Raw genomic sequence first — 85,838 nt, forward strand, 5'->3', positions numbered from 1 at the left:
GCGGTTCGTTCATCTGACCGAACACCAGCGCGGTGTTGTTCAGTACGCCGGATTCGCCCATTTCACGCCACAGATCGTTGCCCTCACGGGTGCGTTCGCCGACGCCGGTAAAGATGGAGTAGCCGCCGTGCTCTGCGGCAATATTTCGAATCAGCTCCTGAATCAGGACGGTCTTGCCGACACCGGCGCCGCCGAACAGACCGATTTTACCGCCGCGGGCATATGGAGCTAGCAGGTCGATGACCTTGATGCCGGTTTCCAAAATCTCGGTGGTTGGATTCTGGTTTGCAAAAGCCGGCGGTTCACGGTGAATGGACCATTTTTCATCGGTCTGTACCGGACCTTTTTCGTCAATCGGCTCACCCAGTACATTGAACAGACGACCCAATGTACCTTCGCCGACAGGAGTTTCAATTGTATGACCGGAGGCGATAACAGTATCGCCGCGGCCCAGGCCTTCACTTGGGGACAGCATGATGCATCGAACGGTGTCTCCGCCGACATGCTGCGCAACCTCCATGACCTGCTTTTTGCCGTCCAGCTCGACGGTCAGCGCTTCATTGATTTCCGGCAGCTTGCCGCCGTCAAACTCGACGTCGACAACTGGTCCGAGCACCTGTGCTACAGCGCCTTTCAGTTCCATGATTCGTTCCTCGCTTTCTGTGCGCGGCTGCCGTCTGCAAGAAAACGGACAACACGCGCCGGCTTTTCCCGGCGGAGCGGCGGGCGTTCCGCTTTCTGCGTCTGTGCGCCGCCGACAATCTCTGTAATTTCCTGCGTAATCGCAGCCTGACGGGCGCGGTTATAACGCAGGGAGAGCTCCTTTAACATATCTCGTGCATTGTTGGTGGAAGAATCCATCGCCGTCATGCGGGCGTTCTGCTCGGAGCAGAACGACTCTACCATGGCGCCAAACAGCACGCCTTTGACGTAACCCGGAACGATTTGGCTCAGTACCTTGTCCGCACTCGGGACATAGGTAACGGTCTGGTGGTATGGTTCATCCTCGCCGGGACGCGGTGACCACGGGAAAGCGTCAATATCCAGCGGCAGGAGCTTTTGCATTTTCGGCTCCAGCCGCATCGGGGTAATCATTTCAGTATATACAATATAGACCTCATCCAGCTGGTTCTCACGAAACAGCTTGATAAACAGCTCTGTGATGTCGCGGGCGCGCGGGATGTTTGGATCCTGCGCGGTGTACATAAATTCACCGTCAATGCGCATGCCGCGCTCTGCAAAATATACTCTGCCGACCTGACCGATGACAAACAGGGTCGAGTTCGGCGTTTTGGCAATTTGCTCCTCTGCCAAATGCAGAACATTGTGGTTGTATGCACCGGCCAGACCTTTATCGCCGGTGATGACGATATAGCCAACTTTGTGTTCAGCAACATCCGGACGCTTATCAAAATAGATATGCTCCATTTCCGGTGTGTGGTGCAGAATGTCCGCAATTGTCGAGGTGATTTTGGTGAAGTACGGCTGTACATTGTTGAGCTGCTGGCGCGCCTTGCGCAGCTTGGAGGAGGAGATCAGGTACATCGCATTGGTAATCTTCAGCGTTTGCTGTACGCTGTCGATTCGTGTACGGATTTCCTTTATGCCTGCCATGATGCGCTCACCTGTTCTTTATAGGACTCCAGTGCCTTGCGAATCTGTTCACCTGCCGTGCCGGGGAGCGTGCCGGTGGACTGGATTTCTTCGACAAGTGCGCTGTTTTCGGACTGAAGCGTATCTGCAAAATCCTTGACAAATTTATTTGCGCGATCAAGCGGGACATCCGAGAGCAGTCCGTTGGTTGCGACATACAGAATCACAGCCTGCTTCCAAACCGGCATCGGATGGTACAGCGGCTGCTTGAGGATTTCCATCAGCCGCTTGCCGTGATCCAGTGCCTGACGGGTCTCTTCGTCCAGATCCGAGCTGAACTGGGTAAATACTTCCAGCTCGCGGAAACGTGCCAGATCAATACGAAGGGTACCGGAGGTTTTCTTGATTGCCTTGGTCTGTGCAGAACCGCCGACACGGGATACCGACAGACCGACGTTGACAGCCGGACGCTGACCCGAGAAGAACAGGTCATTTTCCAGATAAATCTGACCGTCTGTAATAGAAATAACGTTGGTTGGAATGTATGCGGATACATCACCGGCCAGTGTTTCGATGATCGGAATAGCGGTCATCGAGCCGCCGCCGTATTCCTTGGTCAGGCGGCAGGCACGCTCGAGCAGACGGGAATGCAGATAGAATACATCGCCCGGATAGGCTTCACGGCCTGGGGAGCGGCGGAGCAGAAGCGAAAGGGTACGGTATGCAACCGCGTGCTTGGACAGATCATCATATACAATGAGGACGTCCTTGCCCTTGCTCATGAAATACTCGCCGATGGCAGCACCGGCATACGGTGCAATGTACTGCTGCGGCGCAGAATCTGCCGCGGTCGCGGATACGATAATACTGTAATCCAGCGCACCGGCCTTTTCCAGTGTGCCGCGCAGCTTGGCAACCGTCGATGCCTTCTGACCGATGGCAACGTAAATACAAATCATGTCCTGACCCTTCTGGTTCAGGATGGTGTCAATCGCGATGGATGTTTTACCGGTCTGGCGGTCGCCGATGATTAACTCACGCTGACCGCGTCCAATCGGAACCATGGAGTCAATGGCCAAGATACCCGTCTGCATCGGCTGATTAACCGGTTCGCGGGAAACGACGCCGGAAGCCTCATGCTCAATCGGGCGGGTTTCGGTGCAGGCAATCGGGCCGAGGCCGTCAATTGGGTCGCCCAATGCGTTGACGGTACGGCCGATCATCGCATCGCCGACCGGAACATCTGCTGCACGGCCGGTGCGCTTGACGATGGAACCCTCGTGCAGACCTTCTTCGCTGCCGAGCAGGACAACGCCGACGCTGTCGCGCTCCAAGTTCAGCACAATGCCGCGGACACCGGTCTCAAACTCAACCAGTTCGCCGTAAACGGCGCGGTCGAGACCGTATACAGTCGCAATGCCGTCGCCGATTTCGAGCACTGTGCCGGTCTCTGCGCGGCGGGTGCGGCTGTCATATTGTTCAATCTCCTCTTGGAGAATGGATATAATTTCGTCTGAATGATTCAAGCTGTTCACCCCTCTTGCAGACTTTGCGCCAGGGCATGAATGTGCCCGCGGACGCTCTTATCATAGGTTACCCCGTCAAGTTCAAAGACAAAGCCGCCAAGGACTTCGGGGTCCAATACAATTTCAAAAGTAAGGGACTGATAGCCGTGCTTTTTGCAAAGCAGTTTCGCCAGTTTGCTGAGCGCGTCATCGCCCGGATCGCGCACACAGCGCAGGACGCAAAGTCCCTCTCCGTGCTGCCGCATCTCCAGCTTCCGGTATTCGTCTACGATTTCCGGAAGGAGAGAAAAGCGGCTTTTTTCAGCCAACAGTCCGTAAAAATTTTTCAGATGTTTGTCATCTGTGAAGTCCGGCAGGCGGTTGAGCACTGCCTTCTTTTCCTTCGCCTGTACAGCGGGACTGCACAGCGCTTCCCAAAGGGGAGCGCTGTCCATCAAATACTGTGCCGTTTGTCTCAGGCTGTCTACTGAGCAGCCGCAGTTATGAAGGGCGGCCGCATAGCGGCGTGCCGTCGTACTCATAACTCGTCACCCGCTTCGTTCAAAAAGGAATCGAGCATGGTGCGGTCTGCGTCTGCGTTCATGGCGTGCTGAGACACCTTGGCGGTGGTCAGCAGAACCAGAGCGGCAATCTGCTGCTTGGCGGACTTGAGCATGGCCTCGCGGTCTGCTTCGCGCTGACGCGCAGCCTGTTCGTTGAGGCGCTGAATGTCCTTTTCCGCCTCGTTCATGCGGCGGCTGTATGCGAGATCCGCACGCTTGCGTGCTTCCTCTATGATACGGGATGCTTCGCCGCGGGCATCTGCCAGCTGCTGGGTGTATTCCGCCTTCTGCTTTTCCGCGTCAGCCAGACGTTCATCCGCCTGATCCAGCGTGTCAGCAACGCTCTTTGCTCGGTTGTCCAGCATCTTGGTGATGGGGCCGAACAGGAACTTTTTCATCAGCAGGAACAGAATGAGCAGATTGACAAACACCCAGATGATTTGCCAGTTTAAATTCAGGATCATCGGGTTTCGCCTCCGATCAGCCCATGAAGATCAGCAGAATACCAATCAGGAAGCCGTAAATAGCGGTTGCCTCTGCCAGTGCACAGCCAAGAATCAGGTTCTGGCTGATCTTGCCGGCAGCTTCCGGCTGACGAGCGATGGATTCCGAAGACTTACCGGTTGCAATGCCGATGCCGATACCAGCACCAATACCAGTCAATACTGCCAAACCTGCGCCAATTGCTACGTTCATTTTAATTTCCTCCTAAATTTCAAATACGATAGGTTGTTTACTTAATCCAAAGATTCCGAAAGGAATAGGGTTGTCAGGAACACAAATACGATTGCCTGCAGCATGCCGTCAAACACATCAAAATAGAGGCTGAACGGAATAGGTAAAACGACAGGCATCAGCATTTTGAGCAGTTCCATGATGACGAAGCCTGCAAAGATGTTGCCGAACAGTCGCATGCACAGCGACAGCGGGCGAATGCCGATTTCCATGACATTGAGCGGTGCGACGATAGCGACCGGCTGACCGAACTTTTTCAGTCCGCCGCCCAGACCGTGATACCGGAACTGTGCACCATAGATGAGGATTGCACTCATGACTGCCAGACCGGCTGTGACGTTCAAATCCTTGGTTGGAGGCGTGACGCCGAACAGACCGGAGATATTGGCAAGACCCAAGTACAGGCCGACTGTTCCGAGGTACGGAGCGAAGGTGCGCCAGTATTTCTCGCCGAGTGTGTTCTTGCAGAATCCGTTGATGAAGCCGACAAAGGTTTCAGCCGCGACTTGACGGCGGCCAGGCTTGCGGTTCAAGCCGCGTGTCAGCCAGATGGCGAGCGCCGTCAGAATGGCCATGATGACCCAAGTAATGACGGTCGACTGCGGTACCGGAATCCCGCCGAACAGCGGAATGTCAAATGCAATCTTACTTTGCAGCTGCGCATTGAGTTCCGCTTTGATTTCTTCCAATGATGCATCACCACTTTCTTGCTTTTCAATCTGCCCCCTATTTTAGTCACCGCAAATCGGTAAAACAAGCTTAAAAAACTAAAAAAAATAAAAAATGCACATATTGCCTATTTCTTATAAAATATCAAAAGCAGATTTGATAACATTTCACCAGAATTTTGGAGGTTTGCCGAAATCTAGGGAATGTGGTATGATAAAAAGAAAAACTGTGCGGAGAGGTTTTGCATATGGAAAAGGAAAAAATTGCAAATTCGACGATATATAATCAGGTTCGCACCATCCTTGTGCAAGGAATCGTCGTTGCACTGTTACTTTCGCTCGGCGCGAATTTGATTTTGAGCTTCAGACAGGAAAATGAAGCGCGCGATCAGTCGTTAATCAGCGCAGCGCAGGTCATGGCGAACGCGCCGGTTCTCATGGATCATATTGACACAAAACAAGCGAATGAATATATAAAACGTACCGTGGACAGTGTGTCCAGTATTGACGTGCTGGCGGTATATGACCCGACGGGAGAGCCGATTGCTTTCTATGATCTTGCTTCCGGCTCACATGACGTGTCGCAGCTCGCACCGCTCAGCGAGGACATTATGGATAATCTGACGCAGGATGATTCCACACTGCTGCACAACAGCGATGCGCCGTCCGGCACAGACCGCTGTGCGTATGCGGCGATTTATTCGACAGACGGGAAAATCAGCGGCTTTACGATGGCGGGCATCTATATGCGCTCCATTCGCAAGATGGTTTTTCTCACGTTGCTGTCACATGTGCTGGTCGGTGTTGCGGCGCTGTTTTTCGGCGGCATGCTTAGCCTGCGCCTGTCGCGCCGCATCAAGGACGATTTGCTTGGCTATGAGCCGAACGACTTCCGCCGTCTGTTTCTGCAGCAGATGGATATTTTGGACGGACTGGACGAGGGCATTCTTGCAATTGACAAAAACAGCACGGTGGTGTACTTGAACCGCGCGGCATCAGACATGCTGCGCATCAGCGTCGACGAGGCGATTGGACAGCCGCTCAAGGTGATTTATCCGCGCTCTACTATAGCTCGCGTCATGCGCACGGGAAAGCCCGAATACAACATCAGCTTGGAATCCATCACACACGTCTCTGTGATTTCTGACCGCATTCCGCTGCGGCGGGACAATCAAATCGAAGGCGCCGTTGCGATTTTCCGCAATCGAACCGAAGTTACGCGGCTGGCGCAGGATTTGACCGGCGTACAGCATATTTTGGAGGCGCTGCGGGCGTATACACATGAATTCACCAATAAGCTGCATGTCATTTTGGGGCTGATGCAGCTCAAGGAATACGATCGGGCAGAGGAATATGTGCTGCGCATCACACAGACACGCGCGCAGTCGATTGATTATATTCGGGACCGCATTCACGACCCGACCATTGCGGCGCTGCTCATCGGCAAAGCGTACCGCGCTGCGGAGCTGGACATTCGATTTTCTCTGGATCCCGCCAGCGTATTATATGGAAACGGACAGTTTATGCCGGTTACGGCGATGATTACCGTGCTCGGCAATCTGATAGAAAACGCGTTTGATGCCATGCGCGGCGCGCCGACGGATGTGCCGAGTGAAGTCACCGTCAGCATTCGAGAGGGAGCACGCGGACTGCTGCTCAGTGTCGATGATACCGGTCCGGGCATGACAGAGGAGGTCAAGCAGCGCCTGTTTGAGCGCGGCTTTTCCACAAAGGGCGAGGGACGCGGCACGGGTCTTGCCCTTGTACAAGAAATGATAGAGGCATATCATGGAACCATCCGTGTAGAATCGGAGCTTGGCGTGGGCACGTCCTTTATTATTACGCTGACCGAACAATCCTGACAGATAGGAGAGAGACTATTGTATCGTACCGTTATTGTAGAAGATGATCCTGTGATTACGCTGCTCAATCGCCGATATATTGAAAAAGACGAGCGTTTTTGTGTGGTGCAGACGTTTTCCGCCGCACATCCGGCGCTGTTCTGGCTGCGCAGCAATCCGGTGGATCTCATCATTTTAGATGTCTATATGCCGCAGATGAATGGTTTGGAGCTGCTGCGCATGCTGCGGGCAGAGGGCGTAGATTCGGATGTCATTATGGTGACGTCCGCGAATGACGCGGAGACCATTGAAGCGCTGATGCGCCTCGGCGTCACGGACTATCTCATCAAGCCGTTTGGACTGGAACGCTTTCAGCTCGCATTGGATACATTTTGCAATCGAAAAAATGCGATTCATGACAGCGCACAGGGCGCCTTCACGCAAAATAAGCTGGATCGTGCGCTGCTGCACATTTCGGCACCGGTGCCGCAGACCAAGAGCGCGCCGCCCAAAGGACTGCAGGCAAAAACGTTGGAGCGCATCAAGCTGTATTTGCAGCAAAATCCCGGCGGGCACACCTGCGATGACATTGCGGGGCATGTGGACTTGTCGGTTGTCACGGTGCGGCGCTATGTAAACTATTTGGTGGAACAATCTATCATCAGCAGCGATATGGATTACAACACCGGCGGCCGGCCGTGCATCGTATATCACGCAGAAAATTAAGGGTCGAAATTTGTCCGGTACTGCGGTATAATAACAAGTAGACAAGACCGGAAGGAGGCGGTTGCCATGCTGCCTATGCATTTGATGGTAAACCGAGAATTGAGTTGGCTGGAGTTTAACAAGCGCTGTCTGTCGGAGGCATTGCGGCAGGATGTGCCGCTGTTTGAGCGTCTGAAATTTGCCGCCATTTATTTTTCCAATCTGGATGAATTTTTCATGGTTCGTGTCGGCTCGCTGACCGATCAGAGCATGATAGAGCCGAATAAGCTGGATGACAAGACCGGATGGAATGCCGCCCAGCAGGTAGAACACATGCTGGATATGATTCATTCGTTTGAGCCGATGACGGAACAGGCGTATCAGTCGCTGCAGGAGGAGTTCAAGCAGCATGGCATTGACTTTATTGACTTCCGCAAGCTGAGCCAGATGGATGAAATCATCTCGCGCAAGTATTTTGCGGAGGAAGTCAAACCGCTGCTCTCGCCGCAGATTGTAGACCGCCACCATCCGTTTCCGTTTTTGCGCAACAAAGAAAAATACGTATTTTCCTGTCACATCACCAAAAACGGTGGCGAACGCTTTGGCATCGTGCCGATTGGTCATTTGCCGGATTATTTTGCCGTCAATATGAACGGACGCACAAAAGTATTTTTTACCAATGACATTGTCGAACACAATTTGTATCAGCTGTTCCTCAAGCAAAAAATTGTGGAGCATACCACCGTGCGCGTCACGCGCAATGCGGACATTGCCATAGATGAAGCGTTGCTTGACTATGACATGGACTTTCGCGGTGTGATGCAGGAGCTGCTCAAAAAGCGCCGGCGTCTGTATGCGGTTCGCCTGCAGTTGTCGAGCAAAGCGGCGCGCATACAAAAGTATTTGCGCGAGCATTTGGAGCTTACACAGGGCGGCGTTTTTGTTCAGAAAATTCCGCTGGATTTCGGATTTGGATTTTCTCTGGCGGGAAAGACCGAGATACAAAATCCAGATCTGTTTTATCCGCCGCGCAAGCCGCAGGAGCCGGATATGTATCATCAGAACATCCCGATGCGGCAGCTGGCGCAGCAGGAATTGCTGCTGGCATATCCGTTTCACAGCTGCAAGCCGTTTTTAAATATGCTGTACGAGGCGGCAGATGATCCGGAGGTTGTATCCATCAAAATTTCTCTGTATCGTCTGGCGGGACACAGCAAGGTGGTCTCTGCACTGTGTCATGCGGCGGATCGGGGAAAAGATGTGCTATGCATGCTGGAACTGCGCGCCCGCTTTGACGAACAGAGCAATATTGACTATTCCGCTATTTTGGAAGAAGCCGGATGCCGTGTGATTTATGGTCTGAGCGACTATAAAGTGCATGCGAAGCTGTGTGTAATTACGCGCAAAAATGCTGCGGGAGACATCAGCTATACAACACAGGTCGGCACAGGAAATTATAACGAAAATACCTCTGAGCAGTATACCGATTTATGTTTTATCACAAATGACAGCGGCGTGGGACGCGATGCCGTCAATATCTTTAATCATCTGTCCCTCGGAGAGACAACACCGGAGACCGAGGCGCTGTGGGCGGCGCCGCATTGCTACCGTTCCCGCGTGCTGGAGCTGCTGGATCGAGAAATTGACATTCAGAAAAACGGCGGGCACGGCTATATTGCCATCAAAATCAACTCGTTCAACGATGTCGGCATTATGGAAAAGATGGTGGAGGCGTCACAGGCAGGTGTGGAAATTCATCTGTATGTGCGCGGCATCTGCTGTCTGCGTCCGGGTATCAAGGGGTATACAGAGACCATCACGGTTCGCGCGTTGCTCGGCAGATATTTGGAGCATTCCCGTATTTTTGTATTTGGAGAGGGCGAACGGCAGCGCATTTTTCTCGGCTCCGGCGATTTGCTCAACCGCAATACCAGACGGCGCGTTGAAATTTTTGCGGAGCCGAAATCACAGGCTGTGCGCGAGCAGCTGCTGCACATCCTTGCCATGACGGAGGCGGACAACTGCCAGTCGTGGCTTATGCAGCCGGACGGAACCTATCAGCGCGTGCAGCGGGCGGAGGGAGAACCGTGCGTCAACAGCCAGATGGAGCTGTACGATTATTTTACGATACATGCAAATCCTGTTTTGCCGCAGCAAACGCCGGAAAACCAGAAAATACAACAAGAAAAAGAAACGGTAGCGCGAACCATGGAACAGCTGCGCGCCAAAGAACACAAGCAGGAAACCGAAAAACCGAGTCTGTTCAAACGCATTTGGCGTGCACTGTTCGGGAACAAACACGAAGAATAAACCGCATAGACAGCACAGCCGGCATCAAAAACCGGCTGTGTTTTTGGTTTCTTAAGAAATTCTGAAGATTGATTCGACAAAGAAATTGTTAACACACCATGTCTTGACAGGGCAGGTACATATGATAAAATAGAATAAGTTTAGATGATGGCAGGAGGAGACAAGATGATAAAACGCATCGCAGGCATGGTGGCGGTATCGGTCGTGCTGAGCGGCGCCATTGCGCTGTACGCGCCGGCGCTCACCACGCGGCAGACACAATCGGACGAAAATGCCGAGCCGCAGATGACTTTGCAGCCTGCTGCACAACAGGTTGCCTATACCATTCCGGAGCGGATTTCGGCAGACTTGGCGAGTGGTGCGCAGGACGTCCTGCAGCCTGCTGCGGCGTATAAAAAAATCTTTCCCTATGCGGCAAGCATCGTCGGCTGGAAGGATGACGGCACGCCGGTGTATCGATATGCCATAGCAGATGCAGACGGAGAACAGCTGACGCAGGCAGTGTACACGCAGGCGCAGCGCGCGCGGTGCGGCAGCAAACAGGTATGGCTGCTCACATCTGTTGCCGCGGACGGCAGCACGCAGATGACCTGTGCGGCAGACGATGGCAGTTGGGTCATCGGGCCGATTACAGGCACGATTGCGGTAAAAGACAGCTGTATTTTGCGGCAATTATCCGGCGAAAGCGTCACGACGGTGTACAATGGGGACGGCAAAAGTCTGGGCAGCGTGATGGGTTCCATGCAATCCTGCGCAGACGGCGTTCTGGTCAGTGAACAGGAGCTGGACGGCAAAAAAACGTGGTATTTTTATGATGCGTCGACGATGGCGGCGCTGACGCAGATTGATGCCGTGCAGGTCGGTGCGTTTTCCGGCGGCAGTGCAACTGTGCAGGTCTCGGAAGGTCAGTGGGGAGCTGTAAACAAGAAGGGCGTCATTACCCTGTTCAACCGCGTCGTCTGGGCGGATGAAATGCGCGGCGGCTATGCGCTGGCGAAAGACACAAACGGTAAATTCGGCGTCGTCGATGCGGCGGGAAAAGTCGTTTTGGATTTTACATACAGCAACGGCAAGCACTGCGGTGACAGCGAGGCACTGTATCAGCTGTGGACGGCGCAGGACAGCTGCGAAGTGGTCAGCGTGGGCTGGAAAAATAAAAAATTAGTTTTGCCGAGCGATGTCAAGGGACAAGAGCTGACACCGCTTCCGGATAATTATTTCGCGTATACCAACGCGGCGGGACATTCCGTGATTTTTGATGATCTCAAAAGTATCGAGTTGGAAGGTGAAGCGGTGTTTTATCAGCAAAATGGCAAGCTGATTGGCGCGATGAGCGAAGGCTACCAGATTTTTGATTTGGATGAGGAAACGCTCAGCGGACTGCGGGCGTATGCATACATGGCATGCGACACGGAAGCCGCGGAGAAAGACGGTTACTTCACGATTGTCAATCCGGTGACCGGATTGCAGGGAATCGGCAATACAAAGGCCAAGACAGTACTGCGCGCGGGCTATGACAGCATTGAAAGTGTCGGTGGCGGATATTTTACCGCCGTACAAAACGGCTGGACAGGAATTATAGACTCGCACGGAACATGGATGCTGCGGACACAGCTGACCGGCGTGTAAAGGAGGAGGGAAAAACATGAAAAAACAACTCCTTGCCGCGGCGCTGTGCTGTGCCGTGCTGACGGGCTGCGGTGCGGCTCCGGAGCCATCCGGCAGCGCACAGATGCAGATCGAACAAACCGTTGTCGATAAGATTTCCAATGATTTTACGCTGGGAAGCAGCGCAGCGCTCAAATTGCCTGCGGGATTGGCGCGTGCGGCGGCGTGCGGAGAGACTTATGAAGACGCGGCGCGCGAGGTACTGACGATGCAAAACAGCGATGCCGCATGGGATGCCCTGCTGGCGGGTGATGTGGATGCTGCCATTGGCTATGTCCCATCGGAACAACAGCAGCAGCGTCTTAAAGAGCAGGGAATTACCTTGCAAAAAATCGGTACCGATGCGCTGGCGATTGTGGCGGGCGGCACCGAGCAGCCGGTTTCGCTGACCAAGAGCGAAGTGCTGCAGGCGTTTGCACAGCAGTCGGATACTTGGAAAGGCTATGCCGCTGCGAAAAATAGCGACAGCCGCAAGCTGTTCGCAGCTGTCTTTGGTCAGGACTGCGCCGGTGTGACAACCAAGCAGGGGGAGGATACGCTGACGGCGGCGTGTCCGCACACGGCAGGAACGCTGTGTTATATGACGTATGCCGCGCTCATGCAGAATGGTCAGCCGGAGCAGACGACGGTTGTGACCGTGGACGGCAAACTGCCGGACGAGGACGGCTATGCGCTGACGTGCGATGTGTATGCGGCGGTACGGCAGGATGCCCAGCCAAACGATGCGGAAACCGTGTTTGTCAATTGGCTTGCAACGGAAAAGGGAATGGCATGGCTGCATGAGGCGATACAGGGCACGCTGACGCAGGAGACACAGATGCCGGATGCTTCGTGATAGAATTTTCTTGACAGTTGGGGCACAACATGATAAGATAACACTATATTAGTAGAACAAAGGCGTTTTACGGGATTACTCCGTAAGACGTCTTTTTTGTTTGGAGGCGAAAACGTTGCATATTCAGGAAGCCAATGACTGGGTGATTTTCAACAACATCACATATCAAATTCATCAGATTGCAGATTTCGGGCAGATGTGTCGGAATTTTTTGGAGCAGATGCGGCTGCTTATGAATTTTGACGCGGCAGTTTTTTATTATTCTTCCGATGCGGATTTGCCAAAACTGACGCAGGCTGTCTGCTGCGGGTATCCGGAACAGACGGCACAGGAGTATTTGCAGGCATATCAGGCGAAAGATTTCAGCCGCGGGCTTCTCATGGGCGGAAAGAGCATGGTATATCGGGACAACGATATTTTTTCCGCGGACGAGCTGGAAAAGACCGAATGTTTTCAGCGGTTTTCCAAAGCAGAGGGGTTTCAGCACAGCGTGCATGTCCTGCCGGCGTTTGAAGGCAAAGTGCTCGCGAAAATCTCGTTTTATCGCGCGGCAGATGCGCCGGATTTTGTCTATGATGATGTGTTTCTGTTGGATATGGTCAAGGAGCATCTGGCGCTGCGCATCGCGCGCTGCTATGAGGAGCATGTCCGGCAGCATGAAAAGCTGAGCATTCACGAATGCGAGGAGCAGTTCCGGCTGACGGCGCGCGAAACGACAATTTTGGGCCTGCTCATGCAGGGACTGCCCAACGATGTCATTTGCGGACAGCTGACCATCACGAACAATACGCTCAAAAAGCACATTTTGAACATTTACAAAAAGCTGAGCATTCGAAACCGAACCCAGCTGTTCAAGATGGTGCGGGAATACCCCGATTGACGGACATGAAAAAAGACCGACGCCGCAGCGTCGGTCTTTTTGTTTATACGAATTTACTTGGTACCAAACAGACGGTCACCGGCATCGCCTACGCCCGGAACGATATAGCCCTTGTCGTTGAGCTTCTCGTCGATGGCTGCGCAGTAGATGTCAACATCCGGATGCTGCTCCTGAATTACGGAGATAGACTCCGGAACAGCCAGAATGGACAGCAGCTTGATGTTCTTGACGCCGTAGTTCTTAAGGAACTGGATGGCAGCGTTTGCGGTGCCGCCGGTAGCCAGCATCGGGTCAACAACGATAACGTCGCGGCTCTCGATGTCATTCGGCAGCTTGCAGTAGTATTCTACCGGCTGCAGGGTATCCGGATCGCGGTACAGACCGATGTGACCGATCTTTGCGCTCGGAATCAAGTCCAGAATGCCGTCTACCATGCCGAGACCTGCGCGCAGGATGCAGACAACTGCCAGCTTCTTGCCGGAGATGTAACGAACCTTTGCGTGTGCAATCGGTGTCTCGATTTCGACCTCCTTGAGCGGCAGATCGCGGGTAGCCTCGTAGCAAAGCAGGGAAGAAATTTCCTCTACTGCCTCGCGGAATTCTTTGGAACCGGTGTACTTATCGCGCATGAGGGACAGCTTGTGTACGATCAGCGGATGATCCATAACGTGAACCTGTGCCATGATTATTACTCCTTTTTCATAGATGATTTTGCGGCCTGTTCTGCTTCGCGTGCGAGCCGTTCGCGCACAGCCTGCGGCTGGCGGAGATAGCTCGGCAGTAATGCGGCGGCAGAGACCATCTTGCCTTCCTGCGCCAGATGATATGCTTCCATCGCGGCTCCCCAAGCACAGGGATATACCAGACCCGACGGAGCGGCCATGACATCCAATTCGTCAGAAAGACTAAAATTATTATAACATATTTGCGTGCCATCTCCAACCAAAAGAACGGATTTTCCGAGAGAAATCAGCTCTTTTTTTAAATCTTCCATGGAAATGGCGCGATCCGGCGTCAGACGGTGCAGAGCGCCGCCGGTATAGTCAAATAGCGCATTGTACAGCTGCCCGCGGCGCGCGTCCATAACCGGACAAATCAGGCGGTCGGTGAGCGGTGCGACGTTCCATGCGGCACCGGCCAAGCTGGATACACCGACGCACGGAATGTTTTTGGCATCCGCGATGCCCTTCGCCGTCGAGACGCCGATGCGGACGCCGGTAAAGGAACCGGGACCTGTTACGCAGGCGATGACGTCAATATCCGCCAGCGTCATCTGCGCAGAGGTCATGATGTGGTCAATCATCGGCAGCAGCGTGGCGCTGTGCGTCAGACCACAGTTTTGAAACGACTGCGCCAACAGCTTGGTATCTTCCGTGATGCACACGGAGGCGGACAGAGAGGAAGATTCCAGTGTTAAAATGTTCAATGCAGTTCGCCTCCTTTGATGGTAATGATGCGGACATCCTCCGCCTCGCCGCGGCGAATGTCCACGGTGATACAGTCCTCTGGCATTGCACCGGAGACATTTTCGCTCCATTCAACGAGCAGGATGGTGTCACCGTCAAAATAGTCGTCCCATCCGATGTCATACAGCGCGTCCTCGTCTAAGATGCGGTACATATCAAAATGGCAGACACGGCACAGCTCGGTCTCATACTCGTTGACGATGGCGAAGGTCGGACTGGTGACGCGGCCGGTATATCCGAGCGCGTGCAGAAAGCCGCGGCAAAATGCCGTTTTTCCTGCGCCCAAATCGCCGGTGAAAGCGACCACAGCACCGGGGGACAGCCGACTCGCCAGCTGTCCGCCCGCCTGCTCGGTCTCTGTGACGTTGTGTGTTAGAATCTGAATCATGAATGATAAACTTTCCTGTAAATTTAGAACAGACCTGTAATCTTGCCGTCCGCATCGACGTCAATGTTGAACGCCGATGGGGTGCGCGGCAGACCCGGCATCGTCATGACCTTGCCGGTCTCACAGACAACAAAGCCTGCACCTGCGCTGACGCGGGCGGTGCGGATGTTGATGTTGAATCCGGTCGGTCTGCCGAGCTTCTTCGGGTCGTCGGTCAGAGAATACTGCGTTTTTGCCATGCAGACGGGCAGGTTGCCGTAACCAAGGCTCTCAATCGCCTTGAGAGACATTTCTGCGGACGGGGAATAGGTCACGCCGTCTGCGCCGTAAATTTCTCTGGCGATGGTCTCAATTTTTTCCTTGAGCGGCATTTCGTCCGGATACAGCATCTGGAACTGCGACTTGCCGCTGTCTGCTTCTTCCATAACCATCTGCGCCAGCTCTATGCCGCCGTCTGCGCCCTTGGTAAATACCTCGGACAGGGAATAGCGTGCACCCATGTCCTCGCAGACATGACGCAGGAACTCGATTTCGTCGTCGGTATCGCTCGGGAAACGGTTGATGGCAACGACAACCGGCACATGGAACTTGCCGATGTTCTCAATGTGCTTCTGCAGGTTGACACAGCCAGCCTTGAGGGCGTTGAGGTTTTCTGTGTTCAGTTCCTCCTTTGGCACGCCGCCGTTGTACTTGAGCGCGCGAATGGTCGCAACAATAACGGCGCAGTCCGGCTTGAAGCCAGCCTTGCGGCACTTGATGTCAAAGAACTTCTCAGCACCGAGGTCAGCACCGAAACCGGCCTCTGTAATGGTATAATCCGCAAGCTTGAGTGCCAGACGGGTGGCAACGATGGAGTTGCAGCCGTGTGCGATGTTGGCGAACGGGCCGCCGTGCATCAGACAGGGAGAACCGTCCAGTGTCTGTACCAGATTCGGTTTGATGGCGTCCTTGAGCAGAGCGCACATCGCGCCGTCCACCTTGAGGTCGCGGGCAAAGACCGGAGAACCGTCGTAGCGGTATGCGACCAGAATGTCACCGCAGCGCTTTTTCAGGTCGGATAAGCTGGTAGCGAGACATAAGATTGCCATGACCTCGCTGGCTACCGTAATCATGTAATGGTCCTCGCGCGGAACGCCGTTGACCGAGCCGCCCATGCCGACGATGATGTTGCGCAGGGCGCGGTCATTCATATCGACAACGCGGGTGAAGATGATGCGGCGCGGGTCAATTTCCAGTGCGTTGCCTTGCTGCATGTGGTTGTCAATCATGGCGCACAGCAGATTGTTTGCCGCGCCGATGGCGTGCATATCGCCGGTGAAGTGCAGGTTGATGTCCTCCATCGGGACGACCTGTGCGTAACCGCCGCCTGCGGCGCCGCCCTTGATGCCGAATACCGGACCGAGCGACGGCTCACGCAGGGCAATGATGGCGTTTTTGCCCATCTTGTTCAGCGCCTCGCCGAGACCAACAGTTGTTGTTGTTTTGCCTTCTCCTGCCGGTGTCGGGTTGATGGCGGTGACGAGAATCAATTTGCCGTCCGGCTCGTCCTTCAGGCGCTTCCATGCGTCATCGGAGATTTTTGCCTTATACTTGCCGTAGTATTCCAGCTCATCCTCCAAAAGTCCTGCCTTTTCGGCAACTTTGCCGATGGGAAGCATCGTACAGTTTTGCGCAATTTCAATATCACTCAGCATATCCAAAAACTCCTTTAGTTTTTATCATCCACGTAATCGTCCCGCCCATGTCAGATGGACGGTCGGAAGCCAAAGCCGTAGGAATCATACCTAGTATAGCATAAAATGCATATAAATTTAAGAGCAAAATCAAAAGAATCAAAAAATGAAGAAAAAACAATGGCGGCAGGACGGCTTGTGATTTTTGTGACAAAAAAGTATTTACCGCTTGGCGGAAAGGTGGTATGATAAGAAGGAATGAATTTGAGGACGAATGCTGCGGCATTTGCGGCATTTGCGGAAGCGGGGGGAACTGCTTTCCGGAAAGGACATCGGTTTCATGCAAAAAATAAAAGAAAGTATTGGACGGTATTTTGGCACGCTGGACTATATTCTGCTGTTTCTGGCGCTCGCTTGCTCGGCGTTTGGCTTGGTTCTGATTTTTTCCGCCACCTATGCGATGGACGGCGGTAGCGCCAAGTATATCGCGGTGCAGTCGATTGCAATTGTGCTGGGTCTGGTCGGCTTTGTCATCGTGTCGTCCATCGACATTGAAAAGTATACGCCGATGTGGCGGCTGGTGTACATCATCAACATTGTGTTCCAGCTGTCGCTGGTTGTATTCGGCTATGAAAACGGCGGCAATAAGAGCTGGCTGCGGTTTGGCAGTCTCGGCATTCAGCCGGCGGAGCTCGGCAAGCTGCTGTTTGTCTTTACATTTGCCAAGCACATCAATCTGCTGCGGTACAAGCTCAACAAGGTAAGCAGCCTCGTGCAGTTTGGTCTGCATCTGATTCTCATGATGGCAGCGATTATCCTGCCGTCCAAGGATGTCGGCATGTCGCTGCCGTATGTTTTTATTGCCGTTGTCATGCTGTTTGCGGCGGGACTCAGCCTCAAATGGTTTGCGGGCGGTATCATCCTGACTTGTGCGGCGGTTCCGATTTTGTGGCAGAGTCTGGGAACATTTCAGCGCAATCGAATTCTCGTGCTGTTTAATCCGAGCGTTGCGCCGGATACCTATTGGCAGCAGCAGCAGAGCCGCATTGCCATTGGCTCCGGCAAGCTGCTCGGCGCAGGATTTCTCAAGGGCAACGAGACGCAGAACAACATGCTGCCGGCAAAGCAGACCGACTTTATTTTCGGCGTTGCCGGAGAGGAATGGGGACTGGTCGGCTGTCTGGTCATTGTCGCACTGCTCATGGCGCTGATTATTCGCATCTATTATATTGCATTTCATGCACCGAGTCAGATTTCCAGCTTGATTTGCGTCGGCATCGGCAGCATGCTGCTGTTCCAGACCTTTGAGAACATTTTTATGTGTCTGGGCATTGGACCGGTTATGGGTCTGACGCTGCCGCTGTTCAGCTACGGCGGATCTTCGGTTGTGACGAATTATCTGGCGATTGGCATTGTTGTAGGCATTTCTCAGCGCAGCAAACGGCACAGACGGCACGGTCTGGACGGCGCGGAGGAGCTTGTCGTGGAGACCGAGAAGCAGGAGCTGCGCTCGTTTGCAGATAAAGCCAAACAGCTACTGCAGCAGCTCAAGAAAAAGAAATAGACCATGATTTACTGTGAAAACAGGTACGTTTGCAAAAAGCGTACCTGTTTTTGGGATAATACGAAAGAAGGGTGTTATGAATATTGTAGATGTATTTGGCGGATATGTAGACAAGTTTAGCCAGACCAGCCCGTCGCGGGCGCGCTGGCTGCTGCGCACCGGCTGGGAAGCGCAAAAAATCCGCCAAAAATTGACAACGGATAAAATGCTCATGCCGGCGGATCGCTATCTCGCGGAGCTCATGATGAATACCATGATTCGGCCGCTCAAAACGCCGGAGCAGTCGGCAATTGTCAGCATTTTCACACCGTGCGAGCTGCTGCAGGAAGCGGGGCTGTATCCGTATAACGTAGAGGGCTTTTCCTGCTATCTGGCAGGCACACACATAGAACGCAGCTGCATCCAGCAGGCGGAAAACAGCGGCCTGTCCGAAACGCTGTGCAGCTATCATAAAACCTTTCTTGGCGCGGCGGAAAAAGGACTGCTGCCAAAGCCGAAGTGTATTGTGTATACCAATCTCGTCTGTGATGCCAATCTTGTGACGTTCCGCGCGCTGGCGGAGCTGTTTGACGTGCCGGCATTTGCGATTGATGTGCCGATGCAGCAAAATGCGGACAATGTGCGCTATGTCGCAGACCAGCTGCGCGAGCTGGCAAAGTTCTTGGAGCAGCAGACGGGAAAGAAAATAGACATCAGCCGCGTAAAACGGCGTGTTGCGCGCACCCAGCGCACTATGCGCAATTATGATGCGTTTCAGACCAAGCGCGCGGACAGATATATTCCGGCCGATTTGGTGTCTCCGCTGTATGCGGGCATGACGGGAAATATTCTGCTCGGCACACAGGAGGAGCTGCACTATACACAAATGCTGCTGCGCGATGTCGAGCGGGCGAAGCCTGCAATGGGCAAGCGTATTTATTGGATGCACACGATTCCGTACTGGTCGGATGCCGTTGCCAAACAGCTTCGATTGCGCGAGGACGCGCAGATTGTCGGCTGTGAGCTGGCGCACAATTATCCGCCGGAGCTGGAATTTGATCCGGCGCAGCCGTTTGAAGCGATGGCAAAGCGCATGGTATATCATGCGCTTAACGGCGGCATCAAGCGCCGTATTGAGACGGGTATTTACCACGCCAAGCAGGTGAAGGCGGACGGCGCTGTGTGGTTTGCGCATTGGGGCTGTAAGCACACGCTGGGCGGCGCGCAGATTGCCAAGCGCATGTTTGAGGAGGCGGGCATTCCGCTGCTTATCCTGGACGGTGACGGCTGTGACCGCAGCCACGGCGGCGAAGGACAGACCGCGACGCGCTTGGGAGCCTTTCTCGAAATGCTGGGAGGTGCAGAACATGAATAAGACATTTTACGTCTGTAAATACACCCCGATTGAGCTGCTGCAGGCGTTCGGCGGTGTGTGTGACAACGTCAATCATATGCCGGAAGGCTTTGAACAGGCGGATCGAATTGCGCATCCGAACCTGTGCGGCTTTGGCAAAGCTCTGCTCGAAGCGGTCATGACGGGGCAGGTCAAAGAATTGGTGCTCGTCAATTGCTGCGACACGATTCGCAGTGTATATGATATTCTTGAGGCGTCGGGAAAGATGGATTTCCTGTATATGATAGATATGCTGCACTGCGGCGATGCGTGCAGCCGCGCGCGCACGGTCACACAGCTCAAAGCACTCGCCAAGGCATACGGTGCATATAAGGGAACGCAGTTTGACGAGGCGGCATTCCGTGCGGCGTTTGTGCCGAAGGACAAGCCGAAGGGCGCATACCTGACGGTGCTGGGCGCGCGTATGGGTGCAGAACTGTTTGACATGGTGCAGCAGGTAATGCCGCTGCCGGTTGTCAATAACAGCTGTGTGCACAATCGCTCGGTCGGAGAAATCGCTCCGCCGGAACAGCTTTCATTTGATGAACTTATGGACTGGTATGCAGGCGAGCTTCTGCATCAGATGCCGTGCATGCGCATGGTAGACAATACCGGACGCAAACAGCTGTACCATGACGAAAATCTGCGGGGTATCATTTATCACACGGTCAAATTCTGCGATTTTTATAGTTTTGAGTACGCAGAGCTCAAACAGCACACGGCGCTCCCACTGCTCAAGATTGAGTCGGATTATACCGTGCAGAGCAGCGGTCAGCTGCTCACACGCTTGGAGGCCTTTGCGGAGAGCATCGCGCCGGAACAGATGGAAGGAAAGGAATGCAAGATGGGCAAAGGATTTGCGGCAGGCATCGACAGCGGCTCGACCAGCACCGATGTCGTGATTTTGGATAAAGACAAACACATGGTGACCGGTATTATTTTGCCGACCGGCGCCGGTGCGGCAATTGGTGCGGAACGCGCTTTGGAACAGGCGCTGGACAGTGCCGGACTGACGCGCGAGGATATTGATGCGCTGGTGACCACCGGATATGGACGCACGGCAATTGAAAGCGGAGACAAGAGCATTACGGAAATCACGTGTCATGCGCGCGGTGCGCATTATCTCAATCCGGATGTTCGCACGGTGATTGACATTGGCGGACAGGACAGCAAGGTTATTCGCTTGGATGAAACCGGCGCTGTAGTCAATTTTGTCATGAATGACAAGTGCGCGGCGGGCACAGGCAGATTCTTGGAAATGATGGCGCGCACGATGGAAATGGATCTGGATCAGATGAGCGTCACGGGGTTAGATTACCAAGAGGACATCACGATTTCCAGCATGTGCACGGTGTTTGCGGAATCCGAAGTGGTTTCGCTCATCGCGCAAAACAAAGCGCCGGATGACATCGTACATGGCTTGAACAAAGCAGTCGCAGCCAAGACGGCAGCGCTGGTACAGCGCGTCGGCGGTGAAGAAAAGTATATGATGACCGGCGGCGTTTCCAAGAATCAGGGATTGGTGCAGACGCTGGAAGAAAAGCTCAGCGCCAAGCTCGTCATCAGCGAAAACGCGCAGCTGTGCGGCGCACTGGGGGCGGCGCTGTACGCCGCGGACATGATTGCGCAGTAATCGGAGGAATGGCATGGGACATTTGTATTTTGTGCGGCACGGAGAGACGGTTTGGAATGTCGAGAATAAAATCTGCGGCGCAACAGATATTGCGCTGACCGATCGGGGACATGAACAGGCGATTGCAACCGGAGAAGAACTTGTCCGGCAGGGCGTGCACATCGACAAAATTTTGTATTCTCCGCTCATTCGTGCAGCGGAAACCGCACGGCATATCTCGGAGATCACCGGCGTGCCGCGGCAGGCAGAACCGCGCCTGACCGAACAGTGCTTTGGCAAGTGGGAATCGACACCGCGCGACGGTGCGGATTTTCGCGAAGCCAAAAAGCAGTTTGTAGAACGGCATGAGGGCGGCGAATCCATGCTGCATCTGGCACAGCGCATCTATAATCTGCTGGATGATGTGTGCGCGGATACAGACACCGTGTATCTGCTCGTCGCACACAACGGCATTGCTCGCGTTGTGCATTCGTATTTTTACGAGATGACCAACGAGGAGTACGCGGGATTTGGCATCAAAAACTGCGAGATTCGCCGGTATGATTTTTAAACGATCAAACGATAAGACAAAAAACATCCTGTTCTGCGTGGTGTACAGAACAGGATGTTTTGCGTTATGCTTCGGTATGCTGTTGTGTTTCGTCGTCAAAGTGAATGCTGACGCCGTTGACTTCCACGCTGTCCTCTGCGCGGATTAGGATGTACTTGATGCCGTCGATGGTCTTGGTCTGCACGAGATCGCGCGCCTGCGGCTTGACGCGAATGGTCACCTCCGGAAGCGTCACATCAAAATGCTTGTCATCAATGATGTTTTTCGGGCTGACCGCTTCGTCCTCGCCAAATTCCGCGTCGAACCGTTCGCGGAACGCTTCGGTGCGCGGCGCGGAAACACCGCAGTCCTCCAATACGGCAGTGACAGTATCCGCGTGAATTTGCAGCGGTTCGGTGATTTTGTTTTCCTTGTGCATGTCGATGAGATTGGTCAGCTGTTCATGCACGGCCTGCACAACTTCCATGCTACATTCTTCCTCCAGCGAGTTGGACAGCAGGGTTTCAAAGCAGGTTTTCTGCTCGGAAGCCGGTTTTGGAACATCGGTGCAGAATACCGTCTCGATAAAGGGGAGAACCGTATCGTCCGGCTTTTTGGTGTAGCACAGTGCGTTGTAAATATTGGTGCTGCGGTCATCAAACGCAGGGAACAGAAATCCAATCTGCGGCGGTGCAACCAGCCAATCTCCGGCAAACGTGTGAAAGTGCTGCTCGTTGTAATCATAGCCCAAGCCCGGCTTGCTTTTTTTGACCGGAGCGATGCTGCACAGAAGATGGGTGAACATCTCCTCCGAGCCGTCCGAAAGCTCGGTGTCATCCTTGGCCTTGTACGGCACATCATAGGCGTTGCAGGCGATGAGGATGAGATAATTTTCCTCCAGAGACACGCAGGAAATCACTTTGTCATAGAATTTTTGCAGCAGTTCTTCATCCTCCAGCTTGGTCTCGCGCAGCTTCATGAGCAAGCCGTGTTCCTCGCTGCCGATTACCTGCTGGTTGCTGAACGCGATGTCAATAAGATTCTTGCCCAGCGTGCCGGACAGTGATTTTTTGAGCAGATTGAGATAGGCATCGGCTTCTTCATCCGTCGCAAGGGCGAGAGACTGCGAAAAGGTCGAGACGATGCTGCGGTTTTCATTGACATAGCAGCCGTATACTTTGGTAATATTATTTCTATCGCGCTTGAGCTGCCGGCGCAGCTCTGCAACTTCTTTCTCATTCATGGTGGACTTCTCCTGTCGGTATGATATAATAGGTGAAATAAAAGAACCTGCGCGGCAGGTTCTTTGTGCAATGGATTACGATGCCGCGGAACCGTCCGGTTCCGTGTCGGCAGTGGATTCTATGGTTAGACCGGTGAGATCCAGCGTGCGGGTCAGCGCCTTGGCGGTGCTGTCACGCAGATCGCGTATTTGCAGGGTGACCGGCAGCGTTTCCGAATTCAGCTTGTAGTACGCCGCGCAGGTGATGGATTTGCCCGGCTCAATGCGGGTCAGCATCGCGGAGTACAAATCATCGGCTCTTTTCGGTGTTGCGTATTCCAAAACTGCGGCGTCGGACAGCGATTCGTTTTCCTCCGGCTGATATGCGTTCGGAATGACCGTGGTGCTGAACGAAGCGGAAGATTTGGAATTGTTCTCAAATTCATATTCTACACACAGAGCGGTGTCGTTGTTTTCGTCCTTGCGGAGGGAATAACCGACAACGGATACGGTGCAGTCGCGGAACGAACGGGTATTCGGGTCTGCATCCTCCTCACCGGAGCCGCTGCCGTCCGTCTCAGTCGGCGTCTGTGCCGCAGAACCGGTCGTGTCGGTGGAAATCGAATCGGGTGCTGCATCGGCAGGCTTGCCGCAGGCAGTCAATGCAACGGTTATCAGACAGAGCAGAAAAAATGCGCTCAGCTTTTTCATGATAAATCCTCCATAGAGTATCAGCAAATGTTAAGTACGTGTTAAGAAAACAATAACAACGTACCATGTATCATATCATTTTTTTTGTAAACTGACAAGGGATAACCGGTGCAGTTTCAAAAAAAATACAAAATCCTGCCAGATAATTTGTAACAGGGTGTTGTAATTCCTAGTAAATTAGTATATAATAGGGAAAATAGGAGGTAAACCTTTATGAGGATTTCAACCAAAGGCAGATATGCATTGCGCCTAATGCTGGATTTGGCGGTTCATGATACAGGAGAAAATATTGCGCTCAAGACGATTGCCAAGCGGCAGGACATCAGCGGAAAGTATCTGGAACAGATCATTGGTGTTCTGACAAAGGCGGGCTTCGTCAAGAGCGTGCGCGGCTCGTCCGGCGGCTATCGTCTGGCAAGGTCGCCGAAGGAATACACGATTGGCGATATTCTGCGCCTGACAGAAGGCTCGCTGGCGCCGGTCGCCTGTGTGGAAGAAGGCGTGGAAAACTGTCCAAAGGCGGAGACCTGTGTTACCTTGACGGTGTGGCAGCAGCTCAATGATGCCATTAACCAAGTCGTGGATAATATCACTCTCGCAGACCTCGTGGAGCGCAGCGAGGAAATGAGCGACTTTTATTCCATCTAATTGCATATGGGACGCCCGAAAAAGCCTGTCGCAGAAGCGGCAGGCTTTTTGGCGCATCATGCAGGAATTCTGACATAATTTTGGGTATACTGGAACGAAATGAGTACATGTTTTGTAAGTTTTCTTTGGTAAACATGGAACGGACGGCGGATTTTGTCAGAAATGTATGATATTTTAGCGGAAATGGTGCACGAATCGTGGGGAAAAACAGTTGACTATAAAATAGAGGCGTGTTAAAATTACAAAACAGGTAAAATCGGGTCTTTATGGATGGGAAAGCAGATAAAATAAATCAAAAATGTCCTTATTTTGTAACGTTTTGGTAAAATATCTGTGTGAATCATTTCCTTCATAATCTGCTCTGCCATCTGTGAGGACCCGTGTTATATTTTGATTGTGAGGAGTACTTATGAGAAAAACCAAGATTATTTGCACAATGGGACCGGCTACTGACAACATTGAAGTGCTTCGCGCTATGGCGCGTGCAGGCATGAACGTCGCACGCTTCAACTTTTCCCACGGCAGTCACGAGGAACACAAGCAGCGCATTGACCGCGTGAAGGCTGTCCGCGAGGAGTACAATCTTCCGATCGCTTTGCTGCTGGACACCAAGGGTCCGGAAATCCGTACCGGTGACATGCAGGACGGCAAGATTTTCCTCAAGAAGGGCGAACAGATTCGCCTGACACCGCGCGCATGCCTTGGCACGCCGAGCAAAATTTCCATCACCTATCCGGATCTGTATCAGGACGTGCAGGCAGGCACCAGCATCCTGATTGATGACGGTCTGATTGAACTGCGCGTAGAGCAGACGCAGGAGCAGGATATTCTGTGCCGCGTACTCAACGACGGTGCCGTTTCCAACCACAAGGGCATCAATGTTCCGGATGTACATCTGTCCATTCCGTATCTGAGCGACAAGGACAAGTCTGATATCCAGTTCGGCATCGAGCAGGGCGTTGATTTTATCGCAGCTTCTTTTGTCCGCACCGCAGACGACGTGCAGCAGCTGCGTATGCTGCTCGATGAAAACGGCGGCGCACACATCAACATCATTGCAAAGATTGAGAACCAGCAGGGCGTTGAGAACATTGACGGCATTGTTTCGCTGGCTGACGGCGTCATGATCGCCCGCGGCGACATGGGTGTTGAAATCCCTGCCGAGGATGTTCCGCCGATTCAGAAAATGCTGATTAAGAAGGTAGCGAGCGCCGGCAAGCAGGTTATCACAGCGACCCAGATGCTGGATTCCATGATGAAGAACCCGCGTCCGACCCGTGCCGAGGTAACCGACGTTGCCAATGCTATTTACGACGGCACCGGCGCAATCATGCTGTCCGGCGAGACCGCTGCTGGTCTGTATCCGGTAGAGGCAGTGACCATGATGGCACGCATCGCAGAGCGCACCGAGAATGACATTGACTACCGCAAGCGCTTCTTTGTCCGCACCAGAAAGGCAAATCCGGACATTACCGACGCAATCTGTCACGCAACCTGCACGACGGCATATGACCTGAATGCACGTGACATCGTAACCGTTACCAAGTCCGGCCGTTCCGCGCGCATGGTGGCTCGGTATCGTCCGTCCTGCGGCATTATCGGCTGCACCCCAACCAAGAAGGTTTGGTATCAGCTCAATCTGGCATGGGGCGTCACACCGGTTCTGCTCAGCGAGACCGACGATGTGTTTGATCTGTTTGATTCTGCACTGGAAACCGCGAAGAATCAGGGTCTGATGCAGTCCGGCGACCTCGCAGTTATCACCTCCGGTGTACCGATTGGCGTTTCCGGCACGACCAATATGATTCGTGTTCAGGTTGTCAAGTAAGATACTCGCAAGACAAAACCACCGCTGAAAAGCGGTGGTTTTTTTGTGAAATCAAATCAGTATTTACTTGCTTTCTCCGGATGCTTCGTACTCTTTTTCGCCGAAGTCATCGACGGTCAGCTCCGGTGTTTTCATGCTGACGCGGGAGAACGGCGGAATAGAGGACGTGATAAATGCCGAGCCGCCGATGGTCGAGCCGCGACCGATGATCGTGTTGCCGCCCAGAACGGAGGCGTTGGAATAAATCGTGACGTCGTCCTCAATGGTCGGATGGCGTTTTTTGCCCGCCAGCTTGAGACCGGCGCGGGTGGACAGTGCGCCGAGCGTGACGCCCTGATAAATTTTGACGTTGTTGCCGATGTTGGTTGTCTCACCGATAACCACGCCGGTGCCGTGGTCGATGAAGAAGTATTCGCCGATGGTTGCGCCGGAGTTGATGTCAATGCCGGTGCGGCTGTGCGCATGCTCGGTCATGATGCGCGGGATATACGGAATGTTCCGGATATACAGCTCATGTGCAATGCGGTACGTGAAAATCGCACGCAGTCCCGGATAAGACAAAATAATCTGTTCTTTGCTGCCCGCAGCCGGATCGCCGTTGAGGGCTGCTTCTACGTCGATGAGCAGCAGCTTTTGCAGGCGCGGCAGCTCTGCCATCAGCTCGGCTGCAGCTTCCTCTGCGCGGAGCTCGACGGAACGAGAACGGGCGCCCTCCTGATAAGCCAGCGCCGCGCGGATCTGCGGATACAGCCGCTCGTAAATGCTGTGCAGCATCTGACCTGCGAAATATGGGGCAGAGGTGCGGGTCGGCTGGTCTGTACCAAAATACCCCGGAAACAGCAGCTGGCGGAAATCATTTAAAATATCAATGATTTCGCTGGGGTTTGGGTGTTCCAAGCCGTTTTTATTGAAAAATAATTCATTGGAATTGTATCCCGCCTGCAGCTGGCGCACGATACTGTCCAAATGATCGTTAAAATGAGACATGTTTGTTTGCTCCCTTAGAAGATGTTTACAAGTTAGTATAACAATAATTATGGAAGATTGCAACAGACAAGCGCGCAATCAAGCTGCCTAACGGTATATTTATGAATAAATATAATTGACATTTTCGGTAAAAAAGGCAATAATAATAACATAGATGAAAAACTGGCACGTTTTCGATGCGCTGTCTGAAAATGAGGTGGAGTGTATGACCGAACGGGGTCATTCTGAAAAGATGGAATATAAAAAAGAGATGGGAGCGCAAGCAGCTTTCTGTGCACCGAACGTACGCTTTTTTCAGCATCCTATGCGCGAAATTGCGGGGTATCACACCTGTCAGGGCTATTGCCTGCAAAACGGCGCATATGAACTGCCGAACGGTGTGAATTTTACCATATCTTCTATGGGCGCAACGAGTGTTTCTCTGCTGCTGTTCTATCGCCGGGCACAGAAACCGTATGCTGTTCTTCCGTTTCCAGAGGAATATCGGGTGGGAAATGTCTACTCGATGATTGTTTTCGGCTTGGATATTGGAGAATTTGAGTACGCATACAGCATAGACGGCCCGAACGATCCGGCACGCGGCATGCTGTTTGACCCGAAAAATATTATTTTGGATCCATATGCGCGCGCTGTGGCAGGTCAGTCTAAGTGGGGAACCAAGGCAATTCCCGGCAGCTATCGCGGCCGCATTGTCTCCTCGTACTTCAATTGGGAGAACGTGCAGTCTCCGCACATTCCTATGCAGGATTTGGTTATTTATGAAATGCATGTGCGCGGCTTTTCCAAACACGAATCGTCCGGCGTCGCCAATCCGGGCACCTTTGACGGCATCATTGAAAAGATTGCGTATCTCAAAGACCTCGGTGTCAATGCCGTGGAGCTGATGCCGATTTTTGAATTCGATGAGATGCGGGATATGCGCGTTCATGACGGAAAATTGCTGCTCGATTATTGGGGTTACAATCCGGTGTGCTTTTTTGCGCCGAATACGGCGTATTCCGCAGACCATGAGCTGACCCATGAGGGTGATGAACTGCGGCGGCTGGTGCGCGCGCTGCACAAAAACGGCATGGAAATCATTCTCGATGTGGTATTTAATCACACGGCGGAGGGCAATCAGGACGGCCCGATTTTCTCGCTCAAGGGCGTGGATAACTCGATTTACTATCTGCTTGCACCGGACGGAACATATTATAACTTTAGCGGCTGCGGCAATACCGTCAACTGCAACCATCCGATTGTGCACCAGATGATTGTCGCCTGTCTGCGCTATTGGGTCATTGAATACCGCATTGACGGTTTCCGCTTTGATTTGGCGTCGATTCTCGGACGAAATGAGGACGGCACGCCGATGCATAACCCGCCGCTGCTGGAATCGCTGGCGGTTGACCCAATTCTCAGCAAGGTCAAATTGATTGCGGAGGCATGGGACGCAGGCGGATTGTATCAGGTCGGTTCGTTCCCGTCGCGCAGCAACCGCTGGGCGGAGTGGAACGGAAAGTATCGAGACGATGTGCGCTGTTTCCTCAAGGGTGACGGCGGCATGGCAACACAGCTGACTTATCGTATGCTGGGTTCGCCGGATTTGTACCAGCCGGATGAACGCGGTGAATGTGCGTCCGTTAACTTCATCACCTGTCATGATGGATTCACGCTTCACGATTTGTTCTCATACAATGCCAAGCACAATGAGGCGAACGGCTGGAAAAATACCGACGGTGACAACAACAACAACAGCTGGAACTGCGGCGAAGAAGGCGAGACCAAAAATCAGGACGTCAATAACCTGCGCCGCCGTCTGCAAAAGAATGCCGTGACCGTGCTGATGTGTTCGCGCGGCACACCGATGTTCCTCGCAGGCGATGAATTCGGCAATTCGCAGTTCGGCAATAACAACGCGTACTGTCAGGACAACGAAATTTCGTGGCTGAACTGGGACGACTTAGAAAAGAATCAGGATTTGTATCATTTCTTCCGGTATATGATTCATTTCCGCAAAAAGCATCCGATTTTGCGGCGGCATACCCGCCCGGCAAAAAGCCGTTTTCCGGAAACCAGTCTGCACGCAATGACCCCGTGGGATGCAAATTATCAGTATGATTCCCGCGTCATCGGCGTGACCTTTGCCGGACGCAATATGGAAGATACGGCGGACGATATCGTTCACATTGTTATGAACTCGCATTGGGAAGGTCATCAGGTCTGTCTGCCGGATTTGCCGAACGGTCAGGACTGGTATATTGCGGTCAATACGTTCAATGGGCCAGACAGCGACTGTGTAGAAGAAGTTGAGGATATGCAGTGCGTGCGCAGCGGCATTCTATGGATTCAGCCGCGCTCTGTCGTCATTCTTGTCGCACAGTAAGATGACACAGCAGGAAACCGTAAAACAAGCGCTGCGCCGTTTGTGCGCGTGGTATCAGCAGGGACATCGGGATTTGCCGTGGCGGCGTACCCAAGATCCGTATGCTGTTTGGATTTCCGAGATTATGCTGCAGCAGACGCGGGTGCAGGCGGTCATCCCGTACTATGAACGCTTTATGCGGGCACTTCCGACCGTGCAGGCACTTGCCGAGGTGCCGGAGGAACAGCTGCTCAAGCTGTGGGAGGGGCTGGGATATTATTCCCGCGCCCGCAATCTGCAAAAGGCGGCGCGAACCGTTTGTGCGGAATTTGACGGACGCATGCCGCGTGACCGAGATGCGCTGCTGACGTTGTCCGGCATCGGTGCGTATACGGCGGGAGCAGTCGCATCCATTGCAGGCGGGCAGTGTTGTCCCGCGGTGGACGGCAATGTTCTGCGCGTGCTGTCGCGGCTGTTCGCGCGCGATTGGGATATTACATCGCAAAAGGTCAAGCAGCTGGCAGAGCAGGAATTGCAGCCGGCGATGCCGTGCGCGTGTCCCGGAGACTGTAATCAGGCATTGATGGAACTGGGTGCGATGATCTGTGTGCCGAACGGCGCACCGGACTGTGCGCACTGTCCGCTCGCGGATTTGTGCGAAGCGCAAAAGACGCATAGACAGCTTGATTTTCCGGTCAAAAAGCCAAAAAAAGCGCGTCCGATTGAGCGGCGTGTGGTGTATATCATTTGGAAAGACGGCAGAATTGCCGTGCGCAAGCGTCCGAAGCAAGGACTTCTGGCAAATCTGTGGGAATTTCCCCATGTGCTGGAGGGAGAGGACGCACAGCAGGCGTTTGGTATAGCCTTGACCCAGCAAAAGCCGCTCAGGCAGGCAAAACACGTGTTCACTCACTTGGAATGGCATATGACCGGCGTGCAGGCACAGACGAGCGACGGTGGCACGTTTACATGGGTGACGCCGCAGCAGCTGGAACAAGAGATTGCGCTTCCCAGTGCATTTCGTGTCTACCGCACGATTGCGCTGCAAGCATAGATAAAACACAGAGAGCAAGGAGATACGGCAATGAGAGACTATTACTTTGGCGTAGATGTTGGCGGCACAACGATAAAAATGGGACTGTACAGCCAAAAATCCGGTTGGGTGAAAAAATGGGAAATCCCGACCCGCAAGGAGAATGGCGGTATGTATGTGCTGGATGATATTGCCGCAGCCGTGTATGCGGCACAGCAGGAATTTGATTTGGACAACGCGAGAACCGCGGGCATCGGCATCGGTGTGCCGGGACCTGTGCTCAAAAAGAGCATCGTCAACGGCTGTGTCAATGTTGGCTGGGACGTTGTCAACGTGTCCGAAGAACTGGGCAAGCGTACCGGACTGCCGGTGTATGTCGAAAACGATGCAAACATTGCCGCACTCGGCGAGCAATGGAAGGGTGCAGGCAAAGACTATCAGAGCGTGGCTCTGCTGACGCTGGGCACCGGTGTCGGCGGCGGCATCATTCTGGACGGCAAGATTGTTTCCGGCTTTCAGGGCGGCGGCGGAGAAGTTGGCCATCTGCCGGTGGTACGGGATGCTGTGCGCAGCTGCAATTGCGGAAAGGCGGACTGTGTCGAGCTGGCAGGCTCTGCGACCGGCGTGCTGAACTGTGCAAAGCAGCTACTTAGTGAAACAGACGAGCCGTCCGCCATGCGCGACATCGAAAATCTGTCTGCGAAAGACGTTTGTGACTGCTGCGCGGCAGGTGATGCCTTGGCGCGGAAGTGCATAGACCGTGCGGCGGACGCACTGGGCACAGCGCTCGCCTGCATTGGCTGCATTGTCAATCCGGAGGCATTTTTGTTCGGCGGCGGCATGGCGGCGGCAGGAGATATTCTGCTCGAGCCGATTGGCCGCGTGTACAATGCAAAAGTATTCCCGCCGCTGCGCGGCACGCCGATTTTACAGGCGACGCTGGGCAACGAGGCAGGCATTACCGGCGCGGTGCGTCTGGTACAGATTGAACAGCAAGCATAACAAGAAAGACCGTTTGCATCGGCGAACGGTCTTTTTTTGCGCCTGTGCGCATATCATGACAGGGAAGGAGGGACACCGAATGGATGAGACAATTCGGAGCGCACTGCTGTGCATGGGAATCTGTCTGGGGATTTTTGCGGCAGCGCAGTGGCTGCGCGCGACTGGCGCGCTGTCCTTCCTGCCGGAGAGCCGCGCGGGCAGTGTGACGGCTGTGCTGGGCGGACAGATGATAGAGCGCGAATGGGGCGGACTGACTGCCGTTTTTTCTTCCGGCGGATGAAGGGACGGCTGCTTGTATCGCCCTCGTTTTATGTGTTTTGGGCGGTCTTTTGTCTGCTGGACACCCAGAATATTCTGCCGGTGTTTGCGCTGGCGGCGATGCTGCACGAGCTGGGACATGCGGCGGCGATTGCGTGTTTGGGCGGAAGCATTCGATGTGTGCGGCTGCACGCGGCAGGTGCCGTGATTATGCAGGGCACGCCGCTTTCCGGCGGACGGGAATGCGTCGTTGCGCTCGCGGGTCCTGTGACCGGCTTGCTCGCAGCTGTCGCGTTTGCGTATTTCCGGCAGCCGATAGAGGCAGGTGCCAATTTGGTGCTGTCGCTGTTCAATTTGCTGCCGATTGTGCCGCTGGACGGCGGTATCGCCGTGCGCAGTCTGCTGGGTCTGCTGCCGCCCACGGCGGCGCGGGTGGGATGCCGAATTTTATACGGCAGTTCGGTGCTGGCGGCGTTTGCACTGGCCGTGTTTGGCGGTGTTCTGCTGTGGCAGACCGGCAGCAATCCGGCGGGGCTGTCGGTGGGGATTTGCCTGCTCGGAAGCCATGCGGATTTGTTGCGTGATGCGCGAAAATATGCTATCATTACAAAGAATGAGATTGGATGAATGAGGTGATACACACGTTCTGTGTTGGAGATCAGGTTCTTCATCCCCTGCACGGTGCAGGGACAATCACATCCATTACGATTCGACAAAACGGAGATAATCGGCAGCCATATTATGCCATGCATCTGCTGATAGATGATGCAGAATTGCTCATTCCGGTTGCGTGCGAAACGCGCATTGGACTGCGGCGTATTTGTTCCAAACAGACCGCACAGGAAATTTTAGCGGGAAACATCGGGACCCTTCCGCCGCAGCCGTCCAGATGGAACTGTCGGCAGCGGGAAAATATGGCGCGCATTCGGTCGGGAGATATTCGACAGGTGGCGCAGGTTGTCATCTGCCTGCATATGCGCGGCAGACGGCGGGCGCTGGCGGGGAGTGAACAGCGCGTGCTGGCGTGCGCGGAAAAAATTTTGTATTCTGAACTGATGCTGGCTGTCTCCGCGACAAGAGAAGAGATTGAACAAACGCTGGAGCCGCAGTGGAGCAAGCTGCGGCGGAGATAGAGAGAGCCGGCGGAAAGGAATCAACCCATGCTGAATTTACGGAAGAAAACGATACAGGACAAGCAGCAAACGCGCGGAAAGCAGGTCTATGCCATCATTCCGGCGGCCGGATCTTCGCAGAGAATGGGCGGCGGAAATAAATTGGTGATGGAGCTGCATGGACAGCCGATTTTGTGCCGCACCCTGCAGGTCTTTGAGGCGTGTCCGGCGATTGACGGCATCGTTCTCGTGTGCCGCAAGCAGGATCAGGCAAATTATGCATCTCTGTGTGCGGATTGGAACATCAGCAAGCTGCATAAGATTGTGGAAGGCGGCCCGACCCGCGAACACTCTGTGCTCAACGGCATTCTTGCCTGTGAAAAAGACATTGGCTATGTTGCCATTCACGATGCGGCGCGCCCGCTCATCACGGAGGAAATCATCGCGGAAGCGGTGGAGGTTGCCATGCGTGATTCGGCTGCCGCGCCGGGCGTTGCCTGCAAGGACAGCATTCAGGTCATTCAAAACGGCAAAATGGTGAAAAATATCGCAAGAGAGAGCGTGATTGCCGTACAGACGCCGCAGTGCTTTGACATTGATTTGATTTGCGCGGCGCTGACCAAGGCGCTGGAATCCGGCGAAAGCCTGACCGATGACTGCGGTGCAGTCACGGCGCTGGGACAGCCGATTACCATCACCAGAGGAAGCTACGAAAACATTAAAATCACGACGCCCGAAGATGTAGTACAGGGCGAGGCGATTTTGAAAGGAAGACGACAAAAATGAGAATTGGTCACGGCTATGACGTACACCGTCTGGTAGAGGGCAGAGCGTGCATCATCGGCGGCGTAGAGATTCCCTATACCAAAGGACTGCTCGGACACAGCGACGCGGATGTGCTGACGCATGCGATTATGGACGCCCTGCTCGGCGCGGCAGCGCTCGGAGACATCGGACACCTGTTTCCGGATCAGGACGATGCGTTCTTGAATGCGGACAGCTTGGTTCTGCTGCAAAAGGTGCAGGAAGTGCTGACGCAAAACGGCTGGAAGCTGGGCAATCTGGACGCGACAGTCATCGCGCAGGCGCCGAAAATGGCGCCGCATATCGCGGCAATGCGCGAAAAGATTGCGGCTTGTCTGCAAACCGATGTGCGCAACGTCAGCATCAAGGCGACGACGGAGGAGCATTTGGGCTTTACCGGCTCCGGCGAGGGCATTTCCGCTCATGCCGTGTGCCTGCTGGAACCGCTGGCATGATAATTTTTATTGATGCGGATGGCTGTCCTGTCGTAGACGAGACGGTTCATTTGGCAAACACGCATCATATTCCGTGCGTCATTTTGTGCGACACCTCGCACCAAATTCGGCGCACGGGTGCACAGACCATCATCGTATCCAAAGGAGCGGACAGCGTGGATTTTGCGCTGGTCAATCGCCTGCATGCGGGTGATATCGCGGTTACGCAGGATTACGGTCTTGCCGCGATGTGCTTAGCGCGCGGCGCACGGGTGCTGCGGCAGGACGGTCTGGAATACACACAGGAAAATATAGATGCGCTGCTGCTTGCGCGGCACACCGCGAAAAAAATCCGCCGATCCGGCGGACGATTGCATGGAAATAAAAAACGATCCCGACAAGAGGACCGAGACTTTGAGCAAGCGCTCACAGCAATGATAACAGGAGAGAACACACATGATTAAACCAATCAACAAGGACATTTTATTTTTACAGCAGAAGGCAGAGCCGGCAACGCAGGCGGATACAGCCGTGATGCGGGATCTGCGCGACACCATGCAGGCACATCAGACCGATTGTGCGGGCATGGCGGCGAATATGATCGGCGTCAACAAGCGTATCATTATCGTCAATCTGGGCATGACCAATCTGCTCATGCTCAATCCGGTTATTTTGAAAAAATCCGGCAAGTATGAAACGACAGAAGGCTGTCTGTCTTTGCCGGGAGAGCGTCCGTGCACGCGCTATAAAGAAATCACGGTGGAGTATCAGGACGAGCGCATGAATAAGCACGTACAGCAGTTCAGCGGCTGGGTGTCCGAGATTGTACAGCACGAGATGGATCATCTGGAAGGCATCCTGATCTGATGGCACAGCGCGATTTGAGCGACTTGTTTTTTCGGCTATCGCGTTCTGCTTTCCGCAGCCGCTTTTACCTCAAGCCCAAAGACCGAGAATATGTCTGGACGAAGGGTATGGACACGGTGCGCCGCCATGCGTATGACTTTGTGCGGCAGCGTTTGGCGCCTGCCGTCATCCCGAATGACGGCAAACAGACGCCGATGCGCGGGCATCCGGTGTTTCTCGCCCAGCATGCCACGGCGACCTGCTGCCGCGGCTGCCTGTGGAAATGGCATCACATTCCGGCCGGCACCGCGCTCACGCCGGAGCAGCAGGACTATGTGGTGGATGTCATCATGACGTGGATCGAACGGGAGATGAGAGGATAGCCGCAAAAGGCTATTCCTCCTCCCAGATGGAATACTTGCAGCCGCAGTAATTTTGCCGATACACGTCGTACTGCTTGCACAGCGCAATCGAGCGCTTATAGCCCTCTTTTTTCTTAAAATCACCCGGAAGCCAAGTCATGTCGTGTTTTTTTGCGATATTTTCGCCGATGGTGTTGATGAGCGGGGCATTTTTGTGCGGGCTGATGGTCAGCGTGGTTGTCAGGAGCGAAAAGCCAAGTGCTTTCGCCTTGGCGGCGGTGTAATCCAAGCGCAGTTCAAAGCATTTGGTGCAGCGCGCGCCGCCCTCCGGTTCCTGCTCCAAGCCGCGCACATAGGCTTCGTACCGCTCCGGATCGTAGTCACACGGGACGGTCGGAATGCCGAAAATTTCGCACAGCCGCAGCTGTTCAGATAATCTGTGCTGGTATTCTTCCTCAGGATAGATGTTGGGATTGTAATAAAACAGCGTGATGTCAAAATATTTGGACAGATATTCCATGACATAGCTGCTGCACGGGCCGCAGCAGCTGTGCAGGGCGAGACGCGGCCGATCAGTCAGCTTGCTGATGATGCGATCCAGCTGCTTTTGATAATTGATTTTTTGCTTGTTCTCCATAGACAAAACTCCTATCTGGCATACAATCGGTATCTCTATTGTAGCACACAAACGCAAAATGTAAATAAATTGTGTCAGCCCTTGACATGCAGGCAGAAACTACTATAATAAATACAAAATCATTGTTTGCAAGTGTGCCGGATGCGTCTGCGCAGAAGGCATTTTTTTTCACGAAGCATTAGCACTCGGTACAATTGAGTGCTAAAATCGGCGGACGGAAAGGGAGGCATCTAGTATGCTAGTCATTCCTGTATATGATTTGGCACTCCTGCCGGGAGCCAGTCTGTACTTAAAAAAAGAATATTATGAGGAGCTTGCGGGAAAGCAGGCGGAGCAGGGCGCAAGCGTTATTTTTCTGATGCTCAAGCAGCACAAGCAGCGTCCGGACATCAAGCCGGAGGACATTTATCCGATTGCGGTCACGGGCGTGGTGGAGTCGGTCGACGAGGATGGAACCGTCAATGTTCGCGCGCTGGCGCGTGTGCGTCTGAGCCAGGCGGACTTGGAAGCCAACCTCGTACAATTTGTCGAATGCACCGAAATTCAGGATTTGACGCCGGCGGAGGTCGAGGAGCGGTTTAAGCGCGTCCGCGGTGCAATGTTGAAATTCAGCAATCAGTTCCAGTGGGGCGTGATTGCGCGGCAGTACATTCTGAATTGGCATTCGCTTCCAGAGATGGTGACGGCGCTGTCCAGTCAGCTCAATATCTCCAGCGAGGAGAAATATCAGATGCTGGAGACCGATGTGCTGTCTCAGCGCATGGAACTGATGGAAAAAGCCATGTATGAGATGATTGAGGTCAACCGCGTCAGCGGCGAAGCCCAGCAGGCGGTCTCAAAGTCCAACGAAATGGTTTACCGCGAAGAAGCCATCAAACGGCAGATTGAATTTTTGCAAAAACAGCTGGATGACATGCATCCGGAAAACGTTTCGGATATCCGGAAGTTCGAACAGGCCATTGCGCAGTCCGGCATGAACGACATCGCGGAAAAAGAGGCGCGAAAAGTTCTCAACCGCATGAAGCAGGAGGGCCAAAACGGTCATGAATACGGCTTGCTGTATGATTATTTGGACTTTGTCACGGGCTTGGCGTGGAAAAAGGCGCCGTTTGAACGCATCGCGCTGGATCGGGCGGAAGAAATCCTCGATGAAGACCATTACGGCCTGAAAAAAGCCAAAAAGCGCATCATTCAGCAAATTGCCGTGATGGCGCTCAATCAAAAGCAGGCGGGCTCAATTTTGCTGTTTGTCGGTGCGCCGGGCACGGGCAAGACCAGCATTGGCCAGAGCATTGCCAGAGCGCTTAAGCGTCCGTATGCGCGTGTCAGTCTCGGCGGCGTGCGCGATGAAGCGGAAATTCGCGGACACAGACGCACCTATGTCGGCGCGATGCCGGGCAGAATCATGGACGGCATTCGGCGCAGCGGCGCATCCAATCCGGTTGTAGTGCTGGACGAGGTAGATAAGCTGGGCAAGGATTACAACGGCGACCCGTCCAGTGCGCTGCTGGAGGTGCTGGATCCAGAGCAGAACAGCACGTTCACTGACCACTACATGAACGTGCCGTATGACCTGTCCGATGTGCTGTTTATCTGCACGGCAAATTCGCTGGATACGATTCCGGAGCCGCTGCTCAACCGCATGGAGGTCATTCAGTTTCAGGGCTATACGGCATCGGAAAAGCTGCAGATTGCCAAAAAACATCTGCTGCCGCGGGCGATGGAGAGCGCGGGCATTGCGCCGCAGCAGCTCCATATCTCCGATGGCGCGCTTCGCAAAATTATCTCGGATTACACGATGGAATCCGGCGTGCGCGGACTCAAAAAGCGCATAGATACGCTGTGCCGCAGCGCCGCGGTCAAACTGGTCAAGGGAGAAAACACAGCCGTCACGGTCGGCACACGGCAGCTCAAAGAAATGCTCGACCGCAAGCCGATGCGGCATGACACGGCGATGAAAACCGGTGTGCCGGGCGTTGTCACGGGCTTGGCGTGGACACAGGCGGGCGGCGACATTCTGTTTTTGGAAACCATGTTCACCAAGGGCGAGGGAAAAATTCATATTACCGGCCAGCTCGGCGATGTGATGAAGGAATCGGTACAGGTTGCCATCAGTCTGGTCAAGAGCATGTATCCGGACAAGGCGGATATGTTCAAGGAGTATGATTTGCATGTTCATGTGCCGGACGGCGCGGTGCCGAAGGACGGCCCGTCCGCAGGTATTACGCTGACAACGGCACTCGCCTCGCTTGTGACGGGGAAGGCGGTAGAGCCGACGGTTGCCATGACCGGCGAGGTTTCGCTGCGCGGCGGCGTCATGCCGATTGGCGGTCTGCCGGAAAAGCTGATGGCGGCGGTTCGCGCGGGCATTCGCACGGTGATGATTCCCAAGGACAACGAGGAAGACTTGGAGGATGTCGCGGAGGAAGTCAAGCGCCAGCTGACGATTGTTCCGGTCAGCAGCGTCTCACAGGTGCTGGAGAAAACCGGCTTGCGATAATATGGAAAGCCCAAGAGATTGCACTCTTGGGCTTTTTTCTTGCCGTTTGCGTACAAAAACCGTATAATAGAATCAATTCAAACCGAAGGAGTGTGGCAAATGATTCCGTTTTCCATCTTGAGTGGGCAGCTGCTGGCAGAAGGAAACAGCATACAGGAAATTAGCATCTTGGATGTGTCGCGCATTGGATTTCCGTTCCGTGTGCCGAAGTCGTTTCACAAAAGCTGGGATGCCATTCGGCTGCAGTTTTATTGCCGGAAGGACAGTGCCTATCGTGAGGTCGTTTTGCGCGATGTTTTCTGCGAAATGCAGCAGGAGACGGAATTTTTTGTGGTCTATCGTGTCGAAACCAATCAGCTGGATTACAAAGCGGCTGTGACGCAGCTGATGGCGGAGTACAGCCAATATATTTCGCTCAAGCTGGAGGAGGACGCCGGCACTTTGGCGCAGACATGGGCGGGCTATCCGGCACAGATGGATGATATATTTGCGCCGCATTGGGACGCGCAGCGGCACGACTGGTTTTCCGGTATGCAGCCGGATGCCGCTTGGCGCGCCTGCATACCCAAGCTGCCGCCGCTGGCGGTTGCGCTGGATCGACCGGAGCTGTGGGAAAAATATATCGCATTGCCGGACTCGGAGTTTTTTGCATGGTATTGGGCGCTGCACGGATTGGGCAAACATCCGATTTCACGCATGTCGGTGCGGTATGTGTATGTCGGCAGCGCGTACTGTCCGCGCCTGTTTCCGGAGCCGCAAGCGCTGTGCAGGCTTGTGCACAAGGCGCGGCGCGAGAACTTGCAGCCGGTATTGGTGACGTCTATGCTGCGGGAGCACGATGTGCCGCGCGCACAGGATTGGCTGCGGCATCTGCCGGAACAGAACATGGAACTTGTCTGCAACGACTGGGGCATGATGGAATTGGTCAAGCGGGCGGGGCATACGCCGGTGTGCGGAACGCTGCTCAACAAACGCCGAAAAGATGCCCGCCTTGCGTATAAAACCGGCATGGCTGCGCATCGAGATCAGTTGCGGCAGACAGCAGTGCAGGCGGGCTTTTATCGGGCTTGGCTGCGGCGCACCTATGGCGTCGAAACCATTTCGTTTGAAGCGTGCGGATATGTGCCGGATTTGACACCGAATGCTGATGTCTATGCGCCGTTTTACCAGACGAACACAGCGGGACATTGTACGCTGTATGCGGTGTGTCACAACGGCAGCCGCGGGCGCCAGACGGTGGAGGACGATTGCCCGCAGTACTGCCGCGAACGGGTGTTTTTGTATCCCGACCATCTGCACATGATTGGACGGTACAACAGCCTGTTCGGCGCAGATTTGCGTATCCTGACAGACGGGGCGTATCTGGATGCCTTTCTCAGCCAAAAGCCGCGCCGTCTTGTCATCAACCTGCTTTGAGGAGGAAAAGCTATGAAAATTACAGCGGGAATCGGCTCGGCAGATGCATACATTCCCTGTGTCGAAGCGGGTGCGCAAGAGCTGTTCTGCGGGTATGTTCCGGCGGACTGGATGGAGAAATACGGGATTTTTCTGCCGCTCAACCGGCGGGAGGTGCTGTACTATCCGGTGCAAATCGGTGCGCGCAGCGAGCTGCAGATTTTGGGCAGCATGAAAGAGGTCTACGGCGTGCCGGTGACGATTACGCTCAATTCGCTGTATTACATGCCGGAGCAGTACCCGATTTTGGCGGCGTATATCGAGCAGTGTATGCAGGATGGGTTTTCATCGTTCATCGTCGCGGATATGGCGCTGCTGGTGTATTTGCATGCACAGGGCATAGACCGGCACATACAGCTGCACATCAGCGGAGAGCTGTCCGAAGTCAATCGCCTGACCATCGCGCAGTGCAAACAGCTGGGCGCGCAGCGCATCATTTTTCATCGCAAGACCACACTGGCGGATATGCACGCCTGCACGGCGGCACAACCGGAACTGGAGTATGAAGCGTTTGTGCTCAATGAGATGTGTCATTTTCACGGGGCGTTTTGCAGTTCGCTGCATTGCGATGAGCTGCCTCACGCTTGCCTGATACCGTATAAACTGGGCGGAGCATACGATTCCATATATTCCCAAGAAAAACCGTGTGACGAGCCTGTGCGGGCACGTGTCGGGCAATCCGGATGCGGGCTGTGCGCGCTGTGGCGCATGAAGCAGGCGGGCATTGCATATGGGAAGCTCGTGAGCCGCGGAAATTTTTTGGAAGAAACCGTGCGCGACATTCGCGCGTTCCGCGCGGCGCTGGATATTGTGGAGGCGAGCGCATCCGAGACGGATTTCCAAGCGCAGATGAAAAAGCAGCTGTTTCCGGACGGCTGCAGCGGCGCTTGCTATTATCCGGTCAATCGGGTACAATGAGAGAGGAAGAAACCCTAAGAGGAGCAAAAATTGAAACGAATAAAAACTCTTTTGCTGATTGTCGTTGTCTCTCTTACTGTGTTTGCCGCAGGCTTTGCCTTTGTGTCCGTCCATGTCTATCACAGATCCATCGGCGCGTCACTGACAGAGCTGCGGCTGCAGTCCAAAAACTCGACGCGGGTGTTCGAGACAGCGCAAAATGCGCAGAAATACATGCAGCGGCGGGCAAAATCAGAAGACAAGTGGTATGAACTGCCGAAAGACGTGTCGTTTGAAAGTACGATGATTGTCTTTCATTATCGAAACATCAAGCTGCTGGCGTTTGTGCCGGAGAGCGAAAAAAAGCATATTGTCCTGTATCTGCACGGCGGCGCATATGTGAGCCAGATTTCCAAAAATCAGCTGCGCTTTTGCGACCGGCTGGCGCAGCAGTCGGATTCTGTCGTGCTGGCACCGATTTATCCGTTGGCGCCCAATCATCGGTTCAGCGAAACATATCTGGTGCTGGAACACCTGTATCCGGACATTCGCGGGTACACGGATTTGCCGCTGACGATTTTGGGAGATTCCGCGGGCGGCGGACTTGCCGCCGGATTTTGCGAGTATCTCGGCGTGTGGGGCTGGGAACAGCCGGAGCATTTGATTCTCATTTGCCCGTGGCTGGATGCCACGCTGTCCAATCCGGACATCAAGCGCTATGCCAAGCATGACCCAACGCTGTCTCCGAAGGGCTTGCGGAGAATGGGGAAAGCATGGGCAGGACCGTATACCAACGCGAAGGACTACCGCATCAGCCCGATGTTTGGAGAGCTTTCGTACTTCCGCGATGTCACGCTGTTCACCGGCACACGCGAGCTGCTGTATCCGGATGTCGTCAAGTTTTCCGAGCTGCTGCAGGAGGCGGGAGCGGAGACCACGCTGCATGTTGGAAACGGCCTGAACCACAACTACCCGCTCTATGACATTCTGGAAGCGGGAGAGGCGATGCGGCAAATCTGCGAGGCGATCGCACGCTGAGCAGGCTTGTTTTGTTTTCATTGTACATAAAAAGACGGCATACATCCAACGCGATGTATGCCGTCTTGCTATTTCTTTATGCAGCAAATAACAGAGATTACAGCTTCTTGCCGGTCAGCAGTTCATATGCCTGCAGATACTTGGCAATGGTCTTTTCGGTGATGTCCGTCGGCAGCTCCCAGTCATGCTCGTTTGCCTTGAGCCAGTCGCGTGCGAACTGTTTGTCGAAGGACGGCTGACCGTGACCCGGCTCATAGCCGTCTGCCGGCCAGAAACGGGAGGAATCCGGTGTCAGCATCTCATCACCCAGAACGATGTTGCCGTTTTCATCGAGACCGAACTCAAACTTGGTGTCGGCGATGATGATACCGCGGCTCAGTGCGTAGTCAGCGCACTTCTTGTACAGAGCGATGGTGTAGTCGCGCAGCTTCTGTGCGTACTCTGCGCCCTTGCCCGGGAAGCACTTCTCCAGATGATCGATGCTCTGCTCGTAGGAAATGTTTTCGTCGTGATCGCCGATTTCAGCCTTGGTGGACGGGGTGTAGATCGGCTCCGGCAGCTTGTCGGACTCCTGCAGGCCTTCCGGCAGCTTGATGCCGCATACGGTGCCGTCCTTCTGGTAGCTTGCCCAGCCGGAACCGGTGATGTAGCCGCGGACGATGCACTCGATCGGCAGCATGTTCAGCTTCTTGCACAGCATGCTGTTGCCGTCAAACTTCGGCTGCTGGAAGTATTCCGGCATGTCCTTGACGTCTACAGAAATCATGTGGTTCGGGATGATGTCCTTGGTCAGATCGAACCAGAACTTGGACATCTGCGTCAGAACGGTGCCCTTCTTCTCGATGGTGTTCTTGAGGATGACATCAAAGCAGCTGATACGGTCGGTTGCCACCATAATCAGGCTGTCTCCGTTGTCGTAAATCTCACGAACCTTGCCTTCCTTAATCGGCTTCATTTCCTTTGCACTCATGTTATTTACCTCACAATCTGCGAAAGATTAAGTATTACCATATTAGATAACCAGATTTCGCGCGAAAAATCAATAGTAAAATTGACCATAATTCTGAAAATGTCAAAAAAATGCGAGATTTGGCATATGAAAGCAAGATTCGGGATAGGCGGCAGGCGAAAAATGTGATAAAATAAAGGAAAATTTTTTTACGGCAAAGGAGAGAAAAATCATGGGATTTGCAGATCCGGTGGACTACATCGTTGTTTCGTTTGAGGGAGATTATGCCATGCTGCGCAAGGCGGACGAGCCGGACGCACAGCTGATACAGGTGGCGATTGCGCTTTTGCCGGACGGCGCGACGGACGGCAGCCGCGTGCGCCGCGTCATGCTCGATTACACCTTACTGTAACAAAATTGCGGTCGGATTTATAAAAACGATGGACTTATTGCATATTCCTGCTTAATTTTCCATTCGCTCTTTTCATTTTGCATCAAATCGTGTACAGTATAACAGGTGGAAAAAGTGAAAGAAGGAGTTTGCAAAAATGCTGTTGAAAGACAAAAAGTTCTACCGCATGTTTTTGATTCTGTGCCTTCCGATTGTCCTGCAGAATGTCATTTCGCTGAGTGTCAATCTGACGGACAATCTGATGCTCGGAAGCTATGCGGAAAGCGCGCTGTCCGGCGTCACAGCGGTCAACCAGATTCAGTTTATTTATCAAAACTTGCTCATCGGCATCGGTGACGGTCTGGTTATTCTGGCATCACAGTACTGGGGCAAAAAAGACACGGAGACCATTCGCAAGGTCGCAAGCATTGCCATGCGCACGGCACTCGTGCTCATGCTCGCGCTGTTTGTCATCGTGTCGCTGTTTCCGGAGCAGGCAGTCGGCCTGTTTACCAATGACGCGGAGATTATCGCCGAGGGCGTCAAGTACTTGAACATTGTGCGGTTTACCTATCCGTTTTTCTGCGTGACAACAATTTTGCTCGCGGTGCTGAGAAGTACGGAAGTGGTCAAGATTGCGTTTTACCTGTCATTGAGCACGCTGTGCATCAATTTTTGCATCAACTGGTGCTTGATTTACGGACGGTTCGGTCTGCCGCGGCTGGGCGTGCAGGGCGCTGCAATCGGCACGTTGGTTGCGCGCATCGTAGAATGCATCATTATTTTGTGCTACGTTGCCAAGAAGGAACGAAATCTCGGCTTAAAGCTGCGGGATTTCCTGCATGTAGACCGCTCGATTATGCGCGACTATTATCGCGTCAGCCTGCCGATTTTGTTTATCTCGGCGATGTGGGGCGTCAATACGGCCATGCAGACCGCGATTCTGGGGCATCTGACCTCCAGTGCGATTGCGGCGAACAGCATGGCGTCGAATTTGTACTTAATTGTCAAGACAGTCGCAGTAGGCGCGGCGTCGACGACCAACGTATTTATCGGCAAGGCGATTGGCGAAGGCGATATGAAGGTAGTCAAGCAGTACGCCAAGACCTTTCAGGTTATGTTCCTGATAATGGGCATTTGCTGCGGTTTGATTTTGTATGCTCTGACCGAGCCGGTGCTGGCGCTGTACAGCTTCTCGGACGAAAGCCGCGAGCTGGCACGCACATTCCTGCACATTCTGTGCATTGTCATGGTCGGCATGTGCTATCAGATGCCGGTCAATTCCGGCATCATCAAGGGCGGCGGTGCGACCAAGTACGCGATGATTTTGGACTTGGTGAGCATTTGGTGCATTGTCATTCCGCTGTCGTTCTTTATGGCGTTTTACGTCAAGGCATCGCCGGTTGTTGTGGTGTGGTGCCTGAATTTGGATCAGCTGTTTAAGGCGGTTCCGGCGTTTATCATGGTAAACTATGGACACTGGGCGAAAAAACTGACGCGATAATCAAACAGATGAGAAAAACACTCGCTTGCCTTCAAACGCAGGCGGGTGTTTTCTGTTAGGAATCCTTTGACAAACGATGCTCTGCATGATACGATAAAGAAAAAGTATCTAAGAAGAAAGAACGAATGATTATGGAAGAACAACAGCAGCATAAACGCCGCAAACGATATAAAGGCACCCATCCGCGAAAATTCAGCGAAAAATATAAGGAACTGAATCCGGAAAAATATCAGGATGATGTCAAAAAGATTATCGGACAGGGCAAGACGCCTGCCGGTATGCACATTTCTATTATGGTGCAGGAAATTCTGGATTTTTTGCAGATTCAGCCGGGACAGGTCGGCTATGATGCCACATTGGGATATGGCGGACACACGCGCCGCATGCTGGAGTGCCTGCACGGACAGGGACACATGTACGCGACGGATGTAGACCCGATTGAATCGGAAAAGACAAAAAAACGTCTGGCAGAGCTGGGCTTTGGCGAGGATATTCTGACCATTCGCCGCATGAATTTTTCGGAAATTGACAAGGTCGCAGACGAAAAATTTGATTTTGTTCTGGCAGATCTCGGCGTCTCCTCGATGCAGATTGACAATCCGGAACGCGGCTTTACATTTAAGCAGGACGGCCCGCTGGATTTGCGCCTAGACCCGACATCCGGCACGTCTGCCGCGCAGCGGCTGCGCGAGCTGGATGAGGATGAGCTGGTGGGGCTGCTGGTCGAAAATTCCGATGAACCGTATGCACAGTGCATTGCCTCGGAAATTATGCGGACGTTTGCCCGCGGCGAGACCATTGACACAACCCGACAGCTGTATGATGCCATTGCCCGCGCGCTGTCGTTCCTGCCCAAAAGCGAGCAGAAGGACATGGTGAAAAAATCGTGTCAGCGCTGCTTTCAGGCGCTGCGCATTGATGTCAACAGCGAATTTGAGGTGCTGTATGCGTTTTTGGAAAAGCTGCCGACCGTGCTCAAGCCGGGTGGGCGCGTGGCGATTCTGACCTTCCATTCCGGCGAGGATCGGCTGGTCAAAAAGGCGTTCAAACAGGGCGTGCGCGACGGCGTGTACCGCGAGGCGGCGCGCGATGTGGTTCGCCCGTCCGCGCAGGAGTGCTATCAAAATCCGCGCGCACACTCAACCAAAATGCGCTGGGCAATCAAAGCGTAAAACAACTTGACAAAATGCCGGAGCAAAACTATTGTTTTTGCTGATTTTCAGGCAATTTTGGCTCGGTGCTTGACAGATTGTGTAAAACATGATATTCTCAAAAACGATAAACATATAAAAACACTGGGAAATGCCGTGCATTTTCCATTTCCACTACCGACACCCTATCAGGAGAAATGACGTATGATTCGTGAGATTCAGGATGAAATTCTGCGCTTGAAAAAAGAGCAGGACGTATGTATTTTGGCACACAGCTATGTAGCAAGGGAGATTTCGGAAGTTGCTGACTTTGTCGGCGATTCCTACGGTCTGAGCGTACAAGCCATGAGCGCACCGCAGAAGACGGTGATCATGTGCGGCGTTCGGTTTATGGCAGAGACCTGCAAGATTCTCTCTCCGGAGAAGAAGGTTTATCTGGCAAATCCGGTGGCTGGATGTCCGATGGCTGAGCAGATGGACAAGGATCTGATCGGCGCTTGGAAGAAGGCAAATCCGGATTATACCGTTGTTGCGTACATCAACACCACCGCAGAGCTCAAGACGATTTGTGATGTATGCTGCACCTCTTCCTCCGCAGTACAGATTGTAAACAATCTGGATACCGACAAGATTCTGTTTATTCCGGACTGCAATTTGGGTCAGTTCGTGGCAGAACAGTGTCCGGACAAGGACATCAAGCTGCTGCAGGGCGGCTGCCCGATTCATGCCGCTGTTCCGAAGAAAGCGGTTGACGAGGCGCGCGCAGCACATCCGGACGCACTGCTTCTGGTTCATCCGGAGTGTGTACCGGCTGTCGCTTCTCAGGCAGACTACGTTGGCTCCACCACGGGCATCATGAACTACGCAAAGAAGTCCGATGCCAAGGAGTTCATCATCGGCACCGAAATCAGCATTGCGGAGCATCTGCAGTATGAGTGCCCGGATAAGAAGTTCTATCCGCTGAGCAAGCAGCTGATTTGCCCGAACATGAAGTCTACTACGCTGGTAGATGTCCTCAACGTACTGCAGGGCACCGCAGGCGAGGAGATCACCATGGACGAGGAGACCCGTCTGGCAGCCAAGCACTGCATTGACGAGATGATCCGTCTGGGCGGCTAATTTTTTTGGAAATACCATCGGCTCTGCTTTCTCAGGGAAGTGGAGCCGTTCTTTTTGAGGAGAGGACCATGCTATGAAGGAAAAGATTCTCGCAGCCATGAGCGGCGGCGTGGACAGCTCGGCGAGTGCGGTGCTGCTGCTGGAGCAGGGCTATGACGTGGCGGGCGTGACGATGGCGCTGTATGATCAGGGCGATATCGGCAAAAAGACGCGTTCGTGCTGCTCTGCCGATGACATCGCGGACGCACGCAGCGTGTGCGCGCGTCTGGGCATTGATCATTATGTCTTTAATATGGGCAATATTTTTCATAAAGAGGTCATTGACCGGTTTATTTCCGGCTATCAGTGCGGCTTGACGCCGAATCCGTGCATTGACTGCAACAAATACGTCAAGTTTGATGCGCTGCTGCGCCGTGCCGGTGATGTCGGCTGCTGGCGCATTGCGACCGGTCACTATGCCCGCATTGAGTATGATGATGCCGCACAGCGGATTTTGCTCAAGACTGCGGCGGATGACCACAAGGATCAGACGTATTTTCTGTATTCCATGACGCAGGAGCAGCTCGCGCGCGTGAAATTTCCGCTCGGCGGACTGACCAAACCGGAGACGCGCCGTCTGGCGGAAAAAGCCATGCTGACCAATGCGCGAAAGCCGGACAGTCAGGACATCTGCTTTGTACCGGACGGCGATTATGCCGGCTTTATTGAGCGCACCACGGGACAGGCACCGAAGCCGGGCGATTTTCTCGACACCGAAGGCCGTGTCATCGGACAGCATCGCGGTCTGGTGCATTATACGGTCGGACAGCGCAAGGGTCTGGGCTTTGCATTTCCGGAACCGCACTATGTGTGCAGCAAAGACGCACAGCACAATACCGTGACCATCGGCACATCGGAACGGCTGTTTGCCAAGCGCCTGCTGGCAGGTGACTGCAATTGGATTGCGGTGCAGGCGCTGACGGCGCCGATGCGCGTGCAGGCAAAAATTCGCTATGGACAGAAGGCGCAGCCCGCGACGCTGTTTCCGGATGAAAACGGAACCGTCATTGAATTTGACGAGCCGCAGCGCGCAATTTCGCCGGGACAGGCAACCGTCTGGTATGACGGAGATGTCGTTGTCGGCGGCGGTACGATTATTAAGAGTTTATAAAAAGAATCCTCTGTTTCCCATGTACGACAGGAGACAGAGGATTTTTTGCAATCAGAGGTTGTATTCCATGCGGGCGCGGTCAACCGTGTATCCCAAGCTGGTCAGGCAGTCGCGCAGCATTTGCGGCGTGACGGATTTGTCGTCAAATTCGACAGAGACCAGATTGCCGCCGCTGTCTGTTTCCACAGACAGCACGCCGTCGCACGAGCGATGAAACGCCTGCCGGAGCCGTTTGGCGTCGTAGCTGACACCGAGCGGTGTGACGGAAAAATATGCGTTGTTTTTGGACATGTGCTCACCTCCGGCAATAGTATGCGGAGATGCCGGAACAATGATACGGCTTGACAACCAAAACATTGCACCGTATGATAGAACACAAAGGAGGGATGTCGTATTTTTCAATTGCATCATTCCCATCCGTGCAAGGGAAATAAAAAGATTTTGCTGCTGATACTCATTGTCGCTGCTGTGATCGGCTATGTCTTGGTCAATCATGATGCGGGGCTGTACCGAGATATGACCGTAGTGAAAATCACGGATATCAGCACGAAGCACACGGAAACGCAGACCGGCGTGCTGTCGGATAAAGAAAATTATTATGTCCAGACAATCACGGCGAACATTTTAAACGGCGAGTATAAGGGGAAAACCGCGACGCTTTCCAATCAATATACCGATTCCAATGTGCGGGACGAAGCGTATGCAGTCGGTGACCAGCTGCTTGTCGATTTGGCACGCGACGGCACGACGGGCAAAATTCTCGAACAAAAGCGAGATACATTGGTGTATTTGCTTGTGGCTGTGCTGCTGATTGGCTTGATCGCCGTGGCGGATCGTGCGGGATTTTTTTCGTTTTTGTCCGTGTGCATCAATCTTGTGCTGCTGCTCTTTGCGCTGCACTGCTATCTGACGGGATGGAACATTATGGCGCTGACCGCCTGCATGATTTTCCTGTTCACCGTGCTGTCGCTGCTCATTGGCAACGGCGTCAACCGGCGTTCTCTGTTGGCAATTGTTGTTACGCTGCTTTCTATTGCAGTCACGGCGGGTATTTACTTGTTGGTGCGCGCGGTGACGCCGGCGCTGCAATATCAGATGCTGGAGTATGCCGTCGTACCGGATGACCTTAGCGCTCTGTTTTTCTGTGAGACAATGGTTGGCGGACTGGGCGCCGTGATGGATGTGGCTATTTCTCTGATTTCCACAGCGGATGAACTGCTGGAACAAAATCCGCACATCGCATATGACCAGCTCAGAAAGTCCGTGCGCACAGTGTCGGATGACATCATGGGCACGATGGTCAACGTGTTGTTCTTTACCTATATTTGCGGCGGTCTGCCGGGCATGCTGCTCATGCTGCGCAATGCCATGACAATGTCGTTCGTGTGGGAATATGTGCTGTCCTTTGAGATGGTGCGCTTTTTGGCCGGTTCTATCGGCTTGGTACTTGCAGTTCCGATTACGCAGCTGGTTTTGCGCGTGTGGGTAAAGAGACAGGAGGCGGCACATGGTTAAGATTTTGGCTGTTATATTGTTGGTGCTGATGCTGGCGGTTGGCAGAGATCGCGGTTTGCAGGCGTTTTTGACCATTTTGATGAATGTCGGCATTTTGGCAGCCGTGCTGTATGCGATTACGCTGGGCATTTCGCCGCTGCCGGTCAGCGCCATTGCAGGCATGCTGCTGACGGTTTTGATTTTGTTCTATCAAAACGGATACAATCTCAAAACGAAAGTCGCTTTTGCTGTGATTCTGGCGGTGGAAATCATCCTGTTTCTCATCGGCATGATTTTGTGCTGCAAGGGGCATGCAGGCGGATACAGCGAGGTGAAAATCAATCTGGATGACGGTCTGTTTTTGGATGGCAACGTCGGCTTGTCCATGCTGCAGGTGGAAATCGCGGTGATTTTGCTCAGCCTGCTCGGCGCCATCAAGGACGCGGCGGTTGCGGTGACCTCCGCCGTCTATGAAGTGCACGAGAACAATCCGTCGCTGCTGCCGTCGCAGCTGTTCGGCTCCGGTCTCAAAATCGGACGGGAAATTCTGGCGACCACCATGAACACCCTGTTTTTTGCCTGCGTCGGAGAATCGTTGCTGCTGTTTAACATTATTTGCTATTGGGGATATTCGTTTGGCTATATTCTCAATTCCAAAGCGCTGTTTCAGGTGCTGCTGTATACGGGCATTGCGGCGATTGGCTGTATCGCGGCGATTCCGCTTGCCGCCATCGCCATGGCGATGACGCTTAAGCGGCGGGATGGCACGGGAGCACCTCCGCGCGGACAGCACACGGAGGGCGAAGCATGACGGAAATTCAACGGCAATTGTTTGCTCTGCGCGATCAAGCATACAAAGACTTTCACAAAAAGCTGATTCCGACCATAGATTCGAATCGTATCATTGGTGTGCGGACGCCGATTTTGCGCAGCATGGCAAAGCGGTGTGCAGGACAGCCGGAGGCGCAGGCATTTTTGCACGCGCTGCCGCATACCTATTATGAAGAAAACAATTTACATGCGTTTTTGCTGGAGCAAATCACAGACTATCCGACGCTTTTGGCAGAATTACACGCGTTTTTGCCGTACATCGACAATTGGGCAACCTGCGACAGTCTGCGCCCCAAGTGCGTCAAAAAGCATCTGCCGGAATTTTTGCGGGAGATTCGAACGTGGCTTTCGTCTGAACGGATATATACCATTCGGTTTGGACTTAATATGCTCCTGTCCTTTTATCTGGACGATGCGTTTGAGCCGGAATATCTGCTGTGGGCGGCACAGGTGCAGTCGGAGGAATACTATGTGCAGATGATGCAGGCGTGGTATTTTGCCACGGCACTCGCCAAGCAGTGGGACAGCACAATTGGGTATTTGCAAACCGATCGGTTAAATCTATGGGTTCATAACAAGACCATTCAAAAGGCCATAGAGAGCCGCCGCGTCACCGACCAACACAAACAGTATTTGAGGACCTTGAAGCGATGAGAGAACGAATCATAGCAGGAATTTCCGTTCAAATTGTGCGCAAGCGCATTCGGTCGATGAATCTGACCGTTCGCCCGCCGGAGGGGACGGTTCGTCTGTCGGTTCCGACGCGAACGTCCAATCGGGTGATTGACCGCTTTGTGCAGGAACATGAGAGCTGGATTCATGTCCAACAGGAAAAAATCCGCATGGAATATCCGCAGCATCAGTATCAAAGCGGCGAATGCATGTATCATTTTGGCGTGCCGCTGCACCTGCTCGTGCAGGAGACGGGCAGGCGCGGAAGCGTGCAGCGCACCGGTGATGTACTGCTCTTGTCTGCGCCGAAAGACAGCACGCCGGAACAGCGTAAAGCATGGGTGGAAGTGTGGCAGCGGACACAGTTACACGAACAAGCGGAACACCTGCTGACCAGATGGGCGGATATTATTGGCGTAGAAGTGAGAGAATGGCATATTAAGCGTATGCGAACCAGGTGGGGAACGTGCAATTATGCGGCGCACCGCATTTGGCTGAGTTTGGCGCTGGCGGAAAAGCCGCTGCCGTGTGTCGAATATGTCGTGGTGCACGAGCTGTGCCATCTGCTCGAAGCAAGCCACAACGAACGGTTTTGGGCGTATGTGGAACGCTATCTGCCGGACTGGCGCGAGCGAAAGCAAAAACTAAACGAGAGCGTACAATAAAAAAGCTGTTGCAAGGATGAAACCTGCAACAGCTTTTTTTGCGTGATACTTACTTGGTTTTGAGCTTTTGTGTAATCTCAGAACAGGTATGGTAAATTTCCTGCACATCGGTTCCAACGTCAAAGGTGCCGTTTTCGTACAGAATTTTGCCGGCAATCATGGTCAGCTGTACATTCTGCTTGCTGCCGCTGTACACCAGATTTTTGCTGATGTTGTTGACAGGCTGCATGTTCGGCTGATTGAGATCAATGACAATCAAATCCGCCTGCGAACCGGCGGTCAAAGTCTCACAATCGGTCAGGCGCATTGCCTTTGCGCCGCCGACGGTTGCCGCGTACAGCACCGCGTTGGCATCAACAGCAGACGCATCGTTTTCGTGAACCTTGGCAAGAGCGGTGGTCAGGAACATCTCACGGAACATGTCGAGGCAGTTGTTGCTCGCCGGACCATCGGTTCCGATTGCCAGATTGACGCCCGCCTGTAAAATATCCTGAATCGGTGCAATGCCGCTCGCCAGCTTCAAATTGGAAGCTGGATTGGTGATGACGGACATGCTGCGCTTTTTGAAAATTGCAATGTCCTCCGGTGTGAAGTGGACGCAGTGATAGCCGCCGCCGCCAAAATCAAACAGATGCAGCGAATCCAAATACTGTGTCGGCGTCATGCCGTGCTTTTCCATGCACGAAGCGACTTCTCCGGCAGTCTCGGAATTGTGCGTGTACACCGGTGCTTGATACAGGTGCGCCAGCGCTGCCAAATCGTCCAGAATATTGCGGGAAGTCGTGTATTCTGCATGAAATCCCAGCTCAAAGGAGATGAGTGGGTGATAGCCATTGTATTTCTGATACCATTCGCCGACCAGCGCCGCGGACTGGCTGAAATCGTTGACAGCACCCGTCAGCACCGTGCGGAATCCGGTGTCGATGGACGACTGTACAATGGAATCCGGCGTCAGATACATGTCAAAGTTTGCCGTGATGCCGCTGGTCAAATATTCCAGATAAGCGAGCTTGGACAGATGATAAATATCCTCCTCGGTCAGCTTGGCTTCCATCGGGAACACCTGTTTGTTGAGCCAGTCCTGCAGCGGCAAATCATCCGCATACGAACGCAGGAACGTCATCGCAGAGTGGGTGTGTGCGTTTTTAAAGCCGGGCAGAATGAGATTGCCGCAGACATTGCGCTCGACATCCCAATGCAGGTCAGACGGTTTTTCCTCGCCGACATAGATGATTTTGTCGTCCTGAATCCAGATTTCGCCCCAAATTGGTTCAAATCCGTCCGCCATCGTCAAAATACGGGCGTTGTACAGTCGTGTGTTCATGCGTGTTCCTCCTCTGGTGCGCCGAAGGGAATGCCGGCGTGCTTTTTGTCAAATACAGCGCGCAGGCTCTCAGTATACGGCGGGCGGCAGATGCCGTATTCCGTTACAATGCCGGAAATCAGCGTGTGATCCGTCACATCAAACGCCGGATTGTAGCATTTAACCTCCGGCAGTGCCATCGGCTCTGCGTAAAATTTCTCCTTGATTTCTTCCGGATCGCGCTGTTCAATCGGAATATCCTCACCGGTTGCACAGTTCAAGTCAATCGTTGAGGTCGGACCGAGGACATAGAACGGGATGCCGTAATGCTTTGCGAGAATTGCCACACCCGATGTGCCGATTTTATTCGCGGCATCGCCGTTTGCCGCGACGCGGTCACAGCCGACAAAGCAAGCCTGCACCCAGCCGTTTTTCATGACCAGACTCGCCATGTTGTCGCAAATCAGTGTCACATCAATGCCGCCGCGGCTCAGCTCATACGAAGTCAGCCGCGCACCCTGCAGCAGCGGGCGCGTCTCGTCGGAAAAGACGTGGAACTTGTAGCCGCGTTCCTTGCCCAAAAACAGCGGGCCGAGCGCTGTGCCGTAGCGGGACGTTGCTAGCGGTCCGGCATTGCAGTGCGTCAGGATGCCGTCTCCGTCTTTGACGAGAGACAGACCGTATTCCGCAATGGAACGGCACATGGCAATGTCTTCTTTATGAATGGCAAGGCATTCGTCGCGCAGGACAGATAAGCGGTCGGCGCGATCTGCACAGTGCTCGGCGGTGTGCAGCATGCGATCCAGTGCCCAACGCAGATTTACTGCGGTCGGGCGGGAGGAGGCAAGATACTTCGCTTGTTCGCGCAGCTTGGACAGAAAATCCGCCGCAGACAGCGCGGCATCTGCCTGCTGTGCCAGCACATAGAGGTCATACGCCGCACAAATGCCGATGCACGGCGCGCCGCGCACCTGTAAGCTCTGAATGGCATCGTACATTTCCCGTGCGGTGCGCAGCGTGAGATACTGCGTGCGGTTGGGCAGTTGGGTCTGGTCGAGAATGACGACGGCGGTGCCGTCATCGCTCAGATGAACATGATCGGATAAATATTCGCTCATATGGATTTGCTTCCTTCCTCATCAATGACAGCCGGAATCGGACAGCCGGTGCTCATTGCCAGCCGGACGATTTTCGCGGAATCTTCTACATAAACGGCGTTCGTGTACGCCTGCGCCAGCGAATCCGCCGCCGTCACAACGCCGTGATTGGCGAGCAGCGCGGCAGGCTTGCGGCTGAGAATCGGCAGGCAATGGGTGCCGACTGCGGCGCTGCCCTGTGCGGCATAGTCCGCAACCTCAATGCTTCCGCCGAGAAACAGCAGCATTTCCACGAGCACACAGGGAATTTCCCTGCGCAGCACGGCATAAGCTGTGGCGTTTGGCGAATGCGTGTGCACGATGGCGCGGTATTGCGGCAGATGCCGATAAATCTCCGCGTGCATTTTCCATTCGGAAGACGGCTTGTGTCCGGAAAGCACGTTGCCGTCCAAATCAATGATGACGATGTCTTCCGGTTTCATGATGGTATAATCCATACCGCTTGGCGTGATGGCGATGCGGCCGGATGCCGCATCATAGCAGCTCAAATTGCCGCTGGTTGCAGCCATCATACCCTCACGATAGGCTTTCTGCGCGGTGTTGACAATCTCCTCCCGCAGAGAGGTCATGTCTGGCAGAGATTGGTTCATAAGTAATCCCTCCGGTTTCTTTCTATGCTATTATACGTTTTTTTTGATTTCGCTTCAACAGCAGACAAGGAAATACTTGCAATTTGTCTGCAGGGTCGTATAATGAGGAGGGGATATATTCCCGGAAATGAAAAATAAAAACGTCACAGTGTGTGATGGTGGAGGAAAACACGATGATTCAGGATATTGGACGCAATACCATTGATACAGAATTTGCAAAACCAAAGCCGCAGGACAGCGATTATGTTCTGATTTTTGAAAAAACCGATGTATTTGTCGTGCCGGAAACCGGCAGTCTGCCGACATATGCCGACTGGAAGCGGCTGGGCGGCGACAACAGCGAACTGGTACATATTTTTGAGCAGGCAGGCACCCAGTTCTTTACTGTGCTCGATCCGGACGATGCCATCAAACAGCAGCTGCGGCGCGAGGTGTCGCGCTATCTGCGCACGGTACAGCCGACATGGCTGCGTCTCGGCTCCGTGACCGCGCTGCATTTGTTCCAGTGGTTTCAAAACCACCGCTTCTGCGGCTGCTGCGGTGCACCGATGAAGCCGGACGGCAAGGAGCTGGCGATGCGCTGCACCAATGACGAGTGTCATGCAGTGACGTATCCGGCAATCAGCCCGGCGATTATTGTCGGCATCGTAAACAACGGTAAAATCCTGCTGACCCGTTCTTCAGTCTATAAAAATCCGGTGTATGCACTGGTGTCCGGCTATATGAGCGTGGGCGAGACGTTTGAAACGACCGTCAAGCGCGAAGTCAAGGAAGAAACCGGTTTGGATGTCACCAACATTCAGTATTACGGCAATCAGCCGTGGGGCTTCTCCGGTGCGCAGATGATCGGCTTCTGGGCAGAGCTCACGGGAAGCGATCAGGTCAAGCTGCAGGAGGAAGAACTCAAGGAAGCCGGATGGTATACGCCGGAGGAGATTCCGCCGGCATACGAAGAAAATCCGCTGGATTTGACGCATTATATGATTGAACTGTTCCGCGCACACAAGGCACCCGCACAGAGATAACACAGCGGCAGGAGGCGATCACATGGTTGGAAGACTGGTATCTTCTCCAAGAGGTGCAACCTATTATTGGATTGAAAAAAACGCAGATGCACAGGCACCATGGATTATATTCACGCATGGGCTGTGCGCCAATCATCGGCTGTTTGACAAGCAGCTCCCATTTTTTCGGCTCAACTATCACGTTTTGCTGTGGGATCTGCCGATGCACGGCCGCTCCCGCCCGTATCATGCGTTTACCTATGCACATGCGGCGGAGGAATTGAAACAGATCACGGACAGAGAACACATCAAGCAGGCGATTCTGGTCGGTCACGGCATCGGCGGATATGTCTGTCAGGAGTTTGCTTCGCGCTGGCCGGAGATGGTACAGGCGTTTGTCGGCGTCAGTGCAATGCCGTTCGGCGTGGCGCTGTATCCGGAATTCGATCAGAAAGAGCTGAAAAAAGTGCCGCAGACGGTCAAGCGTCTGCCGGAGCGTATGCTGCAGACAGGATTGGCGCGCAAGCGCACACAGACGCTGTACGGCTATCAAAATGCACTGCATATGTTTGAACAGATGAGCAAAAAAGAGATGGTGCAGGCGTTTGCGGCGGCATATGGCGACCGCTTCACGCACAAAGCCGTGGTACAGTTCCGCTGTCCGGTCATGCTCGCCATCGGTGCGATGGATTACACCGGAAAAATTGCGGAGTACTGCCGCATTTGGTCGGAAAAACAAGGCTATCCGATGACCGTCATTCCGGACGCCTCGCACAACGCCAACACAGACAACGCAGATGTGTTTAACGATACGGTCAGCAAATTTTTACGCCGCAGCCTGCGCAAAAACAAAGCATAAACAACAAAGAGATGCCGTCAGGCATCTCTTTTTGCGTGTATTTGCCGCTTTTTCAGCAGAAAATAATATCCGATTCCCACAGCATCTGCGAAGAACCAGCCGATAGGAATCGACACCCAGATACCGATGACGCCAATCACGGCGATGCCGGACAACAGATAAGCGAGCGCCACACGCGTACCCAACGAACAGACGGTGAGCACCACCGACATCTGCGGGCGGTTGACGGCGCGATAATAGCCATACAGCAAGAACAATATGCCGATGCCAATGTAACAGGCGCCCTCAATCTGTAAATACTGGACACCGATGCGGACCACTTGCGCGCTGGAAGCGTCTACAAACAGCTGCATGAGCGGCTGCGCGCAGAGCCAGACTAAGCTGCTGATGATCACACAGAACACGGCAACGCTGGCAAATGCACAACGCACACCAGAAGCAATCCGTGCGGACTTTTGTGCGCCGTAATTTTGCGCGACGAATACGGAAAATGCATTGCCAAAATCCTGCACCGGCATGTATGCAATGGTATCAATCTTTACCGCAACGGCAAAAGCAGCCATGACGGCGGTACCGAAGCTGTTGACGATGCCTTGCACCAGCAGAATGCCGAAATTCATGACAGACTGCTGCAGGCAGGTGCAGCCGGACAGCGAGAGAATGCTGCGGAGATTTTCTCTGTTCCAGCACACGTCCCTGCGCGTCACGCGGTACTGCGGAAACTTTTTTAGAAAGTATACGGTGATGCCGATGCCGGAGACGCATTGCGAAGCGGCAGTGGCGAGCGCTGCGCCCATAATGCCCCAGTGCAAAACAATGACACAGTACAAATCCAAAAAAATATTTAACACGACAGAGACGGCGAGAAACAACAGCGGAATGGCTGAATTTCCGATGCCGCGCAGAACGTTGGAAAAATAATTGTATAAAAATGTGGAAAAAAAGCCGAAAAATACATAAAACAGATAGGTGTGCATATCTGCAACCGTCTCTTTCGGGACGCGCAGAAAGAAAATGATGGGGTCGAGAAAGCGATAAAACGCAAGCATCAGACAGAGAGACAGCACGCCGATCGTGCTGCAGGAGAGAAAAATGCCGTTTCGCATGGCGGGCAAATCGCGCCTGCCGTATGCTATGGACAAAAAGGCACTGCTGCCCAAGCACAGACCGATAATAACAGAAGTTAAAAAGGTCAGAATGGTATACGAGGAGCCGACCGCCGCAAGCGCCGTATCTCCGATATATCTGCCGACGACCCACGTGTCCACCAGATTGTACAGCTGCTGCATGACATTGCCGAGCATGAGCGGCAGGGCAAACAGCCACAAGCTGGTTGTGATATTTCCTGTGGTGAGATCCCGTTCCCGTTTCATGACGTGCACTCCTTTTTTGAGAAAATCATACTTTTTAAGTATAACACACGCAAACGAAAAAGCAATGTGAGACTCTATGCAAATTGCAAATAGACCGTGAAAACGTTTTCTTATATAATAATACATAGAGATGAATTTGTATTTCACGAAGGGAGTTTGTTATGCATCAGAAAAAACAGCGCGTCTGGGAACTGCTGTTGGTATTTCTCAAAATCGGCGCGTTTACGTTTGGCGGCGGATATGCGATGATTCCGCTCATCCAACGGGAAATGGTGGACAATAAAAAATGGATCAGCGAAAAAGACATTTTGGACATTGTCGCGATTTCGGAATCGACACCGGGGCCGATTGCGGTCAATGCGGCAACGTTTGTCGGCTACCATGTCGCGGGCGTGGCGGGAGCAACTGCCGCGACAGTTGGTGTGGTGCTGCCGGCGTTTTGCATCATCGCTTGTCTGGCGGCGATTCTGCCGAAATTAGAGCAGCTGCGGGCGGTGCAGTATGCGTTTTGGGGCATTCGCGTCGGCGTACTGGCGCTGCTGCTGCGCGCCTTGCTCACGATGTATCATTCCTGCCAAAAGCATGTGTTTGCCGTATGCATCATGCTGGCGGCATTTGCCTGCGTGGCGGTTTTGCAGATGAACACGATTGTCGTGCTGCTCGGCTGCGCCGTGGCAGGCGTGCTGTACACCATGGCAAAGGAGGGCACACGTTCATGATATACTGGCAGCTGTTTTCTACGTTTTTTGAAGTCGGCGCGTTTACGTTTGGCGGCGGCTATGCGATGCTTCCGCTGATTCAGCAGAAGGTACAGGCGCATCATTGGATTTCAACAGAGGATCTCGTCAATTTCATTGCGGTCAGCGAAAGCTCGCCCGGTCCGTTTGCCGTCAATATCTCGACATATATCGGGCAGATGATCGGCGGAATGGCGGGCGCACTGTGTGCGACGCTGGGCGTCATTTTGCCTGCGTTTGTCATTATTTTACTCGTTGCCCGCTGCTTTCGCGCCTTTCAGCGCAGCCGCATTGTGCGCGGCGCCATGGCGGGACTCAATCCGGCGGTTGTCGGCATGATTGCCGCATCACTGTACTCGATTGGCAGACAGGTTTTGTTTCCGCACGGGCTGGCGATTGCGTCCGGCGATGTCGTGCAGCTGTTTTGTGCGCTGTGCATTCTGGGCGCGATGCTCGCACTGATGAAAAAAGGCGTGCATCCGATTTTAATTATCTGTATGTCGGCGGTCGGCGGCGTGGTGTTTGGATTCGCGCTGCATTTGCCGGTATGATTTTTGTGTTTACGATTTATTCATATTTTATTCGCCGTTTTATCACAAACGCCTGCTATGATTGATGACACGGTTAATAATTAACAATGTTAAGCATTGCGCAGAAGGGAGGAGCGTATGGAATCAAGCGAACATTGCGTGGCGGTTTGGAACCGCATGAAGCGAATGCGGCAGATTCAGATGTGGAAGCTGTGCGAGGGCATGACCAAAGCGGAAACCGAGCTGCTGCATGTCATGTGCCGTCTAAGTAAAAAAAATCCGGACATTCCGGTTTCTCAGCTGCCGCAGGTGTGCTGTATGCAGACATCGGCAATTTCCCGTCTGATGAAAAAGATGGAGGCAGACGGCTTGATTGTCCGCAAAGTAGATCCGAATTGCCGGAGAAATACACTGGTATCTGTGACAGAAGCGGGCGCAGAACAGTGCAGGCGCAATTGGGAAGAAATACAGGACTTCTGGGAACGCGTTCTGGCGCGTACACCCGAAGAACATATTGATCAGATGTTATGCCTTTGGGATGAGATCATGGACAACATGGAAAACGTGATAGATGAACTGTCTCAGGACAAATAACATAGCAGGAGAAGCAACCATATGAAAAATATTTTTCAATTTCTAGCAAAGCATAAGCTGGCAATTTTTGCGGCGATTTGCTGTCTGGTCGTACAGGCGTACTGTGATTTGGCGCTGCCGACGTACACCAGCGACGTCCTGAATGTCGGCTTGCAGCAGGGCGGCATTGCAGACGGCGTGATGGATACCGTGCGCGCGGACAGTCTGGAGACGCTGGAGCTGTTTATGACGGATGCTGACACACAGACAGTGGAGCAGGCGTATACACAGCCAAATGTATCCGGCGTTCGGACACTGCGGGACGATGCAGACCGTGAGACGCTCAACAATATTCTGCGCAAGCCGGAAGCCACGGTGTATCAGATGCGCAGCAGCGACAAGACCAAGGGAGCACCGGAGCAAATCAAAGCGGCGGTGGCCGCCGGCGCAATGACCAAAGAACAGCTGATTTCGCAGATGGATGAAGCGTTTTCCAAAATGGGAGACATGACAGACACTTTTTTGACGGAAATCGCCGTCAATTATGTGTCCGCAGAATATCAGGCACAGGGCATTGACCTGAATCAGGTGCGCAATGCCTATCTGTTTGCCGTCGGCGGAAAAATGCTGCTCATGGCTGTGATTATGGCAATCGCGGCGATTTTGGTCGGCTTGATTGCATCCGTCACCTCGTCAAAAGTCGGACGCGATTTGCGCACTTCCATTTACGAGAAGGTCATGCAGTTTACCGATGCAGAGATGGAAAAATTTTCGACAGCGTCGCTGATTACGCGTTCTACCAATGATATTCAGCAGATTCAAATGGTTTCGGTCATGCTGCTGCGCATGGTGCTGTACGCGCCGATTGTCGCAATCGGCGGCATTATCATGGTAGTCAAGACCGGCTCCAGCATGGGCTGGACAATTGTTCTCGCCGTTGTTGTCATGATGGCGTGCATCGGCACACTGACCGGCATCGCGATGCCGAAATTTAAAATCATGCAGAAGCTGGTAGACCGCCTGAATCTGGTCTCTCGTGAAATGCTGACCGGCATTATGCCGATTCGTGCATTCAGTCGGGAAAAGCACGAGGAACAGCGCTTTGATGAGGCAAACCAGAATCTGTTTCAGACCCAGCTGTTTACCAACCGCACGATGACCTTTATGCTGCCGGTGATGATGTTTGTCATGAACGGCATTTCAGTTCTGATTGTTTGGGTCGGCGGACACAACGTCGACGCGGGCACCATGCAGGTCGGTGACCTGACAGCGTTTATCACGTATTCCATGGTCATTGTCATGGGCTTCCTGATGCTGACGATGATTTCGATTATGCTGCCGCGCGCAGGCGTAGCCGCAGACCGCATTGTGGAAGTGCTGGACACACCGATTTCTCTGCACGATCCGGAGCGAACAAAGGACGCGCTGCTGGAACAGCCGAAGGGCTATGTGACGTTTCAGGATGTCTCGTTTACCTATCCGGATGCTGATGAGCCGGCGCTGTCACACATTTCATTTACTGCAGAGCCGGGAAAAACAACTGCGATTATCGGTTCTACCGGCTGCGGCAAGTCGACGATTGTTCGGCTGATTCCGCGTTTCTTTGATGTGACGCAGGGCGCAGTGCGCATTGACGGTGTCGATGTGCGTGAGATGAGCCAGAACAAGCTGCGCAGCCTGATGGGCTATGTGCCGCAGAAGGGTGTTTTGTTCTCCGGAACCATTGAGAGCAATCTGAAATACGGCGGCGAGAACATTTCCGATGCAGATATGCAGCAGGCGGCTGACATTGCGCAGGCAACCGAATTTATTGATTCCAAGGTGGATCGGTACAACTCGCTGATTTCTCAAGGCGGCACCAATGTGTCCGGCGGACAAAAACAGCGCTTGTCTATTGCGCGTGCAATTGCCAAGCATCCGAAGATTTATCTGTTTGACGATTCGTTCTCTGCACTGGACTATAAGACCGATTTGACGCTGCGCAAGGAGCTTTCCAAGCAGACGGCGGATGCAACTGTGATTATTGTCGCACAGCGCATTTCAACGATTCTGCACGCGGACAACATTCTTGTACTGGATGAGGGTAAGCTTGTCGGCTCCGGCACGCATGAAGAATTGTTGGCTTCGTGTGAGACCTATCAGGAAATTGCAAAGAGCCAGCTGTCTGAGGCAGAGCTGGCGGGCGTAGAGAAAGGAGGCCGCGCATAATGGCACCAAGAAGAGGAATGATGCGGCGCGGACCCGGTGCGCCGACAGAAAAGGCGAAAAACTTTAAGGGGACGCTGCGGGAACTGCTCAAGTACATGGGCGTGTATAAAATTGCACTGCTCTTTGTGCTGATTTTTGCGGTTGGCTCGACCGTTTTTACGGTTGTTGGCCCGAAAATTCTCGGCAACGCAACAACCGAATTATTTCACGGCCTGATGGCAAAAATTTCCGGCACAGGCAGCATTGATTTTGATAAAATCGGCAAGATTTTGCTGGGGCTGATCATTCTGTATATTGTCAGTGCGCTGTTCGGCTTGATTCAGGGCTGGCTCATGACGGGCATTTCACAGAAAATGTGCCGCAAGATGCGCCGCGACATCAGCGAGAAAATCAATCGGATGCCGCTGGGATATTTTGAATCGCATCTGGTCGGCGATGTGCTATCGCGCATCACCAACGATGTTGATACCATGGGACAGTCGCTCAATCAGTCGGTCACCCAGCTGATTACCTCGCTGTGTACGGTCATCGGCGTCATTGCCATGATGCTGACGATCTCTCCGCTCATGACGCTGATTTCGCTGATTATCCTGCCGGTTTCCATGCTGCTGATTATGCTGGTGGTCAAGAAATCGCAGAAATACTTTAAGGCACAGCAGAAATATCTGGGAGAAATTGACGGCCAGATTGAGGAGACATTCTCCGGTCATCAGGTGGTCAAGGCGTTCAATCGAGAGCAGACGGAACTGGAGAATTTCAAAAAGACCAACGATATTTTGTATGAATCCGCATGGAAGAGCCAATTTTTGTCCGGTCTTATGATGCCGGTCATGAACTTTGTCAGCAATCTGGGATATGTAGCGGTGGCGATTGTCGGCGCGATGCTGGCAGCTAACGGAACCATTGAAATCGGCGGCATTGTATCGTTTGTTCAGTACGTCAAGCGCTTTACCCAGCCGATTACCCAGCTGGCACAGGTATCCAATATGCTGCAGTCCATGGCGGCTTCTGCCGAGCGCATCTTCGAATTCCTCAATGAGGAGGAGGAGCAGCAGACGGTTGAGAATCCGGCATCTCCGGACTGCATCAATGGTCAGGTTTCTTTCGAGCATGTCCAGTTTGGCTACAAGCCGGATCATCTGGTCATCCATGATTTCAATTGTGACGTCAAGCCGGGACAAATGGTAGCGATTGTCGGTCCGACCGGCGCGGGCAAAACCACCATGGTCAAGCTGCTCATGCGATTTTACGATGTCAATTCCGGTGCCATCCGGCTCAACGGTCATGATATTCGCGATTTCAACCGCTCGGACCTGCGTGAGGGCTTCGGCATGGTTTTGCAGGACACTTGGCTGTTTAAGGGAACGATTATGGAAAATATCCGGTACGGCAGACTGGATGCAACCGATGAAGAAGTCATTGCGGCGGCCAAGGCGGCGCGCGCAGACCGATTCATCCGCACGCTGCCGGGCGGATATCAGATGGAACTGAACGAAGAGGCGTCCAATGTCTCGCAGGGTCAGAAACAGCTGCTCACGATTGCGCGTGCAATTTTGGCAGACAATCCGATTTTGATTCTCGACGAGGCAACGTCCTCTGTTGACACCAGAACCGAACAGCTGATTCAGGATGCGATGGCGCATTTGATGCAGGGACGCACCTCGTTTGTCATTGCACACCGCCTGTCCACGATTCGGGATGCAGATTTGATTCTCGTCATGAAGGACGGAGATATTATCGAACAGGGCACGCATCAGCAGCTGCTGGAGCAGAACGGCTTTTATGCCGGACTGTACCAGTCGCAGTTTGAGGATGCGAGCTGAACAATTGCGTGTTTTTGGAGAAGCCGGCTGCATTCCTGCAGCCGGCTTCATAAATTGTTTACAAAAACATGCGGATTTGTTGTGTTTTACACGGATATGGTATGCTACAATAAATACAATACAGAAAAAGTTCGTTTGAGGTGAAATGTATGAAGTACAGGCTGATGGCATTTATGGCAGGCAGAAACGGCTTTGATGCGTTGTCCAACACGTTGATTTGGGCGTCTATCCTTGCGATGTTTGCAAGCCGCTTGATTCCGAATCAGGTTGCGCATATGATTGCATATGAGATATCCGTTTTGGTATTTGTTTATGGATATTTTCGTGTGATGTCGCGTAATCTTCCCAAGAGACACAGAGAAAATATAGCATTTGTCGGATTTTTTCAGCGCAGAAAGCTGAATTTTCAGCAGAGAAAAACACACAGGTTTTTCGGATGCCCGCAGTGCAAAGCGACGCTTCGCGTGCCGAAGGGAAAGGGCAGGATTACGATTACGTGCAACTGCTGCGGCAGACAATTTACAAAGAGAACGTGACACAAATGGCAGGAAGCACCGGAGGAGAGAAATACCATGTCGAAAATTATCGGAATTGATTTGGGCACCACAAATTCCTGTGTTGCCGTATATGAGGGCGGAGAGCGCGTCATCATTCCCAATGCACAGGGCGGGCGCACCACGCCGTCTGTCGTTGCCTTTACCAAGGATGGAGAGCGATTGATTGGTGAGACGGCAAAACGGCAGGCGGCGGTCAATCCGGACCGCACCATTTCCTCCATCAAACGCGACATGGGCACGGATCGGCGCATTTCTATTGACGGAAAGCAGTATTCGCCGCAGGAAATTTCTGCTATGATTCTGCGCCAGCTCAAAAGCGATGCAGAGACCTATCTCGGTGAGCCTGTGACAGAGGCTGTCATCACGGTGCCGGCATATTTTACGGACGCACAGCGGCAGGCGACCAAGGATGCGGGCACGATTGCCGGTCTGCATGTCCAGCGCATCATCAATGAGCCGACATCCGCCGCGCTGGCGTATGGCATTGACAAAGAGCAGGCACAGAAAATTCTCGTCTATGACTTGGGCGGCGGCACGTTTGATGTGTCCGTGCTCGACATCAACGACGGCGTGATTGAGGTGCTGGCGACGGCGGGCAACAACCGACTCGGCGGCGATGACTTTGACAAATGCGTTTGCGAGTATATCTTGTCCGAGTTTAAAAAAGCCGAAGGCATTGATTTGAGCCGCGATTCGGCGGCGATGCAGCGCGTGCGCGAGGCGGCGGAGAAAGCGAAAAAAGAGCTGTCCTCCGCGCTGTCGGCGGAAATCATGCTGCCGTACATCGCCGTGAAGCGCGGAGAACCCAAGCATTTGCAGATGACGCTGACACGGGCAAAATTCAATGAGCTGACCAATCATCTGGTGCAGGCGACACTAGATCCTGTGTATCAGGCGGTGGCAGACTCCGGATTAAATCTGCCGGACATCAGCAAGGTGCTTATGGTTGGCGGCTCCAGCCGCATTCCTGCGGTCAACGAAGCAGTGCAAAAGCTGACGGGACGCCAGCCGTTTAAGGGCATCAATCCGGACGAGTGCGTGGCAATGGGTGCCTGTTTGCAGGGCGGTGTGCTGTCCGGAGAGGTGCGGGGGCTGCTTCTGCTCGACGTCACACCGCTGTCGCTTGGCATTGAGACGGTCGGCGGCGTGTTTACCAAGCTGATTGATAAGAACACGACAATTCCGATTAAAAAAAGCCAGATTTTCACGACTGCCGGCGCATTTCAGAAGCGTGTAAAGGTCAATGTTTTACAGGGAGAGCGCCCGATGGCAAAGCAGAACAAAAGCCTTGGCTCGTTTATGCTGGGCGGCATCAAGCGCTCTGCGACCGGTATGCCGCAGATTGAAGTCACGTTTGAAATCGACACCAACGGCATTGTCAATGTGTCCGCCCGCGATTTGACCACGGGAAAAATGCAGGAAATCACCGTCACAGGTTCCAATAACATGAGCGAAGCGGACATTCAGCAGGCGATTCATGACGCGGAGCAGTACGCCGCAGAGGACAGCAAGATTCGCGCAGGCATGGAATACAAGACCAAACTGGAGCAGCTGACGTATCAGGCGGCGGAAAAGCGCAAGAGCATGGATCGCGCACACAAAAAGCAGCTGGATGCAGCGGTGAAAGAGGCGCGCCACGCGCTGCGCAGGAAAGAACCGGAGCAGATGGCGGCAGCGGCTGCCGCGCTGGAACAGATGGTTCGCGTATAGCAAAGTATAAAATATGCCCAAGATTTCAGTTAGAACTTGCTTTTTTGTGCAATTTGTATTACATTATAAAAGAAGCAAAAAAACAGACGACAGGGAAAATGTCGTTTTTAGGAGGAAATACAGTGGGTAAAGTTATTTTAACCGGCGACCGTCCGACCGGCAAACTGCATCTGGGACATTATGTTGGTTCCCTGAGACGCCGCGTAGAGCTGCAAAATTCCGGTGAATACGATAAAATCTTCATTATGATTGCAGATACACAGGCATTAACTGATAACGCAGACAATCCGGAAAAGATTCGTCAGAATATTTTGGAGGTTGCGCTGGATTATCTGTCCTGCGGTTTGGATCCGGCAAAGTCTACACTGTTCATTCAGTCTCAGGTGCCGGAGCTGACCGAGCTGACCATGTACTATATGAATCTGGTCACCGTATCTCGTCTGCAGCGCAATCCGACGGTAAAGTCGGAAATTCAGATGCGCAATTTTGAAACGAGCATTCCGGTTGGATTCTTTACATATCCAATCAGTCAGGCGTCCGATATCACGGCGTTCCGTGCGACCACGGTTCCGGCCGGTGAGGATCAGATGCCGATGGTAGAACAGACCCGCGAAATCGTGCACAAGTTTAACAGCGTATACGGTGAGACACTGGTTACGCCGCAGATTTTGCTGCCGGAGAATCAGGCGTGCCTGCGTCTGCCGGGCACCGATGGCAAGGCTAAGATGTCCAAGTCTCTGGGCAACTGCATTTATCTGTCGGACAGCGCAGAGGACGTGCGCAAGAAGGTCATGAGCATGTACACCGATCCGGAGCACATCCGCGTACAGGATCCGGGCAAAATCGAGGGCAACACGGTATTTACTTATCTGGATGCCTTCTGCCGTCCGGAGTACTTTGCAGAATTCTGGCCGGATTATGCAAATCTGGATGAGGTCAAGGAGCACTACCAGCGTGGCGGTCTGGGCGATGTAAAGGTGAAGAAGTTCCTGAACAACGTCCTGCAGGCAGAGCTGGAGCCGATTCGTGCGCGCCGCAAGGAATATGAAAAGGATATTCCGGCAGTGTATGAAATCCTCAAGAACGGCAGCGCCGTTGCACAGGCTGAGGCAGCACAGACGCTGCACGATGTGCGCGCCGCTATGAAAATCAACTATTTTGAAGATGCAGAGCTGATTGCTTCGCAGGCTTCCAAGTACGGCGACAAATAACAATCATTGCATGAGAAAAGGCATCCCGATGGGATGCCTTTTTTGCTATAGCTCCAGCCCCAGCGGCTTGACCGCGCGGGGGAGAATGCCGTTGATATAGGAAATCAGAATGCCGTAGTTGGTCATCGGTACACCCTCGTCCTCGGCGTAGGCGATGCGGGATTTCATCTCCCGCTCGTTGAGCATACAGCCGCCGCAGTGCACAATGAGCTGATACGGAGACAGATTTTCCGGAAACGCGCCGCCGCTGGTAAATTCGAAATGCAGCGATTTTCCGGTATAGTCCTCGATCCATTTGGGCAGCTTGACCGTGCCGATGTCATCGCATTGCCGATGATGCGTGCAGCCCTCGGAGATTAACACGGTATCGCCGTCTTGCAGCTGACGCAGGGCGGTGACGCCGCGCACGGCGCTGTCCAATCGGCCTTTGTAGCGGGCGAACAGGATAGAAAATGAGGTGAGCGGCACATCATCCGGTGTGTCGGCGGAGACGCGCCGGAATGCCTGACTGTCTGTCACGACCATGCGCGGCGGCTGGCCGAGCTTTTTCAGCGTGGCTTTCAGCTCGGTGTCCTGACAGACGATGGCGGTCGCACCGGCTTCTAAGATATCGCGGATGGTTTGCTGCTGCGGCAGAATCAAGCGGCCTTTGGGTGCAGCGGAATCAATGGGCACGACGAGCACGACAAAATCATTGGGCTGTAACAGATCAGCAATAATGCGCCGCCCGTTGTCTCCGGTCGGCACAAGATGTGCAATGGCTTCTTTGAGTGCATAGATGCCGGTTCCGGCAGCTGCGCTGACATAGCGCATGTGCTCGGTATCTGCCGGAACGGCATCCAACAAATCACACTTGTTCATGGCAATGAGATGCGGAATGTTTTTTGCCTTCAGACGAGCGAGCAAATCCGTGTGTGCGTCGGTCAGTCCCTCCGATGCATCAACGACGACAACCGCCAAATCACACTTGTTCATCACCTGCATGGCTTTCCGGACGCGCTGGGCGCCGAGCGCACCGATGTCATCCAGACCCGGGGTGTCAATCATCACGACAGGACCGAGCGGCAGCAATTCCATGGCTTTGGAGACCGGATCTGTCGTTGTGCCTGCGATGTTGGAGACAATGGCGAGGTCTTGTCCGGTCATCGCGTTGATGAGACTGGATTTTCCGGCGTTGCGCTTGCCGAAAATGCCGATATGTACGCGCTCCGCATTGGGCGCTGTGTTCATGCTCATACAATCACCTCAAATTCAGAATCATTCCCCATCTGTGGGAAATGGGGGTTCGATGTATTTGAACATAGTATACCGCACGAATATCATTTCGTAAAGTGCACGGAAGGCGTATATCGCTGCTCATTGAGAGAACCGCGGCGGCTTTTGAAGTCTGCGCTGGCTCGCCGCGGGCGGTAGCGCGGGTGAACCATCGGCGCACCGTGACAAAAATATTTCATAACACACACCTCCCCAGACAGGATATGTCGCTTTCGCATAGAATATTCTCTGCCCAACAGGGAACGCTAAAAAACAGGTGATGTGGTTTGAGTCGGATAGAAAAGACGATGATTTTGATGGCATATGGGTTTTGGGGGTATCCGTTTTTGGAAATTCTGTTCCGCGGCTGGTCGCATTGGTCGATGGCGCTGGCGGGCGGAATTTGCTTCGGACTGATGGGATTGGTTTCTGATACATTATATCGGTATCGGCTGCCCGTTCGCGCCATGGCAAGCGCAGTGACCGTGCTGTTTGTCGAATTTATTTTCGGTTGTATTTTTAACTTGGGCATGCAGCTGCACATTTGGGATTATTCCCGTGAGCTGGGCAATCTGGCGGGGCAAATCTGCATCAAATATGGCTTGCTTTGGTTTGTACTCAGCATACCGTTGGTGTGGCTGGCAGACCGCCTGCCGGTGGATACCTCTTGCAAGCAGCGCAAAATCGGCATATAATAGCAGACATATACACGGGAAAGGGGACAGGCACATGCTGCTTGCAATCAATATACAAAATTCAGCCATCACATTGGGGTGCTTTGACAGACAAGGCAATTTGTGTGTGGTTTCTCATATTGCATCCGAGACACGGCAGACGGCGGAGCAGTACGCCTGCGGGATAGACAGCGTTCTGCGTCTGCGCGGATGTGATGCGGGCAAGATTTCCGGCGCAATTATTTGCTCTGTCGTTCCGGCACTCAGCGGCGTGCTGCGCGAGGCGGTCGAGATTTTGTGCCGCTGCGAGGTGGTCAATGTGTCGTCCGGCGTCAAGACGGGTCTGAGTATCCGCATGGACAATCCGCGCGTAGTTGGCAGCGACTTGGTGTGCGTGGCTGTGGAAGCGGCGGCGAAAAAACAGCTTCCGGCGCTGGTGATTGATATGAATACGGCGGTTACGTTTACCGCGCTGGATGAGAGCGGCGCGCTGGTCGGCTCCATCATTGCACCGGGCATGCGTATCGGATTGGAATCGCTGCATACCAAGGCGGCACAGCTGCCGTCCATCGGGCTGACGCGGCCGCACACTGGACTGCTCGGGAAAAATACCATGGATGCCATGGCGTCCGGCATGCTCAATGGCACGGCATCTATGATTGACGGCATGATTGGCAGATGCAGAGATCAGCTCGGAGACAATTTGACGGTGTATCTTACAGGAACCGATGCAGAACTCGCCGCGCCGTATTTGACAGAGACTGTCCGGCGCGTGGATGACATGGTGCTGTACGGACTGCACCGCATTTGGATGAAAAACAAACGAAGGGAAATTTGAAGACAAGAGGCGGAGCGACCCGCCTCTTTTTTTGCGCAGCGGCTTGACAAAAAACACGAACCCGTATATACTGTATATATAGAATATATACAGTATATACGGAGGTGGTTGCCGTGCAGATTCTTTTGCAGCATACCGGCGGCAAACCGATTTACGAGCAGATTGCCGAACAGATGAAGGCGCAGATTTTATCCGGAGAGATTCCGGCAGGAGAACAGCTGCCGTCCATTCGGACGCTGGCGAAAGACCTGCATATCAGCGTCATTACGACAAAGCGGGCGTATGAAGAACTGGAACGGGAGGGCTTTGTCGAGACCATGCAGGGGCGCGGCACGTATGTCGCGCAGCAGGACGCGGAGCAGGTGCGCGAGGAACACCGCAGACGCATAGAGCAAAAATTACTGGAAGCTGTAGAGATTGCAAAGAGTGCGGATATTTCCGAACGAGAAGTGCGAGAAACGCTGCATATTCTATTTGGAGGTGGCGAGAGATGAAGGCATTGGAAGTCAAGGGACTGTGCAAGCAATACGGAGATTTTGCTCTGGACAACGTAAATTTTTCTTTGGAGCAGGGAACCATTACCGGACTGGTCGGCAGAAACGGTGCGGGCAAGACGACGATTTTGCGCAGCATTTTGGGCGCGGCGCATATCGATGCCGGAGAAATTTCGTTTTTGGGACGGCCGATAGACGCGCAGACCAAGCAGGATATCGGCGTCGTGTATGACGCCTGCTGTTTCAGTGAAATGCTGAAGATTCGGCAGATAGACAGCGTGCTGGGCGATATATATCACAATTGGTCGCAGGATGTTTTTCTGGGATTGTGTGAGCACTATGAACTGCCGGAACATAAGACAATCAAGACATTTTCCCGCGGCATGAAACAGAAGCTGTCTATTGCGGCGGCAATGGCGCACAGCCCGAAATTGCTGCTGCTGGATGAGCCGACAGGCGGATTGGACCCCGTTGCCCGCGAGCAGATTTTGGACGATTTGCAGACGTTCATTGAGGACGGCGAGCACACCGTGCTGCTGTCCACGCACATTACCAGCGACTTGGATCGCGTGGCAGACAATATTTTGATTTTATCGCACGGAAAAATGCGGATTGATGTAGAGAAAGATACGCTGCTTAACGAATATATTGTGCTCAAGGGCAGTCCGGAACAGCTCGGACAGATGCAGCCGGAAGATATTCTCGGCGTCAAAAAGCAGGCGTATTCGTTTGAAGCGCTGTGCGTAGGACGCGAACGCATGCAGGAAAAATACCCGCAGTTTGTGTGCGACAGCGCGGATGTTGAACAAATCTTGATTTTGCTGGAAGGCGGTGCAGACCAATGAAAGGCTTGGTAAAATATGATTTGATGCAGCTGGCGGGAACCTCGAAAAAAAGCTTTTATCTGCTGTACTTCGTCGGTCTGGCGGCGGTCGGCGTCATGCTGGGCGGCGGAACCATATGCAGCTATATGGCGGTCATGATTGGCTGTATGACGGGCGTCAGCTTTTTCTCGTATGAATCGTGGTATCATTGGGACAGCTACTGTGCTGCCATGCCGCTGTCCAATCGGCAGATTGTCGTTTCGCGATACATCAGCCTGCTTATCGTGACAGGCTGCGGCGTTTTGTGGGGAATTGTTATCGGCGTGCTGGCGCTTGCGGCGGGAAAAATGGATTTGACGTGGACACAATGGCTGCTCTCGATGGTGCAGACGGTGCTGGCGGCGCTGCTGTATATGGAGATTGAAATTCCGGTCATGTATCGGTTCGGTGTCGAGCGCGGGCGCATCGTCAACATCTTGCTGTTTATCATCCTGTTCGCAGGGATCTCTGCGCTGGCAGAGATCAACGAGATGCCGGCGGCAGTTACCTCTGTCGTACAGCTTGTGTTCGGCGTGGTGTGGGTTGTCATTCTGCTGTGCTTTCCGGTTTCCATTGCGGTTTCCATGCGTATTCGAGCGAAAAAAGAATATTAAAAAATCATCCCGCTGTCATTGAGACGGCGGGATGATTGCACTTTATGTGGTGAATTACAGGAAAATGTACTTTAAAACAAACAGAATTGCCAAAACGTACATCAGCGGTGTGATCTTCTTGCGGTTGCCGCAGAACAGATTGATGACAACATACGAAATGACACCGATGGAGATGCCTTCCGAGATGCTGTAGGTCAGCGGCATGCAGGCCAGACACAGATAAGCAGGAATGGATTCGGTCGGGTCGTTGAAGTTGATTTGCACGACGGCGGAAATCATCAGGAAGCCGACAAAAATCAGAGCCGGAGCGGTTGCGAAGCTCGGAATGGTGGTAAATACCGGAGCAAAGACAATGGAAACCAAGAACAGCAGACCGGTTACAATGGAAGACAGACCGGTTCTGCCGCCTTCAGCGACGCCGGAGGAGCTTTCCACAAAGGTTGTTGTGGTAGAAGTACCCAGAATGGCACCGGCGGAGGTTGCGAGTGCATCAGCGAGCAGAGCCTGCTTGATGCGCGGCAGCTTGCCTTCTTCATCCAGCATATCTGCCTTATTTGCCACGCCAATCAGTGTGCCCAGCGTGTCGAACAGATCGACAAACAGGAAGGCAAAAATGATGACGATAAAGTCAATAATATTGAAATCCGTACCAGCCAGATTGAAGCACTGACCGAAGGTCAGACGAATCGAGGTAATGTCAAAGCTCGACCAGGACGGAATCAGAGAATAGAAGCCGTTGGCAGCATCTACCTGATAAATACCGGTGAGCTGACACACAATGCCCAGTACCCAAGTGACCAGAATGCCGATCAGGATGGAACCCTTGACGTTCTTGACATGCAGAATAGCAATGAGCAGCAGACCGATGACTGCGAGCAGCGCGCCGATACCGACTGTGTGGAAGTTTTCGGTAAAATCAACGATCGTAACCAGCGTGGTGCTGTCTACGACCAACTTGGCGTTCTGAAGTCCCAGAAAAGCGACAAACAGGCCAATGCCAACCGATACACCCTTTTTGAGCTGAAGCGGAATGGCGTTAAAAATGGCTTCACGCACATTGGTCAAGGAAAGGACGATAAAAATCAGACCTTCGACGAAAACAGCAAGCAATGCGAACTGCCAAGAATAGCCCATCTGTCCGACAACGGTGTATGCAAAGTATGCATTGAGTCCGAGACCTGGTGCCAGTGCAAATGGATAGTTTGCGAGCAATGCCATACAGAAGCAGCCGATAAAGGATGCGATGGCGGTTGCCATCAGAATGGCATTGGAATCCATGCCGGATGCCGACAGGATGGAAGGATTGACCGCGAGAATGTAAGCCATGGTCATAAAGGTTGTCAGACCGGCAACGACTTCTGTCTTGACATTCGTGTGGTTCTCCTTCAATTTAAATAATGATTCAAGCATGTACGAAATACTCCTTTCAAGATATGAATCATTGATGAACAATCAATTATACCATGCTTTGCAGGAAGATGCACGAAAAAAATCCGGCTGTCCTTTACATTTTTTGGGGTACAGAGTACAATAGAAGCAAATACAATGGAATTCTCACAGAGGAGGACGTATCTTGAATTACGAAGCACTGACTCAAAATCTCATTGGCATGGTGAAGGAATCCCAGATTAAGCTGGGCTATACGAAAACACCGATTCATTTATATTTTCCGGCAGAAGCAGTGAACCATTTACTCGATGCGCAGCTTTCGGTTGCAGAACTAGAGAACCAGTTGGCACAATTTGCAAAGACTGTGGAAGACTTACTTGGTACGCTGACGGTTTCTGTAAAAGATGAGCTGTTTTGCATTACGGTTCCGGAAAAGGGCGTCGAATATGTACACGAAAACGTCGAGACCAGCGGATTTTTGGAAGAATTCATCGCCTGCATGAGCAAGCCGGGACATACGATAGAGGAAATTACCGCGGTATTCCGCAAGTATTCCGATCAGGTTGTCGTTGAGACACCGAGCAAGGACACAGACGAGTTTGACTATTTGATTTATTTTGCGGATGGAAAGCCGGACGCCTATCGCTACTGCATCCATGATGAGATGGGACAGCTGATTTACCATCGCTTCACGCAGAAGGAATTTGAAACCTTCGGATTTTAAAAATCATCCGAGCTTTTCACGGAATAACCGGCTCGCTGGAGTGCCTCGGCAAATAAGCCGGATTGGTTGACCAGTGTTCCGGTAAATGTGCCGTCGTATCGCTGCCCAACACCGCAGGTAGGACTGCGCGATTTCAAGATGACGAGATCGATGGGCTGCTGCGCTGCAATCTGCATCGCTTTGCAGACACCAGAACAATAGGCATCTGTGACATCTTCGCCGTTTTTGCGCAGGACACGGCTGCCGTTTACTTCGACCGGCGGGCGCGGCGCAGGCATTCCCGCTAAGATTTCCGGACAAATAGGGATTACCTGCTTATCCTTCAAGAAGTCGAGAATGGCGGGGGAACAGTTATTTCCGCCGTTATATTTGCAGTTCTCACCGAGCAGACAGGCGCTGACAAGTACGGTCATACAATCATCTCCGATAGAAAAATTTGATACAAACATTATAACATGTTCCGTCCGTGGGATACTATTCCTGCGGGCGGATTTTTTGCCAATACGGCACATATGAGATGCTGCTAAAAAAATGTGAAAATATGTTAAGTGAAAAATTTGACAAAGCAAGCTTCTTTGTGTATACTGTTAACAAACACAGCAAAAACCTGCACTTGATTTATGAAAGATGACAAATATTGGTGGGCATCTGCCCCGCTGAAGAGAGACGGCGTGGCAGAGGAACAAAAACTGGGAGGAAAATAGTATGAAAAAATGGGTGTACGAGTTTCATGAGGGTAATGCCGATATGCGTCCGCTGCTCGGCGGCAAGGGCGCGAATCTTGCCGAGATGACCAATTTGGGGCTGCCGATTCCGAATGGATTTACGGTCACAACCGAAGCATGTACCGATTATTATACGCAGGGAAAGCAAATTTCTCAGGAGATTCAAGAGCAAATTTTTGCGGCGCTCGCTGTATTGGAGGAGCAGCGCGGCAAGAAGTTCGGCGATGAATCGGATCCGCTGCTGGTATCCGTGCGTTCCGGCGCGCGGGCATCTATGCCGGGCATGATGGATACTATTTTGAATCTGGGCTTGAACGATGTCTCGGTAGAGGGCTTCGCCAAGAAAACCGGCAATCCGCGGTTTGCCTACGATTCTTATCGCCGGTTTATCCAGATGTTCTCGGATGTCGTCATGGAGATGAGCAAATCGTTCTTTGAGGGCATCCTGACGGAGATCAAAGACGCGAAGGGCGCAAAATATGATACCGATTTGACTGCGGACGATCTCAAAGAAGTCATCGCACGGTATAAAGCAATTTATGCGGAAAAAATGGGCGCAGAGTTCCCGCAGGATCCAAAGGTACAGCTCATGGAAGCTGTCAAGGCGGTATTCCGCTCGTGGGACAATCCGCGTGCGATTGTATACCGCCGCATGAATGACATTCCGGGCGATTGGGGCACCGCTGTCAACGTTCAGTCCATGGTATTCGGCAACATGGGCAACACGTCCGGCACCGGCGTCGCGTTTACCCGCAACCCGTCCACCGGTGAAAAGGGTATTTTTGGTGAGTATTTGATCAACGCGCAGGGTGAAGATGTTGTCGCAGGCATCCGCACGCCGCAGCCGATTACTAAGCTCGCAGAAGATTTGCCAAAGTGCTACGAGCAGTTTATGGACATCGCCAACCGTCTGGAAGACCATTACCGCGACATGCAGGACATGGAATTTACCATCCAGGAGGGCAAGCTGTTTTTCCTGCAGACGAGAAACGGCAAGCGCACCGCGCAGGCTGCCATTCAGATTGCCTGCGACCTTGTAGATGAGGGACGGATTACGCCGGAGGAAGCCGTGCTTCGCATTGAAGCAAAGAGCTTGGATCAGCTGCTGCACCCGACCTTCGATGCGGAGCAGCTCAAAAAGGGCGAAAAAATTGGACAGGCACTGCCGGCATCGCCTGGCGCTGCTGCCGGAAAGGTCTATTTTACCGCCGAGGACGCCAAGAATGCGCACGAGCAGGAAGGAGAAAAGGTCATTCTGGTGCGTTTGGAGACGTCGCCGGAGGATATTGAAGGCATGCACGCGGCGGAGGGCATCTTGACCGTGCGCGGCGGCATGACATCTCATGCAGCCGTTGTTGCCCGTGGCATGGGTACGTGCTGTGTATCCGGCTGCGGAGAAATCAGCATCGATGAGGATGCCAAGGTATTCTCTCTGGGCGGATATACCTTCCATGAAGGAGATGAAATCTCTCTGGATGGCAGCACCGGATTTATCTATAAGGGCATGATTCAGACCAAGGAAGCAACGGTGAGCGGCAATTTTGGACGCATCATGAACTGGGCGGATGGTTTCCGCCGTCTGCGCATCCGCACCAATGCGGATACGCCGGCAGACACGGCAAATGCGGTTCGTCTGGGTGCGGAAGGCATTGGTCTGTGCCGCACCGAGCACATGTTCTTTGAGCCAAACCGTATTCCGAAAATTCGCAAGATGATTTTGTCGGACACGCTGGAGCAAAGAGAACAGGCGCTGCAGGAGCTGCTGCCGTTCCAGAAGAGCGACTTTAAGGCAATGTATGAGGCTCTGAAGGGTCGTCCGATGACGGTTCGGTATCTGGATCCACCGCTGCATGAGTTCGTTCCGACCGATCCGGCAGATATGGAAGCGCTGGCGAAGGATATGGGCATGACAGTGGAGCAGGTCAAGCAGAAATGCGACGATCTGCATGAGTTCAACCCGATGATGGGTCACCGTGGCTGCCGCTTGGCGGTCACGTATCCGGAAATTGCGAGAATGCAGACGCGTGCAGTCATGGAAGCAGCGATTGAAGTTTCTCGCGAAAAGGGCTTCTCGATTGAGCCGGAAATCATGATTCCGCTGGTTGGCGACAAGAAGGAACTCAAATTCGTCAAGGATATTGTGGTAGAGGAAGCAGAAACGGTGAAGAAGGAGCGCAATTCCAATATCATCTATCACATTGGCACGATGATTGAAATTCCGCGCGCTGCGCTGATGGCGGGAGAAATTGCCGAAGAAGCGGAGTTCTTCTCGTTCGGCACCAACGATTTGACGCAGATGACGTTTGGATTCTCGCGCGACGATGCGGGCAAGTTCCTGTATTCGTACTATCAGGCGAAAATTTACGAGTCGGATCCGTTTGCCCGCCTCGATCAGAACGGCGTGGGTCAGCTCATTCGCATTGCGGCAGAGCAGGGCAAAAAGACTCGTCCGAATATCAAGATGGGCATTTGCGGTGAGCATGGCGGCGATCCGTCCTCGATTGCATTCTGCCATGATGCCGGTCTGACGTATGTTTCCTGTTCGCCGTTCCGCGTGCCGATTGCACGTCTGGCAGCGGCGCAGGCGGCACTGAACAGAAAAAAGTAATTGCATAAAAAGGAGCAGCGCCCTGCCATACCGGCAGGGCGCTGCTTTGCGTGTGATATCAATGGTTGTTATTCTTTGCCGTTCCAGCAGTAGGTGCAAAGATTTTCCTTCGGAATGCCAACCGCGTCCAGCATGTCATCCAGACGGTTGTAGCGCAGCGTTGTGAAGTTGAGCTCCTTGCGGATTTCTTCAATCATTTCGTCATACTTCGGAGATTCCGGATCCGTGTACTGCTGGAGTACCTCGTCGGAAACCGTTTCGGAATCTTCCAGACGCGCGATGACGCGGCGGGTAATCAGATCCATTTCCGAGGAAGAACGGGAGAAGTTCAGATATTTGCAGCCGTAAACCAGCGGCGGACATGCCGGACGGATATGTACTTCCTTGGCGCCGCTCTCATACAAAAATTCAGTGGTCTCGCGCAGCTGGGTGCCGCGAACAATCGAGTCATCAATGAGCAGCAAACGCTTGTCCTTGATGAGATCGTGCACGGCGAGCAGCTTCATCTTGGCAATCAGATTGCGCTTGCTCTGGATGGTCGGCATAAACGAGCGCGGCCAAGTCGGGGTATATTTGATAAACGGGCGGGAGAACGGAATGCCGGAAGCATTGGCATATCCAACGGCGTGAGCAATGCCGGAATCCGGCACACCTGCGACAATATCCGGTTTGACGTTGTCGCGCATCGCCATTTTTTCACCGCAGCGGTAGCGCATTTCTTCTACGTTCACGCCTTCATAGGAACTGGATGGGTAGCCGTAGTATACCCACAGGAACGTACAAATTTTCATCTGCTTGCCCGGTGCGAGCAGGGTTTTCACGCCGTCCGGTGTGATGACATCAATTTCGCCCGGTCCAAGCTCTTTGAACGGCTTGTAGCCGAGATTCTGGAACGCAAAGTCCTCAAACGAAATGCAGTACGCATCTTCCTTTTTGCCGAGCACGATCGGTGTTCTGCCGTATTTGTCGCGTGCGGCGTAAATGCCCTTGGATGTCAAAATCATCATGGTCAGAGAGCCGTCAATGGTCTCCAGTGCATAGTGAATGCCCTCGATGAAATTTTCCTTCTGGTTAATCAGCGCGGCAACCAGTTCGGTCGGGTTGACTTCGCCGCCGCTCATCTCAAGAAAATGAGAATTGCCGTTGCTGAAGATGGAAGAAACGATTTCCTCGATGTTGTTGATCTTGCTGACGGTTGTGATGGCATAGGTGCCGTGGTGCGAGCGAACAATGAGCGGCTGCGGCTCGAAATCTGAAATACAGCCGATGCCCAGATTGCCCTTCATTTCCTGCATGTCCTTGTCAAATTTGGTACGGAACGGTGCGTTTTCAATGTTGTGGATGGAACGGTCAAACCCGTTTTCTCCATACGTCACCATGCCGCCGCGGCGCGTTCCCAAATGCGAATGATAATCTGTGCCAAAAAACAGATCAAATACACAATCCTCTTTTGATGCTACTCCGAAAAAGCCGCCCATGTGGTTCCTCCTTACCGGTATCGGAAAAATAATTACTCAAACAGTATAGCATACATTGACCCAAAAGAGGAAGAAAATATTGATTCAGCGTGAAAAATAGGTATAAAAAACGGAGAGCCTGTCAAAGACTCTCCGTAAACTGGATAGAATTTACATATCCTCGTCATCAAAATCAGTATCGTGTGTCATGAACTCACGGTTTGTGACATGTTTTGCCTGCCGTTCGTGTTCGACTAGCTCAGACAGCCGCTCCTTCACCTCGCGCGGATTTTTGATGTTGATGATGTCAAAATCTCCCATGGTCTTGTCTGCAGAGCAGCAGTGAATGGTGCCCAGACCGAATATGCGCTGAGAGAAGCTGCGCGACAGCGAAATATCTAAAATACGGTACAGACGAACCTCGTCTTCATGCTTGCCCAACACGCCGGTCTCGATAAAAAGACGGTCGGATGTCAGCGTATATGTGGTAAACGTCCAAGGAAGTCCGCAGAAGATGCGTTTTCTGTCAGACCAAATCGGGGTCGAATTGCTCATGCGTGATGCCTCCTTTTCCATGATAGCTTTATTATATCAGAAATACACACGGAAGAAAAGACCGCGTTTCATAGGGGAATATGAAACGCGGTCTTGGATGATATAACGAGATGGAAATTACAGAGCAACAACCTTGCCGGACTTCCAAGCCTCTGTGGTGCCGAAGCCGATGGCGGTGGACTTGGTGCCGTCGTATACAGACACACCCGGCTTTCTGTTTTCACAGATGCAGTCGACGAATTCCTGCATCTCTGCCAGATAAGCAGCGGCAAAGCGCTCCGGGAAGCCCTCTACGCACTCGGTGACAACGCCGTTGGAGTTGTACAGCATAGCGAGGTTCTTTTCCGGTACCGGGCTGATGCGGATGCTGCCCTCGGTGCCGATGATTTCGGTCTCTACATGGTAACCGTGCGGTGCGGTGCGGCCTACATGGATGACGCCGATGCCGCCGTTCTTGAACTTATAGGTAGCAACTGCGGTTTCGTCATCGCCGACAGCCTGGAACTCCGGATGCTTGAAGGTTGCGCCCAGTGCATATACTTCGGTCGGCTCGTCCTCGAGGAACCAGCGCATCAAATCAATATCATGGATTGCCATGTCGATGAAGATGCCGCCGGAAGTAGCTGCAAACTTGATGGAACCCTCTACGAGAGCTTCCGGATCAATGCCGATTGCCTTGACCATGTACGGCTTGCCGATGGCGCCTTCCTGAATCTTCTTCTTTGCGTATGCATAGGAAGAATCATAGCGGCGCATAAAGCCGAGGAAGAATACCTGATCCGGATGACGCTCTACAGCAGCTTCTGCCAGCTTGCACTGCTCCAGATCTACGCCGAGCGGCTTGTCGGTGAATACGTGCTTGCCGGCATCCAGAGCGGCTTCGATCTGCCAGCAGTGCTCGGAGGAAGTGGTTACGATGGCAACTGCGTCAATGTCAGCCTTTTCCAGCATTTCGCGGTAGTCGGTGTACAAATCGGTGACGTCCAATTCGTTCTTTGCGTATTCCAGCTCTGCCGGAACGATGGAGCAGGCAGCGGTCAGGGTTGCGTTGGGAATCTTGAAAGCGATGTTGTTTGCGTGTACCTTGCCGAGGCGGCCGAGTCCGGCGATGCCAACTTTGATGGTTTTCATATACAATTTCCTCCTGATATCTTTGTGAGAAACGATGAACTTTCTGCGTTTCTCAAGCAGTTCGTTTCTTGTTGAACACAGTATAAAATGTTTTGTAAAACAAGTCAATACATGGAAAACAGGTTTGTATACCTGCATCAAAGTTGAAAAAAGCTTGGTGCATTCTACACAAGAAAATGGCGAGGGAATGCGGTATTTTTCCGTGACGCGTGACAAAAATCAAAATTGTGTGCTATACTGAAGCCGGAGGTGAGGGTATGAAGCCGACAGTACGAAGCATTGCGGCGCTGGCGGGCGTATCCCGCGGAACAGTTAGCCGCGTTTTGAATAACCAGCCGGATGTCAGCGCGGAAGTGCGGGCGCGCGTGCTGCGCATCATAGAGGAAACAGGCTATCGAAAAGATACGCGGTTTCAAGGCGCGGAGAAAATCCATATTGGCGTCATCGTCGCGCACTGGCAAAATGAATATTTTACCAATAGTACGCTGCGCGGCATTCATTTGGCGGAACGAGAGCTGAACACGGCGAGAATCCAATTGGATGTGCGGCGCATGAACAGCCGCTCGGACGGGGAATATATTCGTGTCTGCGAAGAACTATTGGAAAGCGGCGTGCGCGGCTTGGTGCTCAATGCGCCAGATAATATCGTGATTGCCGCGGAAATTGAGCGGCTGAGCAAAGCGGGCGTTGTGGTTGTGACCTACAACTCGGACTTGCCGGACAGCACGCGCGTGTGTCATGTGGGGCAGGACTTGATGAAATCCGGAAAAATCGCCGCGGGTCTGATGGCGCGCAGCTTGTCGCCCAAAGACCGCATCCTGCTGATTACCGGAAACATGGAATTTCGGTCGCATCGCGTGCGCATCGACGGATTTTTGGAGCATCTGAAAACGCTGGGCTTTCCGTCAGACAGCTATGACTTGAAGGAATGCTATGAACAGTATGAACTGACATATGATGCCGTGCGGCAGGCAGTGGATGCGTTTCCGAACTTGCGCGGTATCTATATGGGAACGGAGCATGTGAAAGCCTGTGTGGACGCGCTGGCAAAGACGCGCCGCCGCATGACAGTCGTTGTCAACGATTTGACACCGGTGGCGAGACATGCATTAAAAATCGGCGCCGTTGACTTTGTGGTGGAGCAGGATTTTACAGCACAGGTACGGCAGGCAATCTTGCTGCTGCAAAAGCATTTGCTGTACGGGCAGACCGTGCGGCGCCCGATTGCGCATGTGCAGACGTCCATCGTGACGCGGGAGCTATTGTAAAACGGTTTGACTGTCGCTTTACGAAAAATTTACATGCCATTTGACAGAGTTCGAGAGATTTTCTTGAAAAAACAGATTTTTCTTGTTACGGTTTGGTTCCGGCTTTTTCAAAACCATACAAAAACTTTACAGACGAAAGGGCAAAAACTTTACATACGTCTGGTAGTCTAAAGGCAGGATCAATAAAGGAGAATCATTATGAATCAAGAAATGGTATCGACCATTGCCGGATTGCTCGGCGGTCTTGCGGTATTCATTTACGGCATGAATCTGATGAGCGAGGGTCTGCAAAAGGCAGCCGGCGAAAAAATGAAAAAGATATTGAGCGTTCTGACGAAGAATCCGCTCGTCGGCATGCTTGCCGGTGCGCTCGTTACCGCAGTGCTGCAGAGCAGCTCGGCAACCACCGTTATGGTCATCGGCTTTGTCAGTGCAGGACTGATGACGCTGCCGCAGGCGATTTCGGTCATCTTCGGCGCCAATATCGGTACGACGATGACTGCGCAGATTATCGCGTTCAGCATTGACGATTTTATTTGGCCGATTGTCTTTATCGGCTTTGTGCTGTACTTCTTCCCGAAGAAGGAACAGCTGAAAAACATCGGTCAGACGATTTTCGCGTTTGGCTTGCTGTTTGTCGGCATTTCGACCATGAGCTCGGTTATGAAGCCGCTGGCAGGCAGCGCGGTTTTCGTCCATCTGATTGAGCAAGTAGCACATATTCCGGCGCTGGGCGTGCTGGTCGGCACACTGATGACGCTGGTTGTCCAGTCCAGCTCGGCGACCATTGCCGTGCTGCAGAACTTTGCATCGCAGCCAATGGCAGACGGCGTGACAAGCATGCTCGGCTTGACCGGTGCGATTCCGATTTTGCTCGGCGACAACATCGGTACGACCATCACGGCGCTGCTCGCATCGGTTGGTCAGTCACGCAAGGCAAAGCGCACGGCGCTGGCACATTGCGTGTTTAATATCACAGGTACATTCATTTTTATCTGGTTTGTGCCGTGGTACGCAAAGTTTATCCAGTTCATCTCTCCGAAGGGACCGGAAATTCAGGTTATTTCGCGCCAGATCGCCAATGCGCACACCTGCTTCAACATCACCAATACGCTGCTGTGGCTGCCGCTCATTCCGCTCATGGTGAAGATTGTCATGACGATTTTGCCAGAGAGCAAGAAAGATCTGGCGGAGAAGCCGCTGTATGAGCCGCACTATCTGGACAACAATGTTCTGCAGCAGCCGGAAGCTGCGATTCGTCTGGCTACGATGGAAATGACCCGTATTACCGAATATGTTTCTGACATGGCAGAAAAGGCAAAGCAGGCATTCCTGCACGAGGACAAGGATGCCATGAGACAGGTAGATCAGCTGGAGGACATCGTGGATATCCTGCAGGATCGCGTGACGGGGTATTTGTCCAGCCTGTGCAAGACTGGTAGTTTGACACAAAACCAATCTGCACGTGTCTCCGGCATGATTCGCGCGGTGAGCGATATTGAACGTGTCGGTGATCAGTATATGAGCATTACGAATTTCGCTAAGCTCAAGAGCGAAAAGGAATATACGTTTACAGAGCAGGCAATCAAAGAGCTGCAGGAAGGCTTTGAGCATGTGCGCAACATGCTGGAGCTGACGGTGAAGGCACTGCACGATGCAGATACGCAGACCGCCCGTCTCGTTGTTCATCAGCAGGAAAGTGTGGAAGATTTGGAACGCCGTCTGAGCAAAAAGCATATGGAACGACTGAATCTCGGCTCCTGCTCGCCGGAAAATACCGTGGCATATACTGATGTCCTGCATGATTTGGAGTGTATCGGTGAATATTGCTCGGACATTGCCGAAATGGTATTGGACGAAGATAAGAGCCAGCACAAAGTCGAAAGACTGCAAGAGTTATAATAAAAACCGCCAATACACGCTCGATAGTATGCGGTAAAAAACAAAATTGCTCCCGAAAGGGAGCTTTTTTGCTGCACAAAAAAATATGGGAAATCGCCAAGCGACTGCTCAGCAACTATAGTCGACGATGCGGCCGCAGACACGATCATACAAATGGATTGTAGACGGAGTTCGTAATTCAACAACAAAACTGGCAACGAAAATGTTGTCGGTTTTATTGTGTTTTTCGCGTGGATTTCGTATAATAAGAAGAAAAACAGGAGGTTGCGGTATGAAACAATTTCTTCCTGAATTGATGTGGGTATTTCGTTTGCTGGTCAGCTGTTTGTGCGGCTGTGTGGTCGGATTTGAGCGGCAGCGTCATATTCGTGCGGAACATCGGAAGAGTGCCGGCATGCGGACACATATGATTGTCTGCGTGGCATCTACAGCTATGATGCTGATTTCAAAATATGGTTTTTTTGATGTGCTTGCCTATGGAGATAATGTTCGCGTAGACGTCTCGCGTGTGGCAGCTGGTATATTGGCCGGTATTAGCTTTCTTGGTGCGGGAACAATCTTTGTGCGCAAAGAAAGCATTAATGGCTTGACGACGGCTGCCGGTATTTGGGCAGTTGCGGCGGTTGGCATGGCGATTGGATGCGGAATGTATACTGTGGGTGTAACACTGACGATTCTTATTTTATTGATTCAGGAATTGTTTCGCATGGGCATGTATCAGTACGAAAAGCGGATAACAACGATTGTCATTGTGCTTTCGGATATCCATGCGACCAAAGACGTTTTGCAATGGCTGCATAATAATGAAGTGGAAATATATAGTGTTGTCAGTGGGCGTAGAAATGGGAGAGGTGTACAGCTTACGATTCGTGTTTGTTTTGCAGACGAAGGAGATGAAGAACGGTTGTTTGCTATGCAAGAGAAAATAGATGCCATTGAAAGCGTGGAATATTGATGTGACGCAGAAAGACACCGGATTTCACTAGAAATTTGAAAAAATACGCGTAAAAATCCGATATATCACAATGTTACACATATTACGGTGATAATACCGTTAATTCACTATTCAAATCGACAAAACGCGAAAAATACGGGAAATATGTGTTGACTTTGTGTCGAAAAAGGTGTATTCTATTCAGGCACTCAACGAGAGGGCATCACAAACCAGTCAGAGGAATGAAAAAAGTACTGATCGGAAGAAAAAAGTGCTTGACAGGATGACGCGTTTATGGTATTCTAATTGAGTTGCCGCTGAGAAATCAGCGCAAAACACAAGAATGTTTGAAAAGAGGTTGAAAAAAACTTCTTGACAAAATGAAATGCTTGTGTTAAACTAATAAAGTTGCTGCTTCAAAACAGCGACAACATCAAACGAAAAGTTTTGATAAGAAATGAAAAAAGTTCTTGACAAGCTTGAATGTCTGATGTATAATAAAAAAGCTCACATAAATGAGCAAAACATTGTACCTTGTAAATTAAACAACGTAACTTGAACGAATTACAAACCTGAAATTCTTTTGAAGTTTATACTCAGAAAGAGAACCGGACGCTGTAAAACCGGTATAAAAATAACAGCAAGCCAGCATATAGCTGAAATTTTTGATTATAACGAGCTTTGCTCGTAATAATACAATTTTTTAGAGAGTTTGATCCTGGCTCAGGATGAACGCTGGCGGCGTGCCTAACACATGCAAGTCGAACGAAGCACTGAGACTTCGGTTTTTGTGCTTAGTGG

The 85,838-nt window shown here is 52.8% G+C and carries 84 protein-coding genes and 1 rRNA gene (1 of these 85 only partly in view); 57 read left to right on the top strand and 28 right to left on the bottom strand.

The window, feature by feature from the left end:
• The 7 genes in view from atpD to KQI75_RS11160 are tightly spaced (at most 41 nt apart) and all read right to left on the bottom strand, a layout consistent with a single transcriptional unit that may run on beyond the window.
• Positions 1-643: the beginning of a F0F1 ATP synthase subunit beta gene (gene atpD / locus KQI75_RS11130; protein WP_216470872.1), read on the bottom strand. The gene continues 755 nt to the left of window position 1, outside the view; the window shows 643 of its 1,398 coding nt (coding positions 1-643); the start codon lies at positions 641-643; the stop codon falls past the left edge of the window.
• Entirely contained in the window at positions 634-1,614 is a 981-nt protein-coding gene (gene atpG, locus KQI75_RS11135; protein WP_216470873.1) for an ATP synthase F1 subunit gamma, read from the bottom strand. The genes atpD and atpG overlap by 10 nt, the downstream gene beginning before the upstream one ends.
• On the bottom strand, positions 1,602-3,119 hold the full coding sequence (gene atpA / locus KQI75_RS11140; protein WP_246566624.1) for a F0F1 ATP synthase subunit alpha: 1,518 nt from the start codon (positions 3,117-3,119) through the stop codon (positions 1,602-1,604). Before atpA ends, atpG begins: the two co-directional genes overlap by 13 nt.
• Before the next feature lie 5 nt (positions 3,120-3,124).
• Positions 3,125-3,640 (bottom strand): ATP synthase F1 subunit delta, encoded by a 516-nt coding sequence (gene atpH, locus KQI75_RS11145; RefSeq protein WP_216470875.1) that lies wholly within the window; start codon positions 3,638-3,640, stop codon positions 3,125-3,127.
• A complete protein-coding gene (atpF, locus tag KQI75_RS11150; protein WP_216470876.1) occupies positions 3,637-4,125 on the bottom strand; it encodes a F0F1 ATP synthase subunit B in 489 nt (162 codons plus the stop codon). Before atpF ends, atpH begins: the two co-directional genes overlap by 4 nt.
• A 16-nt stretch (positions 4,126-4,141) precedes the next feature.
• Positions 4,142-4,357, bottom strand: coding sequence for an ATP synthase F0 subunit C (atpE, locus tag KQI75_RS11155; RefSeq protein ID WP_246566627.1), 216 nt, complete (start codon positions 4,355-4,357; stop codon positions 4,142-4,144).
• A gap of 41 nt (positions 4,358-4,398) precedes the next feature.
• Positions 4,399-5,085, bottom strand: coding sequence for a F0F1 ATP synthase subunit A (locus KQI75_RS11160; RefSeq protein ID WP_216470877.1), 687 nt, complete (start codon positions 5,083-5,085; stop codon positions 4,399-4,401).
• Positions 5,086-5,312: 227 nt separating this feature from the next.
• Here KQI75_RS11160 and KQI75_RS11165 point away from each other — a divergent pair, with 227 nt between their 5' ends.
• The 6 genes from KQI75_RS11165 to KQI75_RS11190 all read left to right on the top strand — a co-directional run bounded on the left by KQI75_RS11165 (position 5,313) and on the right by KQI75_RS11190 (position 13,303).
• The gene (locus KQI75_RS11165) at positions 5,313-6,926 is read left to right on the top strand and encodes an ATP-binding protein (protein ID WP_216470878.1); all 1,614 of its coding nucleotides are present in this window, start codon (positions 5,313-5,315) and stop codon (positions 6,924-6,926) included.
• Between the two features lie 18 nt (positions 6,927-6,944).
• Positions 6,945-7,631, top strand: coding sequence for a response regulator (locus KQI75_RS11170; protein WP_216470879.1), 687 nt, complete (start codon positions 6,945-6,947; stop codon positions 7,629-7,631).
• Positions 7,632-7,697: 66 nt separating this feature from the next.
• A complete protein-coding gene (ppk1, locus tag KQI75_RS11175) occupies positions 7,698-9,920 on the top strand; it encodes a polyphosphate kinase 1 (RefSeq protein WP_216470880.1) in 2,223 nt (740 codons plus the stop codon).
• A 165-nt stretch (positions 9,921-10,085) separates the two neighbouring features.
• Entirely contained in the window at positions 10,086-11,549 is a 1,464-nt protein-coding gene (locus KQI75_RS11180) for a hypothetical protein (RefSeq protein ID WP_216470881.1), read from the top strand.
• Positions 11,550-11,565: 16 nt separating this feature from the next.
• Entirely contained in the window at positions 11,566-12,423 is an 858-nt protein-coding gene (locus tag KQI75_RS11185; protein WP_216470882.1) for a substrate-binding domain-containing protein, read from the top strand.
• A gap of 115 nt (positions 12,424-12,538) precedes the next feature.
• Positions 12,539-13,303 carry a helix-turn-helix transcriptional regulator gene (locus KQI75_RS11190; RefSeq protein ID WP_216470883.1) on the top strand — a complete coding sequence of 255 codons (765 nt, stop codon included), beginning with the start codon at positions 12,539-12,541 and terminating at the stop codon, positions 13,301-13,303.
• 53 nt (positions 13,304-13,356) lie between these two features.
• Here KQI75_RS11190 and upp read toward each other — a convergent pair whose 3' ends face one another.
• The 4 genes from upp to KQI75_RS11210 are packed head-to-tail and all read right to left on the bottom strand — an operon-like array spanning position 13,357 to position 16,851.
• Positions 13,357-13,986, bottom strand: coding sequence for a uracil phosphoribosyltransferase (gene upp, locus KQI75_RS11195; RefSeq protein ID WP_216470884.1), 630 nt, complete (start codon positions 13,984-13,986; stop codon positions 13,357-13,359).
• Positions 13,987-13,991: 5 nt separating this feature from the next.
• A complete protein-coding gene (gene tsaB / locus KQI75_RS11200) occupies positions 13,992-14,729 on the bottom strand; it encodes a tRNA (adenosine(37)-N6)-threonylcarbamoyltransferase complex dimerization subunit type 1 TsaB (RefSeq protein WP_216470885.1) in 738 nt (245 codons plus the stop codon).
• The gene (gene tsaE, locus KQI75_RS11205) at positions 14,726-15,157 is read right to left on the bottom strand and encodes a tRNA (adenosine(37)-N6)-threonylcarbamoyltransferase complex ATPase subunit type 1 TsaE (RefSeq protein ID WP_246566630.1); all 432 of its coding nucleotides are present in this window, start codon (positions 15,155-15,157) and stop codon (positions 14,726-14,728) included. The genes tsaB and tsaE overlap by 4 nt, the downstream gene beginning before the upstream one ends.
• Positions 15,158-15,180: 23 nt before the next feature.
• Complete coding sequence (locus KQI75_RS11210) at positions 15,181-16,851, bottom strand: formate--tetrahydrofolate ligase (RefSeq protein ID WP_216470886.1); 1,671 nt, start codon at positions 16,849-16,851, stop codon at positions 15,181-15,183.
• A gap of 319 nt (positions 16,852-17,170) precedes the next feature.
• On the opposite strand from KQI75_RS11210, the gene KQI75_RS11215 reads away from it, so the two are divergent.
• From KQI75_RS11215 to KQI75_RS11230, 4 genes are all read left to right on the top strand, one after another.
• Positions 17,171-18,394, top strand: a complete 1,224-nt coding sequence (locus KQI75_RS11215; RefSeq protein ID WP_216470887.1) for an FtsW/RodA/SpoVE family cell cycle protein — start codon at positions 17,171-17,173, stop codon at positions 18,392-18,394.
• 76 nt (positions 18,395-18,470) lie between these two features.
• Positions 18,471-19,748 (top strand): 2-hydroxyacyl-CoA dehydratase subunit D, encoded by a 1,278-nt coding sequence (locus tag KQI75_RS11220; RefSeq protein WP_216470888.1) that lies wholly within the window; start codon positions 18,471-18,473, stop codon positions 19,746-19,748.
• The gene (locus tag KQI75_RS11225) at positions 19,741-21,399 is read left to right on the top strand and encodes an acyl-CoA dehydratase activase (protein ID WP_216470889.1); all 1,659 of its coding nucleotides are present in this window, start codon (positions 19,741-19,743) and stop codon (positions 21,397-21,399) included. Before KQI75_RS11220 ends, KQI75_RS11225 begins: the two co-directional genes overlap by 8 nt.
• Before the next feature lie 13 nt (positions 21,400-21,412).
• Complete coding sequence (locus tag KQI75_RS11230) at positions 21,413-21,949, top strand: histidine phosphatase family protein (RefSeq protein WP_216470890.1); 537 nt, start codon at positions 21,413-21,415, stop codon at positions 21,947-21,949.
• 64 nt (positions 21,950-22,013) lie between these two features.
• Here the strand turns inward: KQI75_RS11230 and KQI75_RS11235 are convergent, their stop codons facing one another.
• Positions 22,014-23,171, bottom strand: a complete 1,158-nt coding sequence (locus KQI75_RS11235) for a DUF4317 domain-containing protein (protein ID WP_216470891.1) — start codon at positions 23,169-23,171, stop codon at positions 22,014-22,016.
• A 75-nt stretch (positions 23,172-23,246) separates the two neighbouring features.
• Positions 23,247-23,861: a DUF5067 domain-containing protein gene (locus tag KQI75_RS11240; protein ID WP_216470892.1), complete on the bottom strand. Its 615-nt coding sequence runs from the start codon at positions 23,859-23,861 to the stop codon at positions 23,247-23,249.
• A gap of 213 nt (positions 23,862-24,074) precedes the next feature.
• On the opposite strand from KQI75_RS11240, the gene KQI75_RS11245 reads away from it, so the two are divergent.
• Both KQI75_RS11245 and pyk read left to right on the top strand, forming a co-directional pair.
• On the top strand, positions 24,075-24,509 hold the full coding sequence (locus KQI75_RS11245) for an RrF2 family transcriptional regulator (RefSeq protein WP_216470893.1): 435 nt from the start codon (positions 24,075-24,077) through the stop codon (positions 24,507-24,509).
• Between the two features lie 409 nt (positions 24,510-24,918).
• Positions 24,919-26,337: a pyruvate kinase gene (gene pyk / locus KQI75_RS11250; protein WP_216470894.1), complete on the top strand. Its 1,419-nt coding sequence runs from the start codon at positions 24,919-24,921 to the stop codon at positions 26,335-26,337.
• Between the two features lie 63 nt (positions 26,338-26,400).
• On the opposite strand, the gene epsC is transcribed toward pyk, so the two are convergent.
• On the bottom strand, positions 26,401-27,324 hold the full coding sequence (gene epsC, locus KQI75_RS11255) for a serine O-acetyltransferase EpsC (RefSeq protein ID WP_216470895.1): 924 nt from the start codon (positions 27,322-27,324) through the stop codon (positions 26,401-26,403).
• 304 nt (positions 27,325-27,628) lie between these two features.
• On the opposite strand from epsC, the gene glgX reads away from it, so the two are divergent.
• From glgX to KQI75_RS11310, 11 genes are all read left to right on the top strand, one after another.
• Positions 27,629-29,689, top strand: coding sequence for a glycogen debranching protein GlgX (gene glgX / locus KQI75_RS11260; protein WP_246566644.1), 2,061 nt, complete (start codon positions 27,629-27,631; stop codon positions 29,687-29,689).
• A 1-nt stretch (position 29,690) separates the two neighbouring features.
• Entirely contained in the window at positions 29,691-30,722 is a 1,032-nt protein-coding gene (gene mutY, locus KQI75_RS11265; protein WP_216470896.1) for an A/G-specific adenine glycosylase, read from the top strand.
• Positions 30,723-30,752: 30 nt separating this feature from the next.
• Positions 30,753-31,703: an ROK family glucokinase gene (locus KQI75_RS11270; RefSeq protein WP_216470897.1), complete on the top strand. Its 951-nt coding sequence runs from the start codon at positions 30,753-30,755 to the stop codon at positions 31,701-31,703.
• Between the two features lie 79 nt (positions 31,704-31,782).
• Positions 31,783-31,983, top strand: coding sequence for a hypothetical protein (locus tag KQI75_RS11275; protein ID WP_216470898.1), 201 nt, complete (start codon positions 31,783-31,785; stop codon positions 31,981-31,983).
• Positions 31,980-32,588, top strand: a complete 609-nt coding sequence (locus KQI75_RS11280) for a M50 family metallopeptidase (RefSeq protein WP_216470899.1) — start codon at positions 31,980-31,982, stop codon at positions 32,586-32,588. The genes KQI75_RS11275 and KQI75_RS11280 overlap by 4 nt, the downstream gene beginning before the upstream one ends.
• Positions 32,585-33,094 (top strand): CarD family transcriptional regulator, encoded by a 510-nt coding sequence (locus KQI75_RS11285; protein WP_216470900.1) that lies wholly within the window; start codon positions 32,585-32,587, stop codon positions 33,092-33,094. Before KQI75_RS11280 ends, KQI75_RS11285 begins: the two co-directional genes overlap by 4 nt.
• Positions 33,095-33,121: 27 nt before the next feature.
• Positions 33,122-33,859: a 2-C-methyl-D-erythritol 4-phosphate cytidylyltransferase gene (gene ispD / locus KQI75_RS11290; protein ID WP_216470901.1), complete on the top strand. Its 738-nt coding sequence runs from the start codon at positions 33,122-33,124 to the stop codon at positions 33,857-33,859.
• The gene (ispF, locus tag KQI75_RS11295; RefSeq protein ID WP_216470902.1) at positions 33,856-34,332 is read left to right on the top strand and encodes a 2-C-methyl-D-erythritol 2,4-cyclodiphosphate synthase; all 477 of its coding nucleotides are present in this window, start codon (positions 33,856-33,858) and stop codon (positions 34,330-34,332) included. Before ispD ends, ispF begins: the two co-directional genes overlap by 4 nt.
• On the top strand, positions 34,329-34,775 hold the full coding sequence (locus KQI75_RS11300; protein WP_216470903.1) for a YaiI/YqxD family protein: 447 nt from the start codon (positions 34,329-34,331) through the stop codon (positions 34,773-34,775). Before ispF ends, KQI75_RS11300 begins: the two co-directional genes overlap by 4 nt.
• Positions 34,768-35,178 carry a peptide deformylase gene (locus tag KQI75_RS11305; protein WP_216470904.1) on the top strand — a complete coding sequence of 137 codons (411 nt, stop codon included), beginning with the start codon at positions 34,768-34,770 and terminating at the stop codon, positions 35,176-35,178. The genes KQI75_RS11300 and KQI75_RS11305 overlap by 8 nt, the downstream gene beginning before the upstream one ends.
• A complete protein-coding gene (locus KQI75_RS11310) occupies positions 35,178-35,540 on the top strand; it encodes a DUF4186 domain-containing protein (RefSeq protein WP_216470905.1) in 363 nt (120 codons plus the stop codon). Before KQI75_RS11305 ends, KQI75_RS11310 begins: the two co-directional genes overlap by 1 nt.
• A gap of 10 nt (positions 35,541-35,550) precedes the next feature.
• On the opposite strand, the gene KQI75_RS11315 is transcribed toward KQI75_RS11310, so the two are convergent.
• Complete coding sequence (locus KQI75_RS11315) at positions 35,551-36,156, bottom strand: epoxyqueuosine reductase QueH (protein WP_216470906.1); 606 nt, start codon at positions 36,154-36,156, stop codon at positions 35,551-35,553.
• A 235-nt stretch (positions 36,157-36,391) separates the two neighbouring features.
• Here KQI75_RS11315 and lon point away from each other — a divergent pair, with 235 nt between their 5' ends.
• The 4 genes from lon to KQI75_RS11335 all read left to right on the top strand — a co-directional run bounded on the left by lon (position 36,392) and on the right by KQI75_RS11335 (position 42,046).
• Positions 36,392-38,656, top strand: a complete 2,265-nt coding sequence (lon, locus tag KQI75_RS11320) for an endopeptidase La (protein WP_216470907.1) — start codon at positions 36,392-36,394, stop codon at positions 38,654-38,656.
• A gap of 99 nt (positions 38,657-38,755) precedes the next feature.
• Positions 38,756-40,072: a hypothetical protein gene (locus KQI75_RS11325; RefSeq protein WP_216470908.1), complete on the top strand. Its 1,317-nt coding sequence runs from the start codon at positions 38,756-38,758 to the stop codon at positions 40,070-40,072.
• Between the two features lie 12 nt (positions 40,073-40,084).
• Positions 40,085-41,029, top strand: a complete 945-nt coding sequence (locus KQI75_RS11330) for a U32 family peptidase (RefSeq protein ID WP_216470909.1) — start codon at positions 40,085-40,087, stop codon at positions 41,027-41,029.
• 30 nt (positions 41,030-41,059) lie between these two features.
• Positions 41,060-42,046 (top strand): alpha/beta hydrolase fold domain-containing protein, encoded by a 987-nt coding sequence (locus KQI75_RS11335; protein ID WP_216470910.1) that lies wholly within the window; start codon positions 41,060-41,062, stop codon positions 42,044-42,046.
• 97 nt (positions 42,047-42,143) lie between these two features.
• Here the strand turns inward: KQI75_RS11335 and KQI75_RS11340 are convergent, their stop codons facing one another.
• Complete coding sequence (locus KQI75_RS11340) at positions 42,144-43,016, bottom strand: phosphoribosylaminoimidazolesuccinocarboxamide synthase (protein WP_216470911.1); 873 nt, start codon at positions 43,014-43,016, stop codon at positions 42,144-42,146.
• A gap of 211 nt (positions 43,017-43,227) precedes the next feature.
• On the opposite strand from KQI75_RS11340, the gene KQI75_RS11345 reads away from it, so the two are divergent.
• From KQI75_RS11345 to mnmA, 5 genes are all read left to right on the top strand, one after another.
• Entirely contained in the window at positions 43,228-43,407 is a 180-nt protein-coding gene (locus KQI75_RS11345; RefSeq protein WP_216470912.1) for a chorismate--pyruvate lyase, read from the top strand.
• 136 nt (positions 43,408-43,543) lie between these two features.
• The gene (locus KQI75_RS11350; RefSeq protein WP_216470913.1) at positions 43,544-44,890 is read left to right on the top strand and encodes an MATE family efflux transporter; all 1,347 of its coding nucleotides are present in this window, start codon (positions 43,544-43,546) and stop codon (positions 44,888-44,890) included.
• A 131-nt stretch (positions 44,891-45,021) separates the two neighbouring features.
• Complete coding sequence (gene rsmH / locus KQI75_RS11355; RefSeq protein WP_216470956.1) at positions 45,022-46,062, top strand: 16S rRNA (cytosine(1402)-N(4))-methyltransferase RsmH; 1,041 nt, start codon at positions 45,022-45,024, stop codon at positions 46,060-46,062.
• Positions 46,063-46,245: 183 nt separating this feature from the next.
• Positions 46,246-47,160 (top strand): quinolinate synthase NadA, encoded by a 915-nt coding sequence (gene nadA / locus KQI75_RS11360; RefSeq protein ID WP_216470914.1) that lies wholly within the window; start codon positions 46,246-46,248, stop codon positions 47,158-47,160.
• 73 nt (positions 47,161-47,233) lie between these two features.
• On the top strand, positions 47,234-48,310 hold the full coding sequence (gene mnmA, locus KQI75_RS11365; RefSeq protein WP_216470915.1) for a tRNA 2-thiouridine(34) synthase MnmA: 1,077 nt from the start codon (positions 47,234-47,236) through the stop codon (positions 48,308-48,310).
• Positions 48,311-48,361: 51 nt separating this feature from the next.
• On the opposite strand, the gene KQI75_RS11370 is transcribed toward mnmA, so the two are convergent.
• On the bottom strand, positions 48,362-48,601 hold the full coding sequence (locus KQI75_RS11370; protein ID WP_216470916.1) for a heavy-metal-associated domain-containing protein: 240 nt from the start codon (positions 48,599-48,601) through the stop codon (positions 48,362-48,364).
• Positions 48,602-48,751: 150 nt separating this feature from the next.
• Between KQI75_RS11370 and KQI75_RS11375 the strand changes: the two genes are divergently transcribed.
• Genes KQI75_RS11375 through KQI75_RS11390 form a run of 4 tightly spaced genes read left to right on the top strand, consistent with a single transcriptional unit; the run spans position 48,752 to position 51,972 of the window.
• Positions 48,752-49,825, top strand: a complete 1,074-nt coding sequence (locus tag KQI75_RS11375; protein ID WP_216470917.1) for a YibE/F family protein — start codon at positions 48,752-48,754, stop codon at positions 49,823-49,825.
• Positions 49,818-50,615: a YibE/F family protein gene (locus KQI75_RS11380; protein WP_216470918.1), complete on the top strand. Its 798-nt coding sequence runs from the start codon at positions 49,818-49,820 to the stop codon at positions 50,613-50,615. Before KQI75_RS11375 ends, KQI75_RS11380 begins: the two co-directional genes overlap by 8 nt.
• Complete coding sequence (locus tag KQI75_RS11385; RefSeq protein ID WP_216470919.1) at positions 50,612-51,289, top strand: DNA alkylation repair protein; 678 nt, start codon at positions 50,612-50,614, stop codon at positions 51,287-51,289. The genes KQI75_RS11380 and KQI75_RS11385 overlap by 4 nt, the downstream gene beginning before the upstream one ends.
• Positions 51,286-51,972: a M48 family metallopeptidase gene (locus KQI75_RS11390; RefSeq protein ID WP_216470920.1), complete on the top strand. Its 687-nt coding sequence runs from the start codon at positions 51,286-51,288 to the stop codon at positions 51,970-51,972. The genes KQI75_RS11385 and KQI75_RS11390 overlap by 4 nt, the downstream gene beginning before the upstream one ends.
• Before the next feature lie 49 nt (positions 51,973-52,021).
• Here the strand turns inward: KQI75_RS11390 and KQI75_RS11395 are convergent, their stop codons facing one another.
• From KQI75_RS11395 to KQI75_RS11405, 3 genes are read right to left on the bottom strand one after another with little or no spacing between them, the layout of a single operon-like run.
• The gene (locus tag KQI75_RS11395) at positions 52,022-53,296 is read right to left on the bottom strand and encodes an amidohydrolase (RefSeq protein WP_216470921.1); all 1,275 of its coding nucleotides are present in this window, start codon (positions 53,294-53,296) and stop codon (positions 52,022-52,024) included.
• Positions 53,293-54,393: an S-methyl-5-thioribose-1-phosphate isomerase gene (gene mtnA, locus KQI75_RS11400; RefSeq protein ID WP_216470922.1), complete on the bottom strand. Its 1,101-nt coding sequence runs from the start codon at positions 54,391-54,393 to the stop codon at positions 53,293-53,295. Before mtnA ends, KQI75_RS11395 begins: the two co-directional genes overlap by 4 nt.
• A complete protein-coding gene (locus KQI75_RS11405) occupies positions 54,390-55,022 on the bottom strand; it encodes a class II aldolase/adducin family protein (protein WP_216470923.1) in 633 nt (210 codons plus the stop codon). Before KQI75_RS11405 ends, mtnA begins: the two co-directional genes overlap by 4 nt.
• Positions 55,023-55,195: 173 nt before the next feature.
• Here KQI75_RS11405 and nudC point away from each other — a divergent pair, with 173 nt between their 5' ends.
• Together nudC and KQI75_RS11415 are read left to right on the top strand one after the other, a co-directional pair.
• Positions 55,196-56,047, top strand: a complete 852-nt coding sequence (nudC, locus tag KQI75_RS11410; RefSeq protein WP_216470924.1) for an NAD(+) diphosphatase — start codon at positions 55,196-55,198, stop codon at positions 56,045-56,047.
• A gap of 22 nt (positions 56,048-56,069) precedes the next feature.
• Positions 56,070-56,885 (top strand): alpha/beta fold hydrolase, encoded by an 816-nt coding sequence (locus KQI75_RS11415; protein WP_216470925.1) that lies wholly within the window; start codon positions 56,070-56,072, stop codon positions 56,883-56,885.
• 17 nt (positions 56,886-56,902) lie between these two features.
• Here the strand turns inward: KQI75_RS11415 and KQI75_RS11420 are convergent, their stop codons facing one another.
• Positions 56,903-58,258, bottom strand: coding sequence for an MATE family efflux transporter (locus KQI75_RS11420; RefSeq protein ID WP_216470926.1), 1,356 nt, complete (start codon positions 58,256-58,258; stop codon positions 56,903-56,905).
• Between the two features lie 161 nt (positions 58,259-58,419).
• On the opposite strand from KQI75_RS11420, the gene KQI75_RS11425 reads away from it, so the two are divergent.
• The 8 genes from KQI75_RS11425 (at position 58,420) to trpS (ending at position 67,607) form a co-directional block, all read left to right on the top strand.
• Complete coding sequence (locus KQI75_RS11425) at positions 58,420-58,977, top strand: chromate transporter (RefSeq protein WP_216470927.1); 558 nt, start codon at positions 58,420-58,422, stop codon at positions 58,975-58,977.
• Positions 58,974-59,546 carry a chromate transporter gene (locus KQI75_RS11430; protein WP_216470928.1) on the top strand — a complete coding sequence of 191 codons (573 nt, stop codon included), beginning with the start codon at positions 58,974-58,976 and terminating at the stop codon, positions 59,544-59,546. The genes KQI75_RS11425 and KQI75_RS11430 overlap by 4 nt, the downstream gene beginning before the upstream one ends.
• A 117-nt stretch (positions 59,547-59,663) precedes the next feature.
• Complete coding sequence (locus KQI75_RS11435) at positions 59,664-60,119, top strand: MarR family winged helix-turn-helix transcriptional regulator (RefSeq protein ID WP_216470929.1); 456 nt, start codon at positions 59,664-59,666, stop codon at positions 60,117-60,119.
• A gap of 21 nt (positions 60,120-60,140) precedes the next feature.
• Positions 60,141-62,306 carry an ABC transporter ATP-binding protein gene (locus KQI75_RS11440; RefSeq protein ID WP_216470930.1) on the top strand — a complete coding sequence of 722 codons (2,166 nt, stop codon included), beginning with the start codon at positions 60,141-60,143 and terminating at the stop codon, positions 62,304-62,306.
• Complete coding sequence (locus tag KQI75_RS11445) at positions 62,306-64,129, top strand: ABC transporter ATP-binding protein (RefSeq protein WP_246566634.1); 1,824 nt, start codon at positions 62,306-62,308, stop codon at positions 64,127-64,129. The genes KQI75_RS11440 and KQI75_RS11445 overlap by 1 nt, the downstream gene beginning before the upstream one ends.
• A 149-nt stretch (positions 64,130-64,278) precedes the next feature.
• Entirely contained in the window at positions 64,279-64,665 is a 387-nt protein-coding gene (locus KQI75_RS11450; protein ID WP_216470931.1) for a hypothetical protein, read from the top strand.
• 36 nt (positions 64,666-64,701) lie between these two features.
• Entirely contained in the window at positions 64,702-66,396 is a 1,695-nt protein-coding gene (gene dnaK, locus KQI75_RS11455) for a molecular chaperone DnaK (RefSeq protein ID WP_216470932.1), read from the top strand.
• 122 nt (positions 66,397-66,518) lie between these two features.
• On the top strand, positions 66,519-67,607 hold the full coding sequence (trpS, locus tag KQI75_RS11460; protein ID WP_216470933.1) for a tryptophan--tRNA ligase: 1,089 nt from the start codon (positions 66,519-66,521) through the stop codon (positions 67,605-67,607).
• Positions 67,608-67,652: 45 nt separating this feature from the next.
• On the opposite strand, the gene hydF is transcribed toward trpS, so the two are convergent.
• A complete protein-coding gene (hydF, locus tag KQI75_RS11465) occupies positions 67,653-68,843 on the bottom strand; it encodes a [FeFe] hydrogenase H-cluster maturation GTPase HydF (RefSeq protein WP_216470934.1) in 1,191 nt (396 codons plus the stop codon).
• Between the two features lie 83 nt (positions 68,844-68,926).
• On the bottom strand, positions 68,927-69,061 hold the full coding sequence (locus tag KQI75_RS13715) for a hypothetical protein (RefSeq protein WP_281416232.1): 135 nt from the start codon (positions 69,059-69,061) through the stop codon (positions 68,927-68,929).
• Between the two features lie 87 nt (positions 69,062-69,148).
• On the opposite strand from KQI75_RS13715, the gene KQI75_RS11470 reads away from it, so the two are divergent.
• The 5 genes from KQI75_RS11470 to KQI75_RS11490 all read left to right on the top strand — a co-directional run bounded on the left by KQI75_RS11470 (position 69,149) and on the right by KQI75_RS11490 (position 72,344).
• A complete protein-coding gene (locus KQI75_RS11470; RefSeq protein ID WP_216470935.1) occupies positions 69,149-69,556 on the top strand; it encodes a putative ABC transporter permease in 408 nt (135 codons plus the stop codon).
• Positions 69,557-69,590: 34 nt separating this feature from the next.
• Positions 69,591-70,373, top strand: a complete 783-nt coding sequence (locus KQI75_RS11475) for a type III pantothenate kinase (RefSeq protein WP_216470936.1) — start codon at positions 69,591-69,593, stop codon at positions 70,371-70,373.
• 113 nt (positions 70,374-70,486) lie between these two features.
• Complete coding sequence (locus KQI75_RS11480; RefSeq protein WP_216470937.1) at positions 70,487-70,867, top strand: GntR family transcriptional regulator; 381 nt, start codon at positions 70,487-70,489, stop codon at positions 70,865-70,867.
• Entirely contained in the window at positions 70,864-71,712 is an 849-nt protein-coding gene (locus tag KQI75_RS11485) for an ABC transporter ATP-binding protein (protein WP_216470938.1), read from the top strand. Before KQI75_RS11480 ends, KQI75_RS11485 begins: the two co-directional genes overlap by 4 nt.
• On the top strand, positions 71,709-72,344 hold the full coding sequence (locus KQI75_RS11490) for an ABC-2 transporter permease (RefSeq protein ID WP_216470939.1): 636 nt from the start codon (positions 71,709-71,711) through the stop codon (positions 72,342-72,344). The genes KQI75_RS11485 and KQI75_RS11490 overlap by 4 nt, the downstream gene beginning before the upstream one ends.
• 54 nt (positions 72,345-72,398) lie before the next feature.
• On the opposite strand, the gene KQI75_RS11495 is transcribed toward KQI75_RS11490, so the two are convergent.
• Positions 72,399-73,754, bottom strand: coding sequence for an NCS2 family permease (locus KQI75_RS11495; RefSeq protein ID WP_216470940.1), 1,356 nt, complete (start codon positions 73,752-73,754; stop codon positions 72,399-72,401).
• 163 nt (positions 73,755-73,917) lie between these two features.
• Here KQI75_RS11495 and KQI75_RS11500 point away from each other — a divergent pair, with 163 nt between their 5' ends.
• Entirely contained in the window at positions 73,918-74,457 is a 540-nt protein-coding gene (locus KQI75_RS11500; protein ID WP_216470941.1) for a DUF3877 family protein, read from the top strand.
• On the opposite strand, the gene KQI75_RS11505 is transcribed toward KQI75_RS11500, so the two are convergent.
• On the bottom strand, positions 74,454-74,870 hold the full coding sequence (locus KQI75_RS11505) for a DUF523 domain-containing protein (RefSeq protein WP_216470942.1): 417 nt from the start codon (positions 74,868-74,870) through the stop codon (positions 74,454-74,456). The two genes, KQI75_RS11500 and KQI75_RS11505, sit on opposite strands and share 4 nt — an antisense overlap.
• Positions 74,871-75,162: 292 nt before the next feature.
• Here KQI75_RS11505 and ppdK point away from each other — a divergent pair, with 292 nt between their 5' ends.
• Positions 75,163-77,790, top strand: coding sequence for a pyruvate, phosphate dikinase (ppdK, locus tag KQI75_RS11510; RefSeq protein ID WP_216470943.1), 2,628 nt, complete (start codon positions 75,163-75,165; stop codon positions 77,788-77,790).
• A 68-nt stretch (positions 77,791-77,858) separates the two neighbouring features.
• Here ppdK and KQI75_RS11515 read toward each other — a convergent pair whose 3' ends face one another.
• From KQI75_RS11515 to KQI75_RS11525, 3 genes are all read right to left on the bottom strand, one after another.
• A complete protein-coding gene (locus KQI75_RS11515) occupies positions 77,859-79,268 on the bottom strand; it encodes an amidophosphoribosyltransferase (protein ID WP_216470944.1) in 1,410 nt (469 codons plus the stop codon).
• A 150-nt stretch (positions 79,269-79,418) separates the two neighbouring features.
• Complete coding sequence (locus KQI75_RS11520) at positions 79,419-79,802, bottom strand: PH domain-containing protein (RefSeq protein WP_216470945.1); 384 nt, start codon at positions 79,800-79,802, stop codon at positions 79,419-79,421.
• A gap of 117 nt (positions 79,803-79,919) precedes the next feature.
• Positions 79,920-80,933, bottom strand: a complete 1,014-nt coding sequence (locus KQI75_RS11525; RefSeq protein ID WP_216470946.1) for a Gfo/Idh/MocA family protein — start codon at positions 80,931-80,933, stop codon at positions 79,920-79,922.
• A gap of 257 nt (positions 80,934-81,190) precedes the next feature.
• Between KQI75_RS11525 and KQI75_RS11530 the strand changes: the two genes are divergently transcribed.
• The 4 genes from KQI75_RS11530 to KQI75_RS11545 form a co-directional block, all read left to right on the top strand.
• Entirely contained in the window at positions 81,191-82,201 is a 1,011-nt protein-coding gene (locus tag KQI75_RS11530; RefSeq protein WP_216470947.1) for a LacI family DNA-binding transcriptional regulator, read from the top strand.
• Between the two features lie 198 nt (positions 82,202-82,399).
• The gene (locus KQI75_RS11535; protein ID WP_216470948.1) at positions 82,400-84,103 is read left to right on the top strand and encodes a Na/Pi cotransporter family protein; all 1,704 of its coding nucleotides are present in this window, start codon (positions 82,400-82,402) and stop codon (positions 84,101-84,103) included.
• 271 nt (positions 84,104-84,374) lie between these two features.
• Complete coding sequence (locus tag KQI75_RS11540; RefSeq protein WP_216470949.1) at positions 84,375-85,058, top strand: MgtC/SapB family protein; 684 nt, start codon at positions 84,375-84,377, stop codon at positions 85,056-85,058.
• Between the two features lie 679 nt (positions 85,059-85,737).
• Positions 85,738-85,838 (top strand): 16S ribosomal RNA (locus KQI75_RS11545); the annotation flags it as partial.

It is taken from the genome of Butyricicoccus intestinisimiae (assembly GCF_018918345.1).
GTDB lineage: Bacteria > Bacillota > Clostridia > Oscillospirales > Butyricicoccaceae > Butyricicoccus_A > Butyricicoccus_A intestinisimiae.

What these genes read in the sequence shown, in the direction of transcription:
- KQI75_RS11440 (WP_216470930.1), top strand. Translation starts at nt 60,141, where the DNA reads ATGAAAAATATTTTTCAATTTCTAGCAAAGCATAAGCTGGCAATTTTT.
- KQI75_RS11220 (WP_216470888.1), top strand. Translation starts at nt 18,471, where the DNA reads ATGAATATTGTAGATGTATTTGGCGGATATGTAGACAAGTTTAGCCAG.
- KQI75_RS11385 (WP_216470919.1), top strand. Translation starts at nt 50,612, where the DNA reads ATGACGGAAATTCAACGGCAATTGTTTGCTCTGCGCGATCAAGCATAC.
- mnmA (WP_216470915.1), top strand. Translation starts at nt 47,234, where the DNA reads ATGAAGGAAAAGATTCTCGCAGCCATGAGCGGCGGCGTGGACAGCTCG.
- KQI75_RS11435 (WP_216470929.1), top strand. Translation starts at nt 59,664, where the DNA reads ATGGAATCAAGCGAACATTGCGTGGCGGTTTGGAACCGCATGAAGCGA.
- ppdK (WP_216470943.1), top strand. Translation starts at nt 75,163, where the DNA reads ATGAAAAAATGGGTGTACGAGTTTCATGAGGGTAATGCCGATATGCGT.
- KQI75_RS11515 (WP_216470944.1), bottom strand. Translation starts at nt 79,268, where the DNA reads ATGGGCGGCTTTTTCGGAGTAGCATCAAAAGAGGATTGTGTATTTGAT.
- KQI75_RS11315 (WP_216470906.1), bottom strand. Translation starts at nt 36,156, where the DNA reads ATGGAGAACAAGCAAAAAATCAATTATCAAAAGCAGCTGGATCGCATC.
- KQI75_RS11420 (WP_216470926.1), bottom strand. Translation starts at nt 58,258, where the DNA reads ATGAAACGGGAACGGGATCTCACCACAGGAAATATCACAACCAGCTTG.
- KQI75_RS11430 (WP_216470928.1), top strand. Translation starts at nt 58,974, where the DNA reads ATGATATACTGGCAGCTGTTTTCTACGTTTTTTGAAGTCGGCGCGTTT.
- KQI75_RS11475 (WP_216470936.1), top strand. Translation starts at nt 69,591, where the DNA reads ATGCTGCTTGCAATCAATATACAAAATTCAGCCATCACATTGGGGTGC.
- KQI75_RS11540 (WP_216470949.1), top strand. Translation starts at nt 84,375, where the DNA reads ATGAAACAATTTCTTCCTGAATTGATGTGGGTATTTCGTTTGCTGGTC.
- ispF (WP_216470902.1), top strand. Translation starts at nt 33,856, where the DNA reads ATGAGAATTGGTCACGGCTATGACGTACACCGTCTGGTAGAGGGCAGA.
- KQI75_RS11285 (WP_216470900.1), top strand. Translation starts at nt 32,585, where the DNA reads ATGAATGAGGTGATACACACGTTCTGTGTTGGAGATCAGGTTCTTCAT.
- atpG (WP_216470873.1), bottom strand. Translation starts at nt 1,614, where the DNA reads ATGGCAGGCATAAAGGAAATCCGTACACGAATCGACAGCGTACAGCAA.
- KQI75_RS11395 (WP_216470921.1), bottom strand. Translation starts at nt 53,296, where the DNA reads ATGAACACACGACTGTACAACGCCCGTATTTTGACGATGGCGGACGGA.
- KQI75_RS11390 (WP_216470920.1), top strand. Translation starts at nt 51,286, where the DNA reads ATGAGAGAACGAATCATAGCAGGAATTTCCGTTCAAATTGTGCGCAAG.
- KQI75_RS11350 (WP_216470913.1), top strand. Translation starts at nt 43,544, where the DNA reads ATGCTGTTGAAAGACAAAAAGTTCTACCGCATGTTTTTGATTCTGTGC.
- KQI75_RS11280 (WP_216470899.1), top strand. Translation starts at nt 31,980, where the DNA reads ATGAAGGGACGGCTGCTTGTATCGCCCTCGTTTTATGTGTTTTGGGCG.
- KQI75_RS11530 (WP_216470947.1), top strand. Translation starts at nt 81,191, where the DNA reads ATGAAGCCGACAGTACGAAGCATTGCGGCGCTGGCGGGCGTATCCCGC.
- upp (WP_216470884.1), bottom strand. Translation starts at nt 13,986, where the DNA reads ATGGCACAGGTTCACGTTATGGATCATCCGCTGATCGTACACAAGCTG.
- KQI75_RS11345 (WP_216470912.1), top strand. Translation starts at nt 43,228, where the DNA reads ATGGGATTTGCAGATCCGGTGGACTACATCGTTGTTTCGTTTGAGGGA.
- nudC (WP_216470924.1), top strand. Translation starts at nt 55,196, where the DNA reads ATGATTCAGGATATTGGACGCAATACCATTGATACAGAATTTGCAAAA.
- KQI75_RS11525 (WP_216470946.1), bottom strand. Translation starts at nt 80,933, where the DNA reads ATGAAAACCATCAAAGTTGGCATCGCCGGACTCGGCCGCCTCGGCAAG.
- KQI75_RS11485 (WP_216470938.1), top strand. Translation starts at nt 70,864, where the DNA reads ATGAAGGCATTGGAAGTCAAGGGACTGTGCAAGCAATACGGAGATTTT.
- KQI75_RS11370 (WP_216470916.1), bottom strand. Translation starts at nt 48,601, where the DNA reads ATGTCCAAAAACAACGCATATTTTTCCGTCACACCGCTCGGTGTCAGC.
- KQI75_RS11405 (WP_216470923.1), bottom strand. Translation starts at nt 55,022, where the DNA reads ATGAACCAATCTCTGCCAGACATGACCTCTCTGCGGGAGGAGATTGTC.
- KQI75_RS11450 (WP_216470931.1), top strand. Translation starts at nt 64,279, where the DNA reads ATGAAGTACAGGCTGATGGCATTTATGGCAGGCAGAAACGGCTTTGAT.
- epsC (WP_216470895.1), bottom strand. Translation starts at nt 27,324, where the DNA reads ATGTCTCATTTTAACGATCATTTGGACAGTATCGTGCGCCAGCTGCAG.
- KQI75_RS11180 (WP_216470881.1), top strand. Translation starts at nt 10,086, where the DNA reads ATGATAAAACGCATCGCAGGCATGGTGGCGGTATCGGTCGTGCTGAGC.
- KQI75_RS11185 (WP_216470882.1), top strand. Translation starts at nt 11,566, where the DNA reads ATGAAAAAACAACTCCTTGCCGCGGCGCTGTGCTGTGCCGTGCTGACG.
- pyk (WP_216470894.1), top strand. Translation starts at nt 24,919, where the DNA reads ATGAGAAAAACCAAGATTATTTGCACAATGGGACCGGCTACTGACAAC.
- KQI75_RS11340 (WP_216470911.1), bottom strand. Translation starts at nt 43,016, where the DNA reads ATGAGTGCAAAGGAAATGAAGCCGATTAAGGAAGGCAAGGTTCGTGAG.
- lon (WP_216470907.1), top strand. Translation starts at nt 36,392, where the DNA reads ATGCTAGTCATTCCTGTATATGATTTGGCACTCCTGCCGGGAGCCAGT.
- KQI75_RS11215 (WP_216470887.1), top strand. Translation starts at nt 17,171, where the DNA reads ATGCAAAAAATAAAAGAAAGTATTGGACGGTATTTTGGCACGCTGGAC.
- KQI75_RS11380 (WP_216470918.1), top strand. Translation starts at nt 49,818, where the DNA reads ATGGTTAAGATTTTGGCTGTTATATTGTTGGTGCTGATGCTGGCGGTT.
- KQI75_RS11445 (WP_246566634.1), top strand. Translation starts at nt 62,306, where the DNA reads ATGGCACCAAGAAGAGGAATGATGCGGCGCGGACCCGGTGCGCCGACA.
- hydF (WP_216470934.1), bottom strand. Translation starts at nt 68,843, where the DNA reads ATGAGCATGAACACAGCGCCCAATGCGGAGCGCGTACATATCGGCATT.
- KQI75_RS11240 (WP_216470892.1), bottom strand. Translation starts at nt 23,861, where the DNA reads ATGAAAAAGCTGAGCGCATTTTTTCTGCTCTGTCTGATAACCGTTGCA.
- KQI75_RS11325 (WP_216470908.1), top strand. Translation starts at nt 38,756, where the DNA reads ATGATTCCGTTTTCCATCTTGAGTGGGCAGCTGCTGGCAGAAGGAAAC.
- KQI75_RS11245 (WP_216470893.1), top strand. Translation starts at nt 24,075, where the DNA reads ATGAGGATTTCAACCAAAGGCAGATATGCATTGCGCCTAATGCTGGAT.
- ppk1 (WP_216470880.1), top strand. Translation starts at nt 7,698, where the DNA reads ATGCTGCCTATGCATTTGATGGTAAACCGAGAATTGAGTTGGCTGGAG.
- dnaK (WP_216470932.1), top strand. Translation starts at nt 64,702, where the DNA reads ATGTCGAAAATTATCGGAATTGATTTGGGCACCACAAATTCCTGTGTT.
- mutY (WP_216470896.1), top strand. Translation starts at nt 29,691, where the DNA reads ATGACACAGCAGGAAACCGTAAAACAAGCGCTGCGCCGTTTGTGCGCG.
- atpF (WP_216470876.1), bottom strand. Translation starts at nt 4,125, where the DNA reads ATGATCCTGAATTTAAACTGGCAAATCATCTGGGTGTTTGTCAATCTG.
- KQI75_RS11230 (WP_216470890.1), top strand. Translation starts at nt 21,413, where the DNA reads ATGGGACATTTGTATTTTGTGCGGCACGGAGAGACGGTTTGGAATGTC.
- atpH (WP_216470875.1), bottom strand. Translation starts at nt 3,640, where the DNA reads ATGAGTACGACGGCACGCCGCTATGCGGCCGCCCTTCATAACTGCGGC.
- KQI75_RS11300 (WP_216470903.1), top strand. Translation starts at nt 34,329, where the DNA reads ATGATAATTTTTATTGATGCGGATGGCTGTCCTGTCGTAGACGAGACG.
- KQI75_RS11495 (WP_216470940.1), bottom strand. Translation starts at nt 73,754, where the DNA reads ATGCTTGAATCATTATTTAAATTGAAGGAGAACCACACGAATGTCAAG.
- KQI75_RS11520 (WP_216470945.1), bottom strand. Translation starts at nt 79,802, where the DNA reads ATGAGCAATTCGACCCCGATTTGGTCTGACAGAAAACGCATCTTCTGC.
- ispD (WP_216470901.1), top strand. Translation starts at nt 33,122, where the DNA reads ATGCTGAATTTACGGAAGAAAACGATACAGGACAAGCAGCAAACGCGC.
- rsmH (WP_216470956.1), top strand. Translation starts at nt 45,022, where the DNA reads ATGGAAGAACAACAGCAGCATAAACGCCGCAAACGATATAAAGGCACC.
- KQI75_RS11210 (WP_216470886.1), bottom strand. Translation starts at nt 16,851, where the DNA reads ATGCTGAGTGATATTGAAATTGCGCAAAACTGTACGATGCTTCCCATC.
- KQI75_RS11305 (WP_216470904.1), top strand. Translation starts at nt 34,768, where the DNA reads ATGATTAAACCAATCAACAAGGACATTTTATTTTTACAGCAGAAGGCA.
- KQI75_RS11270 (WP_216470897.1), top strand. Translation starts at nt 30,753, where the DNA reads ATGAGAGACTATTACTTTGGCGTAGATGTTGGCGGCACAACGATAAAA.
- KQI75_RS11490 (WP_216470939.1), top strand. Translation starts at nt 71,709, where the DNA reads ATGAAAGGCTTGGTAAAATATGATTTGATGCAGCTGGCGGGAACCTCG.
- KQI75_RS11535 (WP_216470948.1), top strand. Translation starts at nt 82,400, where the DNA reads ATGAATCAAGAAATGGTATCGACCATTGCCGGATTGCTCGGCGGTCTT.
- KQI75_RS11225 (WP_216470889.1), top strand. Translation starts at nt 19,741, where the DNA reads ATGAATAAGACATTTTACGTCTGTAAATACACCCCGATTGAGCTGCTG.
- KQI75_RS11330 (WP_216470909.1), top strand. Translation starts at nt 40,085, where the DNA reads ATGAAAATTACAGCGGGAATCGGCTCGGCAGATGCATACATTCCCTGT.
- KQI75_RS13715 (WP_281416232.1), bottom strand. Translation starts at nt 69,061, where the DNA reads ATGAAATATTTTTGTCACGGTGCGCCGATGGTTCACCCGCGCTACCGC.
- atpE (WP_246566627.1), bottom strand. Translation starts at nt 4,357, where the DNA reads ATGAACGTAGCAATTGGCGCAGGTTTGGCAGTATTGACTGGTATTGGT.
- glgX (WP_246566644.1), top strand. Translation starts at nt 27,629, where the DNA reads ATGCGCGAAATTGCGGGGTATCACACCTGTCAGGGCTATTGCCTGCAA.
- KQI75_RS11310 (WP_216470905.1), top strand. Translation starts at nt 35,178, where the DNA reads ATGGCACAGCGCGATTTGAGCGACTTGTTTTTTCGGCTATCGCGTTCT.
- KQI75_RS11165 (WP_216470878.1), top strand. Translation starts at nt 5,313, where the DNA reads ATGGAAAAGGAAAAAATTGCAAATTCGACGATATATAATCAGGTTCGC.
- KQI75_RS11505 (WP_216470942.1), bottom strand. Translation starts at nt 74,870, where the DNA reads ATGACCGTACTTGTCAGCGCCTGTCTGCTCGGTGAGAACTGCAAATAT.
- KQI75_RS11415 (WP_216470925.1), top strand. Translation starts at nt 56,070, where the DNA reads ATGGTTGGAAGACTGGTATCTTCTCCAAGAGGTGCAACCTATTATTGG.
- KQI75_RS11235 (WP_216470891.1), bottom strand. Translation starts at nt 23,171, where the DNA reads ATGAATGAGAAAGAAGTTGCAGAGCTGCGCCGGCAGCTCAAGCGCGAT.
- KQI75_RS11425 (WP_216470927.1), top strand. Translation starts at nt 58,420, where the DNA reads ATGCATCAGAAAAAACAGCGCGTCTGGGAACTGCTGTTGGTATTTCTC.
- KQI75_RS11275 (WP_216470898.1), top strand. Translation starts at nt 31,783, where the DNA reads ATGGATGAGACAATTCGGAGCGCACTGCTGTGCATGGGAATCTGTCTG.
- mtnA (WP_216470922.1), bottom strand. Translation starts at nt 54,393, where the DNA reads ATGAGCGAATATTTATCCGATCATGTTCATCTGAGCGATGACGGCACC.
- nadA (WP_216470914.1), top strand. Translation starts at nt 46,246, where the DNA reads ATGATTCGTGAGATTCAGGATGAAATTCTGCGCTTGAAAAAAGAGCAG.
- tsaE (WP_246566630.1), bottom strand. Translation starts at nt 15,157, where the DNA reads ATGATTCAGATTCTAACACACAACGTCACAGAGACCGAGCAGGCGGGC.